Below are 109,782 nucleotides of genomic sequence, written 5' to 3'. Positions count from 1 at the left end.
TTTACTTCCCTCTAAATAAGCTTGAATGACTTTTAATTTTAACTCTTTTGAATGCTTCGGAATTGGCATAGAGCACACCTCATAAGTTTTAAAAGTCTAACTTATGGGGTGCAGTTCAGAACGGGAGGGGGACACCCACGGGTGTGCTGGATCTATGACCAGTCTGCGAACCCCCTTTCGTTCTGCCACCATAATTTTAATGATTTGGCAGAACTCCCAATAAAAAAGGAGTTGGCTTTGCACATTCATTATTTCTTGGCAGCCTTTGCCAAAAGCTATAACGACACAACTTAAAAATTTAAAGCAGTTTGAATGCCATAAGGTTTTCAGGCTTTAAGTCATTTTTACTTAAAACTTAGCAAAACAAAACTTGAGATGTGCCAAGCACCGTCTTACGGCATTGCTGCGCCTTTTTTCTCCCAGAAAGGGCACAGGCTTTTTATCTCATTTAGACACAACAAGAATTTATAACGGTAAAACGATGCCAACTTTAGAAATATCTTCCAAAAAATTACAGGTTGTTCAAACTGCCATCCAACTCTTTACCACGCATGGATTTCATAATGCAGGGGTAGACCTGATTATCAAAAAATCCAAAATTCAAAAAGCCACGTTTTATAACTACTTTCACTCGAAAGAAGGACTTGTTGAAATGTGCCTAATCTTTCAAAAAAGCCGACTTAAAGAAGAGGTGCTGGCAATTGTCTATTCACACAGCTACCCAACCGCAGCCGATAAACTCAAAGAAATTGTTCGCTTACATGTCGATGTGAATAGCCTTTACTATCTTTTGTTTAAAGCCATTTTTGAATTAAAACTGCTTTATCCACGGGCTTACCGCATGGCGATTGAATATAGAAAATGGTTACTTAAAGAACTTTTTGATTTGATATTTAGTCTAGAAAGTCGTGGCTTAAAAGCTGATGCAAACATGATTTTATTTATGATTGATGGCGCAATCATCCAACTTTTAGATCCAAATAAAGCTAGTGAAAGGGAGCAATTGTTGGATTATTTTTTAAATGCTTTGAGATAATTGAGTGAGGGATGGGTAAGGAAAAATACCCTAAGTGCGTACTTTCCTTACTTTAAAAAGAAATTAAACCTGAACTTAATTTATATAAATATTACTTCTTTTGCTTAAAACGGTATTTACATTTTAGACAGCGATAATCTTGAAAAATATTCTTGTCGATTATTACGCCAGCTTTCTTACCAAAAATATTACCAACTACACCGCCAGTAATTCCTGCACTAATGGCACCAACAAAAGTCCCTACAGTTCCGCCAACAATTACACCTAAAGGACCAGCAACAGTACCAATAGCTGCTCCAACAGTAGCACCAGTCGCAGCGCCACCTACAGTGCCTGCCGTTGTACCGGCAGCTGTGAGTAAAACACCGCCAGTTGTTCTAAGTAATTTGTCATGGTCACGTGCTTCAATTTCTGTAGAACCACACTTAGGACATTGCAGAGCTTTTTCCATAAAATTTCCTGTCTTTCATCATTGAGTGACACAGTTGAGGGCTAAATCAGTAAAGTGGGTAAAGAATCTGTCTTACGATGCAGTATCTTTTGCCTATTGAGTGATCGTAACGATAACTGGTCTGCTTTGATTTTAGCTGAACATTGACACAAATATTTATAGATCATGTAAACACTTGTACTTTAATAATTATCTCATTAAATACCAATGTTTAGAATGACTAACGCTTACATATCCATGTGTCTAGCAGAGAGCAATTCAATAATAATGAATAGAATGTGAATGGTTTTTTGAGTAGATTTTCTGAAGTTATTTAAGAGGACAAGCTATTTAATGATAAAAGGCTTATCCTGTTTGAATAAGCCTTTTTGAATATTAGAGAGCTTTTTTCCAACTTAAAAATTTATATAATCCAAACATGAAGGTAATCCAGATTGGAATTAAAATCACCGATTTTTCAAAGCCTTGAGTCCACATGATATATAAAATCATGCCAATGAAAATCAAAACAATATAGTTACTCAAAGGTGAAAATAGAGCAGGGAACTTGGCAACTTTATCTTCAAGTTTCATAGCACGTTTAAACTTTAAATGAGTAAAGCTAATAATTGCCCAGTTTAAAACCAGCGCAGCCACAGCCATGTACATGAGATAGCTTAAAGCTTCTTCTGGGATAAAGTAGTTCAGCAATACACAACCGAAAATGAGAATAGAAGAAAAGATAACAGCAGGTGTTGGAACCCCTTGTTTACTTACTTTTGTAAAAATTTTGGATGCGTGACCTTGTACAGCGAGGCCATATAACATACGGCTGTTTGCATACATACCGCTGTTATAAACTGATAAGGCAGCCGTCAAAATAATAAAGTTAAGCAAATGCGCTGCCCAGCCAATCCCAAGCTGGCTAAAAATCATCACAAATGGACTTTTATCTAAACCACCGAGGTCAAGCTGATTCCACGGAATGAGTGACATGATGATAGCAAGCGAAGCCACATAGAAAACCAAGATTCGAAAGATGACTTGGTTAATGGCTTGTGGAATGCTTTTTTCTGGATTTTCAGCTTCAGCAGCAGTCATTCCAATCAGTTCAATACCGCCAAATGCAAACATTAAAAAGGCGAGCATATAAAATAGGCCCGAGAACCCATGCGGGAAAAATCCGCCATGCTGCCATAAGTTTGAGAAGCTAGCGATAGAATCATTACCTGCGGTGAGCAACAAATATAAGCCAAACACAATCATGGCAATGACCGCCGCAACTTTAATAATAGCTAACCAAAACTCAGATTCGCCATAAAATTTAACGTTGCCTAAGTTCAAACATGTGACCAAAACAAAGAAAAATAAGGCTGATATCCAAGCAGGAATGTGGGGCCACCAGTAATGCACATATTTAGCAACGGCTGTCAGTTCGGTCATCGCGACCAGAATATAAACAACCCAATAGTTCCAGCCCGATAAAAAACCGGGGAATTTCCCCCAATATTTTTGTGCAAAGTAACTAAAGGAACCGACCACAGGTTCTTCTACGATCATTTCACCCATTTGGCGCATAATTAAAAATGCGACCAAACCGACAATGGCATAACCTAAAATAATAGAAGGACCAGCAGACTGGATGACTTGTGCAGAGCCTAAAAATAAACCTGTCCCGACAGCACCACCCATAGCGATTAACTGGATATGGCGATTTTTAAGTCCGCGTTTTAATTGGGAAGATGAGTTGCTCAAAATATATGCGCTGAATAAAAAAGCTGGCGCTATTGTAATAGATTGGTTAGGGATAACCTAGTTTGAAAAGGATTTTACTCAGCTAAATAAAAAGGGATCCGTACAAAGCTATACGGATCCCTTTTTGAAATCGGTTATTTTATAAATTAGAAAGATACCATTTTGCCCGGATTAATCATTGCACCAATACCATACATGCTTTTGGCAAGTGGAATAACAACGGGTGCAAGGGTACGGCCAAAAATAATATTTTGATGATCAATTTTAGATAACATTTCGAAGTCGTTAGTTTGCCCAACAAAGTCATTTGCAATGGCTTTACCAATACGTACCGTCTGAGCAACGCCATGACCGCTCCAGCCGTGAACAGCATAAATTGGGAATTTATTGCCAAATTTACGGCTATCGACTGCACCATTTACGGTTAAATCGGTCGTTCCACTCCAGACAAAATCCATCTCTAGATTTTTAATTTGAGGGAAAACTGTATGAATTCGATGCTCTAGATAATTTAATGTTTTCTCTGGTCCCCAGCATGTTCCTGTGCCTTGGCCACCAAACAATAAGCGGTTATTAAACACAGGGCGGTAGTAATCAATCTGGAACTGAGTGTCATAGACTGGATGCCCAAATGGCAGTAGCTCTTTTGTATCAAGCTCTAGTGGGGCAGTCGTCGCAACATAGGTATAAAACGGAATAGTAGTATTGTTTTGCTCTGATAAAAGTTTAAAAGAAGCATGGTGCACGGCTAACACCACAGACTTTTTAGCTTTTACGACCGCATTTGCAGTTTGAACATAAATGCCATCTGCTTTTTCTTCTATTGAAATGACTTCTGTTTGTTCATAAACAGTACCGCCATTTTGGCAAAATCCATAAATTAAGCCACGGTTTAAAGCTAAAGGATGAATTTGTCCACCTAACTCATCAATTAAACCACCTGTGTAATAATCAGACTTAATGTAGTCCATGAGTTCATGTTTACCCACAATGCGGGTATGGTCTTCACCTAAATATTTTCGTGCATCGGCGCCTTGTGTTAAACCAACTAAATGCCCTTCATGAACGGCAGCGGTAATGTGGCCGTATTTGCGGTCAAAGTTGAGTTGGTATTTTTCCGAAATGTCATCAATGAGTTGCATTGCTTCCGTAGAGGTAAAATGCCAGAGTTTTTTGGCATCTTCATAGCCTAAGCGATCGGCCATTTCTTGAGCTTCCCAGCGAGCTAAACCAGGGGTAAGTTGTCCGCCATTGCGTCCAGAAGCTGCGCTACCTACACGGTTTTTTTCTAATAAAACAGTCTCTACGCCTTGTTCAGCTAAATGTAAGGCCGTAGATGAACCCAATAAACCACCGCCAATAACTACCACATCACATTCAATATCAGCTTTTAAACTGTCAAAAGTATGCCAATCAGAAAGTGAGCTTTCATAATAGTTTGCAGGGTTATCTACCGAGGTACCATTAACCGTGGATGTATCAAATTTTGCATGTTTTGGATTTAACCAGCTCCACTCTTTACCTACTTGTAGAGATTTACTCGGTTTATATTCCACGTCTTTTAAAAGTTGAGGTTTAGAAATAATTTTCATAATAAAGTTCCTTAAAAATTAATAAGCATTACTAATAGCAATATTTTGTTTTTTAATCGTTTTATAGATAAATAGGAGAATACCCAAAGCTAACCAGAAACATCCAAACATGAGTGAAGATGAATCAAGATTAAGCCAGAGGCAAATAATGCTAAAGACTGATATAAGCGGTAAAAACAGGTTTAGAAATTTGTTTTTAAACCCTGAACGCTGTTTATCTTTAATATAAAACTTCATAAAAACTGAGAAATTTACGGCTGTAAAAGCGACTAGAGCACCAAAGCTGATTAGGCTGACGACTTGGGCTAAATCTAGAAAAACCGCTGACATTGAAATAAGACCAACAAACAAAACCGAGAAAAACGGTGTACCTAATGAAATATGAATTGTCCCAAAATACTTTTTAGGGAAAATATTATCGGTGCCCATTATATACAGTAAACGTGAAGCACTGGCATGAGAGGCAAGGCCAGAGGCGACAGTGTTCATAATTTGTCCGCATAAGAATACAGATTGGAAAAAAGCACCACCCACGTAAAGCACAATTTCAGGCAACGCTTCAGATGGATGCTGAAAGCGTAGATTGTTTGGAAAATAAAGTTGAATAAACCAAGCTGCTGTGAAGAAAATAAGTCCACCCGCAAGAGTCGTTAACATGACTGCGCGGGGAATATTTTTGGTAGGTTGTTTGGTTTCATTTGAAAGCGTAGTAACCGCATCAAAGCCCAAAAATGAAAAGCACAAAACTGAGGCACCCGCAACGAGAGGGAGTAAAGATTGGTGCTCATGCCAGAGTGGAGCCAATGTAAGCACATGCTCATAACCTTGAGTCGAGCCAATACCCTTAATCACTAAATAAACAAAAATGACCATGAGTATGATCGGGGCAAATACAAACAACAGGCTTAAATTGGCGAGCAACCGAATGCGGAAACAGTTTACTAAAGTGACTAAGCTTGCCGACACAATTACCCAGAACCAGTAAGGCAGACTTGGAATCAGTGCGGTGAGATAAATCGCAGCTAGCAAAACATTAATGAGAGGTAATAACAAATAGTCGAGCAGAGAGCACCAACCGACAAAAAAGCCACTTTTAGGCCCTAAACTTTCAGCTGTATAGCTATATGCCGAGCCTGATTTTTCAGAATTTTTACTAAATCTTGCATAGCTCCAAGCAGTGAGTAACATGGCGCCAAGTGCGAGTAAATAGGCCAGTGGTACGTGTCCATTGGTAATGCCAGAGACAATACCGAAAGTGTCAAACACCGTCATGGGAGTCATGTAGGCAATACCAATAATCGTGACTTGCCAAAGTGACAGTTTTTTTAAGGAAGACGTTTTATTTTCCATGTCATTTCAACCTCAAATTCGTTGTTTTGCTTTTCATCCGGAAAAGCGATGCTATTTTTGAGCCAAAACTTCCCCTAGACTTGAATAAACATGTCTATTTGGAGAAAGTTTGTACAAAAGTGGGTGGCTGTTTCGCCTTGGTGACGCCCTAAAGCAAGATCAAATACTTATATCTTTGATATAACTCTAGATCACGACCAATTGAAAAGATTGACACGGTCGTGACAGAAACTGCTCGGGGCTTTGGCCTTTAAATAATGTGCCTGTTCTGATGGTGATATCATTTGAAGTAATCACTCGCGAAGAGTCGTTAATCACAATTGCTTTTTGTTTAATGTTTTTAAGCTTCGGCATAAGAATTTTTTCGAGTGCGGAAACTAAAATATCGGTAGCAATCACACCGATAAATTGATCACGAATCATGACCGGATGGGCAAGGGTGATGGTGTATGCACCATTGCAAATATAGTCGACATATGGCCCATGGATGCACGGACTTTTATTTTGAGCAGGTTTATGGAACCATTCAAAAGAGCGGAAATCTAAAAATCGCTGAGCATTTTGATAGTTTTCAAGCTTGGCTTGTTGCAACTGATCTTCTTTTTTATACCACCATTCGAGTGTCCAATAATCTTGCTCTTCTTGCGTTGCAGGGCTATAACTTGCAAAACCAATGCCTTGACTGTAATGGCTTTCCTGTAATGCCTTTTTAATTTCCTTTTGCAAAGCTGTGCGTTCTGAACCTGAAAGCTTAACGTCTTTTGTTTTTTCAGGTTCATGTTTCGAAAGAATTTTGCTCGCTTTAGTTGCCAGCTTTTCTGTAATGGCTGTCGTTTCTTCAACCACCGTCTTTAACAAATTTTGAAGCTCTTCTATATCTAAATGTTGGGTCATTCCTATAACTCCTAAAATTCCGTATTTCTCACTCGATATTTTATAAGTGCTCTACTTTATTGTTTTTATTCAATAGATAACTTATATCGAAGCATTTGGTCTGTTAGCATCGAAATGATTTTTCGCGCTTGAATAACAGCATCATCTTCATTGCCTTGAACAAAAGATGATAAAAGTTGGTGGTATTGAGCGACGACCAGTTGATGAAATTGATCATCTTGGTAAAGCACAGCAATGAGCGGTGCCCATTCGGCTTGTATGGTTAACTCTTGATTTGCCAGTCGAGCTGATTGAGCAAAAGAGGTAAGTGTTAACAAACAACGTAAATCAAGTTGGGCACGTGTGTCTGCTTCAACGGCCTGTTCAAATTGATCAATAAGTTCTTTAATTTTGCTCAGTTCATATTCAGTGGTTCTTTGTGCTGCCAAATATGCACCATGACTTAAAATTGCACTATGAAACTCGCCTAAATCAGCCAGATATTCATTGGAAGCTTGACGCAGAGGGTGCTTATTTAAGAGTAAATCGGAAGGCAACTCACAAACAAAGCTTCCGCCGTTTCGCCCACGTCGTGTATCAATCAAACCTTTTACGCGTAAAGTATTTAAAGCTTCACGGACCGTAATGGGTGACACTCCCATTAAGCGAGCTAGATCCGCCTCGTTAGGAAGCTGTTCATTGCTTTTGAGCAATCCAGAGATAATTGCATTTTCCAAGCGTTCCACAACTTGTTCCGATCGAGTTGTCTGAGCGATAGGTGCAAAAATTATCGTATATGCTGACATGGCGAATTCTCTAAAAGCTAAGTCAGAGACTTAGCTTAATGAAACGGATAAATGATTAAAACACGCCATATTGATGGACTGCCTGTTCATCTTCAGGCACAGCTGGTATTGCATCCCAAAGTTCAACAATTTTGCCATTATCTACACGCCATAATTCAAAATAGGCATGTCGATTTCCGGCAATACTTCCTTCGGAATGTGTCAACACAAATTGACCATCAGCAATGGAGCGATGCGTTTTGGAGTATACCAAACCTTGTCCTTCATTACGGATATTGTTCAAAAAATCAATGACTGCTTTAACACCATCGCCAATGTCCGGACTATGTTGAATGAACTGATCGTTGTGAGTGTATTCTTTAAATGCTTCGTAATTGCCATCAATTAATGACTTTTTAAAGAAAGAGGTCACAATCTCACGGTTTTTCTCTGGGTCATGGTGAGTTACGATTTCGGTTGGGCCATCTAATTGTGTTCTACCACTCACATTTGGTGCGGCTTCTGCCACAAGACCGTCCCAATGTTCCACAATTTTGCCATCTTTCACTCGGTAAATATCAAACCCAACCAATGGGTTCTCATCTAAGCCTTGAAAGCGGCCATGAATTGCAACCAAGTCACCATCTGCCAATACACGCACAGCTTCATGTTGCATGTCAGGACAGTCTTCTACCAATTGGCGAAGGCCCGAAATGCCATTTGCAACGAGTGGTGAGTGCTCTATAAAGTCTTCAGAAAAATAACGGTCTAAAGCAGTGGTGTCGTGCAAATTAAATAGCTCATGATGGGCTTTAGTCACCAAGTCTTTCATTTCTTGCTTATTCATTTTGATCTCCTTTCAAAACGCATTGTTATTATTCGTTTGAACTCATCACATGTTTAACACGGGTATATTCTTCAAACCCGTAACCAGATAAATCTTTACCATATCCTGACTTTTTGAAACCGCCGTGTGGCATTTCTGCGGTTAAAGGAATATGGGTATTAATCCAAACTGTACCGAAATCAAGTTCACGAGAAAGACGAGTGGCGCGGGCATGGTCTTTAGTCCAAACACTTGAAGCTAGGCCATATTCAACATCGTTGGCTTTTTCAATCGCATCATTTTCATCTGTAAATTTTTGAACGGTAATCACTGGTCCAAAAATTTCATTTTGAATGGCTTCGTCGTGTTGTTTTAAGCCACTAATAACAGTTGGTTCAAAATAGAAGCCTGGACGGTCTGCCTGTTTTCCACCTGTTTCAACTTTGGCGTGAGCAGGTAAGTTGTCAATAAAGGCTTTAACATTTTTCAATTGGTTGGCATTGTTAAGTGGACCATAAAGCGCGTCTTGATCATCGGGCTCACCAAAACGGGTATTTTTTGCAGCTTCAACAAGTTTAGCTAAAAACTCATCATGAACTGCTTCAGCCACAATTACACGTGTTGCCGCAGTACAGTCTTGGCCTGCGTTGAAATAGCCCGTTAATGCAATCATTTCAACTGCTTTATCGAGGTCGGCATCTTCAAAAACCACTACAGGTGCTTTACCACCAAGCTCAAGATGAGCTTTTGCTAAATTTGCCGCAGCAGAAGCAGCAACTTGTAATCCAGCGCGAACTGAACCTGTAATCGAAACAAGAGCAGGGGTTTTATGTGATACAACTTTTGATCCGACTTGTGCTTGGCCTAACACTACGTTAAATGCACCTTTAGGGAAAAATGGTGCTGCAATTTCTGCCAGTAAAAGCGTACTTTCAGGCGTAGTATCACTTGGTTTAAGCACTACTGTGTTACCTGCGGCTAAAGCTGGAGCAATTTTCCAAACAGCCATCATGAGTGGATAGTTCCAAGGTGTAACTTGCCCAACTACACCGACAGGTTCGCGGCGAATAGAAGAGGTTAAACCTTCTAAATATTCACCTGAAGCAGTGCCATTGAGTAGGCGAGCAGCACCTGCAAAGAAACGAATCTGATCTGCTGATGCACCTACTTCTTCAGATGCAATTAAGTGTTTTAACTGACCCGTATTACGACTTTGTGCCTCAATTAAACGATCAGCATTTGCTTCAATAGCATCTGCCAAGTTAAGTAATGCTTTTTGACGAGTCGAAGGTGTACTGCGTCCCCAAATTTTAAATGCTTCTTTTGCAGCGGCATAAGCTGCATCAACTTCTGCCTCGGTTGCATTCGGTGATTGTGCATAAACTTCACCAGTTACTGGGCTGACCAAATCGAAATAATCATTTCCTTTGCTAGCAACATATTCGCCGTTAATGAAGTGTTGTAGTTGAGTTTTAGCCATTTTTTATACCTTGTCCTTAGGTTTTAACATATAACATATAATACTATATGTATTATGTTTTAAATTTTCTGTCAAATGCTTTGATGAGGGGAGTAAGTGAAAAAAGTTGGAATTTAAATCAAATTGGATTTTAAGTTTTTGATTTGATTGTTTAAAAAATATTAAAAATTTATTGAAGATTTTTAGGAGAGGTTGATTGTCGTACTAGTTTAGTAGATTTGATGAAAGATAATTGAATAATTTTCTAATCGAGAGTAGCTTGAGGAGCCAAGATTTATACTTAGCTCATCAATTTCGAGTTCTTATTTATTGAAATTAAAGTGAATGATTAGGTTTTATGACTCGCAAGCAGAATGCTAGTTTCACTGTTATAAATACCTGAAATATTCCTGATTCTTTCTAAAACTTTGTCGAAGTTTTCTAAAGTATCAGAACGTAGCTCGACCAAAATGTCCCATTTGCCATTCGTTTTATGTAAACATTCCACGGCACTTTCTAGACGTAATTCTTTAATCACAGACTGCGCTTTGGTCCCTTCAACCATAATGCTCATCCATGCACGAATAACGTTTCGTTCTGCATTGGGTTTAAACCGTACCGTATATCCGGTAATGATGCCCGAAGACTCTAAATACTCGATTCTCTTTTTTACCGTTGCCCGTGAAACGTGAACTTTTTCGGCTAACTCGGTAACAGACATCCGTGCGTTATCTTTAAGCAAACCTAAAATAATTTGATCAATGTTATCCATATTGTAATTGTCAATTATCAAATTGGTAAAAATTAATTCATTTTTGACTGAATTACAAATTTTGTGAGTCAATTTGATTTTGAATAATAGGGGCATCGGTTAAGCCTAATAATTCAATTTAATGGACTAGATAAGATGAATAATTTTGCAGTTTCTCGTAATGACTTTAACGAGTGGATGGTTCCAGTTTTTGCACCGGCAAATTTCATTCCGGTACGTGGCAAAGGTTCACGTATTTGGGATCAAGAAAATAAAGAATATATCGATTTTGCAGGCGGGATTGCAGTAAATGCATTAGGTCATGCGCATCCAGTGGCAGTAAATGCTTTAACAGAACAAGCAACAAAACTTTGGCATGTCGGCAACGGTTATACAAATGAACCCGTTCTACGCCTTGCAAAACAACTCACTGAAAATACATTTGCAGATAAAGTATTCTTCTGTAACTCAGGTGCAGAAGCGAACGAAGCTGCTTTAAAACTAGCTCGTAAAGTTGGACTAGACAGCGGTGTTGCTGGCAAAAGTGGCATTGTGGCATTTAACAATGCGTTTCATGGCCGTACCTTATTTACCGTTTCAGCGGGTGGTCAACCTAAATATTCACAAGACTTTGCACCACTTCCAAATGGCATTAACCATGTTGCTTTTAATGATTTAGAAGCTGCAAAAGCAGTGATCAATGAGCAAACATGTGCTGTTATTGTTGAGCCGATCCAAGGTGAAGGCGGAGTTATTCCTGCTGACATCGAATTTTTAAAAGGCTTAAGAGCACTGTGTGATGAGTTTGGTGCCTTGCTGATTTTTGATGAAGTACAAACGGGTGTTGGCCGTACAGGTGCACTATATGCCTACATGAACTCTGGCGTTATTCCAGATGTATTAACCACTGCAAAAGCACTAGGTGGTGGTTTTCCAGTCGGTGCAATGCTAACAACCGATAAGTTTGCTCCGCATTTTTCTGTCGGTACACATGGTACGACTTATGGTGGTAACCCGTTAGCAAGTGCGGTTGCAGGGGCTGTATTTGAATTTATTAATACGCCTGAAGTGCTGAATGGTGTTAAAGAGCGTCATGACTACTATAAAAACGCTTTAAATAAATTAAATGAAAAATATGAAGTCTTTAAAACGATTCGCGGTGAAGGCTTATTGATTGGTTGTGCCTTAAAAGATGAATTCGCTGGTAAAGCAAAAGATATTAATAATCTTGCGGGTGAAGAAGGTTTACTGAGTCTTATTGCAGGTCCGAATGTTGTACGTTTTACACCGTCTTTAATCATTCCATTTGCTGATATTGATGAAGGTTTAAAACGCTTTGAACGTGCGCTTGCTCGCTTTGTTGAAATTCAAAAGGATGAACAAGCAGCATGATGATTATTCGTTACATCGAACCTAAAGATGTTAATGACCTTTACCTGTTGGCAAAAAAAGCGGGTTTTGGTTTGACATCTTTGCAGCCCAATATGGAAAAACTTGCTGCTCGTATTGAGAGGGCGTGTAAGACAGTCGCAGGCGCACTCCCAAAGGCAGATCAGGTTTACCTATTTGTTTTAGAGGATACTGAACTCAACAAAGTTGTCGGTGTTTGCGGTATTGAAGTCGCACTTGGTTTAAAAGAGCCTTGGTATAACTTCCATGTAGGAACACAAGTTCATGCTTCTGAACCGTTAAGTGTTTATAACGCTTTGCCGACTTTGTATTTGAGTAACGACCATACCAACTGTAGTGAGCTTTGTACTTTATTTTTAGACCCTGACTATCGCTTAAATAAAAATGGCAAATTTTTATCTAAAGTCCGTTTCTTATTTCTTTCAGCATTCCGTCAATATTTTGAAGAAACGATTGTTGCCGAAATGCGCGGATATTCTGATGCCAATGGGCAGTCACCATTTTGGAATGCGGTAGGTCATAAGTTTTTTAATATCGAATTTACCAAGGCTGATTATTTAAGTGGTGTAGGCCAAAAGGCTTTTATTGCTGAGCTGATGCCAAGACATCCCCTCTATGTCGATATGTTACCTGACGATGCTAAAGCTGCGATTGGCATTGTGCACCCGAATACTCGACCAGCCTATAATCTCTTGCTTGAAGAGGGGCTACGCTATAAAGGCTATATCGATATTTTTGATGGTGGCGCAACGCTGCAAGCGGATATCGAAAATTTACGGGCGATTAAAGAAAGTCTGTCTGTAACGGTACAAGTCGAACAAACTGAAAATATCGCTGTAGGGGATGAATCTTACATTGTGGCCAATGATGATTATGAAAATTATCGCGCCATTCTTGTGTATAGCAAACCTCATCAGAACATATTGCAGTTAACAAAAGAACAGGCAAACCAATTGAATGTTGAAAATGGCTCTTTAGTTCGGGTGCTAAGTGTTCATGTTAAACAAGTTTCGAGTCCAGAAGTGGTCAATAAACTCAAAGCCACTGAACATTTTCGAATGGCTGTTAATTAAGCGGAAATTACTACACATTTCACCAAATTTAAGAAGGAATACTATATTATCGCTAGCGCAAGATGGGTATATGGATAAATACAATCTTGCTCGCTGAGCTGAGATTAATTAGCCTGTTTTTCTATATAAAAGTTAAATCAATAAAATATTTAATTAGTTTATATATTTTAAATGTTTATCGAAATTATATTTTGGAAATCAGGCTAATATAATAATGAAGGAAAGGAATGATGAATAATTTTTATTGTTATAGGTGATGGCTTTTAAAAAGGAATTTATAAGGTCTTAAGTGATTTAATAATATTTTAGAATGGTTTAATGGACTAAATTAATAATCATATAATTTGTTTATTATTAAAGCATTTACGACGGTTGCTATAAATTGGAGTAAATATTACATGAGTAAGAATAACGGAAAGCAGTTCCTGGAAGGAGATCTTCTTGGTAGTCAACATATGACTGAGCAAGAAGAAGAGAAATTGCAGCGCTCATTGACAAATCGTCATATTCAAATGATCGCAATCGGTGGTGCAATTGGTACTGGATTATTTATGGGTTCCGGGAAAACATTAAGTGTTTCGGGTACTTCAATTGTTTTAACCTATTTAATTATTGGTTTCTTCTTTTTCTTCGTGATGCGGGCAATGGGTGAATTGTTGCTTGCCAACACGAATTTTAAAACCTTCGCCGATTTTGCAACAGCTTATCTCGGTCCATGGGCGGGGTTTTTCCTTGGTTGGTCCTATTGGTGTAACTGGATTATTACTGCGATTGCCGATGTAATTGTAATCGGAGGGTACATGCAGTTTTGGTACCCCGATTTACCCGTCTGGATTCCAGCATTTACATCATTGGCCATCTTAACCATACTTAACTTTGTGGCCGTTCGATTGTTTGGAGAACTTGAGTTTTGGTTCTCACTCATCAAAATTACTGCAATTATTCTATTTATTCTGGCTGGTATTTATTTAATTGGTACGGGGTTCACTTCTCCAAATGGGGTTAAGGCCTCAATGAGACATTTGTTTGAAACACAATCTATGTTTCCTTATGGTGTAACAGGTTTCTTGGCTGGTTTCCAAATTGCCATATTTGCGTTTGTAGGTATTGAGCTTGTTGGTACAACTGCCGCTGAGACCAAAGACCCGCATAAATCACTTCCAAAAGCGATTAACTCTATTCCTTTACGTATTTTATTGTTCTACGTGGGCGCGTTGGTTTGTATTATTGCCGTCACATCTTGGGCAAAAGTTTCACCAGAAAAGAGCCCATTTGTAGAAATGTTTACTTTGGTCGGGTTACCAATTGCGGCAGGTTTAATCAACTTTGTTGTTGCGACTTCAGCTTTATCTTCTGCAAACAGTGGAATCTTTGCGACCAGCCGTATGTTATACGGTTTGGCTTTAGACAACGATGCCCCTAAAAGCTTTAGTAAGCTGTCAAAAAGAAAAGTTCCAATTCGCGGACTTATATTTTCAATGGCGTGCGTAACGGTTGGAACATCTATTTTATTTATTGTGCCTAATGTTATGACTGCATTTACGATTATTTCAGCGCTCACTTCAATTTTATGTATTTTTACGTTTATGTTGATAGTGCTTTCATATATTTATTATCGTAAGAAAAGCCCTGAATTACATGCCCAGTCAAAATATAAAATGCCGGGTGGATTATTTATGGCTTGGATGACCATGTTATTTTTAGTGTTTACTATCGTAATTTTGGCTTTGGACCATGATACTTTAATTGCACTTGAGTGCTCACCAATCTGGTTTATTGGTTTATTTATTGCGTATAAATATAAAAAGAAAAAGATGTTGCAGCTTGATATTTTAAAAGCACAAAAGGTTGATTATATTTAAGCTAGAAGATGAAATGTTTTTAAAGCTAGGCGTGTGTCTAGCTTTTTTATTTTTAAAATAATAATTTATAATTTTTGATTAAGATAATTTGTTTATGGTTACATTCTTTAGTAGAAAATTTTTGGTAAGATCCGAAATTTTTTCAGGATTTTAAAATAGCCATAAAGATTAAAATGAATTAAATTGATTTTAAAACTAAAGATTACAAGGTAAAAGGAATAGTAAACCCCTGATACTTAAGTGTAATGATAGTGATTTGTACGATTTTACTATTGGGAAAAGATACATCTGTTTTGGGGTGCAATTTAATGAATATCGAAATGAAACAAAAGTATCTGTTCGCCGCGATTCTGATAGTACTCCTGTTATTGTAGAAATTTCTAAATTTGAAATAATTAATCCTAGTATACCTGAAGGTTGGGAAATTTCATTTTATAAGCAGGAAGATACTATAACTACGACTATTGAACCTAAAGAATTTAGTGGAGAATTTTGGGATGACTATCATGATGGGAACCCTAAAATGGAAAAATTATTTGAAGATACTTATTTAAAGATCTGTAAATTTCATAATTTTTCTATTACGTCCGGTTGATTAATTAAAAGCTGATAAAAAAGCCTCATAACGAGGCTTTTTTATACTCTTTATTTAATACTTGGATCGCCTTTTTTTAAGAAAAAGCGAATCGCTAACTTTTGCAGAAATGTTCCATAAGGAGGGTGGAAAAGCTGCGTCGGGAAAAACCGATGACGAATAAATACAGTTTTTGCATGAGAAAGTTCACGGAAACCTTCTTCACCATGATATGACCCCATGCCTGAGTTACCGATACCACCGAAAGGAGCATCATGGTTAACTACATGCCAACCCCAATCATTAATGGTCACACCGCCCGAATGAGTTTCACGTAAAATACGATCACGTTCTACCGAGCTATGTGTAAAGCAATAAAGTGCTAAAGGTCGTTCATCCGATTTCACATAGGTAATCGCATCATCTAAAGAATCATAAGCTACCACTGGTAAAATAGGGCCAAAGAGTTCTTCTTTCATAATGCGCATATCTGGCGTGCAATTCAGCACAATCTGTACAGGCATTCTGCGACCTTGTTGGTCAAAGCTGTAAGTATCGCAAGGAATAATACGGGCACCTTTTTCTTGTGCATCGGTCAAGATATCTTGAATACGTTTTAAATGGCGGTCATTTACAATCGATGTGTAATTTTCATTGTTTGTGATGTTTTGACCAAACATTTTTATAAAGCTTGATTTTGCAGCATCTACAAACTCATCAATACTTTCTTTGGGAACCAACGCATAGTCAGGTGCTACGCAGATTTGACCACTGTTTGTTGCTTTACCATGCGTAATACGTTTTGCCGCATCGGCAAGCGGGTAGTTGCGGCTTACAATTGCAGGAGATTTACCACCTAACTCAAGTGTAACAGGTGTTAAGTTTTCAGCTGCTGCTCGCATGACGACTTTGCCAATTGCAGGAGAACCCGTAAAGACAATGTGGTTAAATGGCAAAGAGGTAAATCTTGCTGGGTCTGTAATTTCTTCACCAAAAACCGCCACTTCATCTTCGTTAAAGACTTCAGCCAGCATGCGTCGAAGCATTGCATTAGTATTCGGGGTAATTTCAGGCAGTTTAATCATGACCCGATTGCCCGCAGCTAAGGCTGCAATAAGCGGGCCAAGTGCTAAATAAACGGGGAAGTTCCAAGGAACAATCACACCAACCACGCCTTTAGGTTGGTATTGCACACTTAAACGATTTGATAAAAATAAAAGCTCGGTACGGCGTTTACTTGGACGCATCCAGCGTCGTAAATGATGAATCGCATGATCAGCCTCCAACACAGAGCCAAGCAAATCTAATAGCTTAGATTCATCAAGTGATCTTGAACTAAAATCGGAATTAATCGCAGCAGCTAAAGCATCTTGATAACGGATAATTTGTTTTTTAAGTTGATGTAGTTTTGTGCGGCGTGCTTCAAGACTTGGGTAAGGATCTGCTTCAAAATTGGCACGTTGTTTGGAAAAAATAAGTTCCATATGTTCAGTGGCAGAGCCGCTATATTCTTTTAAGGTGGACTGTTCCATTATTATTCCTTCCATACTTTTGCTTATCATACTTTATGCTTGAAGCGTCATATGGTCGATGTTAAATTGAGACAACAAGAGGTAGTTTAGTGCCATTATGCACGTCACTCTAGGGATGGTGTGAATTAAATGCCTAATAATGTTTATAAAAATACAAATGCGGTTATCAAAGGAAATTATGATAATACATCCTTAGGTTCCAATACATATTTGCTGGGTTTGACCAGTTTATTTGATGAAATGGGTTTGCAAGGCCATTCAATATCAGATGTTTTATCTGGCACAAATATTTCGCCAGATGCGATGAATCAATCCTCTTTATATATTTCCCAAGTCCAAAAAATTCAGCTATTTCAAAATATTCAAAAGCTATCACATGATCCACTCATTGGTCTGCGCGCAGGGCAAAAGCAGCGATTGTCAGATTTTGGAGTATATGGCTATGCGTTATATTCCTCACGTAATTTTAGACAAGCAGTCGAGCTTGGCATTCGACACATTAAGCTTGCAGGGCCTATTTTAAAGAAGTCATTTTATATTCGAGATGATGTTGCCGTTTTTGAAGGGCAGGACATTATTGCACTGGGTAAGCTTTTACCTTTAGTGTGCGAGTTTTGGTTTAGCTCAATGCAAACTTTAATTGAACGGGTACTTGAAGGACCATTTCAAGCGAAGAAGCTTTTATTACCATACCCAGCGCCTGACTATGCAGAAGAATATGAAAAAGTGTTTCGTTGCCCCGTTCAGTTTAATGCTGGGGTGATGCAATGGCATTTTGATTTAAAGTGGCTCGATGTACCTTGCCCAAATGCCAACCCGATTACAGCCGATATGTGTAAGTCGTTTTGTGAGCGGATGCTAGGTGCTGCTGAACTTGAAGAGCCAGAGTTGGTGAAAACGATTCGTTTAATACTATTGGATGGAACGGGGCTTTTTCCATCAGCTCAAGAAATGGCTAAACGTTTACATATCTCAAAGCGGACCTTACATCGGCGTTTGGCAGGTTTTGATTTAACCTATCAAGAATTGTTAGATGAGACTCGGCGCCGTCTTGCTGATGAATATTTGCGAGAGACAACTTTAACTATAGATGAAATTGCTGAGAGAATTGGCTTTTCAGATACTTCTAATTTTAGAAAAGCCTATCGCCATTGGACAGGCATTTCACCAAATGAGTATCGAATACAGTACCTAAATTAGATTAAGGTTTGTTTGTTATTTAAATCGAGAAAGTAACTTTTTCTGCAAAAATGGATTACAGAGCAAAATCGCAAATAAAATAATAAATATGCCGATAATGCTAAACAGATCAGGTAATTCATGCCAAAAAACAAATCCCCAAATTCCTGCAAAAATAATGGCAATATAGTTCATTGGGCCAATTTGGCCAGCTGGGGCTAGGCTATAGGCATAAGACATAAAAAGTTGGCTTATATTTGCTAAAAGTCCTGCGGCAATGAGTAATGCTAGTTCATGCCAAGTGAAAATTCGCCAATGCCAGAACATCGGAATAGAGGAAATTAAACTACCAAAAACACAGAAGTAAAAAACGATACGTTCAGGTGGCTCTGTACTGGTTAAAGCTCTTACGGTGACAAAAGCCATTGCTGATAAAAAGCATGCACCCAAGCCAATAAAAGACAATGCGTTAAATAGACCTTGGTCGGGTTTAGCGACAAATAAAACCCCAATGAGTCCAATCACAGCGGCAAAAATCATCGATTTAGTAATTTTTTCTTTTAAGAAAAGCCATGCAATAAGTGGAATAAAGATAGGAGATGAGTAACTAAAAACCATGGCATTTGAGAGTTTTAAGTTTGCAATGGCATAGAAAAAACCGTACATTGCGGCAAGACCCACAATACTTCGCCAAGTGTGCATCCAAAGTTTATCGGTTTTAATAAAGTCTAAACCTTGTTTAAAGAGCATCGGAATAAAAATAAATAAACCCACTGCATTTCTAAAAAACACGACGGTCGCATTGTCTACTGTTTGTGAAGCAAAACGAATGCACACTCCCATAATGGAAAATAATAATGCTGATGTCATAAGACAAAGCAGCGCTTTTCCAAGTTGAGTTGAGGGGAGATTTGAAGCAGTCTGATTTTGCATAGAGAAATAGAGTTCTTAATTTTCGATGTTATTTTAGCAGCGATGTTAAGTTTTAGTGAAATGTGTCGTAATTAAGATGGGAAATGTGAAAAGATGAGGTGATATGCCTCATCTTTTAAACCTTATTAGGTCACGGGTGCAGGGTTAAATACAGCGAGTGAGTTATGAATACCCCAACGGTCCGACCACGTTTGTTTTTCGCCACTAGCCACTTGTAAAATCAGTTCAAAAAGTTCCCAGCCCACTTCTTCAATAGTCTTCTTTCCAATCGCAATATCGCCAGCACTGATATCAATCAGGTCATACCAACGGTTTGCAATATTGTTTCGGCTTGCCATTTTAATGACAGGTACGGCTGCCAGCCCGTAGGGTGTACCACGACCTGTGGTAAAGACTTGAACAGTAATACCAGATGCCATTTGCTGCGTACCACAGATAAAGTCACTCGAAGGGGTAGCCGCAAAAATTAACCCCTTTTTTGTCGGTCTTTGGCCCGGTGCGAGAACTTCTACAATCGGTGAGCGGCCTGATTTTGCAATTGATCCCATCGCTTTTTCTACAATGTTATTCAGTCCACCTTTTTTATTACCCGGTGTGGTATTGGCACTTCGGTCTACTTGGCCTGCTGCTAAATAGTCATCGTACCATTTCATTTCCCGAATTAGATCTTTGGCAACTTGTTCATTTGCTGCACGTGGAGTAAGTAGGTGAATACCATCGCGGACTTCCGTAACTTCAGAGAACATGACTGTACCGCCACATTGCACAATCAAGTCAGCTGCGAAACCAACGGCAGGGTTAGAGGTAACTCCCGAAAATGCATCACTCCCACCACATTGCATGCCTACAACTAAATTAGAAACTGGAACTTCTTCTCGAGTACGTTGATTAAGCTTTTCAAGGTGTTGTTCTGCCACGGTTAAAATATGGTTGACCATACTTTCAAAACCGTTATGGCGTTCATCTTGCAACTGAATAATATCTTCGTTTGCTAGGGGGATATATTTGTTTTCTTTAGGAATGTTTAGAAGTCGTTCGGGTTGCATTTTTTCGCAGCCTAGACTCACCACCATAATTTCTCCACCAAAATTAGGGTTGAGTGCAAGATTATGAATTGTACGAATAGGAACAATTGCAGCGGGGGCATCGATTGCCACACCACAACCATATAAATGGTTTAATCCGACTACACCATCTACATTTGAATATTTAGGAAGTAAATCACGTTCAATAATTTTAACGACATAATCAACAATACCCTCTACACAGTTAACACTGGTCGTAATACCTAAAATATTCTTTGTGCCGACACTGCCATCTTTATTTTTATAACCTTTAAATGTATATCCGGTCAGTGGAGGAAGCTTAGGATCGGGGCGAGTTGCTAATTCAAGATCATCTAGCTCAGGTGCCTCTGGCATTTGGGTAACGGCTTCATTTACCCATGAACCTGCGGATAAATCTTTATTTGCATAACCAATAATTTCCCCATAACGAACAATTGCTTCACCTTGCTTTAATGACTTTAATAAAACTTTATGTCCCTGTGGCACATGATCAACCAAGATGAGTTGGTATTCTTCAATATGTGTAGAAGGTGGTAAACCGCCGTCATTCACTACAATGGCTACATTATCAAGAGGACTAATTTTTATGAGGAGAGGCTTCAGCATGATCATTCCTTGTATACATTTGAAGAGAGGTCATAACGCTTAAGTTAGTTAAGCGTTATGACTTAAAGTTTTAAGAGGTAGGTTTTAACTCGAAGCGCTGGATTTTGCCCACAATAGCGGTATAGCAAATTACTGCTGCAATCGCATGCACACCGACATAAGTCAATGCAAGGTTGAAAGAACCAGTACTTGCTAAGATATAGCCGATCACAATTGGGGTCACGATTCCTGCCGTATTACCAAACGCATTCATCATTCCTCCTGATAAACCCACCATTTCTTTTGGTGCAACATCAGACATGACTGCCCAACCTAAAGAGCCGATGCCTTTCCCAAAGAAAGATAAGGACATAAAGAATACGATTGCTGCTTGAGAATCGACGTAATTACACATAATAATTGAGGTTGAAACCAAGAATCCGACTACGATAGGTAGCTTTCTTGAAAAGCTTAAGCTGTAATTCATTCGAATTAACTTATCTGAAATCAAGCCACCTAAAATTCCACCTACAAAGCCGCAGAGTGCAGGTGCAACTGCTGCAAAACCTGCTTCTAAAATGCTGAGATGTCTTTCTTTGACAAGGTAAACAGGGAACCAAGTCAAGAAAAAATAGGTCAGTGTATTTACACAATATTGTCCAATAAAGATACCGAGCATCATACGTGAAGCAAGCAGCTGCTTAACTTTGCTCCAAGTAATTTTCTCTTTTTTACTATTTTGGCTATTTTCACCCATGTCGAGTAAAGCACCTTCTGAAGCAATATATTTTACTTCTTCGGGATTTACTGTTGGATGATTGGTCGGGCTATAAATGACCTTAAGCCAGATAAAGGAAAGAATGATTCCGAGACCACCCATGACCCAGAAAATAGACTGCCAGTGGACGGTTGCAACAAGCCAACCCATTAGGGGAGCAAAAAGTACGGTTGAGAAATAAGAGGATGAGTTAAAAATGGCAGCGGCAGTTCCACGTTCTTTGGTTGGAAACCATGCGGCAGCAATTTTACTGTTACCCGGAAAAGCAGGCGACTCAGACAAACCAACTAAAAATCTGAGTACAAAGAGTGAAGTAATGATGGTCGCAGTATCACCTAAAATGTCGGTAAAACCGATTAAAACCGTGAATAACGACCATAAAAATAGACTCCAGAAATATACACGGCGAGCACCAAACTTATCGAGTAGCCAACCACCTGGAATTTGACCAATTACATAGGCCCATGCAAAGGCCGAGAAAATATAACCCATGGTGACTGAGTCGATTCCCAGCTCATGAGACATTGGCGTTGCAGCCATTGAAAGGGTTGCACGATCACCGTAATTAAAAGCCGTGACCAAAAAAATCATCGCAAGAATGTAGTAGCGAGTTTTTGTATGTTTGGCTCTTTGCTGAGTCACTACAGCAATATTTGTTTGCAGATTATCCATATACAAACTCTTTTTAATAATCGACCTATTTGCATATCCGTGAAATAGGTGACGTCATGTCAAATTCATCGATAGAATAGATGAGAAAACGGAATTTTGTATCTACTCTATAGTCCTAGTTCTAAAACCGCGTCTTTAGATGTATGACATCATATGATTAAAAATATTATTTTGGCAAGTAGGGTCGAAAAATAATTTTTATGCGGGTTTATATTGACAAGTTGTCTGATGTCTTATAAGTTTTGGTGATGAAAAAATAGTATCAGAATGCCAAGGAGTATTTTAATGGCGACCTCTACACCTATTGTTAAATCCATTCGAGCAATCCCTGTTGCTGGACATGACAGCATGCTGCTCAATTTGAGTGGTGCTCATGGGCCTTATTTCACTCGTAATATACTTATTATCGAAGATAATTCTGGAAATATTGGTGTAGGTGAAATTCCGGGTGGAGAAAAAATTTTAGCGACGTTAAATGATGCTAAAGCCTTGGTAGAAGGGCAACCGATTGGCGAATATAAAAATCTACTTAAAAAAATTCAACAAACTTTTGCTGATCGTGACAGTGGGGGGCGAGGCAATCAAACCTTTGATTTACGTACCACAATTCATGTTGTAACGGCTTATGAGTCAGCATTACTTGATTTGCTGGGCAAGCATTTAAATGTGAATGTCGCAAGCTTACTAGGTGAAGGCCAGCAACGTAGTGAGGTTGAAGTTTTAGGATATTTATTCTTTATCGGTGACCGAAAACAGACTTCATTAGACTATGCGACTACACCTCAGCATAACCATGACTGGTATAAAGTCCGTCATGAAAAAGCGTTAACACCCGAGGCAGTACAGCGTTTAGCAGAAGCATCTTATGACCGTTATGGGTTTAAAGACTTTAAGTTAAAAGGCGGCGTGTTACAGGGCGAACAAGAAGCTGAGGCAGTAACTGCAATTGCGCGCCGTTTCCCGGATGCACGTGTAACGCTTGATCCAAACGGAGCATGGTTTTTAGATGAAGCAATTGCTTTAGGTAAACATTTAAAAGGTGTGCTGGCCTATGCGGAAGACCCGTGTGGTGCAGAACAAGGTTATTCAAGCCGTGAAATTATGGCCGAGTTTAAACGTGCAACAGGCTTACCCACTGCGACCAATATGATTGCTACGGACTGGCGAGAAATGTCACATAGTATTCAATTGCAAGCCGTTGATATTCCTTTGGCTGATCCACATTTTTGGACATTGGAAGGCTCGGTTCGAGTGTCGCAGCTCTGCAATATGTATAACTTAACGTGGGGTTCGCATTCTAATAATCACTTTGATATTTCACTTGCCATGTTTACCCATGTTGCTGCCGCCGCGGTAGGTAAGGTTACGGCAATTGATACACACTGGATTTGGCAAGAAGGTACAGATCAACTGACTAAAGCACCGCTTGAAATTAAAGATGGTAAAATTCAGGTACCAACAGCATCGGGACTTGGGGTTGAGCTGGACTGGGACCGAATTAATCAAGCCCATGAACTTTATAAATTAAAAGGTTTAGGAGCTCGTAATGATGCGGATGCGATGCAATTTTTAATACCAAATTGGTCATTTAATAATAAAAAGCCATGTTTGGTTCGTTAATATTTTACCGATATCTTTGAAAAATTCGCTTTTTGAGTTTTCTTAATGCTTTGCTGTCCATATGGGCAGCTTTTTTTATGTCTAACGATAGTCCTAATATTGAGAGTTTTTAAAGATATTTTATAAAACAATAGGTTAAATTATTTTAGATAATGAACTTTGATCTTTTTTAAAAATTTAATTTTTCAGAGGAAAAATATATTGATTAAAATAAAATTTATGATGTAAGATGTCTGACAACATAAACATGTATGGATATTTTCTAATGGATGCTCTTGAGTTAAAAAACATTGTTTCTGATGGCCTTCTTTCTTTTCCGGTTACTGACTTTGACCAAAATGGGGACTTTAACAAATCTTCTTATGCAAAACGTCTTGAATGGTTAGCGCCTTATGGTGCAAGTGCATTATTTGCTGCGGGTGGTACAGGCGAGTTTTTCTCGTTAACTGGAAGTGAATACTCTGACGTGATTAAAACAGCTGTCGATACTTGTAAAGGTAGTGTACCGATTATTGCTGGGGCAGGTGGTCCGACACGTCAGGCGATTGAACAGGCAAAAGAAGCAGAGCGCTTAGGTGCACACGGTATTTTGTTAATGCCACATTACTTAACTGAAGCAAGCCAAGAAGGTTTAATTGAACACGTTAAGCAAGTATGTAACTCAGTAGACTTTGGTGTAATTTTTTATAACCGTAGCGTATCAAGACTAAATCTCGATTCAATCCAAAAGTTAGCCGAGATGTGCCCGAATTTAATTGGCTTTAAAGACAGCTCTGGTCAAATCGATATGATGACAGCAGTGACTCAGACTATGGGTGACCGTTTGTCGTATTTAGGTGGCCTGCCAACAGCAGAAGTTTTTGCAGCGCCATATAAAGCCTTAGGTTGCCCAGTTTATTCATCAGCTGTATTTAACTTTATTCCAAAGACTGCAATGGAGTTTTATAACGCGCTTCGCAGTGATGACTTTGAAACAACCAATCGTTTGATTAAAGATTTCTTCTTACCACTGATTAAAATTCGCGACCGTAAATCAGGTTATGCGGTAAGCATGATTAAAGCAGGTGCCAAAATTATTGGACATGATGCAGGTCCAGTACGTCCGCCATTAAGTGATTTAACTCAAGCAGACTATGAAGATTTGGCTGCGCTCATTGCGACACTTGGTCCGCAATAATTTAACTGTTTAGGTAGTGGAGCTTTAAAATGAGTAAAAATAACGGTCGGCAGTTTATTAATGGCCAACGCGTTGCTGCAAATGCACCAGCTTTAGAAAGTATAGGTGCAAAAGACTATCAGCCAACAGGTTATGTATTTAGTCAGGCGACCCTTGAAGAAGTGGATCAAGCTGCTCAAGCTGCTCATAACGCTTTTTTAGTTTATAGCCAAACGACTCAAGAACAACGTGCATCTTTTCTTGAAGAGATTGCTCGCCAAATTGAAGCATTGGGTGCCAACTTGCAAGAAGTCGCTTCACTTGAAACAGGCTTACCACTTGCTCGTCTTCAAGGAGAGACAGGCCGTGTTACTGGTCAGCTTCGACTGTTTGCTGAACTTTTACGCCGTGGCGATTTTTATGGTGCTCGTATTGATGTGGCATTACCAGAACGTAAGCCTTTGCCGCGTGTCGATTTGCGTCAATATAAAGTTGGGGTAGGACCGGTTGCTGTGTTTGGCGCGAGTAATTTCCCACTTGCATTTTCAACAGCTGGCGGTGATACCGTAGCTGCTTTAGCAGCAGGGTGTCCGGTTGTCTTTAAAGCACACTCTGGTCATATGGCAACTGCTGAGCTTGTTGCAGAAGCCATTGAACAAGCAATCGAAGTTTGCGATATGCCTAAAGGCACATTCAATATGATTTTTGGCGGTCGTATTGGCGCAAACTTGGTAGAACATCCACTGATTCAGGCAGCCGGTTTTACGGGGTCTCTTGAAGGCGGAATGGCACTTTATAACCTTGCGCAGAGTCGTCCTCAGCCAATTCCATTCTTTGCTGAAATGTCGAGTGTGAACCCTGTAGTGGTTTTATCTCAAGCGCTGAGTTCTCGTGGTGAACAAATCGCACAAGATACGGTTGCCTCATTTAATATGGGATGTGGCCAGTTCTGTACAAAACCAGGGTTAATTTTAGGCGTACAAGGTCCTGAATTTGACAGTTTCGTAGCAGCTTTAGCTGAAAGCACGCAAAAAGCTGTGCCTCAGGTCATGTTGAATGAAGGAACTTTAAAAAGCTACCGTCAAGGTATTGATGCTCTAAACAGTGAAGCTGGTTTTGAAGTTATTGCGACAGGACAAGAGGCCGAGCTAGTTTCTCAAGCAAAAGCACATCTGTTTAAAGCGGATCAATCTGTTTTATTGTCAGGCAACCCAAAACTACAACATGAAGTTTTCGGGCCAATGTCGATTGTGATTGGCGTAGAGGATGAAGCGACTTTGTTAAAAGGGATCGGGGCTTTAGGTGGACAGCTTACGGCAACGATTATTGGTGATGAAAATGAGCTATCCGAAGCAGGCGAGCTTCTTCATTTGCTAACCGGTAAAGCTGGCCGTGTATTGTTTAATGGTTTCCCGACAGGAGTTGAAGTGTCTGATGCAATGGTGCATGGTGGTCCTTTCCCTGCAACGAGTGATGCACGCGGAACTTCGGTGGGTACAGGAGCGATTGAGCGTTTCTTGCGTCCGGTATGTTTCCAAAATACACCACAAGTTTTATTACCCGATGCATTAAAAGATAGTAATCCACTACAGATTACTCGTCTGGTCAATGGGCAATTAACTCAGGCTCAAATTTAAAAGTTGTGCAGCTCAATCAACGCTATTGAGCTGCATATTTTTTAACTTATTCAACGCATTATTAAATATCAACAGAAGCATAAGTTGCTTACTTTTTAAATATGTGTGAGGGTTTGATAACAGAGATAAAATATTTTGATTTTAATAACTTAGAGGTATAAAAACCGAATATGACTATCGTCTAAGTTTATAGTAAAATGAATTTTCTAATTTTTTCAACATTTCATGAGTTCTTCAGATTATGTCTAGCGCAATTAAACCTAGATCAACAAAAAAACTAAGCCAGATTATTGTAGAACAACTGATCGAAAAAATTCAGTCTGGAGACTTCCAAGTCGGAGAGAAAATTCCGACCGAACTTGAATTAATTGAAACTTTTGAAGTAAGCCGTTCTGTTATTCGTGAAGCCATCACTGAGTTGCGTTCTTTAGGGTTTGTCGAGACTCGTCACGGGATTGGTACTTTTGTAAAAGAACAGACGGTTGAACAGAATTTTTTGCTGTCTAATGCCAGTTTAGAAACCATTAACGATATTGTTTCTTTACTTGAGCTTCGAATTAGCCTTGAGTCGGAAGCAGTTTTTTTAGCCTCAGAGCGCCGTAAGCAAATCCATATCGATAAAATGAAAGCTGCGCTTGAAGACTTTGAACGTCATATTTCATCAGATGCAAATGATGGCACAGTAAAAGCTGATTATGATTTCCATATTGCCATTGCTGAAGCTTCTGAAAACCAATATTTCGTTGATTTTCTAAAGTATCTGGGTGAAAAAATTATACCGCGTGCACGCTTAAAATCTATTGAGCAAAGTCCTGAAAACCGCGAAGAATATTTAAAAGCGGTTCATCATGATCATGTCAATATTTATAACGCAATTGTCGATCAGGATGGTTTGTTGGCTCGACAAATGATGCGAGCTCATCTGTCTAAAAGTATTAAAAAGTTTAAGCAGTAAAACTTGAGCTAATATTAAGATAAAAAAGAGAGCTTATTTAAGCTCTCTTTTAATTTTATAGGGTGTTATTTACAGCTAAAGTTTTCAGCTTTTTCGCTATTGCCTTGACCATTGTAACGGGCAATCAGTGGGTAAGGGCAAAGTGGACGGGTACGGTCTGGTGCCCAGTCTTGTGGAAGTTCAGTATTCACTTGACCACTTGGGTTACCTACGCCGCGTGCAGTCGCAATGATTTTGTCAGGTGCTTGTCCATATTCCACCCAGTTGACTAAAGCAGTCAGCGCATCAAATTGGTCGGTCGCAATACCATCACGGGTATGGTTCATGCCCGGAACTCTAAAGAAACGCGCAAATTCAGGCGCTGTACCTTTTGCATCATTTTTATAATATTGTAGTAGCTGATCGTACCAATTTTGGGTGTCATCTACAGAGAAGACGCCGTCTGCTGTGCCTTGTACCACAATCATTTTTCCACCGTGATTACGGAGTTTATTCAAATTCAATTCATCAGGGGGCATCATGAAGGACATCGAACTTTCAGTATAAATATCATTGGTTGCCGAGAGTTTTGGATAATCGGTATCGAAGTTAAAATTAAAGGCAAATTGTCTAGAATTTTGAGTCACAGTTGGGTCTGGCGGAACCTGAAAAAGAATGCCGACAGCAACTGGGTCACGCGCTGTTCCCACCGAAGATTCGAATTTCCAGCTTGCCCAGTTGCTTCCCACTAAACCGGGGTCGAAAGGCTGGGTTGCATAGAGCGCTTGTCCAGCCGAATTTACAGGGCCACGGTAAATGTTGGCTAATACATCAATTTGTTCGGTGCTTAAACAAGTACCATCTCTTGTGCTTGAGCAAACAGGTACATCTTTGTGAATATCAAAAGCTGTACGACAAGATTCGACATCTTGAACCAAGCCATCTGCAACACCGTCTAGAGCATCGCATCGATCTAAAATCGCTTTTGCTAATACTTTTCGCTCTGAACGAGTAAGGGCGGTACTTAAGTCATTTTCATCTGTTGCGACACGACGAAGCTGCTGCGCCGTGTAGAGTTGCGCCGCTGCTGCACGAGGTAAGTGAAAACCCGGTGTACTTGCTAAAATTCCATCATATTGATCGCCCAAACGGGTTGCGGCAATCATGGCATGACGCCCACCATTAGATGTACCGCCTGCATAGGAGCGGTCTGGAAATTTGCCATATGCGGCTTTAATTAGGTTTTTTGCCATAGGCGTGAGTTTGGTAATTGCACCATAGCCATAGTTGATTCTGGCTTGAGGGTCTAAACCAAACATTGGATTTTGTGAAGCATTATGTCCAGCATCGGAGGAAATAACCGCAAAACCATCATGTAGAGCATTGGTGAGTGGTCCACCGCTACCAACCTGACCTGTTGCAGGGACTAAATTACCATCGGTTCCACCATTGCCTTGATAGAGAAAACGGCCATTCCAGTCTATTGGTAAGCGCATTTCAAAACCAATTTGATAGGTTTGTCCATCGACAGGGCTTACCCGTTGATCCATATAACCTTTGACCAAACAATGTGCGCCAATCGGTTTATTGGCGACAGTCAATGTGCCTGCTTCTTGAAGGGTAGCTGAGCTAATGACTGTATTGTTGTATTGAAATCCGAGTAAGTCCGTACAGCTTCCTGTCATTTTTATGCCCACAGCAGGAGACAACTGCGGTGGTTTGGTTGTTGAGGGAATCGTTGTGTCATCATTATCACTTCCACAGCCTGCCAAAGAACCAAGCATGGCAAGTACTAAAGCGGAGCGGGTCAAAATTCGTTTATTGTTGGTGTAATTCATTTATTCATATCCTTATTGAATGAATGTTTGTAATTAATCTAAAACCAAAAAATTAGCTGTGCTTCGTGCAATCATTTTGTTGTTTTGCCAAGCTTCACTTTCGAGATTCAGTACGGTTTTGCCTTGTTTAATGAATCGGCATTTTGTAATGACTTCACCTACAGCACAGGGCCTTAAAAAATCCATTGTTAAGTTGATGGTGGTAGCGGGTTTACGGTCATTGGCGAGAAATGCAAAAAGTCCCATCACATCGTCAAGCATGGCGCAGATCATGCCGCCTTCAACGGTGCCGCGTGGATTGGTAAAGCTTTCTAGGGCTGTGTAATGGATGTTAAGTTCAGTGTTTTGATCATTCCAATGGATATTGTGTCCGCCCAAATGGTGGTGGATGGGCGGTAAGTGTTCTAAAGTTTTTTGATCCATAATGAAGGCTCCATCCTTTTTGTAGGTGTTATAAAAATTATTATTTCAAGGTGTAGGCATCATAAATAACTGCTTTACCCAAACGCATTGCACTACCTACTGCAACGGTCTGGTTAAGCCATGAGTATTTAGGTGAGCTGGTTTCAAACTGCATGGTAATTTTGAAATAGTAATTTTTCGGGTCGACATCTTTGCCTTGAGCAAGCTGTTTTAGTGTTTCTGCTGAGCCATGTCGGTAACCTTTGGTTTGAAGATAAATCAGTGCACCGTCATCGGTTTCTAACAAATATCGCGTATCAATAATTGCCAATCCTTTACTGTCGACAATTTGCCAATCTGCGCCATTATTTAAAATGCGGCCCTTAAGTGATTTCCCTTCGAATGTCCCACCTGTAATGGGAATAATTCGGCGTTTACCTGCATCACTGGTCGTGCCTAATTCCCAAACAGGCGCATTTAGATCAACACTAAATTTTGCTAAAGGCTCAAGCTGAATGGGTGGTGGGCTATATTGCGTTTCTGCATGAGTCAGGCCAATGAGACAAATTCCGCAGAGTAGCGTTACAACTTTCTTCATGATGAATTTCCCGAAATAAAAAGAGGTTCTATGTGTGACAGAACCTCTGGTTTTGAATTATTTAAATTTCCATGTGTAGTCGATGTTGATACGGGTTTCGTTTACAGGTTTGATATTGGCTGTAGAGAGCATGTTGTTGTCATAAATGGCGTAGCGCGCGCGTAGCCCTAGATTTTTTAACCAGCCACTTTGAACGGTGTAGCCTAAATCAAAGTCTGTTTCGCGTTCTTTTAAATTGGTCCCACCTAAGTTGGGTGCATAAATATTGTGACCTGTGGTGTAACGGGTCATAAAACGTAAACCCGGTACATAATCTTTAAAGTCATATTCATAACGGAAGCTATAGGCTTTTTCTTTTGGGTTTAAAAACTCGCCCGGCCATGTGTCAATGAGAAGTCCAGTTTCACCTCCCGTCAAATACGGAAAAGCAGTGTCGCCGTGATGTTGGAAGGTGCCAAAAATAAATTTATGGTTTTGATGTTTGAGTTCGAAATGCGCATGATAAAGATCATTATCGACTAAACCTGCTTTTGCTTGTCCGTCATCTCGGCTGCGGTAGTAACGTAATTGCGAACTAAAGTTGGTGGTGTCGTTAATTTTAAATTGGTGTAAAGCACCGACCATGGTTTGGTTATAAAGATCATCAACATCCATATAAAAAGCGGTGAGTTTGAGTGCAGGATTAAACTGATAGTTTCCACCTAAATAATAAAGCCCATCAGTTTCGGCACTTTTAAATCGTCCATTCACCCCAGAAATTTTAATTTTTTCATAGTTGGTTGAATCCCGATGATTCACTTTATCGAGGTAGGCCGCTTGTAAGTCGAAGTCTTTAATATCTTTACTGGTCAGTGAAATTCCTCGATAGGTTTGAGGAAGTAAACGAGCAGGTGAAGCCACTAAAACTGGGTTCATCGGCATTAGCGTACCAATGCGTAGTTCAGTCTGACTCATTTTGGCTTTTGCTGTGACTCCAATTTCTCCGTAAGAGTCAGCAGGTTCATTGGTACGCGTGTCTCTAGGTAAGTTTCCTGTACCGCCATGCTCTGCGTCGGCATCGAGTTTAAAACCCGCCGTCGCAAGTACATCCAGCCCAAAACCGACAGTCCCTTCGGTATAACCTGAATTGGCTTTAAGAATAAACCCTTGTGTCCAGTCCTTGGCAGCAGGGTAAGCAGATTGCTCTTGATAGTCGCGGTCAAAATAGAAATTTCGCGTGGTGAGTTCTACTGAGCTGTTGTCAATAAAATTGCCAGCCCACACTGAACCTGAGAGCATAAGGGTAGAGTACATCCATAATTTCGACATAGCATTTCTTCCTGAAATATCATTTTTTGTTTTCAACAAGGCATAGTTGTTGTGTGCCTTATTCGGCTTTTAAATCGAATTATTTTCCGAGTAGTTCTCGGGCCACGATTTCTTTCATAATTTCATTGGTTCCCCCATAAATTTTTTGTATCCGCGCATCCACAAAAAAGCGTGAAATCGGATATTCCTGCATGTAACCGTAGCCACCAAAAAGCTGAAGTAATTGGTCAATCACTTCACATTGGACATCGGTGATAAAGCATTTCAATGCGGCAACTTGAGTGACGCTTAACTGGTGTTGTTGATACAGCGCTGCACATTGGTCTACAAAAGCTTGAGCGGCTTTTGCTTTGATTTGAGCGTTTGCGAGCACAAAGCGCGTGTTTTGCATTTGGCTTAAAGGTTGTCCGAAAGCTTTACGTTCTAGTACATAGTCTTTGGTGATTTCGATGGCGCCTAAAATTGACCCCAAAGCCATGATGGAAATACTCAAACGTTCACGAGGTAACTCTTGCATTAAATAAGCAAAGCCTTGTCCTTCTTCACCCAAACGCTGAGTTGCAGGCACACAAACATCATCAAAAAAGAGCTCGGCTGTATCTTGGGCATGCAGCCCGATTTTTTGCAAAGACCGACCTTTTTTAACGCCGTCTAAAGTGGCATCGACTAATAAAATTGAAATACCTTTTGCTTTGGCCTGTGGATCGGTTTTTGCTACCAGAACGATCAGGTCGGCATGCAAACCATTTGAGATAAACGTTTTTGAACCATTCACACGATATTGGTCATTTTCTAAAATGGCCTGAGTGCGTATAGCCTGTAAGTCTGAACCAGCATTGGCTTCGGTCATAGCAATTGCAGTGACGACTTCACCTGTGACCATTTTCGGTAACCAATAACGTTTTTGCTCTTCAGTTCCAATATTTTGCAGGTAAGGAGAAACCAACTCATTTTGCCCGCCAATGGCAACCGCCAAAGACGCAAAGCCCGCTTGAGCCGTTTCTTGAACCAGCATGAGGGAGTAATGAACAGGAGCGCCGTAACCGCCATATTCCTCAGGCACATCAACACACAAAAAACCATTCTCCCCAAGACGAAGCCATAGATCACGTGGGATAAGGCCATTGTGTTCCCACTGTTCGTAATACGGGGCAACCTGTTCTTTTAAGAACCTGCGATAGCTGTCCCGAAATAGTTCAAATTCTGTATCGTGTGGCATGTTGAACCTTTTTTAGGCAAAAGTGAGGCTAAGGCCCAAACCGAAGTTTGAGCTTCCTTTTCTATTTCAATTGCTTATTGCTTTAAGGTGGGCACTCGGATAATGAGCGGATTATCAGTCTGCTTTTGATAAAGCTCATCAATTAAAGGGGCACGACGTTTCGTAATACTGCTTTGATTGAGGTTGCCTTTATCGGTCACTTCGCCTGCATCGAGTTGAGGTGGCTCAGTCATTAAATAAAGCATTGAGACTGTATTTGAACTACCAGTCGCATCTTTATTAAATGTCGTTAAAAATTGGCGGAACCATTGCTGGACTTTAGGGTGTTGTAATATCTCTGTTGCAGAATGTTCGCCCAGTTTAAGACCAGCTTGTTGAGCACACGCGTCTAGTTTTGGAAAAATCAAAAAGCCAACCGCATTTAGGTTTGAACCTGTAATGCAGACATCTTGAACCAGTAAATTACCTTGAATGAGCACTTTGTTGCGTAGTGTGCCCACATTCACAAAAGTGCCTGTATTGAGTTTAAAGTCTTCGGCAATTCGTCCATCGTACATCAGTCCTTTGGTTGGATCATTGATGTCGACCAAACGAACGGCATCGCCTGTATGGAAAAAGCCTTCATCATCAAAAATAGTACTTTGTTGGTCCGCCTTTAAGCGCCAATAGCCTTTCATGACATGTTTGCCACGAACGCAAAACTCAAGTTTGTCACCACATGGAACTAGCTTGATTTCGCATCCCGGAGCAGGGTAACCAATAAAACCAGCCATCACGCGTGGGCCAGTTGTAAAAGCACAAGAGGGAGCAGTTTCAGTCATACCCAATCCGCTCATAATGCGAATTTTTTCTCCGCAATGTTGCTGGGCAATTTTATCGAGTCTGTTCCAGCCCGCTTCTGAAAGCGCTGCACCTGCAAAGAATAGAATTTTAACTTTGGCAAAAAAGCGGTCTCTTAATTCTTCATCTTTTTCTAACGCTTCGGTGAGTTCTTCCCAACCTTTTGGCACATTTAAATAAACTGTTGGAGAAATTTCTTTGAGATTACGAATGGTTTCGTCAAATTTTCCTGCAACGGGTTTGCCATCATCAATGTAAATCGTACCGCCGTTATAGAGTGCGATGCCAACATTGTGACTGCCGCCAAATGTGTGGTGCCAAGACAGCCAGTCGAGTAGGACAGGCGGCGTTTCTTCAAACTCAGGGAAAGTCTGCAATAACATTTGCTGATTAACACACAACATTAAATGCGTGGTTGGTACAGCTTTAGGCAATTTAGTTGAACCTGATGTAAATAAGAATTTGGCAATCTGGTTTTCATCAAGGGTTTGGTAAAACTCTTGAACATTTGAAACTGGCGTATCTAACAGTGATTGAAAAGATGTGCAGATCTGATCGCCCACAATCCCTTTATTGGTCACCACTTCAATGTCGGATGTAATACATGCTTGAATGGCTTTGGCAAAGGCTTGTCCATCGCTGGCATAGACCATACCCGGTGTAAGCACTTCAAACACATGTTTAAGTTTGCCAAAGTCTTGAGAAATCAGAGAGTAGGCAGGGGAAATAGCCGAGAAAGGCACACCCGCCAGCATGGCACCCATAGAGAGTGTTAAATGTTCCAGATCATTACCACTTAAAATGATGAGTGGTCGTTCTTGGCTTAAATTACGGTCATGCAAAGCTTGAGCAATGTGCCATGCGCGTTGTAGAACTTCTGCATAACTCAGTTTGACCCATTCGCCTTGAGCATTGCGTTTTGCTGCAAAAATATGGTCGGGTTTGGTTTGTGCAAAATGAATTAACTGATCTGTCAGTTTTTGTGGATATGGTTTTAATTGCTCTTTGGGGCTGATATAGAGCGTGTCATCTTTATAGTGATAATGAATATCATGTTGCCCTAATTTTACGAACCGTTCGCGGTCTTGTGATTGAGTGGCATTCATTTGCATTTCTTTCACTCCATGGAAAGCGCATCACTGCGCTTTATTTTTTTGCATCATGCAATTTTTATTTAATATGTTGTTGTCCGCATTAGCCTGACTAAATCGGGTAATGACGTGATTGGGTTTGAATGGTAATCCAGCGTAGTTCGGTAAATTCGGCAACAGAGACTTTACTACCAAAACGTCCGTAACCACTCGATTTTGTTCCGCCAAATGGCATTTGTGCTTCGTCATGTACGGTTGCTCCGTTAATATGACAAATACCCGAATCAATCTGTTTAGCGACTTCTAATGCCAGCGAAATATTTTGGCTAAACACTGCCGAAGACAGACCAAACTCGCTGTCATTTGCCAGTGCTACGCCTTCTTCAATGCTTGAAAAACGTTGAACTGTGCATACAGGTCCAAATGATTCTTCGCGGTAAAGCAGCATGTCAGGTTTGATATTGAGCACCAGCGTCGGTTGCATGGTGGTGTCTTCAATATGGATACCTAAAGGTAAGTCAGCACCTTTGTTTTGGGCATCTTCTAGCAAATGCTGAATACGGTTTGCAGCACGGCGACTTTCTAAAACACCGAGTACATTGTCTTTTGAGGTTGGATTACCTGCCTGAATAGAGCGGGTTTTTTCAATCAGTTTTTCAATAAATTGGTCGGCAATATTGTCTTGAATCAAAACACGTTCTGTCGACATACAGATTTGCCCCTGATTGAAAAACGCCCCGAAAGCCACAGCATTTACGGCTTCATTAATATCAGCCTCATTTAAAACCACAACCGGGGCTTTACCACCGAGTTCGAGCAAAACTGGTTTTAAGTATTTAGCCGCAGTCTCTGCAATAATTTTGCCGACTTTGGTTGAACCGGTAAAATTAATGCGTTTCACAGCTGGATGAGACACTAAACGCTCCACGATTTGTGGTGCATCTTCTGCGGCATGCGTAATCACATTGACCACACCTTCACCTAGACCTGCTTCATGTAACACTTCACCAATGAGACGATGTGTTGCTGGGCAGGCTTCCGATGCTTTTAACACTACCGTGTTACCACAAGCCAAAGGCATAGCAAGCGCACGTGTTGCCAAAATGACAGGAGCATTCCAAGGTGCAATTCCTACAATCACACCACAAGGAACCCGCACACCCATCGCAAGATTGCCCGGCACATCTGACGGAATCAGACTTCCGTCAATTTGTGTGGTCATGGCTGCGGCTTCACGTAACATGTTGGCAGCAAGATGAACGTTAAACCCATACCATGTTGCAGTTGAACCTGTTTCTTGCATTCCAGTTTCAACGAATTGCTCGGTTTTTTGGTCCAGTAGATCAGCTGCTTTTAACAAACGTAAGCGACGTTCGGTAGGCGAGAGTTTCGACCATACTTTAAAAGCTTGTTGTGCCGAATCGATTGCACGATCAACATCTTCCAACGTTGCAGCAGCAGCTTTAGTTGCCACCGATCCATCAATTGGACTGATACGCTCAAAAGTTGCCTGATTTGATGCATCAACAGATTGACCGTGAATTAGTAACTGTACATTTTGCATGGGTTGTGTCCTTACATTGCCATTAAAGAATCAAAAGTTAACCAGTACGTTTATAACTCTGTAAACCCGGTTTAATTGATTTTTCATCTAAGAATTGTTTCAAACCTTCTTGGCGGCCATTTTCTGTATCGCGGTGGATACATTGATCAAGTTTGGCATATAAGTAGTCTTCGTTTTGGTCCCATGTCAGTTCGCGGCAACGCTTAAATCCATTTTTAGCGGTACGAAGAACCACAGGGTTTTTCTCAAGTAAGCAATTTGCAAGTTCAGTCACTTCTGCTTTTAATTGGGCAAGCGGTACGCTTTTATTCACAAGGCCCATAGTTTCGGCTTCTTTACCACTAAAGGTTTTACCCGTCATGATGTAGTACAAAGAGGCACGGTGACCAACAGTGTCTGCCATTGCTTTGCTTACAAGGTTACCCGGTGGGATCCCCCAGTTAATTTCAGATAAACCGAAAGTTGCTTCATCTGCTGCAATTGCGAGGTCACAAGCCACTAAAGGTGAGAAACCGCCTCCAAAGCACCAGCCGTTGACCATAGCAATGGTTGGTTTTGAATACATACGAAGAAGTTGCCACTGCCAACGACATGAGTCACGGCGAATACGTTCTTGATAAATTTCAGGCTGAGTGTCGACTTCGCGGAAATATTCCTTCAAATCCATACCCGCTGTCCAAGAGTCACCAGCACCCGTCAAAACTAAAACACGCGCATCTTGATCAAGCTCAAGAGTTTCGAGCACATCAATCATTTCACGATTAAGTGTTGGGCTCATGGCATTTTTCTTTTCTGGACGGTTCAGGGTGACCCATGCAATTCCATCTTCAACTTTGACATCTACTGTTTCCCAGCGGTTTTCATAACTCATCTTCATACTCCTTGAATGATTTTTAGCTGTTCTGGGATTTAATCTAATATCAGTTAAACTTACATTCAAGTCTTTTTTATAAAATTTCATAAATATTTTTTAATTCATTGTATTATAAATACAAATTATTTTTTAAATTAATTTAATATAAAAATATGTTGATTTTTTAGTAAGTTTAACTGATATTTTTGGTGTGTTTAAACAACAATACACAAAGGGCTAAATGGAACGACTAGTCAATAAAGGACAACACAATGGAAAAAATATCAGGACAGCCTTCAAGGGCAAAAATCACGTTGCTACTGTGCTTTGCCATAGCAATTTTTGAAGGGTTTGATCTTCAATCAATGGGGGTAGCCGCTCCACGAATGCGGGCTGAGTTTATGTTAGACAATGCCCAGATGGCGTGGGCGTTTAGTGCTGCAATTTTAGGGACGTTACCAGGTGCAATATTAGGCGGTCGGTTTGCCGATATCGTCGGGCGTAAGAAAATTCTGATTTTTAGTATTTTACTTTTTGGAATTATGTCTTTGCTAACGGCTTATGCTGCTAACTTTAGTTTGCTATTACTCATTCGTTTTTGTACAGGTTTAGGAATGGGTGGAGCACTTCCGATGATGATTACACTTGCCTCTGAAGCTGTACCTGACCAGCACAAAGGCACCGCAGTGAGTATTATGTATAGCGGTATTCCTTTTGGCGGATTACTCACTTCTGTGGTTGCGATGTCATTGGCAGGTGATGCAGAGTGGCGTCATATTTTCTATATTGGTGGGATTGCACCTATTTTACTCATTCCACTGATTATGCGCTTTTTACCTGAGTCAAATGATTACCTGCAACAAAAAGTTCAAGCGCAAAAAACGACACCATTCTTGGAAGTTTTATTTGCGAAAGAGCGTCGTATGTCAACCATTCAGCTTTGGGTCAGTTTTTTCTGCACGCTAGTGGTACTTTATTTCTTGTTGAACTGGTTGCCATTGCTGATGGGTGCGCAAGGCCTATCAAAACTACAGGCAAACTATGTACAGATGGGCTACAACGTTGGCGGAATTTTAGGTTCAATCTTAATGGGTGTATTGCTTGATAAATTACGCATGAGCTTTGTGATTAAATTAATTTATCTCGGCATTTTATTCTCACTGTGCTGTTTAGCAATTTCTCCGACAGTGGCTTTACTTGCACTTTCGGCAGTGGGTTGTGGCCTATTCATTGTGGGAGGACAATCGGCGCTGTATGGTCTGGCTGCTATGTATTATCCAACTGAAATGCGTGGAACTGGTGTAGGTTCAGCAGTTGCAATTGGCCGTATTGGTTCGTTTGCAGGGCCTTTAATGGCAGGTTTTTTACTCTCGCTTGGACAAAGCTCGACCATCGTGATTGGTTCAAGCATTCCAGTGATTTTAATTGCAGCGATCTCTGCATTACTTCTTGTCAAAAAACCTAAACAGCCTGTACATTTAGTACAAAGCTCAGGTGCTCGCTAAGTTTTAACGAAAGTATGGGGTTAGAACCTCATACTTTCACTACAGATTTTCTTATGATGAATGAAAGGTTATGGTACGTTCGAATTTAGTTCCAAAAAAAGTAGAAGATGAGCCTAAGTTAAGTTATATGATTGCTCGTGTTGACCGAATTATTAGTAAACATTTAACAGAACATTTAAAAGAGCTTGAAATTACCTTGCCGCAATTTACTGCACTTTCTGTTTTAGCTTCAAAAAGTAATTTATCCAATGCCAAGCTTGCTGAGCGCTCTTTCATTAAGCCGCAATCTGCCAACAAAATTTTGCAAGATTTACTGGTGAATGGTTGGATTGAGAAAAAACCTGACCCAACACATGGCCGCCGTATTTTAATTACACTGACAGACAGCGGTATTGATAAGCTAAATAAATGTAATGAAGTGGTTTTGAAAGTTGAAGAAAAAATGCTTGAAGGCATTGATATTAACTTGGCTTATTTAATTCGTAATAACCTCGATATTATGGTGAATAATCTTAAAAATTTTAAATAATTTAGATTAAGATTTTCTAAAATTAGTAAATTATACTAATAAATTGAAAAACAGCGATCTAAAGATTATTTAAATCGCTGTATATAATACTAAATTTATTTAGAGCAATATTTTATTGCAGATGGAGAGACTGTTGGTTCTGAATTTAGCCATTGTTTTGTTGGGGTCACTGTAATATCACAATTTTCAGCAACTTTAATTTTAAATGCACTCCAATAGAAGCTTTCTCCAGTATTTGAAGTAGGTGTAAAAATTTGAATTCCTTTCATTGTGTTTAATTCAACTTTTATTGGTGAACCATAAATACCTGGATTGGATGTACCAGAATAGTTGTGAACAAAATAATGGTAATCACCTACCATTAATTTACTTAATGTGATCACTTCAGGGCCATAACTCGTCGTATCATCAACATCTAAACTTATAAAAGGATGTCGCAAAAGCGCTCCCTGATCGATGAATGAAACATGACTGCCATCCGGGGCTAGCATATGCGAGTCAATATCATCGGGGTTTTGGCCCCAAGTCAACCTAACCGTAATATTTTGGCTTGGCTCTGTTAAAATTAAGCAATCATTTAAAGTGCTATTTGATGCTAATACAGTATGTTCAACGGTATTACTGCGTAAACTATTTGCTTGACCATTAATTAATACAATAGAGTTTTGTTTTGCTGCGGCTAAGAACTCACCATTATTATTGGTATTAGTAATGGTGTAGCCAGAGTAGTCTTTGCCCTCAAGCAAAATTTGAGCATTAGCAATTCGTTTTCCACTTGAATCTGCTAAGCAGCCAGCAACATTTGTGGTCTGATAAGGAATATCTGCATTTACAACATTTAATGTACTTGAGCTACCTGCGTAGAAACGATTTCCGTTGTTATCCGTCTGTAAGGTGAGTGTTTGGTTACCATCCTGAAGCCAATAACCACGAGTAGGGTCAAAATAATAAAGTGGAATGGTAGCAGGGGCAATTCCTCTCGCCATTAAAGGAATACGAATATTAGCCAATTGGTTAGCTATCAGTTCAACTTTTGCACCAGTGCTATCTCTCAAATCAACAACCATGGCTCCAAAACTTTCCAACGGTGCTCTTGTATTGTTCACTTGAGTTGCTAAATCGCCTGGCATATTGCGCACTTCTTGTGCAGTGTTAATGAGTGCAAAACTCACATTTACATTACCTTGAATAGGCTGTTCATCTACACGTTTTAGACTATTTGGGGCAATAACAACTTGAGCTGTACTGTTTGCTAAGTTTACCGTTCCACCAGTGATGGCAGAAACAGACCCTCCTAAATTTAAAGGTATGAGTTGAACAATAATACCTGAGAGTTCTTGCTTATCCACTAAATCGACAGTAACAAATTGATCTGCATAACCAGTTTTACTAATTTTAATGACAGATCGACCAACAGCAATTTTTTGTAGTTGTGCTTTACCTTCTATATCAGTATTTAATGATACTGTTTTATTTACTATGCTAACCTGAGCATTATTAATTTGATTACCTGTAGTATTATCAAACACTTGTAAGGCAACACTTGCGGAAGGAGTCGTAACAGGTGAAGTTTCATTTGGATCATTATCGCTATCATTACAAGCCATTAAGCCCATACTTAATGCAATAATTAGCGGTAATTTTTTAAAAAATAATAAATTTCTCATCGATAAATCTCTAATCTGATAAATATAAATAATTTTTAAAATTGTCGTTTTAAAGCTGTGTTATTAATTTTAAAACGAGAATAAAGTCATCCTTTTTAATGAGTGATTTGAAAGTAAATATTTAATAAAAGGTGATTAAATACCTATAATCTAAAATAAATGAGTTTAAAATATATTATAAATTTATTTTTTATTAAAGAGGTTGTTTTGAAGATTTATTATAGAGTGGTTTTTAAATTACTCTTAATAATCAATATTTTTATTTATATTATTTAATAAATTTACGACTATATTTTATCAATTTAAAAATAAAAAATAAGTTAATTTTGATATGACAGTAAACCAAGTTGAGTACTTTTTTAAAAAATTAATTTAATCTTGATCCATAAAGTGGATGCTTATAAATGTCTGAGCTGTTAGATTCACACAGAAAATTTATTTCATTTTGCAAATGAACTTGCTAGCATCGAAGTGACGTTTTTGGTGATGTGTGGCAGCGAATGTCTTCAGGACAACAAGTTTTACTTAAACTAAGAAAAATGATTATTTCAGGGGAACTTGAAGGCGGTGCCAGAATTGCCGAAATTCCGACTGCCGAGTTACTTGGTGTTTCAAGGCAGCCTGTTCGTATTGCCTTTCGGTTGCTCGAGCAAGAAGGCCTCCTCATTAAAAACCCAACTCGTGGTTACACGGTTCGTGAAATTTCAGAACAACTGGTACATGACGCACTTGAAGTACGCGGTGTTCTGGAAGGTTTGGCTGCGAAAACTTTGGCAGAACAAGGCCTAAGCGAAGAACAAAAAAAGACGCTACAACATTGCATTCAAGAAACTGAAAAACTATTTAATGAAACAGACGAGTTTGGTGATGCTGAACTGGAACGTTATCACCATTTCAACGTCATTTTTCATGACACGATTATTGAAGGCGCGCAAAACGTCGCACTCATACAAGCCTTGGCGAAAAATAATCAGCTACCAATGGCATCTGCTCAAGCTATTACCTATGACCAGAATCAAGCTTTGTCTGAATATCGTCGTTTGCACTATGCGCATTTACAACATTGTTCGATTTTCGATGCATTGGTACATCGTCAGGCAGGGCGTGCTGAAACTTTAATGCGTGAGCACAGTAGTGTGGTGATTTTGGGTGAAACGCTAAGAAATGTTCTCAGCGCCTAAGGTAAAATAAGTTCCTTTATTTTCGAATAAAGGAACTTGAGTATTAAAGCTCAATCACAAGATTTTTAGTTTTTGCACGAGAACAGCAGGGCGTAAACTGGTTATTTAGTGCATGTTCCTCATCGGTCATAAACATATCTCGATGATCTGGAGTGCCTTCTACAACGCGTGTAATACACGTGCCACAAATACCTTGTTCACACGAAACAGGAATATCAAAACCATTTGCAATTAATGCTTCAGTAGCAGTCTGCTCTGGTAACACTTCAATTCGGCGGCCCGTACCTTTCACTTCAATCGTGAAAGCTTCATCATTAGACGTATCTACTTTTTGGGCGACAAAATGCTCTTGATGTAACTGTTCACTATACCACCCAGCTTGTTCAGCCGAGCTCATGACAAACTGCATAAACCCTGTAGGTCCACACACATATAAGTGTTTATCAGGTGAAGCTTGGCCCAAAACCTCTGCCATATTACATTCGGTGTCTGGTTGGTCTTGAATGTGAAAATGAACTTGGTCACCAAAGTGTTCGGTTAAGTTGCCATAGAAGGCAATCATTTCATGACTACGAACGAAGTAGTGCAATTCGAAAGGAATATTGGCCGACTTAAGTCGATACGCCATCGACAAAATAGGGGTAATACCAATACCGCCAGCAAATAAAACCGCCTGCTTTGTCTGAGGATGAATCTCAAATAAATTACGCGGTTCACCAATTTTTAAATGATCGCCTTCACGATATTCAGTGTGGATGCAACGTGAGCCACCGCGTGAATTGGCATCATGTAAAACACCAATGACATACCGATGCTTTTCAGTGCAGCAGTTTGAAAGTGAATATTGGCGGGTGAGACCATTTTTAAGATGCACATCAATATGTGCACCTGCCTCAAAATTCGGTAGCTCTGTACCATTTGCTGCAACCAATTCAAAAGCACGAATGGTCGGGGTGAGCTGGTGAATTTTTTGAATAATAACGTCCATGTTCATGCTCCTTTAAATAATCCGAATATTTGGAAACTTCTGTGCGGACGTTTCAGGAGGCGTTTTATTTTCTTCGGCAAGTAGTCGGTCAATGACCTTACGAGACTGGACACCGCCTGCGTCGATATTAAGCATCAGTAACTTGCGATGTGGGTTGTTTAAAATGTTTTGCTGCTGTTGCTCCAGCATTTCTAAATCTTCAGTAAAGATTTTGCCTTGTCCTTCACGAATTTGATCGGTGAGTTCAGCATTATCTGGCTGGAAATTACGCGCCATTCCCCAGAAATACCAGTGAGAGGTTTCAGTTTCCGGTGTAATAAAATCAACTACGATTGAGGAAACTTTTTTGTCTTTCGGTGCGTGGTAACCACCATGTCCAGCATGTGCGACACCCACTTCAATATGAACATTACTTGGAGCAAAGAAGTGACAACGTTGCCAACGATCAACTGGTACATCATCTGCTAAGTGGTTGCCGCGAAGGGCCATTTGCCAAAATGGAGGTGCGATCACATTTTCCATATAGCGTTCGGTAATCACATGGTCACCGTCAACTTTAGTCACAGGCAATGATTCATCAATCTCTTTTTGCCCAATACTGCTTGAGTGAACATAGGTCTCGTGGGTTAAATCCATCAGGTTGTCGACCATCAGGCGATAGTCACACTGAATGTGAAACAGGCCTCCGCCATAGCTCCATTCAGGATGATCTGCCCATTCTAAAGTTGGCAGTTTTGCTTCTTCTGCTAAAGCTTTCTCGCCTGGCCATACCCAAATAAAGCCGAACTTTTCGACAACTGAATATGCTTTGTTGCAAGGGAAACCATTTACACGTTGGGCTGGCATTGAGACGGTCTTTCCGTCACACCCCATCACTAGTCCATGATAACCACACACGAGGTTGCCATCTTCTACATAGCCAAGTGAAAGTGGGGCGCCGCGATGGGGACAAAAATCTTCAACGGCTGCAACTTGGTTTTCTTTGCCACGATAAAAAACGATTTTTTCACCACAAATTGTGCGACCTAGTGGTTTGTCTTGGATTTCTTCTGGGCGGCAGGCAACATACCAAGCATTTTTAATAAACATTGTGACGACTCCTTATCACTTATTGGATCCAATTTATAACAAATAAAAATATTGGTCAATTGATAAGCAGTATATTTATTCAAAAATATTGTTCTTTAAAGTTGGTTAATTTGTATATTTTTAAATATTGTTAAGGACTTTTGCTATTCTTTGGAATTTTAGAGTGAAATTTTTATTAGTTTTTATTTGGATCCATAATAGCTTCAGTTAAGCCATTATGGGAGTGTAAAGATTTAGAAATTAACTGTGTAGTGAAGCATCATGCGCTGTTCATCCAGACTTTTGCCATGTTTGGTGTCGTAGTTAATATTTAAGAAAAGAAACTTAAGATTTTTAATCCAAGCATTGAGATCGTATTGAATCAACACGTCACTTTCTTGCTCAAAATCATTTTGATTCATGGTCTGAAATGAATCACCATAAATATATTTATAGGTCACTTTTAGACCCTTGATGTAGTCTTTAAAGTCATACGAGGCAACGAAATGATAAGACTTTTCATCTGCTTTGGTAAACGCGCCTAAGGTCCAGTTCACCATATGCGGGATGGGTATATTGTCGAGTTTGGGAATACCATCTTTGCCAAAGTTTTCTTGGTAGCCAATTCCAGTTGTAAAGTTGCCATGTTTAATGAAATGCATAGCCCCTACAGATGTATTGTCATATTCTCCAAGTTTTGATTTGCCGACATCATCGTGGCGAAACACACGTAATTTTGTGGTGTGCTGTTTTGTCCATTGATAATCAAAAGCAAAGTAACTTTGATTGATGAGGTCAGTTAAATAGCCATTATAAAATTTCCAGTGGTATCGAGGTGTTTTGCCATCCCATTGAAAGAAATAGAGTCCGTCAGATTCATGTTTTGATATGGCTAGTTTGTGGTAGTCCTCCTCATTTTTGGGTGAATAACGGTTAATCAAACCCAGCTCGAAATTTTGTTGCGGTGTCTTATATTTTAATTCCAAGCCTTTATAGTTCACTCGTAATTGATGTGTATCCACTTGTGGCGTAAGTGGTGAGTCGGGAGTGATTTCACCTACATTCATGCGAAAGTTTTGATATTCAACTCCAGCACCTAAGCCATATTTAACATAGTCTTGCGCTTGTTTTTTTGTGTTAGGGTCAAAAGGTATGACCATATCATTGGTATGTTGGTCGTTACTTAGGCGATATGCATATTGGATGCTTGGATTGAGGTGGAGCTGTACATCATTAAGCTTGGTTGACCAGTCACCACGATAAATCAGACCTTGGCTCAAGCTATGAGTATCGGGACTAGTACCATTTTCATATTGTCTGTCGAAGTTGAATGTTTTTAGTGTGAGTGTATTTTGAAAATTAACATCTACTTCACTATGAGCTAAACAACAGGCAAGGGTTGTCCCTGAGAAGAAAATCCCATAAATAAAAATATGCTTCATTTTTAAATCCGTTTAAAAGCGTTTTACTGTTCTAAATCCGACATGGCTGGTGGCAAGGTCGAGTTCCTGTGGATGCCTCGCGGCAGCACGATAACGCGCGCAATAATTGGTTGCACATAAATAAGATCCACCTTTAATCGTATATTGCAAAATCTGTTCGTGACTTTGCCGATATTTCGAGGGATCTCCCATATGGTGATCTCTTGGACCTGTATAGGGTGTTTGCGTCCACTCCCATACATTGCCAATCAAGTCATATAAGCCAAATGGGTTTTTACTAAAACAGCCAACAGGGGCAACATCCTTAAAACCATCTTCCTGAACATTTTTATATGGAAATTCACCTTGCCAGAAATTGGCTACAATATGGCCTTCATGGGCCGGGCCAATATCGGAATTTTGCTGAAAACCTTTGGCTGCATATTCCCATTCAAGTTCGGTCGGTAAGTCATGACCTAGCCAGTTTGCATAAGCGTAAGCATCATTCCATGTCACCATACGAACAGGCTCATGAGGTGCTGGTTGTTTAGGGTTGTTTGGGCCCCATGGATGTTTCCAATTGGCGCCTTTTTCAAATTTCCACCACTGTAATTCTTCAACTGGATGATCTGGCTGTACAAACATAGCTGCACCACCTTGCTTTTCTGCATCGCTGACATAACCCGTTTGTTTAACAAACACTTGAAATTGGGCATTGGTGACTTCAGTTGCATCAATTAAAAAAGCGGGAACGGAAGTTGTCTGTAAATTTAATGGGCGTTCATCTTCATAACCTTGTGTAGTGCCTAAAACAATTTTTCCTTGCGGAAGCTTGACCATGCCTGCTTCTTTATTGTTAGGCCATCCCGAAGGAAGGCCTGAATAAGAAGTACATTTAGCTTTAGTGCCTAGGTCGGGCAAGGTGGTCTGTTCTAGTTGAGGTGTGGCTTTTTGGCACGCACAAAGTAAGAGAAACGATGAAAGCATCATGATCTGTTTCATCTGGTTTTCCCTACTTTTTATTGTATTGCTCAAAATCCACAACACCATTTTCATCAGCATATCTTAAATATTTGTCATTTAAGACTTTGACGATTTCAGGATGTTCTGCGTAAACATTATGTTGCTCATTAAAATCTGTTTTTAAATTGTAGAGTTCCCAACCGTGGCTTTTAAATTTAGAAGGTGAGTTTTCAACAAGTTTCCATTCGTCAGTTTTGGCGTAGCGGCTGCCATGTAATTCTTTAAAGTCATAATAATTAACAGGGCGAATACGGGCAGTATTATCCTTAAAAGCAGGGATCAGACTAAAACCAGATGGTTTAATTTTGGTGCTTGAAGTTGGATAAACCTGATTATTTTGAATCCCCGCGAGTTCCATCACAGTTGGGAATATATCTCTGACTGTCGCAAAGTTATTGTTGATTCCACGTTGTTTAGAAATTTGCACAGGTGACTTAACAATAAATGGAACTCGCACACCGCCTTCTGAAGCAGCTGACTTCCAGTGGGTAAATGGTGTGCTGCTCACTTCGGCCCAGCGTGGTCCCATGTAAACATATGAGCTGGCGTTGCCTATATTTTCATAACGATTGTCTGCATCCCCCATTGGGAAATTATGATCGCCGCCTTCAGCGCCGTTATCTGACATAAACACAATTAAAGTGTTGTCATATAAATGATGCTTTTTAAGATATTGAATGACATCACCTACGCGGTCATCTAACTGGGTAACCATGCCCGCATAAACTTCCATTTTACGCGCTTCGTATTTGCGCTCTTGTGGTGTAAGTTCATTCCAGCTTTTGGTGCCTAAAGCTTGATTGCCACGTTCGACTGGGTATTCTGCATTTGCAGGAATTAATCCTAGTTGCTTTTGTCTCTCAAAGCGTTGCTTACGAATTGCATCGTAGCCATGATCGTATTTACCTTTATATAAGTCTCTATAATGAGCAGGTGCTTGTAGTGGCCAGTGTGGAGCGGTATAGGCTAGGTAGGCAAAAAATGGTTTTTGCGCTTTATTTTTGTCTAAGTACTCGAAAGCTTTTTGTGTAAAGAAGTCGGTCGAGTAGTAGTTGTCTGGCAATGTAACCTTTTGACCATTTTCTGTGTATTGAGTATTACGTGGATAGTTTTTAGGTTGGTCTTTAAAATGTAAATCGAAGCCGTCGAGTAGAGCAAAAGATTGATCAAAACCACGGGCTTTAGGGTTTTGGTCGGGAGCATAGCCTAAGTGCCATTTACCGACCATGAAAGTATAATAATCTTTAGTCTTTAAAATTTCTGCGAGTGTGTAAGCATTTTGCGTTAAGTGACCTGAATATCCATCAATTTTGATGAGTGCACGCGGGCTATCGGCTCCAACCAATTTTTCTTGTCGTTTTGAAGTTTCATACATCGCACCTAAACCCACCAAGTGATTATCTGCACCTGTCATAAGTTGTGCACGAGTAGGTGAACACATTGATGAAGCATGAAAATTAAAAAGCATTTTTCCTTGCTTTAATAGGCTATCAATATGAGGGGTTTTAATTTCGCCACCATAAGCGCCAATATCTGAAAAGCCAAGATCATCGGCCAAAATAATCATGATGTTAGGTGGTTGTTGATTTTTTGGAGGTGCTGCTTGCGCCGTGTAAAACAATTGGCTGGCAAAAAAAAGTCCCAATGTAAGCTGGCTTACTCTTTTGAGTTTCATAACAACAATCCTTTGATGTTTTAAAAATGCATCTTGCATTTCCTGGAAATAAACTGAGCTTTTTTTGGCTAAAAAATGCTCTGGAATCAATCATAATAGATTTTTTAATATGGATCCATAAAAATATTCAAGCATTCTAATTTTATGTTTTTAATAATTTTATACTTATATAATTTATGTGTTTATATACTTTTTAATAATCCGTTTATAATTTTAGTTGATTTTTTGGATCCAAATATTCAGTATAGAAAAAGAGCAGGATGCTCAAAAAACAAATATTCCTCTAGGTCATTATGGATACGGATATGCATAACCACCCAATCGCTCATCTAGCAATGTCGTGTGTATGTCTTATCCAAGGGAGATACACAAATGGAAAGAGACGTTCTAAGTGAGATCAATCAAAACAATATGAGCCGCTATCAATGGTTCGTCATTTTGATCTGTATTTGTCTCAATATTATTGATGGCTTTGACGTGATGGTAATGGCATTTACTGCTCCATCCGTGTCAGCAGAGTGGTCACTTTCAGGCGCACAAATTGGCTTGTTGTTAAGTGCTGGCCTTTTCGGCATGGCTGCCGGTTCCATTTTTCTTGCACCTTTAGCCGATAAAATTGGCCGCCGTTTACTCATCTTAGTTTGTCTTGTCATTGCAGGTCTGAGCATGCTGGGCTGTGCTTTTGTACAAAGTCACGGCATGTTAGCAGCACTTCGGTTTATTACTGGAATTGGGGTGGGTGGCATCCTTGCGAGTAGTAATGTACTGGCAAGTGAATATGCCAATGCACGTTGGCGCAGTCTTGCTGTGAGCTTAATGTCTACCGGTTACGGAATTGGCGCGACGCTTGGTGGAGTATTATCACTGGCATTGATTGAGCACTTAGGTTGGCGTTCAATCTTTTTAGCAGGAGGGGTGACTACCATTGCAATGCTGCTGATCAGCGCATGGTTATTACCTGAATCTTTAGATTACTTACTCGCGAAACGACCAAAACAGGCACTAGAACGAATTAATGCCACTGTAAATCGTATGGGGCTAAACGAATTACCAGTTATGCCGCGTTATGAAAAAATCAGCACGCAAAATGGCAGTGAACTGGTCAAATTATTTGCAGGACAACTTGGATTTCAAACGCTTTGTTTGTGGTTTGCATTCTTTTTAGTGATGTTTGGCTTTTACTTTGTCATGAGCTGGACACCAAAAATTCTAATTTCAATGGGAATGTCGCCACAACAAGGCGTAAGTACCGGTATTTTAATTAGTATTGGCGGTATTTTCGGGGCAGCTATTATTGGTTTATTGGCATCACGTATGAAAATCTTCTATGCCTTAAGCCTGTTTTTAGGTCTAACGTCTGCATGTGTTTTCCTATTTGTCGCAGTCTCATCTCAAGTCAGCATAGCACTCATGGTGGGGTTATTACTTGGCACACTCATTAATGGCTGTGTGGCAGGTTTATATTCGATTTCTCCAACAATTTATGATGCTGAAATTCGTAGTCGCGGCGTGGGCTATGCAATTGGTTTTGGACGAATTGGAGCAATTTTATCGCCAACGGTCGCAGGCATTTTTCTGGATAAAGGGATAGCACCCGCAACGCTATATGCCTATTACGGCGTGGTGTTTATTTTGGCTATTTTCCTGATTTTAAGTTTGGGTAATGCTTTTTACCGCAGTCAAAAAGAGCAAAACTACTCTCTTAAAACAGCACCTTAATCCATTAAAAATTAAATAGTTGAGATAAAAAATGAAAAAGACGCCATTGTGGGTGGGGGTATGCTTGTGCCCATTATTTAGTCAAGTTGTGCATGCCGAATTTCTTGCAGACAGTAAAGCTGAGCTAACACTACGTAATTTTTACTTTGACCGAGACTATAAAAAGGATCCATATCCCTATACAGCAGGTAGAGATTGGGCGCAGGGTCTAATTTTTAAAGGACAGTCTGGTTATACCGAAGGGACAGTTGGGTTTGGTGTAGATGTACTGGCAATGGCAGGTTTTAACCTAATGGGAAGCCGAGCTGATGACTATGCACGTAGTGGTTTATTACCAGTGAATACCGACAACTCGCGTGATGATTATTATGGAAAAATAGGCATTACAGGGAAGGCTAAATTTAGAAAAAATGAGCTTTTTGTGGGGGACTTAGTTCCACAATTACCGACCATATTTTCATCGCCAGCGCGTTTGTTTCCTCAGACTTATCGCGGTATCCGCTTTGTTTCAAATGAAATTCCAAATCTTCAACTTGAAGGCTTTTATGTCGATGAAGTGCGTCAGCGCGATTCAATTCGTTATACCGATGTTGGAACAGACAATATCAACCATCGTTTTGACAAAGCGGCAACTACCGATTCTTTTTTTACATTAGGTGGAAGTTATCAGTTAAAAGACTACCGTTTACGTGCTTACCATGCCGAACTCAAAGACATTTATCAGCAACAATTTTTGGGTTTTAACGGAAAACAGCCTTTAAATGACCAGATTAATTTTTTAAGTGACGTACGGTTTTTTAATAGTGAGGAAACTGGAAGTAAAAAAATAGGAGAGATCGATAACCGACATATTAGTGGTTTATTTGGTTTGAACTATCAAAATCATACGGTTTCTTTGGGCTACATGCAGTCATTTGGCTCGACTGGTTTACCATTTTTGTCGGGAACCGAAAGTCCGGTTGTGCTTGATTTTATGAGCTCTGACTATTCAAATAAAGACGAAAAAGTCTATTCGATTCGTTATGAATATGACTTTAAAAATGCGCGGGTAGGTGATGTTTCATTAAACGGACTGCGTTTTATGACTCGCTACGCAAAAGGTGAAGACATTGATTTGTTGCAATATGGCGATCAGCGTTTTAAAGAAGAGTCGATGGAATTTGATTTGGGCTATAAAATTCCTGAAGGTAAGTTCAAAGGCTTAGGTATGCGAGCTCGTTTTTCTCACTACCGCAACGATATGCCAAGTAATATGACATTTCATTCGACCAATGAAACGCGGTTGAATGTTGATTACACCTTTAAATTTTAACGTTCAATATTTAACTAAATTCAAGACAAGTTAAAACATTGTGAGCAGCAATGTTTTAACTTTAGTTATCAACTGCACAAAATCCCTCTATAATACCGCCAATCTTATTAAAGCCAATTGAGTCTTTCATTAAACACATGGCTTTAATCTCTCTTTTTTTAAGTCAATTTCTTCGCTGTGATTCGGCTTATTTTTCAATATTTAGAATTTTATGTGTCTGCGCTGACACATAAAAATATTTAGGTGCCAGCATGGAAATCAAGGTTAATTATCTCGACAATCTTCGACAGGAAGCTAAGTTCGATGACTTTACGGTAATTGCCGATCAACCAATTCGCTACAAGGGTGACGGTTCGGCACCGGGCCCATTTGACTACTTTTTAGCATCATCAGCATTGTGTGCAGCGTACTTTGTAAAAGTGTATTGTGCCGCTCGAGATATCCCAACCGATAATATTCGTTTATCGCAAAATAATATTGTTGACCCTGAAAACCGCTACAAACAAACCTTTAAAATTCAAATTGAATTACCAGCCGATATTTCAGAGAAAGATCGCCAAGGGATTTTACGTTCGATTGACCGTTGTACTGTTAAAAAAGTGATTCAAACGGGTCCCGAATTTATTATTGAAGAAGTTGAAAGCATCGACGCAGATGCGCAAGCATTGTTATTGCCAAGCCTAACTTCAGAAAGTCATACCTATATTCAAGGTAAAGACCTACCGTTAGAAGAAACGATTGCTAATATGTCAACTATTTTGGCAAATTTGGGCATGAAGATTGAAATTGCATCTTGGCGTAATATTGTTCCAAATGTATGGTCGTTACATATTCGTGATGCCCAGTCTCCGATGTGCTTTACCAATGGTAAAGGTGCAACTAAAGAAAGTGCTTTAGCGTCTGCATTAGGCGAGTTTATTGAGCGTTTAAACTGTAACTTCTTCTATAACGATCAGTTCTGGGGTGAAGATATTGCCAATGCTGAATTTGTGCATTATCCAGATGAAAAATGGTTTAAACCGGGTCCAAATGGTGAATTACCTAAAGAAATCTTAGATGAATATTGTCTTGAGATTTACAACCCAGATGATGAGTTACTTGGCACGCATTTATATGACACCAACTCAGGTAACGTAGAGCGCGGCATTTGCTCGTTACCTTTTGTGCGCCAGTCTGATGGTGAAGTTGTCTATTTCCCATCAAATTTAATTGAAAACTTATACTTAAGTAATGGTATGAGTGCGGGCAACACTTTGGCAGAAGCCCAAGTTCAATGCTTGTCAGAAATTTTTGAACGTGCTGTTAAACGTGAAATTTTAGAAGGTGAAATTGCACTTCCAGACGTTCCTGAAGACGTATTAGCAAAATACCCGAGTATTGTTGCTGGTATTAAAGGCTTAGAAGAGCAAGGTTTCCCTGTATTAGTTAAAGATGCATCGTTAGGTGGTCAGTTCCCTGTAATGTGTGTGACTTTGATGAACCCGCGTACAGGTGGGGTGTTTGCATCTTTCGGTGCGCATCCAAGTTTTGAAGTTGCGTTAGAACGTAGTCTGACTGAATTACTTCAAGGCCGTAGTTTTGAAGGCTTAAATGATTTGCCTCAACCGACTTTCCAAAGTAATGCGGTCACTGAGCCGAACAACTTTGTTGAGCACTTTATTGACTCAAGCGGTTTGGTATCTTGGCGCTTCTTTAGCTCTAAATCTGACTATGACTTTGTTGAATGGGATTTTTCTGGCGAAGGCGAAGAGTCGAATGCAGAAGAAGCTGCAACATTGTTCGGTATTCTCGAAGAGATGGGCAAAGAAGTATATATGGCAGTATACGAGCACTTAGGTGCGACAGCTTGCCGTATTTTAGTACCGGATTATTCAGAAATTTATCTTGTTGAAGATTTGATTTGGGACAACACCAATAAGGCACTTTCATTCCGTGAAGATATTTTAAATCTGCATCGTTTGGATGATGAGCAGCTTGAGGCATTAGTTGAGCGCTTAGAGGAGTGTGAGCTAGACGATTACACTGAAATCACCACACTCATTGGCATCGAGTTTGATGACAATACAGTTTGGGGACAGCTCACCATTTTAGAACTGAAATTACTGATTTATGTTGCTTTACAACAATTTGAAGAAGCAAAAGAGCTTGTCGAAACTTACTTGCAATATAACACCAACACCGTTGAACGTGGCTTGTTCTATCAGTGCATGAACGTGGTGCTTGAAGTGATGTTAGATGAGGAACTAGAGCTTGAAGACTACCTGACTAATTTCCGTCGTATGTTTGGTGACACGCGAATGGATGCAGTATTAGGTTCTGTCGATGGTAGCGTTCGTTTCTATGGTTTAACACCAACAAGCATGAAACTAGAAGGACTTGATCGCCATTTACGTCTAATCGAAAGCTATAAAAAATTGCATGCAGTTCGTGCTAAAGCCGTAGCGATGTAATTAAAAAAGCGAAAGAAAAAAGCCTATTTTAAAATAGGCTTTTTTTATAAAACAAATTTCTATTTTAAGCAGAAGCTTTAGTGATCTCTATGGTTTCTGCCTCTGCTCTATAACCTTGTTGCTCATCCAAAGTATGTTTAGCCGGAATATAAGACATTGCGCGTTCTGCAAGAGCTGTAATGGTAAGACTTGGGTTAACGCCCAAATTGGCACCTAACATTGAACCATCTACAACATATAAGTTTTTATAGTTAAACACGCGGTTTTGTCCATCTACCACGCCGCGCTCTGGGCTTGAAGCAATTGCGCAACCACCCATACAGTGGGCTGTAAAAGGTACATTAAACAAAATTTCGGTAATAGTCGTCATTGGATGACCATTAAACATTTTGGCAACTTTTTCGGTAAATGCATTGGCCTGTGGAATATACACAGGTAGCTTTTTACCTTCGCTCGATAATACTTTGCCAAAAGGCCAGAACCAATTACGTTTCAAGCGCATGTTGATGGAGGCATCTGCTGTTTGCATCACCAAAAAAATTAAAGTCTGACGCGCGAAACTGACAGGATTACTCATGCGAAGGAAAATAAATGGATGGCAAATAAGTGCCCATAACCAAAAGAAAATACGCGTCCAGCCCGGTTTGCCTTTAGCCATGTAAGTACACATGAGGCCCATGGCATCTGAACCAGTTTGGTAACGAGTCGCTTCAATGTGAGTGTCATGGTCAAGGTAAATACTTGAACCAATGGCAACACCTTTACTCATGTCGACATCTTTACCAAAAAAGCGAACGCCTAAAATCGACTCGGCATTAGTACGAACCCGATTACCCAAATCATCAGAGATATTTGGCAGTGAACCAGACTGTTTTAAACGGAATAACATCTCTTGCGTACCCAAAGAAGATGCAGAGAAAATCACGTTACGAACACGCCATGTACGGCGTTGTTTATTAAACCATGAGCTCGAACATTCAGTTGTAACTTCATAGCCATCGCTGCCATCGGCTTTACCATTGAGTGGTTTAACGTCAACGACTTTGGTTTCTTCGTAAACCTTGGCGCCATTTTTTTCGGCAAAGTACAAATAGTTTTTATCTAAGGTATTTTTTGCGTTGTGTTTACAACCTGTCATACAACCGCCACATGCGGTACAGGTTCCGCGGTTTGGACCTTCGCCGTTAAAATATGGGTCAGGGTAGGTCTTGCCGCCTTGTTCACCTTCGGGTGGAAAGAAAGTTGCAACGCGCGTCGGTTTAAACGTATGTCCAACCCCAACTGCATCGCCCATTTTTTTGAGCATGTGGTCGGCAGGACCGAAAATTTTATTATCCGTCACACCAAGCATGCGTTCTGCTTCAGCATAGTGCTGCGGCATTTCATTTTTCCAGTCCGCGGCATCTGCCCACGTGCCTTCATCCCAAATATGTTCAGGTGGAACAAGTAGGGTATTGGCGTAGGTGATTGAACCGCCACCTACAGCATTACCGCAAATAATGGTGACATGGCGAAAAAAACGCATGTTGAAATAACCAAAAAGTTTCATGCCCGGGCGCCAAATCCAGCGACGGGTATTCCAGTTATTTTTAGCAAAATCTTTAGCTTCCCAGCGTCGCCCCATTTCCATTACAGCAACAGAGTAGCCTTTTTCGGTTAGACGGCAAGCAGAAACACTACCACCAAAGCCTGAACCAATAATGAGGTAATCATAGTCATAATTGTTTGTTGTCATGCCGAGGACTCCTCTCTGGCGATATTTTTATATTGACTGTGTATGTTTATCAATGAATTGCCCAATGCGCTCAATCGAGTCATTAGATTCGTTTAGTATACCCGCGTGGAACTGAAAAACATGTCCGACTCGGTCATAAACCCTTAAGTTCGTCGGAATACCATACTTTTCGGTTTGTTCAGCGAGACGTTTTGCATCGTCTAATAAAACTTCTTCGGTACCGACATGAATTAAAACAGATGGTAATCCCGTTAAGTCGGCATAGAGTGGGGAACAGGTTGGATCGGTTGCCGATTTTTGTCCGCAATAGTTTTTTGCACACCAAGCTAACCAGTCTTCTGACAGCATTGCATCTTGAGCAGCATGAGTTTTCATCGTGCTTCCAGAAAGGTTTAAGTCAACCCAAGGTGAAAGTAAAACTAATGCTGCTGGTAACGGTAACCCTGCATTTCGTATCGCAATTACAGCACTTAAACTCAGTCCACCGCCAGCAGAATCGCCAGCAATCACGAGTTTTTTCGGGTCTTGTCCTTGAGCAAGTAGAGCTTTATAGACAGCAATGACATCTTCAATCGCAGCAGGGCTTGTGTGTTCTGGGGCTAGGCGATATTCAGGTAACCAGACTTGTGCTTGAGCTGCATGTCCGATTTGAGCAGCAAGCTTAGTGTGACTTTTTGAGCTACCCACCACATAGCCTCCGCCATGTAAATATAAGATGCCGAGTCCTGATTGAGTCGTTTTGGGCTGAATATGAACTGTCGGTACTTGCGCAATGGTTTGCTTTTTTGTTTTATAGCCACGTGGCCCAAGCACAATTGCACTGGCTGCATCACTACAAAAACGTTGTAGCTTTAGTGGGGTTTTAGGGGATAAAGCTGGACGTAGCGTGGTACGAATAGTCCATGCAAGAAGCTGCTTCATAATAAGGACTCATACTAAGCCTAATGACAGTCAGCATCTCTTAAAATAAAGAGTATGCTGACCACTGTTTTTATTTTGCTGATTTGTTGAGTAGGCGAGTTTGCAAGGCAGTCGCAGTTGCAAAAATCTTTTGGTAACCCTGTGGAAGAATACGCTGGATCACATCAACGGCTTTCGCATCGGCTCCGATTAGTAAGCGGCGACGGTCTTTACGAACAGCTTCTAAAATTTGTTGAGCTGCATCATCAGCAGGGGTGCGAAGTAATTTATCGAAAGCATCCTGACTTTTTAAAGGATCCATTCCTAAAGACTGGACGCTATTATTCATGCGGGCAGCTTTGGCAATATTTGTACGAATACCACCCGGATGCACACAGGTCGCACTCACTCCAGCATTTTGTAGATCGAGTTCTTGGCGCAATGATTCAGTAAAACCACGAACGGCAAATTTACTGGCGTTATAAGCACTTTGAGTTGGTTGAGCTGTTAAGCCGAACATACTGGAAATATTAATAATATGCCCATCACCACTTTGCTTTAAGTAAGGTAAAAACTCTTTGGTGCCATAAACTACGCCCCAAAAATTAATACCAATGAGCCATTCAAGGTCTTCGTAGCTCACACCTTCAGCCGTACTACCAATTGCGACACCAGCATTATTAAAAATCAGGTTAACTTGGCCATGTTCATCTACTACTGCCTTTGCCCAAGTGGCCACTTCATCACGCTTAGCTACATCAACTTTTTGAGTGGTGACTTTGACAGAATAAGGTGCCAAAAGCTCGACTGTTTTAGCTAATCCAGCTTCACTAATATCGGAAAGTGCCAGATGGCAACCTTGTTTTGCCAATGCAATAGCAATTGCTTGTCCAATACCAGAACCCGCACCTGTCACAGCTGCGACTTTATTTTTAAAAGACTTCATAAAATTCTCCGTTTATTTTTCTCATTTCCTATGGTGAAGCTTGTTTAAGAAATAGCCGAAATCTGAGTGTAGTTTTCAATATCGAAGCAGCGAGTACGTTGTCGATATTCAAGGGTAAAACCTGGCCAGTTATTGGTATTTTTGCCGTCAGCAGTCTGATACCAACTGGTACAGCCTTGTGCCCAGACGGTTTTTTTCATTTTTTCTTGAATGCTTTGATTAAACTCATGTTGAACTTCTGCACGAACATTGGTGAACAAAAGTTTGTTTTGTAGGGTTGTTTGAATGGCATCTAAAATATAATTTACTTGGCTTTCAATCATATACACAATTGAGTTGTGCCCAAGATTAGTGTTTGGTCCATACAACATAAAGAAGTTTGGAAAGCCGCTCACAGTTAAGCCGAGATAAGCTTCTGCACCATCTTTCCATGTGTCTTTTAAGGTGCGGCCATCAAGACCTGTAATCTGCATTGGCGCCATAAATTCCGTTGCGGCAAAGCCCGTACCATAAATAATGGTGTCGACTTCACGCAGATTTCCTTCAGTATCTAAAATACCGTTTTCAGTAATTTCTTGAATGCCCGTATTAATCACATCGACATGAGGTTGAGTCAGTGTTTCATACCAATGGTTAGAGATTAAAATACGTTTACAACCAATTGGATAATCTGGCATTAGGCGATGGCGCAACTTCCCATCTTTAACGACTTTACGGATGTGGCGTTGGAATAAATATTCCACCAAAGGCATTTCATTGAGTGAGGTTGTAAAAGCCAGTAAACGAATTTCATGGTGTCCATATTGCAAGGCACGGTCCAGACTTTGCAAGATCGGCAGTTTACGGAAAGCCTTTTTCTCTAAAGGTTGGTAAACCCGATCTGGTTTTGGAATCACGTAAGGTGCAGAGCGTTGGTAAACGTCTAGATGTGCTACTTGTTTTGCAATTTCAGGTACGAACTGAATTGCACTTGCACCAGTACCGATTACCGCAACACGTTTGCCAGTTAAATCATAGTCATGATCCCAACGCGCTGAGTGGAATGCTTTACCTTTAAAGTTTTCAATACCTTTAAGTTTTGGATAGGCAGGGCGGTTAAGCTGACCCACCGCACCGACTAAAAATTCAGCTTCAAACTGTTCGCCAGTCGTGCTTTGAATGTGCCATACACCTTGTAGGGCATCAAATTCGGCACTGGCTATTTCAGTATTAAATTTGATGTGCGGGCGAAGATCATATTTATCCGCACAGTGACGTAAATATTGATAAATCTCTTGAGAGGTGCCAAAACGATTTTTCCAGCCTAGCTCTTGTTCAAAAGAAAAAGAATACAGATGAGAAGGCACATCACAGGCAGCGCCCGGATAAGTATTGTCACGCCAGACACCACCTACATCAGCAGCTTTTTCAAAGAGCGTAAATTGTTCAAAACCTGCTTGTTTGAGACGAATGGCAAGTCCTAGACCACCAAAACCAGTGCCAATAATGGCGATGCGTACATTTTTATTTGAATTAGACGACGAATTAAACATGGGCTGCTCTAAATCCTTAAAAACAGTGAGCGAAAAAATCGCAATTTCCTGTATGCAGAATAGACGTTTATTTGCTTGATTTAGAGGATGGATGAGGACAAAATATTGTGATTCGAGGACATTCTGAGCAATACAGTGAAGTATGCATGGGCTTTTGAACGCAGTGTACATAGTGTTCGGTTAATGGCTGATTTTGCGGTGGAATCAGGCATTTCTTATGAGACGATTTTAAAAGGGACTGGGCTTAGCCAACAACAATTACTCGACCCTAATATGGTGGTGACAGGCCATCAGGAATTACAGCTGATTCATAACTTGGTTGAGCAACTGGGAGACAGACCAACATTAGGTTTAGAGGTAGGTACGCGCTATCATTTCACCACATTTGGGCCATTAGGTATGGCTCTGATGAGTAGTGCGAGCATTCGTGAAGCACTAGATTTGGCTTTAACCTATTTTACTTTAACCTTTGCTTTTACACGCTTTGATGTGTCGGATACACCGCAAGGAATCCGTATCGAAATTGATGAGCAAGATATTCCATCTTCAGTGCGTCAATTCATTATTGAACGCGATGCCGCCGCACTCATTACGGTACAGCGAGATTTGGTGCAGGACAATTTTTGCCAATATTTGGCTTTTTCTTTCCAACCCAAAGGTGATGCCGAGCCTTATCAGAACTTATTTGGTGTGATGCCTGAATTTGGTGCTGCGAAAAGCTTTGTAATTCTTGATCCGCAAAAAGTAGACCAAAAGTTGCTTATGGCAAATGAATTGGTTTTACATACAGCTGAAGAACAGTGCCGACAAATATTAGAGAAACGCCAATCACAAAATAAATTTACAACCTTAGTGCAACAGCAACTTATGAATGTGCGAGGGGAAATGCCTTCTATGCAAATCGTGGCTGACCGATTGCATTTAAATGCACGAACTTTACGCCGTCACTTGGCATCAGAAAGGATGACTTTTATTCAGATACGTGAAGAGGTCAGACAAGTTCTAGCTGAGCAATATTTGGCATTACCAAAAGTTTCGGTTGAGCAGATTGCCGAGTGGTTAGGTTATGCCGAACCTGCCAGTTTTATTCATGCTTATAAAAGATGGCATGGGAAAACACCTCATGCCATGCGTTTAGTACAAAAATAAAAAAATGAAGGGTGCTTTTGCTTTCCCTTCATTAAAGAATGGTTTATTTAATAAAGCTTAGTTCCTTACTAATTTTTTCTAAAATCGGTGCTTTCTTGGCTTGAAATTCAACTTTGTTTTGTTGAATCAGGTTGTTGCCTTTGGTATCGATAGAAATAATGAGCGGACCAAATTCTCTCACACGGTTAATCCAAAGGGTTTCTGGCATACCTAGGTCTTGCCATTCAGCGCCTTCAATCTCTTCAACCAAAGTTGCTGCAAGTACTGCGCATCCACCTGGGAAAATCGCATGAACTGCAATATTTTCCTGACATCCAGCAGCTGTTTCTGGTCCCATGCCACCTTTACCCACAATGAGCTTAACGCCAGTTTGCTTGATAAATTCCCGCTCGAATTTTTCCATCCGCATACTGGTTGTTGGGCCAATCGAAACCATTTCGAAGTCGTTTTCACCTTTTTTGCGCACAATAGGGCCAGCATGAAAAATCGCTCCGCCTTCAAGGTTAACTGGCAGTTCTCGACCTTGTTCGATCAGTCTGCGATGGGCAACATCGCGACAAGTCACTAAACGGCCAGTCAAATAAACGACATCACCGACTTTAAGGTCTAAAAGATCTTCATCTTTAATAGGAGTTGTCAGAATTTTTTTCATAGTACAACTCCTTCATGAGACAAGATTTCATACGACATATCTGGGTTAATCTTAATTTTGCCACGACGATGTGCCCAGCAACCTGTATTTACGGCAACCCCAATGGTTGATGGGTGGCGTGCAGAAGATTCAATATTGACTCCCATTACGCTGTTATTCCCTGTGAGCCCCTGAGGACCAATACCAATTTCATTAAGACCTTGTTCTAACAGTTGTTCCATTAAGGCAGCGCGTGGGTTCTCACTTGTTGAGTCAACCGGACGCATAATCGCGAGTTTAGAAAGACGAGCTGCGGTTTCAACCGAAGTTGATACGCCTACACCAACCAGTAACGGTGGGCAGGCATTTACACCGCGTTCGGTAATAACATCCATCACAAATTCAGCAACGCCTTCGTAGCCTTGACCTGGCATTAAAACTTTTGCCGCACCCGGTAGGGTACAACCGCCACCCGCCATATAGACATCAATGGTACAAGTGTCGAGTTCAGGCACAATACGCCAGTCTAACCATGGAATTTGAGTACCTGTATTTGTGCCCGTATTTTTTTCATCGAAGGTTTCCACAGCGTTGTGACGTAAAGGACCTATACGAGTTGCCTCAGCAGTTGCTTCGCTCAAAATATCTTGAAGTTCACCAAGCAAAGGGAAGTTAGCACCTGCTTCAACAAAATATTGAATAACACCCGTGTCTTGGCAGCTTGGGCGGTTGAGTTTATCCGCAGCTTGCTGATTTTCTTCCATCGAGTCATAAACTGATTTAGCCAATGGATTGGTTTCTAAAGTACGCAGTTCAATTAACTTGCTTTTCACATCTTTAGGTAGGCGTTTTCCAATATAAGCCGTAAATTTGGCCATAGTGTCCGTAAGGGACTGGACTGCAATATCTTTGTCCATGTTGTGCTCCTTGAAGAAACTTGTTCAGATCTAATTGGTGTAAATAGGGTTATTGGGTTGCTTTGGCAGCGTTTACTTTCACTTTTTGGGAGAAGCTCAGCACTAGTGTTAGTAAGGTCGAGATAATCAGTAAGCCCGCAACAAAATAGAGCCCACCTGTAAAATCCCCAGTTTGATCTTTAATCCAGCCGATCATGGCAGGGCCTGCAAAACCACCTAAATTCCCAATTGAGTTAATCGTGGCGATGCCTGCTGCTGCGGCTGATCCTGACAAGAACATGGTTGGCATGCTCCATAGCGGTGGCTTGGCACAACTAATACCGACATTCACAATGGTAAGTGCGGCAATTAATCCAATGACGTTGTGTGTGCCTGCTGCAATTGCGAGACCAACTGCTGCGGTTAAACATGCAAGAGCAACATGCCATGTACGTTCATTGGTGCGGTCAGAGTGTCGAGACCATAAAACCATGGCAATGACAGAAACGATTGGTGGAATGGCATTTAAAAGCCCGACAGTCATAGACGTTACCCCAAGCTGTTTAATAATTTGTGGTGCCCAGATACCGAGGGTATAAAGCCCAGCTGACGTTCCGAAATAAATCAATGCAAGGGCAAGTACTCGTGGGTTGGCAAGACCGCGAAGAATGCTGTGATGCTGAGGTGCATTTTTCCCGACATCTTCTTCTTTCATCGTTTTTACAAGCCATTCGCGTTCATCCTGTTTTAACCAAGTGGCTTGTTCAGGGCGGTCAGTCATATATTTAAAAACCACAACGCCTAAGATGAGTGCTGGTATTGCTTCAATAATGAACATCCATTGCCAGCCAGCGAGTCCCCAAATTCCATGCATTTCAAGTAACGCGGCAGAGATTGGTGAACCAACTGCTGTGGCAATTGGGGCGGCTGCCATAAATAAAGCAATCACACCAGCGCGATGTCGTGCAGGAAACCAGTAAGTTAAGTACAAAATAATGCCCGGAAAGAAACCTGCTTCGGCAACACCGAGTAAAAATCGCATAACGTAAAAGCTGGTTGAACTTTCTACAAATGCCATTCCTGCTGCAATCAGACCCCAAGTCACCATGACTCGAGCAATCCAGATACGGGCACCGACTTTATGCAAAATAATGTTGGATGGAACTTCAAATAAGAAATAACCCAAAAAGAAAATTCCGGCACCAAACCCGAGAACTGAGGCGGTAAAGCCTAGATCTTCTTTCATGGTGAGTGCGGCAAAACCAATATTGACGCGGTCGATATAGGCTATAAGGTATAACAACATAATAAACGGTACGATTCTCCAAGTAATTCGACGCAACGTTCGCTTTTCAATATCCATTTCCATGTCATGACTCCATATTCATGACTACCAATCCTGATTGGTAGTTTTCGCTTTCTTTACCGCTATTGATTCGGCTAGATGGCTTTTCCCGTTCATCCGCAGCATTCCTTCTGCGGACATTGTTATGCTCTTAAACAAGAGATGGCTTATGTCGGGAAACATTGAAATGGATGTTAAACCCTTTAAAAAACTGATGAATCGATATAAAGTTAAATCACTATTGCAAAAAACTTAATAATCATGAATGCAGATACGGAATTAGCTTTCTTTTGTTTATTGGTTAAACAAGGAAGTCTTGTCGCGACGGCACGAGAGTTAAACTTGACTCCACCTGCGGTTTCTAGACGTTTAACTCAACTTGAAGAGCGTTTAGGCGTAAGACTTTTAAATAGAACAACACGGCGAATTAGTTTAACCAGTGAAGGTGAGGTCTACTTTGAAAATGCGGTTCGTATTTTAAAAGAGATTGATGAAATGGAGCGTTTGGTTTCAAGTAGTCGGGCAGCACCCAAAGGGGTACTGCGTGTGAATGCACCTTTAGGCTTTGGTCGTTCTTATATTGCGCCAGCGATTTCTACATTTTCCAAAATCTATCCTGATGTCGATGTCCAACTGCATTTAACAGACCGCCCGATTAATCTGCCAGATGAAGCCATTGATGTCTCAATCCGCTTTGGCGAAATACCTGATTCACGTCTAATTGCAAAAAAATTGGTAGCCAACCGCCGTTTATTATGTGCCTCACCTAGCTATTTAAAAACAGCAGGCCAACCGCTTACTCCCCATGATTTAACACAGCATCAGTGTATTGTGATTCGGCAAAATGATTCAGCTTATGGTAATTGGCGGTTAAGTCATGGCAAACAAGTTGAAACTGTTAAAGTTCATGGGCAACTGAGTACCAATGATGGTGCAGTCGCATTAAATTGGGCTTTAGAAGGCTACGGTATTTTGATGCGAGCAGAGTGGGACGTAGCAAAATATTTAAGAAGTGGTAGATTAGTTCAAGTGCTTGAAGATTATGAGACACCACCAGCAGATGTCTATGCGGTGTATTTAGAGAGACTGAATCTGTCACCTAAAGTCGCGCATTTTCTAGATCATTTACGCCAATTTTTAAATCAGCATGTCGATGGGCCAAAGCCGCGTTCAAGCTGGTAACGATGGTATTAACCTCAATTAAAAAAGCCAACTTAAAGTTTAAGTTGGCTTTAACATTAGTTTCTATTTAAACGCAAATGCAATAACCGTGTTGCTGAGGTGTGGCGAATTTCATCGGTCCGTGCATTAAAATATCGTTCAGTAATGGCTTCACCTGATAAGTCTTCGACTACTTCAAATCCCATCTGCTCCACGGCCTGATGTAAATCTATTGGTTTAAATTGACCTAGTAAAGGCTCTTTCAGCAAATGGGTAAATTGTGCAACGCCTATACTTCCAAGTCGCTCAATACCGTTTAATTCCTGAAAATCGGTCGAATAGTCGAGTACCACTTCGCTACCGTTTGCGGCAAATTCAGCAATACTTTTTAAAGTTTGCAGCGTGGTTTCGGGGTTTAAATAGTGCGTTGTGCCTAACCATGAAAAAAATGCAGGAGCAGATTGATCATAGAGACTTCTGATCAGAGCTTCCGAAATAGACTCTTTTTCAAAGTTAATCGCGACAAACTCAACGGTAGTAGGAATATTTCCTAACTTTTTTAGCTTGGCTTGTTTGGCCGCTTGAGTATCAGGATGATCAACTTCAAAAATTTTCAAAGTAGGGTAATGGTGCGATTCACGTAGTGCAAAAGAGTCTAGGCCAGCACCCACTAATACATATTGTTGAGTATTTTGTTGAACTGCCTGAGCAAGTAAATCTTCGGCATAGCGAGAGCGACCGACCACTTGTCCAGTAAGTAGACCTAAAGTACGGTTTAAAACCGCAGAATTCATCACTTTAATAATCAGTGAACTAGAGAGAAGTTTTTTCCAGCCTTTACTGGTTAGTTCAAAAGCATAAGGATCTGAAAATACAGGGTTCTGTGTATTTTGAAAATGATTGGCCCGTAATGCAGCAGCGGCTTCAGCAGTACGGCTTGATTGTCCTTCTTTCATCTTTATCCTGTTTTTTTATTTCTTGAAGATATTCAACGAAGAAGGCAGTGTATTTCATGAAAAACTAAAATACACTGCCTATTTCTTACAACTGATTTGATCGAAAATACAAATTAGTGAGTTTTTGTCGTTTGATACGTCACTTCATAATCTTTCAAATCTACTTTTTTCAAACGTTGTTTAAGTTTTTTCAATGACCAAGGCCATGCAGCAAAGTTACGACCGTTGGCATCAAGATAATAACTCTTACATCCGCCGCTATTAAATACCGTTGTTTGTAAGTGCTTTTGTACTAAATCATTATGCTTTTTAATCACATCAGATTTAACATTTAACTTGCTAATTCCTTTGTTTTTAATTTTCAATAAGCCATCTACGATATAGTCGAGCTGTGCCTCTGCTAAACCAATGAAAGAATCATAAACCAGTACGTTAGGTCCTAAAATTAAAAATGCATTTGGTACATTTTCAATGTTGGTTCCTAAATAAGCCTCTGGTGAACTATCTTTCCAAATATCTTGTAAACATTGACCTTTTTCATTGTGGACACGTTTACCAATTGGTGGATGAGATACTTCAAAGCCTGTACCCCAAATAATCACATCAACTTCGTGGCGTTCACCATTCGCAGCAACCACCGTATTGCCTTCAACTTTCACTAAACCATGAGGGATCAGGGTTGTGTTTGGTGCTTGTAGTGCTGGATAATAATTGTTAGCGAATAAAATACGTTTACAACCAATGTCAAAGTTCGGCGTTACGTTTTTACGTAGCACTGGGTCATTAATTTGCAATTTAAGTAATTGCTTACCCAATACATTTACTGGTTTTAGCGCAAGAGGGTTACGTAAACCAAAGTTAATTGCATTCAGTGTTAACGCTACACTTTTACGCCAGCTCGCCTGAATAGCCGGATATTTAGCAATGACTGATTTACTAAACTCGCCCAAGTCTGTATCTGGTTTTGGTAATACCCAAGGTGCTGTACGTTGGAATACAAAAAGTTCTTTCGCTTTTGGTTGAATTTGTGGCACAAACTGAATAGCAGATGCACCAGTACCAATCACGGCAATGCGTTTACCTGTCAAATTATAATCATGGTTCCATTTCGCTGAATGGAACATTTCGCCTTTAAATGTTTCTAAGCCTTCAAGACATGGAATTTGAGCTTCGGTAATTGGACCTGTGGCAAAAATAACGGTTTTAGATAAATATTGACCAGTGGTGGTGTCAAGTACCCACACATGACGTGAATCATCCCACGCGGCATTCAGCAATTCATTATTAAATTCGATTTTAGAGGTAACATTAAACTCGTTACTCACATCTTCCAGATAACTTAAGATTTCTGGTTGGCGTGCAAATAAATGGCTCCATTTTGCACTTGGTGCAAATGAGTAAGAATAAAGAGCAGAAGGTACATCGCAACCACAACCCGGATAGGTGTTCTCACGCCATGTTCCACCCACGCGGCTAGCTTTTTCAATAATTTTATAATTGGTATAACCAACTTGATCTAGGCGAATGGCAGCAGCGATCCCTGAAATGCCCGCACCCACAATAAAAGTATCGAAAATATGGCTTGGTGATTTGACAGCTTTTTTTGCTGATGCATTTGTTTTCATTTGCGCAGTCATATGTGTACTACCTATAAATTTCTTATTTAAATAATTTGTACGATGTACCAAGGAACTTGGTATACAAGCTTGGGGATGCACGTTTCATTAGCCAGAATAACTTCGCATCAATTTGAGGAATGGTATACATCTCATCCTGATCAAGGCGATTAAGGGTTAATCTTGCAACATCATCACTTGTGGTCAGCGCATAGTTCATCAGTGCATGGTCTGCCAGCTTTGAATAGCGTCCGGGAATTCGACCATTTTTAATGATATTGGTAGGTACTAGCGTCGGGCAGAGCACGTTCACCTTAATGTTAAACTTACGCAGTTCGGCAGAAAGCGTTTCTGAAAGCGCACGCACACCTGCTTTAGTCACGTTATAAGCAGTCATTTCTGGTGCAGCCGTGTAAGATGCCGCAGATGCCACATTAATAATCGCGCCGTAACCTAACTTTTTAAACTTGGGAACAAATGCGTGACAACCATGAATAACTCCCCATAGGTTAATATTCATGACCCAGTTCCAGTCTTCTAGGCTGAGTTCGTCAAATTTACCACCCAAACCCACACCAGCATTATTAATGACAAGAGTTACAGGGTGCCCAAGCAAGATTTCAGCAGTTTCAGCGAGATGGTTAACCTGTTCAGCATTACCCACATCACAGCGCATAGCAAAAGCTTTTGCACCTTCTTGTTCAAGAAGTTTTACTGTTTCTTCAGCAGCTTCGAGATTAATATCTGCACACACTACGCTGCCACCACGTTTCGCAAGTTCAATTGCAAAACTTCGACCAATCCCACTGCCTGCACCCGTCACTACGGCATAAGCTTTTTGGCTTGGTTTAACTTTCTTTTTGCCAAATAAAATCATGATTCATCCATAAATAGCTTGAAGAGATACCAGCTACCTCTTTGATAGCTGGAAATGCAGGACGATTAAGACATGCGTACTGGTGGGGTAAATTCTTTAACAAAGTAAGGAGCAATTGCGCCGCCTTCGGTCAGCAATTTCTTTTTGTAATACTCAAGATATTCAGTTGTATCATGATCATTTGGATGAAAGTCTGGGCGTAAGTAGTCAAGAATTTGACCAATCGTACTGCCGAAAACTCCGTCTTTTGGACCAAAGATTAAGCCGACACCACGACGAGCATCTTTCCAGAATTTCAAAGTCAGCATCTCTTGTGGCTTTCTTAACACAGGCACAAATAATGTAGTTGCAGGAATTAAACCTAAGATTGTAAATAACGCGAGGAAGAAACCAGACGCGCGTAGTGCATAGCTACCATTTAAAAGTTGATAGACATCGTAGGCGATATCTTTATGTTCAGATTCTTCAAGCATATGCCACATCCACAATGCACGGCTTTTTTCATCATCTGAATAATAGAAGTTCTTTTCATGCTTCATCATGTATTCAGCAAGTACCGCAGTAAAATGCTCAATACCTGCCATCATTGATAATTTGAGTGGCTGTGGAAACTTTAAGAAAACATACTTAAAGAAGTTTGAGCCAAGAAAACGATATAGTGCAACAGGATATTCAGCATCTTGAAGGGCATCGTTATATTCATTGTGCAATTTTGAATGAATTGCTTCTTGGCCAATCAACGACGTTACTCGCTGCTTTAATATTGGATCTTTGATAAATTCACGGTGATGGCGAGCGGTTTCAATCACCAGATCTTCGCCATAAGTTAAAAACACTGAGAGTGTGGCAAAAAACAAAGTAGCAAATTGATTGTCCATATAGAATCTGACATCAATTTCTTTACCATCAAAACCAATATTTAAATGTCTGATTGGAATTGAGCTTTTGCTAGCAAAATCTGGTAGCTCAATTTCACGCTGAAATTTAAGTTTGTTGAATGATTTTTTAACTGCGGTCGAGATCATGGCGACACCCTGAAGCAAAGTAGTGGTGCATTTTGATGAAAATCAATAAACTCAATGATCAACAAAGCACTGTAAAATTCCATTTTCAAAAACAGATGATTCTCTGCATTGACTACGGTGTTGTTGCTCCGTTATTTGTTTGATTATTTGGCTGAATAACGGAAGAAGAACCGAGGCAGACAAAAGAGCTGCTTAAAGAGTCTTCTTTAATTTTTTCATATTAATCTGACATTATGTTCGGATTCAATTCGGGTAAATTTTTAAATATATAAAAGTATTTTATAGACATTCTTTGTAATAATAATTTTAAATAAATTTGATTTATATTTTTGAAATATAACAAATTAAATTTATTCCTGATCTCGGAAAATAGTAAATAAAAGCATCGATTGATTGATAAGTTGAGATCTGTTTTTCTCAGTTTTTCTGATTAAGTTTGACAACTATTCGGATTTTGTTTTTTTATTTCTACCGAGTTAGATTACATGCTAATCTGACTTTATGTTCGGATTATTGATTAGATCGTATGACTACGCGTAAACCTCGTCAAACTCGAGCCAAAGTCACTGTCGACACGATTATTGAAGCAGGTTTTATTGCGGTGGCACTTCATGGACCGAGTGGAACCACGACACGTCATATTGCAGAAATTGCAGGAGTGAGTGTCGGGTCTTTATACGAATATTTTAAAAATAAAGAAGAAATTTATGATGCGATGAATCACTTTTTTGTTCGGGAAATTCTGGACATGATTACAGAGCTTACACCGACGATTTTACAGTTGGAGTTAGAGCCTGTCATTGAAATGATTTTTTATACTTTTAGTGATTTATTAAAGAAAAATAATGACCGCTATTTGACTGTTTTGCGCTATGCAGGGGAATTGCAGTACGATAAATACATTCCCAAAATTGAACAGGCTTTAATGGAAGTCATCATGAAATATATGATGCATAATCCCAAATACCTAAAAATTAATAATTTACCCGTAATTACATATATCTGTATCAATAGTGGAATTTTTAATGTCGCACGGCATCTTATTTTGCCAAACCCTTATATTAGTTTTGATGAAATGGTACAGGGGCTAACCACTATGATCATGAGTTATATCAACACAGAGATGGCGCGTTCAGAAGAGCATTGAGCAGAGTTAGAATTTTTATAAGTCCAAGTAACGATAAAAAGCCCTCACATAAAGTTTATGTGAGGGCTTAATTGATTTTATGGCATGGTTGGAACTTCTTCAGGACGCATATCGAAAATCAAAATTTCGGCGTTATCACCATTGGTAAACGATAAGCTTCCACCTTCACGAATACGTGCAGCATCGCCAGTGTTAAAGGTTTTACCATTTACATCAACACGACCTTTAGCAACATGTAGGTACACATAACGACCATCAGGAATCACAAAGTCAGCAGTTTCTTCACCATCAAAAAGACCTGAGTAAATATTAATGTCTTGTTTGATCGATAAAGTTTTCTCGCCACCTTTTGGTGAGATGATCAAATGCAATTTACCGCGTTTGTCTGCTTCATCAATATGAACTTGTTGATAGCCTGGCTCTGTATTCACTTCATTTGGAACAACCCAAATTTGCAAGAAATGAACGCCTTCTTGAGCTGAGTGGTTAAATTCACTATGAGCAACGCCACGACCTGCACTCATCAGCTGAATGTCACCCGGCACAATCACAGAGCCTGTACCCATCGAGTCTTTATGCTCTAATGCACCTTCAAGTACATAGGAAATAATTTCCATATTACGGTGAGGGTGAGTACCAAAGCCTTTAGATGGAGCAACGTTATCATCGTTAATTACAAGCAGATCCGAAAAACCAACTTGTTTAGGATCCCAATAGTTAGCAAATGAAAAGCTATGTTTTGATTGTAACCAACCATGATGTGCTGCACCACGCTCGTGAGATAAACGCATATCAAACATGATGTATTCTCCTGATTTAATTTTTTATCTGAATACAGTTTATCGTAGCGTTTATTGGAATGAAGCTATGAAAATAGAAAGCTTGGTGCGATTTATAGAACGATGAAACTTGGACGTAATTTTGCTAGTCAACCAATAGAGTTAAAGGAGAAAAATATTTTTAAATAAGATGAAGATTTCTTTGAGATGAATTTTTACTTTCCATGCTAAACATGCAACATAGAAATTAGTCGCTAAAGAAACAATTTTAAAGAAAAGTACATTAACGAAAATAGCTCCTTTTTATCTCATTTAAAGCTTAGCAAAGAAAAACAAATTTCAAGCCATATACACATTTGTCTATGCTCTATCTTTAAAATAACTTAAGAGTTAAAACCGATAAAAAGATAATATTAAAAATAACTAAAATAAGCTCTTATTAAATAAAATTACTTTTCAATGGAAAAGTTTAGTATTTAGTAGGTTTTTTAATGATATTTTTAAAATAACTTTTATTTTCAATAATTTGAATAAGAGTGTGTTATTGTAAATAAATGTGAAAATATTCACAAAGCTATAATTTTTTGTTAAGATCATTAACATTAAAAACATAGAGATAATAATAATGATCAATAAAGTATTAATAGTGTTGTGTGTGGGTATCGTCTTTGTATTAGGGTATTGGGCTTATTTAGATACTCAAAATAAAAGACATCAAGAGCTAATGCAGATCATACAAGAAGCTGAAAAAAACCTGCAAAGTATCGAACGAAATCCGAATCATGCTCATCACAGCAATTTAGCTTCTTTTCATATGCAACAATATATAGGCGAGAAAAAAATTATTTTCTAGCAATAACGAGCTATAAATTTCTAACTTTTTACAGTGTCATTGGTCATATCTTTTCATAAATTTTGATCATGTTTCTGTTGAATCTGTTAAACTTATTGAACGTATAGTAAAAAAGCTGCATAGGGGTTATGCAGCTTTTTTGTGTTTCAAGAGGGGCTGTGGTTGTTTGCTATGTATAAAGCTAGAAATCAAATGAGTGGCATATTTGTTGCTTCTTAAATTTGAGATTCTTGTTTATAGGACTGAACAGAAAAACAATATTGTTCAGCGACCTACATAGACGTAAATATTCCACAGTTCAGATTTTGCATAGAGGCTACTTATGGCGGCGCCCAATTCTTCGGCAGGCTGGTTAGAGCGTTTATTTAAGCTAAGCGACAATAAAACCACTTTCCGAACTGAAGTTCTTGCTGGTGTAACTACATTCTTAACGATGTGTTACATCATTATTGTCAATCCACTCATTTTATCTGAAACCGGCATGGATCATGGTGCCGTATTCGTTGCAACCTGTTTGGCAGCAGCAATCGGATGTTTAGTAATGGGGATCATTGCTAATTATCCAATCGCACTGGCCCCTGGTATGGGTTTAAACGCTTACTTTACCTACTCGGTTTGTATGGGAATGGGCGTGCCATGGCAAACAGCTTTAGCCGCTGTTTTTGTTTCAGGCCTTGTCTTTCTTGCAATCAGCTTCTTTAAAATTCGTGAAGCGATTGTTAATGCGATTCCAATGTCACTTAAGTTTGCAATCGGCGGTGGTATTGGTTTGTTCCTAGCACTGATTGCACTAAAAAATGCTGGAATCATTGTTGATAACCAAGCGACATTAGTCGGTTTGGGCGATATCAAACAGCCTACAGTATTATTAGCGCTATTCGGATTTTTAATGATTGTGGTTTTACACCAATTAAAAGTTCGTGGCGCAATCATTATTAGTATTTTAGTTGTTACGGCCATCGCTACTGCTTTAGGTTTAAATGAATTTAAGGGTGTAGTGGGTCAAATTCCTTCAATTGCACCAACATTCATGCAAATGGACTTTGAAGGTCTATTTACAGCAAGTATGGTCGGCGTCATTTTCGTATTCTTTATTGTCGACTTGTTTGACAGTACAGGTACTTTGGTTGGTGTTTCACACCGTGCAGGTCTTTTACAAGACGGTAAATTACCTCGTTTGAAGAAAGCATTATTTGCAGACTCTACTGCCATCGTTGCAGGTGCCGCATTAGGTACATCTTCAACTACACCATATATCGAATCAGCTTCAGGTGTAGCAGCAGGCGGACGTACTGGTTTAACTGCTGTTGTGGTTGCAATCTTATTTATCTGCTGTTTATTTTTAGCACCTCTTGCTCAATCTGTACCAGGTTTTGCAACGGCGCCAGCTTTATTGTTCATTGGTGTGTTGATGATCCAAGGAATCACTCACATTGATTGGGATGATATTACTGAAGCTGTTCCAGCATTTTTAACCATTGTATTTATGCCATTCACCTATTCAATTGCTGATGGTATTGCAATGGGCTTTATTAGCTATGCATTAGTTAAATTATTCACGGGTAAGGCAAAAACTGTACCGTACATGGTATGGATTATTGCTGCGCTTTGGGTATTTAAATTTATCGTGTTTGGCGGTTAATATGATTTTTTATAATTTTCTTCTTGAGCTATCTTAGACATAGTTTTCAATAAGAAGAAAATTATAAAAGGGTGTGATTTTGACCACACCCTTTTTTCTTTAGACGTGGAGTTAATATGAATCAAGTCGAGCTGATTCGCGCCTTACCAAAAGCCGAATTGCATGTGCATATTGAAGGGACTTTCGAACCTGAATTAATGTTTGCAATTGCCCAGCGCAATCAGATTCAGATTCCTTACAAATCTGTTGAAGAAGTAAAGCAAGCTTATAACTTTCATAATCTTCAATCATTCTTAGATATTTACTATGCTGGCGCGAATGTTCTTGTACATGAACAAGACTTCTATGATTTAGCATGGGCTTATTTTGAGAAATGTGCCGAAGATCATGTCGTTCACACAGAAATGTTCTTTGATCCGCAAACCCACACAGACCGTGGTGTTGCGTTCTCAACTGTGATTAATGGTTTAAAGCGTGCGTGTGCAGATGCCAAAGCTAAGTTTGGTATCAGCTCTCAACTGATTATGTGTTTCTTACGTCATTTAAGTGAAGAAGCTGCATTTGAAACGCTTGAACAAGCGCTGCCGTTTAAGCAAGATATTATTGCTGTAGGCCTTGATTCAAGTGAAGTAGGGCATCCACCAGCTAAATTTGAACGTGTGTTTGCTAAGGCGCGTGAAGAAGGCTTCTTAATCGTGGCTCATGCTGGTGAAGAAGGTCCACCTGAATATGTATGGGAAGCTTTAGATCTACTTAAAGTGAATCGTATTGATCATGGTGTGCGTTCTGAAGAAGACGAACAATTAATGACGCGTTTAATTAATGAAAAAATGCCATTAACGGTTTGTCCTTTAAGTAACTTAAAGCTATGTGTTGTTAAGGATATGAAAGATCACAATATCCGCCGTCTTTTACAAAAAGGCGTACATGTGACGGTTAACTCAGATGATCCTTCATATTTTGGTGGATATATGAATGATAATTTCTTTGCCATTCAGCAAGCATTAGACTTAAACAATGATGAGTTGAAACAACTCGCAATTAATTCTTTTGAAGCTTCTTTCATTTCAGATGAAGAGAAACAAAAGTGGATTGCAGAAATCCAAAAAATCTAAATAAAAAAACCGCCTGTGATAGGCGGTTTTTTTATACATCAGGTTTATTTAGGCTGTTTAGTCATACTATTTAAAATATTGTCTTTATCAATAAAGTGATGTTTTAAAGCTGCAAGTACATGCCCAACAATAAGAAAACCTGCAAACCAAGAAATATAAATATGTAATGGTTTAACAACAGCTAAAAGCTCTGGGTTATCTTGCACTAAACGCGGAATTTCAAATAAATATAAAACAGGGGCAGGGTGACCAGCACTCCAACTAAACAAGCAACCAGTGACAGGTAAAGCCACTAAAATTACATAAAGGAATAGATGACCCACGTGTGCCAGAGTTTTCATCATCGGTGACATGGTGTCAGGTAGTTTTGGAGCTGGATGTGTATAGCGCCATAAAATCCGGATAATTACTAAAAAGATAATGGTGGTTGCAATGTTCTTGTGCAACGTAATCACATCACCTTTAAAGCTGCCATCAACGTCATAGCTTAAAAAATTTCCACTATAAAAGCCAATAACCCATGCGACGATGAAAATGATTGCCATCACCCAATGCAGAATTTGTGCGGTACGGGTGTAATACTGAGAGGAAGCAGCAGGCATAAAAGACCCTTTTTTTGTCGTTTTGATTTGTGATTTTAGGGGAAAGCGCAGATTTTGAGAAATGTTTTAAATGTGACAGAGCGTGCTAAAAACAGAATGTTTTACTGCATAAAAAAGCATTTGATGAGCTGAGTTTTGGTCGGCAAAATAGTTTGCATAAATGCATCAAATTATTTGTTTCTTCTAAAGTTGAGTTTAGGCACAATACGCGCTGCCAACGTTCAATCAAAGGAAAAAATGATGAAAAAATTGATGCTCGCTCTAGCACCAGTTGTTTTAGCTTTAACAGCATGTGCAACAACTACAGGCACTGGTACAGGTGCTGCTTCTGCACAAACCACAACTCAACAATTGGGAGTTGCTGCGTTAAAGGTTGCTGTAAATGCGAAATGTATTACAGAGATTAATAATGTCGCAGCTTGGAAAACAGCAACAAAATATATGACTGCTGAGCAACGTGATAGCATCCAAACCAATGTTTGTGGTTGTGTGAGCGAAAAGGCTCCAAACAGTGTGACAGCAGTAGAATTAGCTGCAGCTGCACTTGATGTAAATACACGTGCTACAATCGTAAACCAAGTGGTTTCTAAAACTGTAAATGCTTGTGTGGCAGAAGCTTTACAAAAGTAATTAATAAATTATGTGTTAAAGAAGGCTGATTACTATTGATCAGCCTCTTTTGTTTAAAGGTAGTGAGTTGATGTTTATTGCTGGTGTAGATGAGGCGGGACGGGGACCTTTAGTAGGTTCGGTTGTGGCAGCAGCTGTGATTTTAGATCCGAATAATCCAATTTTAGGATTAAATGATTCTAAAAAATTAACTGAAAAGAAACGTGAAAAGTTGTTTATTGAAATACAAGAAAAAGCCTTAGCTTGGTCAATTGCTGAAGCAACTCATGCTGAAATTGACGAACTAAATATTTTACAGGCGACTTTTTTGGCTATGCAGCGCGCTGTTGAGGGCTTGAAAACTCAACCTCAAAAAGTGATCGTTGATGGTAATCAAATTCCTAAAGGAATCATTATTCCTTGTGAAGCCGTTGTTGGTGGAGATGCAAGCCATGCTGAAATTAGTGCAGCAAGTATCTTGGCAAAAGTGACACGAGATCGACAAATGGCAGAATTAGATCAGCAATATCCGTTATTTGGTTTTGCCAAACATAAAGGATATCCTACCAAAGCGCATTTTGAAGCGATTGCCGTGCATGGCGTGATTGATCAGCATCGTCGTAGTTACGCACCTGTTAAACGTGCTTTAGGTCTATAAATACAACCACTTAAAAAATTTAAAGCGACTATAAAGTCGCTTTAATTAGGGAGAGAACAACTTCATACTAACGATTGAAGTTTTTCTGTGCATAATTATCATCTTCATAAGAAACTTGATAATCTTGATCAAGATGTTGAAGGTGTTCATGCATTGCACGTTCATGTTGAATACGTTGATAAATTTCTTCGCGATGAACAGAAACCTCTTTTGGTGCATTCACACCAATACGAACCTGGTTTCCTTTGACGCCAAGCACAGTAACACTGACTTGATCCCCAATCATTAATGTTTCCCCGACACGGCGGGTCAGAATCAGCATGTTTATCTCCTTGCTAAACGCTTAAAACTGCAATATTGGTACCCAAATAAAAAGCTCAACCTCAGTTTTCAGTCAGATTCTAACAGAAATATGAGAACAAAGTCATATTTTGATAATCTCTGCCAAAAAACTTTCCGTTTAATATAACAGAGCCGCTATAAAAAAAACTATAGCGGCTCTGTGTTTTCTTTGATTATTGTCGGACAAGTAAACATTTTTTAATGAATTCTTGACCGGTTGGTAAAATTAAGCGCGGGCGCTGCTTTCACCATGTTCACGATCTAAACCAAAAGCGGTATGTAAGCAGCGAACAGCAAGTTCAAGATATTTCTCGTCGATAATCACAGAAACTTTAATTTCAGAAGTTGAAATCATAAGAATGTTGATACCTTCATCAGCAAGGGCAGTGAACATTTTGCTCGCTACACCTGCGTGTGAACGCATACCAACACCAACGATAGACACTTTAACGATGTCATCACGTGTTGAAACTTCACGTGCGCCAATATTTTTAGCAGTTTCGTTTAAGATTTTTTCAGCTTTCGCTAAATCAACACGGTTTACTGTGAAAGTGAAATCTGTAGTGCCATCTTCTTCAACATTTTGCACTATCATATCGACTTCGATATTGGCATCACTTACTGGTGATAAGATTTTAGAAGCAATGCCTGGTTCATCAGGTACACCTAAAATCGTTAATTTTGCTTCGTCACGGTTAAAAGCAATACCTGCAATAATTGGCTGTTCCATAGTATCTTCTGCCTCAGTAGTAATGAGTGTACCAACATTTTCTTTAAATTCGTCGTCAAAAACGCCGTCGTCGTCATTATCAAAGCTTGATAATACACGTAAAGGAACTTGATATTTCCCGGCAAACTCTACTGAGCGAATTTGTAAAACTTTAGAACCTAATGATGCCATTTCTAGCATTTCTTCAAAAGAAATACGGTCGATTTTTTTGGCTTTAGGAGCAACGCGAGGGTCAGTGGTGTAAACACCATCTACATCAGTGTAAATCTGGCATTCGTCAGCTTTTAAAGCAGCAGCAAGAGCAACACCAGAAGTATCTGAACCACCTCGACCTAGTGTTGTGGTATTTCCATTAGCATCAAAGCCTTGGAAACCAGCAACCACAATAACACGGCCTGCATCTAGGTCATTGGTCATGACATCTGTATCAATAGACTCGATACGCGCCTTGGTAAATGCACTGTCAGTTTTAATACCGACTTGACGTCCGGTATAGGATTTAGCTTCCACACCAATCGAATTAAGTGCCATAGCTAACATGGAAATCGTCACCTGTTCACCGGTTGAAACCATTTGGTCTAACTCACGTGGGTCAGGTGTTTCGGTAATGGCTTTAGCGAGAGCAAGTAAGCGGTTTGTTTCACCACTCATTGCAGATACGACCACAACAACCTTGTGACCGTGATCATGCCAACGCTTCACACGACGAGCAACATTTAAAATGCGCTCGGGGGTACCCATAGAAGTACCGCCATATTTTTGAACGATTAATGCCATAGTTGTTCCATATAAGCCATGACCCTGAGAGGCTTTTCAGGGTCAGTTACACAAAAAGTGAAGTCTTATTTTTGTTCAAGCCATGCAGGTAATGCTGCGATAACTTGTCCAAACTTCTCGTTAAGTGGCGCGCCACCTTGTGCTAAGTCAGGTTTACCACCACCTTTACCACCTAACTCGGTTGCTAGATGTTTGATGATGTCACCTGCTTTTAGAGTTGTAGTGTATTGTGATGCAACTGAAGCAAGTAGGCTAACTTTGTCACCCTCTACACCAGCTAACACAATAACTGCATTCTCTAATTTCGATTTAACACTGTCGTGTAAGTTGCGAAGTGATTTTGCATCTACACCTTGAACAGTGGTAATAAGCGTTTGACGACCAGCAATGGTTTGTACCTGATCAATCAATTCTGACGCTTGGAAGTTTGCCAATTTCTGATTGAGCTGTTCAATCTGCTTTTGTAATGCAGAAACCAATTCAACATTGGCTTGTACACGCTCAACAGTTTGGTCTTTCTGTGCTTTTAATAAGCCATTAATGTGCTGGATATCAGCATCAGTTTTTTGTACTACATCTAACGCTTTAGTACCTGTAACAGCTTCAATACGACGTACACCGGCAGCTACACCACCTTCAGAAGTGATTTTGAATAAACCAATATCACCTGTACGCTTAACGTGAATACCACCACAAAGTTCAATTGAGAAGTTTTTCTCATCAATAATTGAACCCATAGAAAGTACACGTACTTCATCACCATATTTTTCACCGAACAACATCATGGCACCTTTAGCTTTTGCAGCCTCGATATCAAGAAGTTCGGTTGTTACAGCACTATTTGCAATAATCTCTGCATTCACTAAACGTTCAACTTGTTGTAACTGTTCAAAAGTTACAGGTTGGTCATTAGCAAAGTCGAAACGTAAGATATCGCTTGCAACTAGAGAACCTTTTTGTTGTACATGTGAGCCTAAGATTTGACGAAGGGCAGCATGTAATAAGTGAGTTGCAGAGTGGTTACGTGCAGTTGCTTCACGAATATCTGCTTTAACAATCGCTTCAACATTTTGATCTGCTTTAAGGCTACCAACGGTCACAATACCTTGGTGAACAAAGGCACCGCCTGACTTTTTAGTATCTTGAACTTCAAAAATACCAGTTTCATTTTTGAAGATACCAGTATCACCAATCTGACCACCACTTTCAGCATAGAAAGGAGTTTGGTTTAAAACGATAAGAGCTTCATCACCTTCAGAAACTTCGTCAACTTGTACGCCATCTTTATAGATCGCTACAATTTGACCTTGACCAGTGGTGTTGATGTAACCATCAAACTGAGTTTCGCCTTCAACTTTTACAATGTTGTTGTAGTCGACTGCAAACTTACCAGCATCACGAGCACGTTGACGCTGTGCTGCCATTTCTACTTCAAAACCAGCTTCATCAATAATAAAGTCACGTTCACGTGCAATATCAGCAGTTAAGTCTGTCGGGAAGCCGTAAGTGTCGTAAAGTTTAAATACAGTGGCACCAGGAATCGTCTTATCTTTTAATTGAGCAAGCTCACCTTCAAGTAGTTTTAAGCCTTGCTCAAGTGTTTTAGCAAACTGTTCTTCTTCACGAATTAAAGTTGCTTCAATCACATCTTTACGAGCTGCAAGCTCTGGATATGCATCACCCATAACTTCAATTAAAGGTTGCAACATTTTGTAGAAGAACGTACCAGTTGCACCAAGTTTATTACCGTGACGCACAGCGCGGCGGATAATACGGCGAAGTACATAACCGCGACCTTCATTACTTGGGTTTACACCATCAGCAATGAGGAAACAGCATGAACGCGCATGGTCTGCAACAACACGTAAAGAAGGCTGACCTTGGTCTTCAATACCGATAATGTTGGCAGCAGCTTTTAATAGGTGTTGGAACAGGTCAATGTCGTAGTTTGAATTAACATGTTGCAATACAGCAGAGATACGCTCTAAGCCCATACCTGTATCAACAGATGGAGCAGGAAGAGGATGAAGCACGCCATCAGCAGTACGGTTAAACTGCATGAAAACGTTGTTCCAGATTTCAATGAAACGGTCACCGTCTTCTTCAGGTGAGCCCGGTAAACCACCCCAAATGTGATCACCATGATCAAAGAAAATTTCAGAACATGGACCACATGGGCCAGTATCACCCATTGCCCAGAAGTTATCAGATGCGTATTTTTCGCCTTTATTATCACCAATACGGATAATACGTTCTGGTGTTAAACCGATTTCTTTGTTCCAGATGTCGTAAGCTTCGTCATCGGTGTGGTAAACCGTGGCATAAAGTTTATCTTTTGGTAAAGCAAGCCATTGTTCGCTGGTTAAAAATTCCCATGCGAATTTAAGCGCATCACGTTTGAAATAATCACCGAATGAGAAATTACCTAACATTTCGAAGAATGTATGGTGACGTGCAGTGTAGCCAACGTTGTCTAAGTCATTGTGTTTACCGCCAGCGCGTACACATTTTTGAGATGTAGTTGCACGCACATAGTCACGTTTCTCAAGACCTAAAAAGCAGTCTTTAAACTGGTTCATCCCAGCATTTGTAAATAATAAAGTTGGGTCGTTGGCAGGAACAAGAGAACTCGACGCGACACGTGTATGCCCTTGCGTTTCAAAGTAGCGCAAAAATGCTTCACGAATTTCAGCAGATGTCATTAAACGAGTACTCACAACCAAGTCACTCCATATTTTCGAATTTGGCTAAATGTATCAATGCCTGTTTGTTTTATGCCAAACCTTGCATGTGATACGGGGCTTATTTTTTAAAAACGCTAAATTGTAGCGGAAAAACCCCACCGAACCAACGATTTTAAAAGGAATATCTTACAAAACTGTGATTTGGCTAAAAATCTATATTCAATTGGCCTTGACGTGCTTTACTATATGCCTTCTTTAGTTTGTAGTTTTGTTGATAAGGATAGGTCATGCAACGTATCGCCATTAATGGGTTTGGTCGGATTGGACGTAATGTTTTACGCGCCTGGTTCGAAAGCCCAAAACAATTTCATTTTGAAATCGTGGCGATTAACGATATAGCAGATGTCCAGACATTAGTGCATTTATTTAAATATGATTCTACGCACGGCCGCTTCAATGGAAATGTAGATATATTCATTGAAAATGAAAAAGTTTTTTTGAATATTCAGTCAAATCAACGAACGCTAAAAGTTGAGGTTTTAAAGCAGAAACAACCTGAACTTTTACCATGGTCTAGTTTAGATATTGATGTGGTACTTGAGTGTACAGGACTGTTCCGTTCTCATGCGGATGCGACACGTCATCTACAAGCAGGGGCGAAGCGGGTCATTATTGGGGCGGCACCTTTTGATCATGTTGACGCAGCCATTGTTTATGGTGTGAACCATAATGAAGTCAAAATGACTGATCAGATCATATCAAGCGTTTCATGTACTACGCAGGCTTTAGTTCCATTAGTCAAAATCATTGATGATGCTTTCGGTATTGAAACTGCGCTTATGACAGAAATTCATGCAGTGACAGCAGATCAATCTGTTCTTGACCACGCACATCGTGATTTACGTCGTGCTAGAGCTTCAGGGCAAAATATTATCCCGACCACATCTAGTGCACTCGGCGCATTAAAGCGTGTTATGCCTAAAATGGAAGACCGTATTGATGGTTATTCAATTCGTGTACCAACTATTAATGTGGCGGCAATTGACTTAACTTTTATCGCGCAATCTCCAATTACTGTGCATCACATTAATGAAATACTAATTAAAGCATCTCAAACAGACTATGCAGAAATTATGGCGGTAACAGATGAGCCATTAGTTTCGAGTGATTTCAATCATTCACCTTATTCACTCATTGTTGATTTAACTCAAACTATGGTTGTAGGGCATCAAGCTAAAGTATTCGCTTGGTACGATAATGAATGGGGCTATGCAAACCGATTATTAGATTTGTGTGATTCTTTCTAAATTTAAAATACCTTAAGAAAGCTATTCAAAGATTAAATCTGGTTAATTGGCAACAAGGGGATAGCTCAGATATTGGCCCATTCTTTGGTCGAAGAACTTTTGTCTATGATATGAGTGAATGAGAATAAGGTATTGAATATTATTATTAATTCATGAAATCTTCTTTTTGACTTTAGAGTTTATTAAGAAAGATTTATGCAAATTGTCAGGTGCATGGCACAAAGTATCATGCTACACTAAGAGAAATCGGGTGTGTTCCCGATTTTTTTATGTGGGGTCGTTCCACGTTGATCAGATTTTAGGCTTGAAATATGACCATTTCAGAGACATGGTTGCTGCCTGACGGGGTAGCAGATGTATTGCCGGAACAGGCGCAAGTCATTGAAAAACTTCGCCGTGAAGCTTTAGATTTCCTCGCGGTACGAGGTTATCAATTGGTATATACACCATTTATCGAATACATCGAATCGTTGTCTTCATTATCAGAATCAAATCAAGACTTAGATTTAGTAACTTTTAAGGTCATTGATCAGCTCTCAGGCCGTTTACTCGGTGTTCGTGCTGATATGACGCCGCAAGTTGCACGTATCGATGCACATGTAAGACCAGTTGAAGGCGTTGCACGTTACTGTTATTCAGGGACTGTATTACATACTAAACCACAAAATTTCAATGCCACACGTGCACCTCTACAATTAGGTGCAGAGTTATACGGGCATGACAGTATCGAAGCTGATGTCGAAATGGTCGATGTTATGCTGGGGTTGATCGAGAACATCTATACTTTACAAGGCGCGCATTTAGATTTGGGTCATGTAGGGTTGTTCCGCAGTTTAGTAAAATGTGCTGGACTGTCAAAAAATGAAGAGCATGAGCTTTCAGATCTTTATCAAAGAAAAGCGTTACCAGAGTTAGCTGAATTTACTCAAAACCTCAATATGGGTTCTGATTTCTATGCACTTGGCCGCTATTCTAGTGATCTAGAAGCATTGCAGGCGAATTTAAGTGCAAACATCTTACAAGATGCTGAGTTTAAATCAGCATTAGATGCACTTAAAACGACACTTGCGCAAATTAAAGGCCGTTGGCCAAATCTCAATATCGGTATTGATGTTGTAGAGCTACGTAGTTATCACTATCACACTGGCTTAATGTATGCGGTCTATGCACCGAATCGTGCTGCGCCTTTAGCACAGGGTGGTCGTTATGATGGTATTGGTGAGCACTTTGGCCGCGCACGTCCTGCTACTGGCTTTAGTTGTGATTTATATGCCTTAGGTGCAAATCAGTTCGCCGAAATCGAAACTGTTGTTGCTCCAAAAGGCTCAGAACAGGATTTACTCTCAGCAATTTCGAATGCACGTGCTCAAGGTTTACGTGTAGTTCAATTGTTAGGTAATGATGATTTAAGTTCTATTCCATATGCGACCCATCAACTTGTGTCGCAAAATGGACAATGGAATATTGAAAAGATTTAATCGCCAACGGTAAATTTTTACTGGTGGTTTCCAATTTTAACAGCATGATGTAATGAGGCTATTATGGGCAAAAATGTTGTGGTACTTGGTACCCAATGGGGCGACGAAGGTAAAGGTAAAATCGTCGACCTGCTCACAGATCAGGCGGCTGCGGTAGTACGTTATCAAGGCGGACATAACGCAGGTCATACTCTTGTCGTAGGTGGTAAAAAGACTGTATTGCACCTCATTCCATCAGGCATTTTACGTGAAAACGTATTGTGCTTAATTGGTAATGGTGTAGTACTGTCACCAGCCGCGTTAATTGAAGAAATGGGAATTTTGGAAGCAGAAGGTGTTCCTGTTAAAGAACGTCTACGTATTTCTCCAAACTGTCCACTCATTTTGCCTAACCACATTGCACTTGATCAGGCACGTGAGAAGAAACGTGGTAATGCTAAAATCGGTACTACAGGTCGTGGTATTGGTCCTGCATACGAAGATAAAGTGGCTCGCCGTGCAGTGCGTGTTGCTGACCTTGTTCGTGGTGGTGCAGCGTTAGAAGAAAAACTTCAAGAAATGCTTGAGTTACATAACTTCCAATTAACTCAGTTCTACGGTGTAGAAGCTGTTAAATTTGAAGATGTATTGGCTCTTTGCAACCAATGGCGTGAAGTGCTTGCTCCATTAGTGATTGACGTTACTAAAGTGTTGCATGACTATCGCAAAGAAGGTAAGGCTGTAATGTTTGAAGGAGCTCAAGGCTCACTTCTAGACATCGATCACGGTACTTATCCGTATGTTACAAGTTCAAATACAACTGCTGGTGGCGTAAGCTCTGGTTCAGGTATGGGACCTTTACATCTAGATTATGTATTAGGTATTACTAAGGCTTATACAACACGTGTAGGTGCTGGTCCATTCCCAACTGAATTGGTTTACGATGCCGCTGCTGATTCTGGTGACCCAATTGGTAAACACCTTGGTACAGTTGGTCATGAATTTGGTGCTTCTACTGGCCGTCAACGTCGTTGTGGTTGGTTTGATGCTGAAATTCTTCGCCGTTCTGTAGATGTAAACTCACTTTCAGGTATTTGCTTAACTAAACTTGACGTTTTAGATGGTTTGGAAGAAGTAAAAATCTGTGTAGGTTATGAAAATACAGATTCAGGTTGTGTAGGTTCTTCAGATGCGGTTTCTTTTGAATGCTTGAAGCCAATCTATGAAACTATGCCTGGTTGGAGCGAGTCGACTGTTGGTTTAACTAGTATCGATCAATTACCAGCAAATGCTTTGGCTTATGTTAAGCGTATTGAACAATTAATCGAATGTCCGATTGATATCGTTTCAACTGGTCCAGATCGTGCAGAAACAATTGTTTTACGTCATCCATTCTCTGCTTAATTAGCAAAGATTAAAAAGGCCTCCTGAAAGGGGGCTTTTTTTATACCCGACTAAAGTGCAGTTTTCGTTTTATTAGATTCAGATTAAAACATTATATATAGATAAGGAAGGATGGGCTCAGGATGAAGCTGCAACCAACTATTTCAAAAACAATTTTTTATTCTTTTTTATTTGCTATTGGTGGTTCACCCACGCTGGCGATGTTGGTTATTTATGGACAGGAATATCATGAAGATTTCTTTATGACAGCTTTTATGAGCTTGTCGGTTTTGTTCGCATGTGTGTTAATTCCTGTTGTACTCATACAAAATAGTTATTTACTCTGGAAAAGGGAAAGTCCTAATCTTGAAGAGAAAGTTAAAACCTTAAGTCATGTTTATCTGGGTTTAAATGTAATCTGTTTAATTTTCTGGATTTATTTGATGACTTTATCTACTTGATCGTTACATAAATACTATGATCATGGAGAAATGAGACATTCAAAGCATGAGTGGTATTTCTTATAATAAGTGCAAAAGAATAAACAGCTTTTTATCGATTTAGGTGATCCGTGTTATGAATAAAAAACTCTTTTTAAGCTTGTGTGCAGCAAGTGTGATGACCATTTCTGGCTGTGCAACAGTAGCGGACATGGCTGGTGCAGATACTGCAACCTTAAATGCTCAATCTGCTCAAGGTTTTAATAAGATGGTGCAGGAAGCACGTGGTAAGGGTGCTCTCGATACAAGCTCTAGTACATATAACCGTATTAATGCTGTATTCAACCGTTTAAAACCATATGCCAACCAGATGAATCAGACTGGTCAACCATTTAGCTGGCAGTTAGCGGTGTTGAAATCAGATACGATTAATGCTTACGTTGCACCTGGTGGCAAGGTAGTGTTCTATACAGGTATTGTGAATAAATTGAACCTGACAGATGCTGAAATTGCAGCTGTTATGGGACATGAAATGACACATGCTTTAGAAGAGCATGCAAAAAGCAAAATCGGTGCACAAGCTTTAACTGATTTAGCTTTAGGCATCGGTTTAAGCTATGCGGGTAATAATGTAGGCCAGCTTGGTACTGCTGCCGCTCAGTTAGGTACACAAGTGGGTGTGGGCTTACCATATTCTCGTAGCTTGGAAAGTCGTGCTGACCAAGGTGGTTTAATGTTGATGGCGCGCGCAGGCTATAATCCAAATGCAGCGATTACACTTTGGGAAAAAATGAATAAGCTTGAAGGTGGCGGTGGTTCATCATTCTTGTCTACTCACCCATCTAACTCACAACGTATTGGTGATATGCGTAAAAACTTACCTGCGGCAATGGCAGTTTATAATAGCCGTAAATAAGATGTAAATTTTATATAGATAAAGAAAACGGATGCTTAAGCATCCGTTTTTTATTTAAGGAGCAGGGTTGGGCTGTTGAGTATGAATGGCCTCAATACCTTTTAGAACTTCACTTGGTAATTCAATCTCAAATGCCTGAATATTTTCTTTGAGTTGATCTAAATTAGTGGCACCAATAATTGTGCTGGTCACAAAGAACTGTTGTTTAATAAAAGCTAAGGCCATCTGAGTTAAGCTTAGTCCATGCTTTTCTGCTAGCTGCGCATATTGTTCAGTTGCCCACTCACTTTGAGGGTTGCTGTAGCGGCTAAAGCGAGGGAATAGTGTCACACGAGCATTAGCGGGACGTGCACCATTTCTAAACTTGCCAGTTAGGTAACCAAAAGCCAGAGGAGAGTAGGCGAGCAAGCCGACATCCTCATATTTAGCAATCTCTGACATACCTATTTCATAAGTACGGTTAAGAAGACTATAAGGGTTTTGAACACTTACAAATTTACTGACACCTAGCTTTTCGGCCAAATGTAAAAATTTCATGGTGCCCCACGGGGTTTCATTTGATAAACCAATATAGCGAATGCGTCCGCGATTAATCTCTTCTTGTAGGGCGAGTAATGTTTCTTCTAGAGGTGTTGTGTCGTAATCATTTTCAGCTTGCTGATTGCCATAAGCGAGCGTACCAAAAAAGTTGGTGTGACGTTCAGGCCAATGCAGTTGATAAAGGTCGATATAGTCCGTTTGGAGGCGTTTAAGTGATCCATCTAGAGCTTTGGCAATATGGTCATTATTAAAGCGTGTATTGCCTTCTCGGATGTGTGTTCCTCCAAAGCCCGGACCTGCAATTTTAGATGCGAGAAAGACTTTGTCACGTTGTCCATTTTGGGCAAACCAATTGCCAATAATTGTTTCAGTTGCGCCATAAGTTTCAGGTTTTGGTGGAACGGAATACATCTCTGCCGTATCCCAAAAATATAAACCATGGGCCAAGGCGTAATTGAGTTGTTCAAAAGCTTCTTGTTGGGAGTTTTGCTCACCAAATGTCATGGTGCCTAAACAAATTTCTGGAAGTTTAAGGCCTGTGCGACTAAGTGGGTTAAATTGCATACAGCGGAATCCTTGGAAATTTTGAGTTAGCCTAACGGAGAATATGTATTCAACTTAAATCATAAAATTAGAATAGTTTGTAAGTTTTGTGTATTAACTCATTGTTGCATATAAAAAAAGCAAACCGAAGTTTGCTTTTTATTAAAAATTTAATGAATATTATTCTTCATCGTCGTAGTCTTCATCAGAAACAGTGTTTTCTTCTAATGATGCATCAAAAATAAGAATGGCTTTACCATCAGTTTGGATCATACCTTGATCTTCTAAGGTTTTGAGTACACGGCCAACCATCTCACGCGAACATCCAACAATACGGCCAATTTCTTGACGAGTAATGCGAATTTGACGACCGTTTGGCAAAATCATTGCTTCTGGTTGAGAAGATAGATCGATTAAACAACGTGCAATACGGCCAGACACATCAATGAACGCAAGATCTGTCATTTTACGAGTCGTATTTTTTAGACGGCGAACTAATTGTGCAAAAACAGCATAGCTTAAGTCTGGGTATTGTTTGCTAAGTTCGTGGAAGTTGTCATAAGAGATCTCTGCAATTTCACAGACATCACGAGTTCGAACTTCGGCTGTACGTTGAGGGTTCGGTTCGAAAAGCCCCATTTCCCCAAAGAAATCGCCCGGATTTAAATACGCAACAACAATTTCACGTTCATCATCTTCACGCAAAATAATTGAAACTGAGCCTTTTAAAATTAAATATAAAGATTTTGACTCTGTTCCGGCATCAACAATTGTGGTTCGTTTTGGATATCTGTTGATGTGAGCACGTTTTAACAATGCTTTAACGGATTCAGGTAGTTGCCCCGGAGATAAAGCATCTGTGCTGAGTTGTGAAAAATTTGAAGTCATGCTTAATATGTTCCGAATAGGGTAAACAATTCACACAAGCTCGAGATGAGCTATTACACAGAAGAGATGAAATTCCTTATCAACTCATTTTATGTTAGTGTACAAAACAAGGGCCTGTTGACATTTCACAGATGGTTGCAACATAAGACAATTCTTTTAGACGTACCAAATAAGAACTATGAAATTTAGCCATTCTAAATAAATAGATCTTAACAACGGAACGTACAAAATAACTTGGTCTTGCGCTATGCCTGCGCTGCTTTAATTGCAACTCAGATTATGGCTGAAATTTCACAAACTTTATTACAAAACTGGACAAAGGATTGCCATTGTCTGGGTTTTGCGTCTTATTTGGATTAATTTTTAGCTATAACGCAATCCATAGATGAAATGTCAACAGACCCTGCTTAAATTTATAATTTTTTTTGGGTAGTTGCAATGCAAACAAGTGTACATTGGCTAGAGAATGTTGCTTTTGAAGCGAAATCGGATAGTGGGCATAGTGTCATCATGGACGGCTCACCTGAGTATGGTGGTGAAAACCGTGGTCCACGTCCTATGGAATTGATATTAATGGGACTTGGTGGGTGTGCTTCGTTTGATATTGTGACCATTTTAAAGAAATCTCGCCAAGATGTGACGAATGTTGTATGTAATTTAAAAGCTGAGCGCGCTGACGCAATTCCGGCTGTGTTTACTAAAATCCACTTACATTTTGTGGTAACTGGTAAGGCTGTGAAAGAAAAGCAGGTTGCAAAAGCAGTTGAATTGTCTGCCGAGAAATATTGTTCAGCGAGTAAAATGCTTTCCGATGGTGGTGTTGAAATTACACATGACTTCGAAATTATTGAAGCGGAATAAGGCATTTTTTGATAACTAGAAATTAAAAAAAGCTGACATGAGAGTTGGCTTTTTTTATTGTCAAAAATAACTAAAAAATAAAAGGAAGAATGAAAGTGAATATTCGTTCTGCTAAATCAGAAGATACTCAAGCCATATGTGATCTACTTAAACAGATGGGATACCCACAGCCTCTTGCTCTTATTCAAGAAAAATTTGAAATACTCCATAATGACGCTAACTCACAAATTTTAGTTGCTGAAGAGAGGGGTAAAATTTATGGTTTTTTATCTCTCTACTTTATTCCGCAAATAGCTTTGCAAGGTGACTTTGCCAAAATATGCTATCTGTGTGTTGATGAGAATATGCGTAGCAAAGGTGTAGGGCATTTACTGGTCCAAGAAGCAGAAAGGTTAGCAAGACAACGTGGTTGTGACAGAATGGAACTTCATTCTGGAATGCAAAGACCTTTGGCACATCAATTTTACCTAAGAGAAGGCTATATCGAAGCGCCAAAGTATTTTCGTAAAGCTTTAAATTAACGAGCTGTATTTAGAAAAAGTTGAGGATCTACCCGAGCATTATTAAGGCTCATGCCCCAATGCAGATGAGGGCCTGTCACGCGTCCTGTTTTGCCTACTAAACCTAGTGTTTCTCCTTGGCGGATATGTTGGCCTTTCTCTACTTTAATTGCGCTTAAATGGCAGAACATGCTGACTAAGCCTTGGCCATGATCAATCAATACAGTTTGTCCATTAAAAAAATAAGATCCAGTTTGGATAACCACACCATCTGCGGGAGCAACAACTTTTTGTCCTACTGGCGCAGGAATATCTAGACCTGAGTGAGGCGCGCGTTCCTCGCCGTTAAAGAAGCGTTTTCTTCCAAAAGAGTTGCTAAATTTCCCTGAAGTCGGGCGTATAAATGTAGGTAGGGTTTGCCATGAGCTCTGTGTAAATGAGGTATACACATCATTTTGTTCTTTTGCTTCTTGAGCGTAGCGGTCTAATTGACTTTGGTTAGGGTTCACATAATCTTGGTTCGTGACTTTAATCCGTTGTTCTGCGTAAGGATAAGACTTAACTTCTATTTGAATCGGGGTTTTATTTGTGTCGAGTTGAATACTGCCGATTGGAGTAGATAATGGAATGCCAAGCACGGCATAACGCTGCTGACCTTCTTGGCTAATTAAAACAGGCTTTTGTTGAAAAGTGACCTGAGTAATATCAGTAGTTAGAGGAACAACTGCAATTCCACCAGGTCGTCTAGAGTCTTGGGGGAGCTGAGCGATTGCCAGTGCCGAAGTAAAAAGACAAGTTGTTGTTAATATAATATGTTTAAAGTGCATTTTTCATTTCAAAACGAGTAGGAAACTAGCAAGATAAACTAAAGCTTAATTACTAAATTCTCAATGAAGACTTTGTGAAAAGCGTAGTAAGAATAAGCATGAATCTAAATATTCAAGCATTTTAATAAAATGTAGCTGAACTGTACTTGAAATATATACAAAACAATCCCATATTATAATGGAGTTTTACTCACTGTTATTTTTATAACATTATGAAAAATATATAAAAATTTATTTGAAATTCGAAGAAGTGTTCCCATCTATTAGACAAGTACAAATTTGTTGTGAGGAATAACAAGAATGCGTTTTGAGAAATTTACAAACCGCTTGCAGCAAGCCCTCTCAGATGCTCAATCTTTAGCGATGGGTAAAGACCATACCGCTATCGCAGGTATTCATATTTTGTCTACCTTGTTAGAAGAGCCATCAAATATTAGTTTGTTGCAACAAGCAGGTGCACGGTTACCTGAACTTAAACAAAAACTTGAACAGGCTATAAAAGATGCGCCGACAATTGCCAACCCAACGGGTGATGTTAACTTAAACCCAGAAGCCGTTAAAGCGCTTAATTTGGCAGACAGATATGCGCAAAAGGCAGGTGATGAATTTTTATCAACTGACTGGGTTTTATTAGGTTTGGCAGAGACAGGCGAAACTAAAAATATTTTAAGTGCGGTAGGTGTAACTCCCGACAGCTTACGCAAAGTAATTGAACATATTCGAGGTAATGACAAAGTCATGAGTAATAATCACGAAGACCAACGTGACTCACTTAATAAATATACGATTGATTTAACAGAGCGTGCTTTATCTGGAAAACTTGATCCTGTCATTGGGCGTGACGATGAAATTCGCCGTACTATTCAGGTTTTATCGCGTCGTACCAAAAACAACCCTGTTCTTATTGGTGAGCCGGGTGTAGGTAAAACCGCTATTGTTGAAGGTTTGGCACAGCGTATTGTGAATGGTGAAGTGCCAGAGGGATTAAAAAATAAACGTGTTTTATCCCTCGACTTAGGTTCATTACTGGCTGGTGCTAAATATCGTGGTGAGTTTGAAGAACGTTTAAAAGCTGTTTTAAAAGACTTGGCAAAACACGAAGGCGAAATCATCCTGTTTATTGATGAGTTACATACACTCGTAGGTGCAGGTAAAGGTGATGGCGCAATGGATGCAGGTAATATGTTAAAACCTGCGTTGGCTCGTGGTGAATTGCGCTGTGTGGGTGCGACGACCTTAGATGAATATCGTCAATATATTGAAAAAGATGCAGCTTTAGAGCGTCGTTTCCAGAAAGTGCTAGTTGATGAGCCAAGTGTTGAAGATACGATTGCAATTTTACGTGGACTCAAAGAAAAATATGCCACTCACCATGGTGTGCAAATTTTAGACTCTGCGATTATTGCTGCGGCGAAAATGTCTCATCGTTACATCACTGATCGTCAATTACCAGACAAGGCAATTGATTTGATTGATGAGGCAGCTTCTCGTATTAAAATGGAGATTGACTCTAAACCTGAAGCACTTGATAAGCTCGATCGCCGTTTAATCCAATTGAAAATGCAATTGGAAGCTGTGAAAAAAGATGAAGATGTCGGCAGTAAAGCTGAAGTCACTCATCTTGAAAAACAGATTGCTGAAGTCGAGAAAGAATACAACGATCTTGAAGAAATCTGGAAGTCTGAAAAAACTTTGGTAGAAGGTACTAAACAGGCTCAGGTGGAACTTGATAAAGCACGTATTGCTTTTGAGAAAGCTCAGCGTGAAGGTGATTTGGCTGAGGCAGCACGTTTACAGTATGGCGTAATTCCAGAGTTGCAAAAACAACTGGAGCAAGATGAAGTTGCAGAAGAGAACGAAGAGCCAAAACTCATTCGTACTAAAGTAACTGAAAATGAAATTGCCGAAGTTGTTAGTGCTGCGACAGGTATCCCGGTTGCTAAAATGATGCAAGGCGAGCGTGAAAAACTCCTTAATATGGAAGAGTTTTTACATGACCGTGTTGTAGGGCAAGATGAAGCAGTTGTTGCAGTGTCGAATGCAGTACGCCGTTCACGTGCCGGTTTGTCTGACCCGAATCGACCTAGTGGATCATTCTTGTTCTTGGGTCCAACAGGTGTTGGTAAAACTGAGTTGACTAAAGCACTTGCTAACTTCTTGTTTGACAGTGATGATGCCATGATTCGTATCGACATGAGTGAATTCATGGAAAAACACTCTGTTAGCCGTTTGGTTGGTGCACCTCCAGGATATGTCGGTTATGAAGAAGGCGGTGTTTTAACCGAAGCTGTTCGCCGTAAGCCATATAGCGTGGTGTTGTTTGATGAGGTTGAAAAAGCACATCCAGATGTATTCAATATCTTGCTCCAGGTATTGGACGATGGCCGCTTAACCGATTCACAAGGTCGAGTAGTGGACTTTAAAAATACGGTAATTGTGATGACTTCGAACTTGGGTTCACAAGATGTACGTGAGCTAGGTGAGGGTGCAACTGATGATGAAGTGCGTACCATTGTAATGAATGCGGTAAGTCAGCATTTCCGTCCGGAATTTATTAACCGGATTGATGAGCTTGTGATTTTCCATTCACTCAAAAAAGCACAAATTCGTGGTATTGCCGATATTCAGTTGGATCGATTACGTTCGCGTCTTGTTGATCGTGACATGAGTCTAACTGTAGATGATACCGCTTTTGATTTATTGATTGATGCTGGTTTCGATCCTGTCTATGGCGCGCGTCCATTGAAACGTGCGATTCAACAACAGATTGAAAACACATTAGCACAAAAAATCTTGTCGGGTGATTTTGTCGCAGGTGATACTATTCTAGTTAAAGGCGAAAATGGGCATTTAGTCTTCGATAAAATGAAACTCAGCTAAGCTTTTTCTGCTAAAACCGAAAAGAGAATATGGAAACATATTCTCTTTTTTTATGTTGAATCAGTTTTTAAGGTTGATGTGAGTAAAGCAATTATGGCATCTGAAACTTTCTGAGTTAATGTCTTTAACTTTTGTTCTGAGTGACCAGATAAAAAATAACGATAATGATAAATATGCTGTTGGTAAGAAATGCAAATAAAAAAGGTGCCCACAGGTTTTTCTGGGGTTTCACTTCCGCCAGATTTTAATAGCCCAGTACAACTGACAATAATATCAGCTTGTTGAAATAAGCTTTGACCCAGCCTACACATTTCCTCTGTGACTTGCGGTGACTCTGCTGTGTAAGTCTCTATTAACTTTGGATCGATATTTAAAATACTAATTTTAATGCTTGGGTCGTAGCTAACTAAGCCACCTAGTAAAATATCTGCACCACTATTTTTATGAATAGAAAACTGACTTGTTAAATAACCCGAACTCGCACTCTCAATAAAAGCAATTTTGAGCTGGCGATCTTCTAATAGTTGGCAGCACTGCTGAAGCATTATTTCACCTCGAATGGTGTTTATTTATAAATAAAATCAATTTACAGATAAATTATAAAATTACAGTAAGTGATTTAGCAGTGTCGTACAAGTCTGAGATAAAAATCTATAAAACAACTTGAATATTCACTAAATGCTTGTGTAATAGTTCAGGTTTTAAAATGATCAATGTTAATTGTCGGGAAGTCTATTTATAACATTGCGACATGTTTAAAAAATTGTTAATTTTGTTCGATATAACGAACAATAACAATTTAGGATAAATGCAATGAACAATAAACAAGGACCTGCGCTGTGTATTTTAGGTTTTATTTCGCTAATACCCATCAATGTATGGGCTGCACAGCCTCTAAGTGAAGGGGCCTTAGCAACACAAACAGGGGCAGTAAATGCAGCTTTACCTGTGATTATTGCGAAAGCTCAAGACGATGCTAAGAAACCAATGATAGAACAACAACAAGCACGTCAGGTGTTAGGGGATAATTATTTACAACAAGTTCGATGGGATGCACTTAGAACAAGTGTACTTTCACCTTATCAAGAACAAAAACAAAATCATGTTATCGATAGTAGGGAAAAGAAGAAACTAGAAATGATGGCATTACCGGAAAGAGCAGACCGATTTACCAAATATGATTTTGAATCAAAAAATGTTCATGGCGAGGTTATTATTACCGTGAAGTAATAATAACCTCTAGTCTTATTAATATTGATCTAGGCCAGGATGCTGGATTTTCCATGCACGGTGGATTTTTTGATTACGTTTAAAATCAGGGCCAATAGTTTCAGAAGTGATTTCTTCAACCTGAAAAATAGCTTCGATCTCTTCGTCCATCTCAAAACCACGATAGTTGTTTGAGAAATAAAGCGTTCCTTCACTGTTTAAACGATTCATTGCACGTTTAATGAGTGAAACATGGTCACGTTGGACGTCGAAAGTACCGTAGAACTTTTTAGAGTTTGAGAATGTCGGTGGATCGATAAAAATAAGGTCATATTGTTCGTGACCTTCTTTTAACCACTCAAAACAGTCACTCGCAAAGAACATGTGCTGTTCATCTGCGTGATCTACAGTCAGGCCATTTAAAACGAAGTTTTCTTTTGACCAGCTTAAGTAGGTATTAGATAAGTCTACACTTGTCGTACTTGCAGCACCGCCTAAAGCAGCATGTAAGCTTGCTGTAGAAGTATAACTATATAAGTTCAAGAAGTGCTTACCACGAGCTTCTTGAGCAATACGTAAACGCATTTGACGGTGGTCAAGAAATAAACCTGTATCTAGGTAATCTGTCAGGTTAACTAATATTTTAGCTTTACCTTCCTGAACGATAAAACGTTTTGAAGCTGTGCTTTGTTTCGTATATTGATTTGTACCAGTTTGGCGCGCACGTGTCTTAATAAATATGGCATCGCGGTTTAGACCGGTAACAGCGCGAATTGCAGCGAGTGCTAAGTTAAAACGTTTTTTTGCTTTTTCAGGATCGATTGTTTTTGGTGGTGCATATTCCTGCACATGTAAGCGATCGCCATATAAATCTACAGCGACATTAAAGTCAGGTAAGTCTGCATCATACAAACGTAAGCAATAAACATTTTCTTTCGTTGCCCATTTTTTCAAGGCAGTCATATTTTTTTGCAAACGATTAGCAAAATCTTGAGCTTCTTCCATTTCAATAGGTTGAGCTTGCCAAGTTGCTAAGAATGGCTGAGTTACTTTTTCTGGCTTAATTGAACCAAAACGAATGTAAATTGGTAACTTACCATTCATTAAACGTAAAGTTTCAGGTGCTTCAAACGCTAAAACATCGGCTTGTTCAATTTGAGCTGCAATAATTGCTGCATATTGATTCGGAAAATGTTTTTGTAGAAGTGCAGATAGACCTAAGTAAAGAGAGCGGTTAGATGCTTTATCACCTAAACGTTCACCATATGGAGGGTTAGTCACAATAAATGCAGTTTTGCCTTCAGCTGAAAAATCAGGCCAGTCCGCTAAAGTACGTTCTTCAATTTGAATTTGGCCTAACTGTTTTTCAAAGCCTGCCGCAATAATATTTTCACGGGTGGCTTTTACAGCTTCCCAGTCTGCATCGTAGGCATAAAATTTAGGTAAAGGTAATTCAAGCGCCTTTTCGTGACGTTCTGCTGCTTCAGCTTTAAGCGAAAGCCAAAGTTCACGGTCATGACCATGCCAACCATTAAAACCAAAACGGCGAACAAGGCCTGGTGCACGGTCAGTCAAAATCATTAATGCTTCAATAATAAATGTACCTGAACCGCACATCGGGTCGAGCACAATCTCTGGCTTACGTTGTTGAAGCTGAGCTTTTTGTAAAATTGCCGCAGCAAGGTTTTCTTTAATTGGCGCATCCGTCATATAACGACGGTAACCACGTTTATGTAATGAATCACCTGATAAATCTAGGCAATATGTATGCTCAGTTTTACCTGCTAAAACATACAACGTAATTTCTGGTTGTTTAGTATCAATGCTCGGACGACGACCTACAGCTTCCATAAAGGAATCTACAACACCATCTTTTGCTCTAAGCGTTGCAAATTGAGTGTTAACCTTAATTTCACGTTCTGCATGTAAGCGAATAGCGAAGGTACTTTGTGGTGCAAAAATAAGTGACCAGTCAAAACTAATCGCACCTTCATAAAGCTCTTCTGCTACATCACGTGCATCGTGTGTATGTTCAAGTTCATAAGTATGAATCGGAAGTAAAACACGAGAAGCAAGACGCGACCACATACAGATGCGGTAAGCATGTTCAAGCGTTCCTTCAATGATTAAACGTCCTGCTTTACGTTCTGTCACTTTGGTGCCAAGCTGTTCTATTTCTTCTTGTAAGAGGGCTTCTAAACCATCAGCACAAGTAATCCAATAGTGGTTTAAACGTAAAGAGGTATTCATAAACTCGATTGACCAAAACATATAAATATTAACGATGCAAAGTTTAACTTATTTTGATGTGTAAAGGTTTTTAAATTATTGCAACCTATCATAATCCAACCAATAAACTGATTTTTAAAGATTAAAACAATTAAAGTGGTATGTATTTTGCTAACTCAATCCTATCAATGGTTATTTAATTAACAAACATAGCCAGTTTTTAACCATTTTATTATTTTAAATTGATGGGGTAATTATAAATGAAAGACATGATGGGGAATGGTTTTATTGCTAATGCGGATGCTTTCTCAGTAGCGACACAAATATATGTACGTATGCGTAGGGTGACGGGGCGAGTAATTGATGCAATGTACGTTGTCCAAAATAAAGATTATGCAAAATATGTCATTGCGCTGGCACTAGAAACAGAGGATGACGAATTAAAACGATGTGTTGAGCGATTGAAATCGTTGGTTGAGACAATACCTGAGCTTTCTCAAAAAGAAAAAATTGCTGTTGTTAAAGTCGATGAAGAGTCGGAAATTACTGCCGAGGATATTTATCGGGCACAAGTTCCGCACCATTACATTGGTGCATTAAGGTAATTGCCAATAAGGTTCTAAATTTTCTGGTCAATTTAGGGCCTTATTCTGTAAAGTTCTTCTGCGAAAAGAGCGGAATTCAGCTACACTATGCACGTTTTCGCGATTCGACCCATAGGAATCCATTATGCATATTGCAGCGTTGCATCAACCGAGCCAGGTTCAGCTCAATCAAGACGGAAATTTAAAACATTTTTTAACGATTGAGGGACTTTCAAAAGAAAACCTCACCAAGATTTTAGATACCGCACAAAGCTTTTTAGACGATAATAATAATTTAATTAACCGTCCGCTCTTAGAGGGATTGACGGTTATGAATCTCTTCTTTGAAAACTCCACACGTACCCGTACTACTTTTGAAGCAGCAGCAAAACGTTTGTCTGCCAATGTACTGAACATTGATATTGCACGTTCAAGTACTTCAAAAGGTGAAACTCTGCGCGATACGCTCTGGAACCTTGAAGCAATGGCAGCGGATATCTTTGTTGTTCGCCATTCATCTTCGGGTGCTGCACATTTCATTGCTAAAGATGTATGTCCAAAGGTCGCGATTATTAATGCAGGGGATGGACGTCATGCTCATCCGACGCAAGCGATGCTTGATATGCTCACCATTCGCCGTGAAACTAAAAAACCATTTGAAGATTTAAGCGTTGCTATTATCGGGGATATTAAACACTCTCGTGTAGCACGTTCGGATGTAGCTGCATTACAAACTCTAGGTTGTAAAGACATTCGTGTGATTGCACCGAATACATTATTGCCAGTGGGCTTTTCGGAATATGGCGAGCACGTTCGTTTGTTTAACAAGATGGATGAAGGTATTACCGATTGTGATGTGATTATTGCCTTACGTATTCAAAACGAACGTATTGACTCTCCAGCGTTATCTTCACAGTCTGAATTTTACAGAATGTATGGTTTAAACAAAGAACGTCTTGGTTTAGCTAAACCAGATTGCATTGTGATGCATCCTGGACCAATGAACCGTGGTGTAGAAATTGATTCAAGTGTTGCTGATGGAGATCAGTCGGTTATTTTGAAACAAGTAACCAATGGTATTGCAGTTCGTATGGCCGTATTGGCGTTATCAATGCAAGGCCAACTCCAAGAGCAAGGTTTAATTGAAGCGATTACGTTGTAAGGAATGGATCACATGAGTATTGTAAAAATTGAAAATGTACGTGTGTTAGACCCAATCCAGAAAACAGACAGCGTACAAACTGTATATATTGAAAATGGCAAATTGGTTGCTCCAGTAGCGCAAGCTGAACAAACCATTGATGGCCAAGGTAAATGGTTAATGCCAACCATGGTTGATTTATGCGCGCGTTTGCGTGAACCGGGTCAACAGCAACATGGGACATTGAAATCGGAAGGTAAGGCAGCACGTGCCAATGGTATTTTGCATGTTATTACACCACCTGATTCAAAGCCGATTGTACAAGACAACGGTGCTCTCATTCATGGCTTGATTGAAAAGGCATGGCATGATGGGGGCATTCACATGCATATCATTGGTGCTCAAACCCAAGGTTTAAATGGTAAGCAACCAGCAAACATGGCGGGCTTGAAAAAAGGTGGTTGTACTGCTGTTTCTAACGCGAATGCTGCTTTTGAAAATGATGATGTAGTTATTCGTACCTTGGAATATGCAGCGGGTCTTGGTTTAACAGTCGTATTTTATGCTGAAGAGCCGCAGATTGCTAAAGATGGATGTGCACACGAAGGCTTTATTGCTTCTCGCCAAGGTTTGCCGATGATTCCTGCAATTGCTGAAACTGTAGCAATTGCAAAGTATCTGCTTATGATTGAAGCAACTGGCGTAAAAGCTCACTTTGGTTTGTTATCTTGCGGTGCATCGGTTGAATTAATCCGCGCAGCAAAAGCAAAAGGTTTACCTGTGACTGCCGATGTAGCAATGCATCAGTTGCATTTAACTGAACACTTAACTGATGGTTTTAATTCACTTGCGCATGTTCGTCCACCATTACGTTCTGAGCAAGATAAAGAACTTTTACGTCAAGGCTTAAAAGAAGGCGTGATTGATGCAATTTGTACGCATCATGAGCCTTTAAGCAGTTCAGCAAAAATGGCACCATTTGCTGAAACTCAACCGGGCATTACTGCTTTTGATACTTATGTATCTTTAGGCATTCAGCTCATTAATGAAGGTTTATTTGAACCTTTAGAGTGGGTTGAAAAAGTGACTAGCGTACCTGCGCAGGTTGCCAATATGACTACGCGTTGGGAAGATGAGGCAGGATGGGTATTAGTAGATCCTGAATTAAACTGGACAGTAAGCAAAGACACAATTTTATCACAAGGGAAAAATACTCCATTGCTGGGTCAAAACCTTACCGGTAAAGTACTTCAAACTTTTGCTAACTGATAAAACGGTTATTTAAAGTAAATTTAAAATATAAACAGGTAGATCAATAAGATCTGCCTGTTTTGTAAAGACTAGATGGAAATTTGTATATAAATTATTTAAAAAACAACAAAAGATTGAGCGCACATTAGAATAAAAAACTATCAGCAAAGAGAAGTATTTGAATAATCAAAAGTTGCTGGTTACGACGTATAAAATTCGGGAGAATAACCAATGTCGATAAACCCTATAGAACTGCTTAAAGAAAAAGTATCATCAACAATATTAGATAATCAGGATGGATACCTAGGCGAAAAATCGAATGCTTTATCTAAGTTTTATCCAATTTTACTTTCATTATTAGCTGCTAAACCTGATCTTATTGGACAATTAAAAAACAGTTTGGCTCCTTCGTTATCAGACCTTTTTTCTCATAATGACCAAATCAAGAATACTGTACTGACTCATTTAAGTGGTACAGCACCAAATAATGAAATCGAAAGCACACTCAACAGTGCAATTAAACCTAGTCTTAATGCAATTTCGGACGTTGCCGGAAATGATCAACAGAGTATTGTAAATTATTTACGTCAGCATGCAGATACTATTCGTTCGCATTTACCGGGATGGGCAGTAGGTCTATTAGCTCCTTTAGGACTTGGAGCAGGTTTATCTTCAGTTCCACATGCAACTTCAGCAGCCCCACCATTAGCTGCAGCCAGTGAAAAAACAGGCAAATCTCGTGGGTTCCTCCCTATTATTGCCTTAATTATTTTGGGTCTTATCATTGCTTGGTTATGGCGTTCTTGCCAGCATAAAGAAGCTGTACCAGCACCTGAACCAACGGCTGCCGAGGCTACTACCGCAGCTGCACCTGCGAGTTTAACCTTAAGCACAGATGATAAAGGTGCTGTTAGCCAGTGTCAGGCAGGTATTGGCGATCAAGGATTCTTAGCAACCCTACAAACTCAAGTTAAGCAGGTTTTCTCATCAACTCAAGATTGTAACGTGGATACTAGTCAAACTTATGCAGCTGGATTCACAGATAAAGATGCACTTGCGGGCGTGCTTGGTGCCTTAAAAGGTGTGCCAAATGCATCTTTAGAATGGATAGGTGACAAAATTACTTTGAAAGCAGGTGATGCAGCAGCGTTAGCAGCATTAACCGCAAAAGTAAAAGCTCTTGTTCCTCACACTGAAGTTGTTTCTACTGCACCAGAAACAGCTGAGCAATCTGTAAGCAATAGCTTAACTGCTTCGCAAACTGCTCTAGGCTCAATTGATCCGAATAATGTCGATGTAAATGCATTAGTAAAAGCACTTAACTTGCAAATCATTAACTTTGCGAGTGGCTCAAGCGATATTCCAGCAGACAACAAAGCTATTCTTGATCAAGCTGCAACACTTTTAAATAAAGTCAGTGGTGTGAAATTAAATGTGGGTGGTCACACTGACTCGACGGGTAATGCAGCAGCAAATAAAGCTTTATCACAACGCCGTGCTCAAGCTGTGGTCGACTATTTAACATCTAAAGGTGTAGACGGGTCTAAATTAGTTGCACAAGGCCATGGCTCTGATCAACCAGTTGCAGAGAACACGACAGAAGAAGGACGTTTTAAAAACCGTCGTATCGAGTTTTCAGTAGCTCAATAATATTCTGATTTATGAAAAATTAGTTATTTTAATTTGAAAAAAGCTTCTCATTTTGAGAAGCTTTTTTGTTGAAACAAATAGTGTTGGATTGATATGAGAATCAGTTTGGTTGGAAGTGGGCGAGTTGCCTTTCATTTAGCAAAGGCTTTATTGGGCCAAGGTCATCACATCGTACAAGTCTATGCGCGTGATTTTGAGAAAACCCAAAAGTTTGCAGAGCAATTTCAGTCAAAAGCATGTCAGTCACTTCGCGAATTTCAACTGGCCGATCTTATCATTTTAGCGGTTTCAGATAGTGCTATTGCAGAGCTTGTAAAACAAGTTCATGAATTCTTTCCTGACACACTTATGGTTCACACCTCTGGTAGTACTGATATTGAAGTCATCAGTCAGGTACATGGAAAAGCAGGGGTGTTTTATCCATTACAAACATTTAGCCTTGAAAGAGACGTTGACTGGTCAGCAACACCATTATTTGTGGAAGCGGTAACAGATATTGATCAAAAACTACTTTCAGATTTAGCAAATAGCCTAAGTAATAGAGTATATCAATACACCTCAAAACAGCGTTTAACTTTGCATTTAGCAGCAGTATTTGCCTGTAATTTTAGTAACTATTGTTTTGATATGGCAAAGCAGGTTGTAGATAAAGAGCAGGTCGACTTTAACTTGCTCTATCCTTTAATTTTGGAAACAGCTAAAAAAGCGACTGAAAATGATCCAAAGCAAATGCAAACTGGGCCTGCAATGCGAGGTGATCAAAATATTTTGAAAATGCATCAAGACTTATTAGCTCAAGCAAATCAAGATGACTTAAAACAGGTCTATCAACTTTTAAGTGATGGCATCGTGAAGCGCCATCACTCGGACTAAAGCTTGCTCAAAATTAAGGTTCGCCGTTATTGCCCCATTTTAAGAAACCCGCACGTTGATTTAAACGTTCAAAATATTGGTCAACATGCTTAAACGTTGGGTGGTCAAAAGGAGTGGCTTTCCAACGTTGTACAGACAGGCCAATTGGAATATCGGCCAAGCTAAATTGTGAACCAGCAACATAGGCTTGGGTTTTTGCAAGTTGCTGATCGAGAATCTGCATATGATGATTCCAGTCATCAATACCTTGTTGTAATAAGTTTGGATCTTGATGATCTGGTGAGTGTCTCAAGAGAGACATAATTGTATAAGTCCAGCTGTTATTTAGCTCGATTGCTTGCCAATCAATCCACTGGTCAACAAAGAATCTTTCTTTCGCTTGAATAGGGTAAAGCTGATGTTCTTTATCATACGCATTTGCCAAATAACGGATAATACTGTTGGACTGCCAAAGCACTAAATCGCCATCTAAAACAACAGGTATTTGCCCGTTTGGGTTTAATTGTAAATATTCAGGTGATTGAGCAGAGCGAAAGCCGCGACCCCAATCTTCTCTTTCATATTCAAGATTTAGTTCTTCACACAGCCATAAGACTTTGCGAACATTGATGGAGTTATCGCGCCCTAAAATTTTTAACATGTGTTGTCCTTAGCAATTTTTAGTATGGCAAGTACCAGTTTCTATAAATAGCTAGATTTGGTTCGATTGGCAATCATTAATTGGGCGGTAGTGTTTGTTTTTTTGAGTGAATGAGAGTTCTTTCTTTTAATGAATAAGCTAGCATATAAAATTTTAGATAACTTAATATTTGGATTAATAAAGGACTAGGAATAAATTCTATAACATAGCCTTTTTATTTAATTTAATACTTAATTATTTGATATTGTTGGTTGTGGATTAAAATTTTTCTCAATATATTAATAAATCTCTATCGAATATGAATTTGTGATAAAAACTAATAACAAGTATAAATTGTTAGATAATGATGAAGTAATAATATTGATTATTAAGGATAAATGTTCATGGCATTTTTAATTGAAGGATCTAATTTGGATGATGAGATATCTTTGGATATGTTTTATCCAGAATCCTTCCGGTCTTTAGATGAACTAATTGTAATTCATGAGGAGAATTTGATTGTTGTGAAGGAGATTTGGAGTGGGAAAATGTGTGATACATTTTTTAATTTGCATACTTTAGAAAGGATTGATCCCTTTAAAAGATATAACCAAGAGAATGGAAAAGCATTTATAGAGACAATTGATGATTTAACAGTGGTAACTACTGTAAGTATTGAGACAGGAACAATGGCCGAATATTTATTCGGTGCTGTTTTTAGAAATGAGCAACAAATATTCAAGTCTTTGAAGGTAAGATATTCTTCTTTACCAAAACAATCCACATATGAAAAATATTTGAATGTTCAGTCCAACTTAAAAGTTATTCAGAAAAGTAGAGAAAATTTTTTTAAAGAATTTATTGATTTATCTTTTGAAGAAAAAATCTCAAAATTAAGACAAATATTTAGAACTAACTTTAGAACGAATTGCGAGATAGGTTACTATCCACCTGAGTATTTTTTACCTCAGGAGTTATTTGAATCGCTTGATAATGACAGTGAGTTTAGAACAGCACTTTTGGAAGTTTTAAGACTTGAAGAAAGCGCAACAAATGAGCCAGCATCCGTGGTTTTTGATAATTTAATTAAACACTATGTTTATTGTAAAGAGGCTTAATTCTGATGTTGACTGAAATTGCTATTGCTGATGCTTATGGTGCAGGTTTTGAATTTTGCAGCCAAGATAAGATTATTTCACAGAATAATTTAGAATTATACAGCAAACATGAGCTATACGATATCTTAGGCAAGTATACAGATGACACACAGATGTCGATTGCGATAGTGGAGTTTATATTATCAGGTCAAGAATGGACTAAAGAAAATATAGCCTCAAAATTTATAGAATGCTTTAAAAGAGATGTGCGATTAGGGTATTCAGAAGGTTTCTTTAATTTATTAAGTAAAGTTGAGTCTAGCAAAGAGTTACTTGAACTAATAATACCAACAAGTGAGAGAAATGGGGCTGCGATGCGTTCAGTTCCTATTGGTTTTCTAAAAAATAAAGAAGATGTAGTTGCTTTAGCAAAGTTACAAGCACAAATTACACATGATTCACCCATAGGAATTCAATCCAGCTGTGCTGTCGCTTTAGCTGCCCATTTTGGAACTTACCAAAAAGGTTCTATTAAGGATTTAGAGAGGTTTCTAAAATCAGAGCAATATGGTAACTGGGATTATAATTGGAAAGATAGAGTATCTTTAAATGCATATGATACGGTCAGTGCTGCATTAACATGTTTATTGCAACATAGTTGTTTAAGTGAGCTTCTAAAGTCATGTATTAATTTAGGTGGAGATACTGATAGCGTTGCAGCGATAGCTGTTGGTTTAGCTACATGTTTTATAGAATACAAAAAAGATTTACCTATTCAACTTTATAATAATTTAAATGAAGATAAATATGGAATACCTTTTTTATTAGATTTAGAGAGTAAGTTTCTGAAAAAATGCAATTTAGATAATTAATTATGGCACTAAGTCATCAAAACTTAATGCCATATTTTTAAGTAAAAATAATATACTCTTTACTTAATCTTCTTAAAGATAAAGTCATTAATTTTATGACCTGACTCAATACCACGGCGTTCAAACTTAGTCACTGGGCGCCACTCTGGACGAGGGTAGCTGTTGCCTTTACCCGCCAAGTTTTCAAGATCTGGACGGTTATCTAAAATATCAAGCATCCATTCAGCATACGGTTCCCAGTCTGTTGCTGCGTGGAATGTACCACCAAGCTCAAGTTTTTGTTCAACCAATTGCATACGCTCGTGAATAACAAAACGACGTTTGAAATGACGTTTCTTTTGCCAAGGGTCTGGGAAGTAAAGTTGTACGCAGTTAATGCTGTTGTCTGGCATTTCACGTAAAACCTGAATCGCGTCTGCATCAAGTACACGTAAGTTTTTAACTTCTGCTATACCTGCTTCATATAGGCATTGAGCAATACCAGGTACGTGAACTTCAATACCCACATAGTTGCGTTCAGGGTTTGCTTTTGCCATAAGCACTAATGAACGACCCATACCAAAACCGATTTCAACAGTTAAAGGACGTTCTGGATGTTCGAAGTACTGACGTAAGTCACCAACAGGATATTCCAAAATTAAATCGCGATGTTGTTCTAATGCCGTGCGTTGAGATGTATTAAGTGGTGCTGAACGACGCATAAACGTCACAATTTCACGGTGTTCAGGCAAATTGTCTAAGTCTGCAATTTGCGTTTCTAACTGATCGATCGACATAACCTTGGCAATATTGAAATTCAAATGCGGTATTTTAAGTCTTCATGTGGTCAAGTCAAATGTTTCGATGTTTTTCTTCATGTAGATGTCATGTTCAATATTTAATCTAAGAATCTATATAAATTTCAAATGAACATATTTACTCATGAAAACTTTTCAATTACGCACACTTTCTGTGCTATTAGGGGCACTTGGTGCTTTTACATATAGTCCTTGGGCACAAGCACAGCTCATGTTTAGTCAATATGTTGACGGCAGTAGTAACCGCAAAGGTTTGGAAATTTATAATCCAGATGGGACTACAGTTAATTTAGCCGACTATGAAATTCAACAATTTAATAATGGCGGTACAGCAAAAACAGCGACTTTCCGTTTACAAGGATCGTTAACCAGTAAGCAGAAGTTTTTAGTAGGTCGTTCTGAGTTACAGGCTGAACTTGGTAGTAAGGTCAATCAGGTCGCTGCATTATCTTTTAATGGTGATGATGCCGTTGTACTCGTTTATAAAGGCACACCTGTAGACCGTTTTGGGCGTATTGGTGAGCGACCGGAATCAGGATGGGGAACAGCCGTTTCAAGCTTGGGAAATAGTTTTAAGCGTATTGAAACTGAGAACCCAGCTTTAAGTATTGATGCAACCGCTACATTTGATTTGGACCGTTCATGGTTGGCTTGGGCAAATCGAAATGACTTTTCAAATTTGTCTGGCTCAATAACACAGCCACCTGTTGAAACGGTGAGTTGTTCAAGCTCCGATACACCAATTGCTGATTTATCAACTGCAGCACAAAACCAGACCTATACAGTGCGTGGTGTGATAACTGCTGACTATCGTTATGCCAATGGTTTTTCTGGCTTCTATGTTCAGACACCAGATACGAAAGCACGTGCGAATGTTAGCAATGCTATTTTTGTTTATATTCCAAATAGCAGCGCTGTAAAAGGTGGACAAGTTGGCGATGAAGTTATTTTGCGTGGTCGTTTAACAACTTATCAAAACCAATTACAGTTAGATCAATTACAACAAGATATTCAAACTTGTAATAGCAATATGGCAAATCAGGTGCAGCCGATTAGCCTTGAACTTCCATTTGCTAGCTTAACAGGTGGTTCAACTCATTCTCCGCAGCGTTATCAAGGTATGTTGGTTAAATTACCTCAGACTTTAACGGTAAGCGAGAACTACAATTATGGCCGTTATGGTGAATTATCTCTAAGCTTAGGTCGCTTATATATTCCGACTAATTTATATCCAGCGTTATCTCCTGAAGCTAAAGCTCTTGCTCAGAAGAATTTATTGTCGAAAATTATTTTTGATGACGGCTATAACAATCAAAACCGTACTCCGTGGTTACCGACAAATTTTAGTGCTGCTAATACGCTACGTTCAGGTTATCAACTTAAAAATGCTGAAGGTATTTTAGAATATCGTTTTAATGGTTGGCGTGTGCAACCAGTGCTTGGACGCAATCAACCTGAAGTAATTACTCAAACAAACCCGCGTCAAAGTGTCATTACCAAAAATGCTAATCACATTCGCGTAGCTTCATTTAACGTTTTGAACTATGACAATGGCGCAACGGGTTTCCCAACGGAGCGCGGTGCAACGACACAAGCTGAGTTTGATAAACAGCATCGTAAAATTGTGAGTGCATTAAAAGCGATTGATGCTGATGTGTATGGTTTAATGGAAATTGCGAACAATGGTTATGGTCCGAACAGTGCAATTGCTCATTTAACCAGTGCTTTAGGTAGTGATTGGAAATACGTTGTTCCTGAAAACTTAGACCGTTTAGGTGGTGATGCGATTGCGGTTGCTATTATTTATAACAGCAAGCGTGTTAAACCTTTGAATAAACCCGTTGTGCTTGATTTGGGTGACAAGAACCGAACAACATTGGCGCAAAGTTTCCAAGCCGTTCGTGGTAATAAAACCTTTACCGTTATTCCAAATCACTTAAAATCGAAAAGCTGTAGCGGGGTGGATGCTAGCTCTACTGATGCAGACCAAAAAGACGGTCAAGGCTGTTGGAACCCGACTCGTGTGAAAGCAGTAGATCAAATTGTGCAGTGGTTGGCGAAAAATCCAACTCAAGTGCCTAAGCAAAATGCTTTACTTGTAGGGGACATGAACAGCTATGCAAAGGAAGAACCTATTTTGTCATTTGAAAAAGCAAACTACAAAGTTTTGCTGAATGACGCTAAGGTAGGACAGGGTGCTCAGGCATATAGCTATGTATTTGGTGTTGCGAGTGATGCCAATGGAAATGGTGGAGCAGGTAACTTAGACCATGCAATTGCGGATGCATCTTTATATCCAAAAGTAGTGAGAACCTTTGCATGGCATATCAATGCAGATGAGCCAACCGTTTTAGACTACAACGAAGAATATAAAACTGATGAGCAAAAGGCACTGTTTTATGGTGAAGATGCTTATCGTTCTTCGGACCATGACCCTGTAATTGTTGATCTGGATTTAAATGGAAAAGACTCAAGCCATCCTGACGATGATAAGAAAAATGGGATCTTTGATTTCTTAAATGAATTAATGAATTGGCTTAGTCAGCTGTTTAAGCGTAATTAACGGAAAAATTGCGTGACGCAAATGTGTTTTATCATATTTTAAACAATCGTCACGCAAGATAACTTGCAAGGAATAACTTTTTCAAGAATATTAGATGGTGTAAGTATTTTATAAGTTTACGCTTTTTTACAATTAAGGAATTGTGCAAACCTTGCAGGTTTTCTAGAAGCAATTTAAAACGTTAATATGAGATAACAAGGATCAGATATGAAATTATATTATTCGCCAGGCGCATGTTCTTTAGCTGCACATATTATTTTAAATGAAATTAATGTTGATTTTGATTTAGAACGAGTAAATTTAAAAACACATAAAACAGAAAAAGGCGCAGATTATTACGAGATTAATCCAAAGGGATATGTACCAGCTTTAGAAATTAACCCTGGCTTAATGTTAACCGAAAACGTTGCGATTTTACCGTTTCTTGCTCAGCATGATCCTAAGCAGGATTTAATTCCGCCATCAGGGATGGGCCGTGCGAAAGTATTGGAGTGGTTGGGGTATTTGAACTCTGAGTTACATGATGCCTATGCAGTATTCTTTGGGGCACCGTTAACGACTGATGAAAAAAATAAAGCTTATGCAGAAATTGATCGCCTTTTAAAATATATCGATAATTATTTGGCTGAATCTGATTATGATTATTTAGTAAATGATAATTTCGGCCCAGCAGATGCTTATCTATTTGTTTTAACAAATTGGTCAAACTCAATTGAGCACGATTTAACACCATATAAACACATTATTGCATTACGTAATAAAGTTGCAGAACGTCAATCTGTACAAATTGCGATGCGTGATGAAGGTTTAATTTCATAAAAGATTTTAAAAGCCAAAAAAAGCCCCTAATCAATAGGGGCTTTTTTATACTAAAGAAGATTAGTGTTGAGCATCTTTTTTCACATCAGCAGCTGCATTTTCAACAGCTTGAGCTGTATCAGCAGTCGCTTTACGTGCAGTAGCTTCTGTTTCAGCTGCAGCTTTAGCAGTCGCATCAGCAGCGTGATCGGTTGCAGCATCAATCTTCTCAGCAGCATTATCAGTTGCAGTTGCAATATCATCAGCAGCTTTATCACCAGCAGATTTGATATCAGCACTTGCTTGTTGAGCAGCATTTTCTAAGTGTTCACCTGTAGTCGCACCAGTTTCTGGAGCTTTATCTTTATTACAACCAACAAGGGCAACAGTCGCAGCAAGACCTAAAGCAACAAGTAATTTATTCATTGTGTTTTTCCTTCTAATTCATGGCATCCAAATATGGATGTCTAAAATATAAACATAAAGTAAATGATTAATAAAGATCGAAAATTGTTAAAAAGTTGTAACTCTAGTATTAAAAAAGCCTAGCATTTTGTAATGCTAGGCTTGAAATAAATAATAATAATTTTGACCGATTTTACTGCCCAGAGCGGATGATGTAATCAAACGCTGAGAGTGATGCTTTAGCACCTTCACCTGTAGCAATAATGATTTGCTTGTAAGGTACAGTCGTACAGTCACCCGCAGCAAATACACCTTGTACATTGGT

The 109,782-nt window shown here is 39.5% G+C and carries 94 protein-coding genes and 2 pseudogenes; 43 read left to right on the top strand and 53 right to left on the bottom strand.

The annotated features are described in order from the left end of the window. Positions 1–69 (bottom strand): annotated as a pseudogene (locus ACTJJH_RS15345) (helix-turn-helix domain-containing protein); the annotation flags it as partial. Between the two features lie 412 nt (positions 70–481). On the opposite strand from ACTJJH_RS15345, the gene ACTJJH_RS15340 reads away from it, so the two are divergent. Beyond that, the gene (locus tag ACTJJH_RS15340; protein ID WP_440601378.1) at positions 482–1,036 is read left to right on the top strand and encodes a TetR/AcrR family transcriptional regulator; all 555 of its coding nucleotides are present in this window, start codon (positions 482–484) and stop codon (positions 1,034–1,036) included. Between the two features lie 91 nt (positions 1,037–1,127). Here the strand turns inward: ACTJJH_RS15340 and ACTJJH_RS15335 are convergent, their stop codons facing one another. The 9 genes from ACTJJH_RS15335 to ACTJJH_RS15295 all read right to left on the bottom strand — a co-directional run bounded on the left by ACTJJH_RS15335 (position 1,128) and on the right by ACTJJH_RS15295 (position 10,878). After that, a complete protein-coding gene (locus ACTJJH_RS15335; protein ID WP_002120526.1) occupies positions 1,128–1,487 on the bottom strand; it encodes a hypothetical protein in 360 nt (119 codons plus the stop codon). A 375-nt stretch (positions 1,488–1,862) separates the two neighbouring features. Then, positions 1,863–3,221 carry an amino acid permease gene (locus ACTJJH_RS15330; RefSeq protein ID WP_320124689.1) on the bottom strand — a complete coding sequence of 453 codons (1,359 nt, stop codon included), beginning with the start codon at positions 3,219–3,221 and terminating at the stop codon, positions 1,863–1,865. Positions 3,222–3,367: 146 nt separating this feature from the next. Further along, the gene (locus tag ACTJJH_RS15325; RefSeq protein WP_320124690.1) at positions 3,368–4,813 is read right to left on the bottom strand and encodes an NAD(P)/FAD-dependent oxidoreductase; all 1,446 of its coding nucleotides are present in this window, start codon (positions 4,811–4,813) and stop codon (positions 3,368–3,370) included. An 18-nt stretch (positions 4,814–4,831) separates the two neighbouring features. Next, positions 4,832–6,163 carry an APC family permease gene (locus tag ACTJJH_RS15320; protein WP_440601377.1) on the bottom strand — a complete coding sequence of 444 codons (1,332 nt, stop codon included), beginning with the start codon at positions 6,161–6,163 and terminating at the stop codon, positions 4,832–4,834. A 186-nt stretch (positions 6,164–6,349) separates the two neighbouring features. Next, positions 6,350–7,057 carry a cache domain-containing protein gene (locus tag ACTJJH_RS15315; protein ID WP_005070463.1) on the bottom strand — a complete coding sequence of 236 codons (708 nt, stop codon included), beginning with the start codon at positions 7,055–7,057 and terminating at the stop codon, positions 6,350–6,352. A 65-nt stretch (positions 7,058–7,122) separates the two neighbouring features. Beyond that, positions 7,123–7,842 carry a FadR/GntR family transcriptional regulator gene (locus ACTJJH_RS15310; protein WP_440601376.1) on the bottom strand — a complete coding sequence of 240 codons (720 nt, stop codon included), beginning with the start codon at positions 7,840–7,842 and terminating at the stop codon, positions 7,123–7,125. Positions 7,843–7,897: 55 nt separating this feature from the next. Next, a complete protein-coding gene (locus ACTJJH_RS15305; protein WP_032037932.1) occupies positions 7,898–8,668 on the bottom strand; it encodes a nuclear transport factor 2 family protein in 771 nt (256 codons plus the stop codon). 28 nt (positions 8,669–8,696) lie between these two features. Beyond that, positions 8,697–10,127 carry a gamma-aminobutyraldehyde dehydrogenase gene (locus tag ACTJJH_RS15300; RefSeq protein WP_440601375.1) on the bottom strand — a complete coding sequence of 477 codons (1,431 nt, stop codon included), beginning with the start codon at positions 10,125–10,127 and terminating at the stop codon, positions 8,697–8,699. Between the two features lie 328 nt (positions 10,128–10,455). Next, positions 10,456–10,878: an Lrp/AsnC family transcriptional regulator gene (locus ACTJJH_RS15295; RefSeq protein ID WP_002120489.1), complete on the bottom strand. Its 423-nt coding sequence runs from the start codon at positions 10,876–10,878 to the stop codon at positions 10,456–10,458. A 135-nt stretch (positions 10,879–11,013) separates the two neighbouring features. Between ACTJJH_RS15295 and ACTJJH_RS15290 the strand changes: the two genes are divergently transcribed. The 4 genes from ACTJJH_RS15290 to ACTJJH_RS15275 all read left to right on the top strand — a co-directional run bounded on the left by ACTJJH_RS15290 (position 11,014) and on the right by ACTJJH_RS15275 (position 15,797). Continuing rightward, positions 11,014–12,249: an aspartate aminotransferase family protein gene (locus tag ACTJJH_RS15290; protein ID WP_440601374.1), complete on the top strand. Its 1,236-nt coding sequence runs from the start codon at positions 11,014–11,016 to the stop codon at positions 12,247–12,249. Then, entirely contained in the window at positions 12,246–13,340 is a 1,095-nt protein-coding gene (astA, locus tag ACTJJH_RS15285; protein WP_440601373.1) for an arginine N-succinyltransferase, read from the top strand. The genes ACTJJH_RS15290 and astA overlap by 4 nt, the downstream gene beginning before the upstream one ends. A gap of 398 nt (positions 13,341–13,738) precedes the next feature. Next, positions 13,739–15,202, top strand: a complete 1,464-nt coding sequence (locus tag ACTJJH_RS15280; protein WP_440601372.1) for an amino acid permease — start codon at positions 13,739–13,741, stop codon at positions 15,200–15,202. 256 nt (positions 15,203–15,458) lie between these two features. Next, positions 15,459–15,797: a hypothetical protein gene (locus ACTJJH_RS15275; protein ID WP_440601371.1), complete on the top strand. Its 339-nt coding sequence runs from the start codon at positions 15,459–15,461 to the stop codon at positions 15,795–15,797. Between the two features lie 50 nt (positions 15,798–15,847). On the opposite strand, the gene ACTJJH_RS15270 is transcribed toward ACTJJH_RS15275, so the two are convergent. Then, the gene (locus tag ACTJJH_RS15270; RefSeq protein ID WP_000438225.1) at positions 15,848–17,308 is read right to left on the bottom strand and encodes a coniferyl aldehyde dehydrogenase; all 1,461 of its coding nucleotides are present in this window, start codon (positions 17,306–17,308) and stop codon (positions 15,848–15,850) included. A 129-nt stretch (positions 17,309–17,437) separates the two neighbouring features. Here ACTJJH_RS15270 and ACTJJH_RS15265 point away from each other — a divergent pair, with 129 nt between their 5' ends. After that, positions 17,438–18,508, top strand: a complete 1,071-nt coding sequence (locus ACTJJH_RS15265) for an AraC family transcriptional regulator (protein WP_017403129.1) — start codon at positions 17,438–17,440, stop codon at positions 18,506–18,508. 15 nt (positions 18,509–18,523) lie between these two features. On the opposite strand, the gene ACTJJH_RS15260 is transcribed toward ACTJJH_RS15265, so the two are convergent. The 3 genes from ACTJJH_RS15260 to ACTJJH_RS15250 form a co-directional block, all read right to left on the bottom strand. Beyond that, entirely contained in the window at positions 18,524–19,420 is an 897-nt protein-coding gene (locus tag ACTJJH_RS15260) for a DMT family transporter (protein WP_001181015.1), read from the bottom strand. A gap of 125 nt (positions 19,421–19,545) precedes the next feature. Then, positions 19,546–21,093 carry a galactarate dehydratase gene (garD, locus tag ACTJJH_RS15255; RefSeq protein WP_017386401.1) on the bottom strand — a complete coding sequence of 516 codons (1,548 nt, stop codon included), beginning with the start codon at positions 21,091–21,093 and terminating at the stop codon, positions 19,546–19,548. Between the two features lie 70 nt (positions 21,094–21,163). Then, positions 21,164–22,522, bottom strand: a complete 1,359-nt coding sequence (locus ACTJJH_RS15250; protein ID WP_002120540.1) for an MFS transporter — start codon at positions 22,520–22,522, stop codon at positions 21,164–21,166. A gap of 285 nt (positions 22,523–22,807) precedes the next feature. Here ACTJJH_RS15250 and gudD point away from each other — a divergent pair, with 285 nt between their 5' ends. From gudD to ACTJJH_RS15230, 4 genes are all read left to right on the top strand, one after another. Continuing rightward, positions 22,808–24,142, top strand: coding sequence for a glucarate dehydratase (gene gudD, locus ACTJJH_RS15245; protein ID WP_440601370.1), 1,335 nt, complete (start codon positions 22,808–22,810; stop codon positions 24,140–24,142). 265 nt (positions 24,143–24,407) lie between these two features. Continuing rightward, positions 24,408–25,319, top strand: coding sequence for a 5-dehydro-4-deoxyglucarate dehydratase (kdgD, locus tag ACTJJH_RS15240; RefSeq protein WP_005077071.1), 912 nt, complete (start codon positions 24,408–24,410; stop codon positions 25,317–25,319). A gap of 29 nt (positions 25,320–25,348) precedes the next feature. Continuing rightward, a complete protein-coding gene (locus tag ACTJJH_RS15235; RefSeq protein ID WP_440601369.1) occupies positions 25,349–26,935 on the top strand; it encodes an aldehyde dehydrogenase (NADP(+)) in 1,587 nt (528 codons plus the stop codon). Positions 26,936–27,176: 241 nt separating this feature from the next. Then, positions 27,177–27,890, top strand: coding sequence for a FadR/GntR family transcriptional regulator (locus ACTJJH_RS15230; protein ID WP_005042034.1), 714 nt, complete (start codon positions 27,177–27,179; stop codon positions 27,888–27,890). A 65-nt stretch (positions 27,891–27,955) separates the two neighbouring features. On the opposite strand, the gene ACTJJH_RS15225 is transcribed toward ACTJJH_RS15230, so the two are convergent. From ACTJJH_RS15225 to ACTJJH_RS15190, 8 genes are all read right to left on the bottom strand, one after another. After that, positions 27,956–29,707 (bottom strand): tannase/feruloyl esterase family alpha/beta hydrolase, encoded by a 1,752-nt coding sequence (locus ACTJJH_RS15225; RefSeq protein ID WP_440601368.1) that lies wholly within the window; start codon positions 29,705–29,707, stop codon positions 27,956–27,958. Between the two features lie 33 nt (positions 29,708–29,740). Continuing rightward, on the bottom strand, positions 29,741–30,130 hold the full coding sequence (locus ACTJJH_RS15220) for a PaaI family thioesterase (RefSeq protein WP_004888091.1): 390 nt from the start codon (positions 30,128–30,130) through the stop codon (positions 29,741–29,743). 40 nt (positions 30,131–30,170) lie between these two features. Further along, positions 30,171–30,707 carry a DUF3237 domain-containing protein gene (locus ACTJJH_RS15215; protein WP_002131860.1) on the bottom strand — a complete coding sequence of 179 codons (537 nt, stop codon included), beginning with the start codon at positions 30,705–30,707 and terminating at the stop codon, positions 30,171–30,173. A 57-nt stretch (positions 30,708–30,764) separates the two neighbouring features. Further along, positions 30,765–32,015, bottom strand: coding sequence for an OprD family porin (locus ACTJJH_RS15210; protein WP_197738931.1), 1,251 nt, complete (start codon positions 32,013–32,015; stop codon positions 30,765–30,767). Between the two features lie 79 nt (positions 32,016–32,094). Beyond that, positions 32,095–33,234: an acyl-CoA dehydrogenase family protein gene (locus tag ACTJJH_RS15205; protein ID WP_440601367.1), complete on the bottom strand. Its 1,140-nt coding sequence runs from the start codon at positions 33,232–33,234 to the stop codon at positions 32,095–32,097. Positions 33,235–33,308: 74 nt separating this feature from the next. Next, complete coding sequence (locus ACTJJH_RS15200) at positions 33,309–35,195, bottom strand: feruloyl-CoA synthase (protein WP_440601366.1); 1,887 nt, start codon at positions 35,193–35,195, stop codon at positions 33,309–33,311. 82 nt (positions 35,196–35,277) lie between these two features. Further along, entirely contained in the window at positions 35,278–36,729 is a 1,452-nt protein-coding gene (locus ACTJJH_RS15195) for an aldehyde dehydrogenase (RefSeq protein WP_032037965.1), read from the bottom strand. A 37-nt stretch (positions 36,730–36,766) separates the two neighbouring features. Beyond that, positions 36,767–37,606, bottom strand: coding sequence for a p-hydroxycinnamoyl CoA hydratase/lyase (locus tag ACTJJH_RS15190; RefSeq protein ID WP_440601365.1), 840 nt, complete (start codon positions 37,604–37,606; stop codon positions 36,767–36,769). A gap of 248 nt (positions 37,607–37,854) precedes the next feature. Between ACTJJH_RS15190 and mhpT the strand changes: the two genes are divergently transcribed. Both mhpT and ACTJJH_RS15180 read left to right on the top strand, forming a co-directional pair. Then, positions 37,855–39,087 carry a 3-(3-hydroxy-phenyl)propionate transporter MhpT gene (mhpT, locus tag ACTJJH_RS15185; RefSeq protein WP_372553072.1) on the top strand — a complete coding sequence of 411 codons (1,233 nt, stop codon included), beginning with the start codon at positions 37,855–37,857 and terminating at the stop codon, positions 39,085–39,087. Between the two features lie 70 nt (positions 39,088–39,157). After that, a complete protein-coding gene (locus ACTJJH_RS15180; RefSeq protein ID WP_002120484.1) occupies positions 39,158–39,616 on the top strand; it encodes a MarR family winged helix-turn-helix transcriptional regulator in 459 nt (152 codons plus the stop codon). A 95-nt stretch (positions 39,617–39,711) separates the two neighbouring features. On the opposite strand, the gene ACTJJH_RS15175 is transcribed toward ACTJJH_RS15180, so the two are convergent. Next, the gene (locus ACTJJH_RS15175; RefSeq protein ID WP_440601364.1) at positions 39,712–41,283 is read right to left on the bottom strand and encodes a carboxypeptidase regulator; all 1,572 of its coding nucleotides are present in this window, start codon (positions 41,281–41,283) and stop codon (positions 39,712–39,714) included. A gap of 488 nt (positions 41,284–41,771) precedes the next feature. On the opposite strand from ACTJJH_RS15175, the gene ACTJJH_RS15170 reads away from it, so the two are divergent. Then, the gene (locus tag ACTJJH_RS15170; protein ID WP_005802836.1) at positions 41,772–42,464 is read left to right on the top strand and encodes a GntR family transcriptional regulator; all 693 of its coding nucleotides are present in this window, start codon (positions 41,772–41,774) and stop codon (positions 42,462–42,464) included. A 43-nt stretch (positions 42,465–42,507) separates the two neighbouring features. On the opposite strand, the gene ACTJJH_RS15165 is transcribed toward ACTJJH_RS15170, so the two are convergent. The 5 genes from ACTJJH_RS15165 to ACTJJH_RS15145 form a co-directional block, all read right to left on the bottom strand. Beyond that, on the bottom strand, positions 42,508–43,452 hold the full coding sequence (locus ACTJJH_RS15165) for a PDR/VanB family oxidoreductase (RefSeq protein WP_320124707.1): 945 nt from the start codon (positions 43,450–43,452) through the stop codon (positions 42,508–42,510). Between the two features lie 12 nt (positions 43,453–43,464). Then, the gene (locus ACTJJH_RS15160; protein WP_410560726.1) at positions 43,465–44,541 is read right to left on the bottom strand and encodes an aromatic ring-hydroxylating dioxygenase subunit alpha; all 1,077 of its coding nucleotides are present in this window, start codon (positions 44,539–44,541) and stop codon (positions 43,465–43,467) included. 233 nt (positions 44,542–44,774) lie between these two features. After that, positions 44,775–45,962: an OprD family outer membrane porin gene (locus ACTJJH_RS15155; RefSeq protein WP_032037979.1), complete on the bottom strand. Its 1,188-nt coding sequence runs from the start codon at positions 45,960–45,962 to the stop codon at positions 44,775–44,777. A 12-nt stretch (positions 45,963–45,974) separates the two neighbouring features. Then, positions 45,975–46,928, bottom strand: coding sequence for a formylglycine-generating enzyme family protein (locus ACTJJH_RS15150; RefSeq protein ID WP_440601380.1), 954 nt, complete (start codon positions 46,926–46,928; stop codon positions 45,975–45,977). A gap of 25 nt (positions 46,929–46,953) precedes the next feature. After that, entirely contained in the window at positions 46,954–48,639 is a 1,686-nt protein-coding gene (locus ACTJJH_RS15145; protein WP_373883250.1) for an arylsulfatase, read from the bottom strand. Positions 48,640–49,011: 372 nt separating this feature from the next. On the opposite strand from ACTJJH_RS15145, the gene ACTJJH_RS15140 reads away from it, so the two are divergent. From ACTJJH_RS15140 to ACTJJH_RS15130, 3 genes are all read left to right on the top strand, one after another. Further along, the gene (locus ACTJJH_RS15140) at positions 49,012–50,358 is read left to right on the top strand and encodes an MFS transporter (RefSeq protein WP_032037987.1); all 1,347 of its coding nucleotides are present in this window, start codon (positions 49,012–49,014) and stop codon (positions 50,356–50,358) included. Positions 50,359–50,389: 31 nt separating this feature from the next. After that, complete coding sequence (locus ACTJJH_RS15135) at positions 50,390–51,670, top strand: OprD family outer membrane porin (RefSeq protein ID WP_373883249.1); 1,281 nt, start codon at positions 50,390–50,392, stop codon at positions 51,668–51,670. A 251-nt stretch (positions 51,671–51,921) separates the two neighbouring features. Beyond that, positions 51,922–54,120, top strand: a complete 2,199-nt coding sequence (locus tag ACTJJH_RS15130) for an OsmC domain/YcaO domain-containing protein (protein ID WP_420279151.1) — start codon at positions 51,922–51,924, stop codon at positions 54,118–54,120. Between the two features lie 64 nt (positions 54,121–54,184). Here the strand turns inward: ACTJJH_RS15130 and ACTJJH_RS15125 are convergent, their stop codons facing one another. The 4 genes from ACTJJH_RS15125 to ACTJJH_RS15110 all read right to left on the bottom strand — a co-directional run bounded on the left by ACTJJH_RS15125 (position 54,185) and on the right by ACTJJH_RS15110 (position 59,233). Then, the gene (locus ACTJJH_RS15125; RefSeq protein ID WP_262521398.1) at positions 54,185–55,855 is read right to left on the bottom strand and encodes a GMC family oxidoreductase; all 1,671 of its coding nucleotides are present in this window, start codon (positions 55,853–55,855) and stop codon (positions 54,185–54,187) included. A gap of 27 nt (positions 55,856–55,882) precedes the next feature. Then, on the bottom strand, positions 55,883–56,776 hold the full coding sequence (locus ACTJJH_RS15120; protein ID WP_218660141.1) for an alpha/beta hydrolase: 894 nt from the start codon (positions 56,774–56,776) through the stop codon (positions 55,883–55,885). Positions 56,777–56,846: 70 nt separating this feature from the next. Beyond that, positions 56,847–57,701, bottom strand: a complete 855-nt coding sequence (locus ACTJJH_RS15115; protein WP_353728767.1) for an SDR family NAD(P)-dependent oxidoreductase — start codon at positions 57,699–57,701, stop codon at positions 56,847–56,849. A gap of 44 nt (positions 57,702–57,745) precedes the next feature. Then, the gene (locus tag ACTJJH_RS15110) at positions 57,746–59,233 is read right to left on the bottom strand and encodes a flavin-containing monooxygenase (protein ID WP_440601363.1); all 1,488 of its coding nucleotides are present in this window, start codon (positions 59,231–59,233) and stop codon (positions 57,746–57,748) included. 135 nt (positions 59,234–59,368) lie between these two features. Here ACTJJH_RS15110 and ACTJJH_RS15105 point away from each other — a divergent pair, with 135 nt between their 5' ends. Next, entirely contained in the window at positions 59,369–60,382 is a 1,014-nt protein-coding gene (locus ACTJJH_RS15105; RefSeq protein WP_440601362.1) for an AraC family transcriptional regulator, read from the top strand. Positions 60,383–60,425: 43 nt separating this feature from the next. Here ACTJJH_RS15105 and ttdB read toward each other — a convergent pair whose 3' ends face one another. Genes ttdB through ACTJJH_RS15090 form a run of 3 tightly spaced genes read right to left on the bottom strand, consistent with a single transcriptional unit; the run spans position 60,426 to position 63,278 of the window. Next, complete coding sequence (ttdB, locus tag ACTJJH_RS15100; RefSeq protein WP_068528181.1) at positions 60,426–61,034, bottom strand: L(+)-tartrate dehydratase subunit beta; 609 nt, start codon at positions 61,032–61,034, stop codon at positions 60,426–60,428. Then, positions 61,031–61,930, bottom strand: coding sequence for a L(+)-tartrate dehydratase subunit alpha (gene ttdA / locus ACTJJH_RS15095; RefSeq protein WP_000356537.1), 900 nt, complete (start codon positions 61,928–61,930; stop codon positions 61,031–61,033). Before ttdA ends, ttdB begins: the two co-directional genes overlap by 4 nt. 49 nt (positions 61,931–61,979) lie before the next feature. After that, the gene (locus ACTJJH_RS15090) at positions 61,980–63,278 is read right to left on the bottom strand and encodes an MFS transporter (protein ID WP_202745520.1); all 1,299 of its coding nucleotides are present in this window, start codon (positions 63,276–63,278) and stop codon (positions 61,980–61,982) included. Between the two features lie 237 nt (positions 63,279–63,515). On the opposite strand from ACTJJH_RS15090, the gene ACTJJH_RS15085 reads away from it, so the two are divergent. Continuing rightward, entirely contained in the window at positions 63,516–64,436 is a 921-nt protein-coding gene (locus ACTJJH_RS15085) for a LysR family transcriptional regulator (protein WP_086394504.1), read from the top strand. A gap of 56 nt (positions 64,437–64,492) precedes the next feature. On the opposite strand, the gene ACTJJH_RS15080 is transcribed toward ACTJJH_RS15085, so the two are convergent. The 4 genes from ACTJJH_RS15080 to ACTJJH_RS15065 form a co-directional block, all read right to left on the bottom strand. Next, positions 64,493–65,371 (bottom strand): class I SAM-dependent methyltransferase, encoded by an 879-nt coding sequence (locus ACTJJH_RS15080; protein WP_014206177.1) that lies wholly within the window; start codon positions 65,369–65,371, stop codon positions 64,493–64,495. 113 nt (positions 65,372–65,484) lie between these two features. Next, positions 65,485–67,008, bottom strand: coding sequence for a flavin-containing monooxygenase (locus tag ACTJJH_RS15075; protein ID WP_440601361.1), 1,524 nt, complete (start codon positions 67,006–67,008; stop codon positions 65,485–65,487). Positions 67,009–67,030: 22 nt separating this feature from the next. Continuing rightward, positions 67,031–67,864: an SDR family NAD(P)-dependent oxidoreductase gene (locus ACTJJH_RS15070; RefSeq protein ID WP_017386375.1), complete on the bottom strand. Its 834-nt coding sequence runs from the start codon at positions 67,862–67,864 to the stop codon at positions 67,031–67,033. Between the two features lie 65 nt (positions 67,865–67,929). After that, positions 67,930–68,889: a metal-dependent hydrolase gene (locus ACTJJH_RS15065; RefSeq protein ID WP_005070390.1), complete on the bottom strand. Its 960-nt coding sequence runs from the start codon at positions 68,887–68,889 to the stop codon at positions 67,930–67,932. Between the two features lie 526 nt (positions 68,890–69,415). On the opposite strand from ACTJJH_RS15065, the gene ACTJJH_RS15060 reads away from it, so the two are divergent. Next, entirely contained in the window at positions 69,416–70,036 is a 621-nt protein-coding gene (locus ACTJJH_RS15060) for a TetR/AcrR family transcriptional regulator (protein WP_002163161.1), read from the top strand. Positions 70,037–70,113: 77 nt separating this feature from the next. Here the strand turns inward: ACTJJH_RS15060 and ACTJJH_RS15055 are convergent, their stop codons facing one another. Continuing rightward, the gene (locus ACTJJH_RS15055) at positions 70,114–70,836 is read right to left on the bottom strand and encodes a pirin family protein (RefSeq protein WP_014206180.1); all 723 of its coding nucleotides are present in this window, start codon (positions 70,834–70,836) and stop codon (positions 70,114–70,116) included. A gap of 604 nt (positions 70,837–71,440) precedes the next feature. Between ACTJJH_RS15055 and ACTJJH_RS15050 the strand changes: the two genes are divergently transcribed. The 3 genes from ACTJJH_RS15050 to ACTJJH_RS15040 all read left to right on the top strand — a co-directional run bounded on the left by ACTJJH_RS15050 (position 71,441) and on the right by ACTJJH_RS15040 (position 74,425). Continuing rightward, the gene (locus tag ACTJJH_RS15050) at positions 71,441–71,668 is read left to right on the top strand and encodes a hypothetical protein (protein WP_002163179.1); all 228 of its coding nucleotides are present in this window, start codon (positions 71,441–71,443) and stop codon (positions 71,666–71,668) included. A gap of 322 nt (positions 71,669–71,990) precedes the next feature. Further along, the gene (locus ACTJJH_RS15045) at positions 71,991–73,310 is read left to right on the top strand and encodes an NCS2 family permease (RefSeq protein WP_416715159.1); all 1,320 of its coding nucleotides are present in this window, start codon (positions 71,991–71,993) and stop codon (positions 73,308–73,310) included. Positions 73,311–73,426: 116 nt separating this feature from the next. Further along, positions 73,427–74,425, top strand: a complete 999-nt coding sequence (locus ACTJJH_RS15040; protein ID WP_017403116.1) for an adenosine deaminase — start codon at positions 73,427–73,429, stop codon at positions 74,423–74,425. Between the two features lie 44 nt (positions 74,426–74,469). Here ACTJJH_RS15040 and ACTJJH_RS15035 read toward each other — a convergent pair whose 3' ends face one another. Beyond that, positions 74,470–75,027, bottom strand: coding sequence for a cytochrome b (locus ACTJJH_RS15035; protein ID WP_005076999.1), 558 nt, complete (start codon positions 75,025–75,027; stop codon positions 74,470–74,472). Positions 75,028–75,267: 240 nt separating this feature from the next. Between ACTJJH_RS15035 and ACTJJH_RS15030 the strand changes: the two genes are divergently transcribed. Further along, positions 75,268–75,657 carry a hypothetical protein gene (locus ACTJJH_RS15030; RefSeq protein ID WP_005076998.1) on the top strand — a complete coding sequence of 130 codons (390 nt, stop codon included), beginning with the start codon at positions 75,268–75,270 and terminating at the stop codon, positions 75,655–75,657. Positions 75,658–75,727: 70 nt separating this feature from the next. Beyond that, the gene (gene rnhB / locus ACTJJH_RS15025; RefSeq protein WP_320124734.1) at positions 75,728–76,294 is read left to right on the top strand and encodes a ribonuclease HII; all 567 of its coding nucleotides are present in this window, start codon (positions 75,728–75,730) and stop codon (positions 76,292–76,294) included. A gap of 67 nt (positions 76,295–76,361) precedes the next feature. On the opposite strand, the gene csrA is transcribed toward rnhB, so the two are convergent. The 3 genes from csrA to alaS form a co-directional block, all read right to left on the bottom strand. Continuing rightward, positions 76,362–76,616, bottom strand: coding sequence for a carbon storage regulator CsrA (gene csrA / locus ACTJJH_RS15020; protein ID WP_000906487.1), 255 nt, complete (start codon positions 76,614–76,616; stop codon positions 76,362–76,364). 246 nt (positions 76,617–76,862) lie between these two features. Then, positions 76,863–78,143: an aspartate kinase gene (locus tag ACTJJH_RS15015; RefSeq protein ID WP_002115333.1), complete on the bottom strand. Its 1,281-nt coding sequence runs from the start codon at positions 78,141–78,143 to the stop codon at positions 76,863–76,865. A 65-nt stretch (positions 78,144–78,208) separates the two neighbouring features. Beyond that, positions 78,209–80,845, bottom strand: a complete 2,637-nt coding sequence (gene alaS / locus ACTJJH_RS15010) for an alanine--tRNA ligase (protein ID WP_440601379.1) — start codon at positions 80,843–80,845, stop codon at positions 78,209–78,211. A gap of 269 nt (positions 80,846–81,114) precedes the next feature. On the opposite strand from alaS, the gene ACTJJH_RS15005 reads away from it, so the two are divergent. From ACTJJH_RS15005 to ACTJJH_RS14985, 5 genes are all read left to right on the top strand, one after another. Beyond that, on the top strand, positions 81,115–82,134 hold the full coding sequence (locus tag ACTJJH_RS15005) for a type I glyceraldehyde-3-phosphate dehydrogenase (protein ID WP_440601360.1): 1,020 nt from the start codon (positions 81,115–81,117) through the stop codon (positions 82,132–82,134). A gap of 311 nt (positions 82,135–82,445) precedes the next feature. Beyond that, positions 82,446–83,612, top strand: coding sequence for an ATP phosphoribosyltransferase regulatory subunit (locus tag ACTJJH_RS15000; RefSeq protein ID WP_014206187.1), 1,167 nt, complete (start codon positions 82,446–82,448; stop codon positions 83,610–83,612). A 63-nt stretch (positions 83,613–83,675) separates the two neighbouring features. Next, the gene (locus ACTJJH_RS14995; RefSeq protein ID WP_002121613.1) at positions 83,676–84,995 is read left to right on the top strand and encodes an adenylosuccinate synthase; all 1,320 of its coding nucleotides are present in this window, start codon (positions 83,676–83,678) and stop codon (positions 84,993–84,995) included. Between the two features lie 122 nt (positions 84,996–85,117). Further along, a complete protein-coding gene (locus ACTJJH_RS14990; RefSeq protein ID WP_002121533.1) occupies positions 85,118–85,435 on the top strand; it encodes a hypothetical protein in 318 nt (105 codons plus the stop codon). A gap of 115 nt (positions 85,436–85,550) precedes the next feature. Continuing rightward, positions 85,551–86,330 carry a M48 family metallopeptidase gene (locus ACTJJH_RS14985; protein WP_002121572.1) on the top strand — a complete coding sequence of 260 codons (780 nt, stop codon included), beginning with the start codon at positions 85,551–85,553 and terminating at the stop codon, positions 86,328–86,330. Positions 86,331–86,384: 54 nt separating this feature from the next. On the opposite strand, the gene ACTJJH_RS14980 is transcribed toward ACTJJH_RS14985, so the two are convergent. Both ACTJJH_RS14980 and crp read right to left on the bottom strand, forming a co-directional pair. Further along, on the bottom strand, positions 86,385–87,434 hold the full coding sequence (locus ACTJJH_RS14980; protein WP_440601359.1) for an NADP(H)-dependent aldo-keto reductase: 1,050 nt from the start codon (positions 87,432–87,434) through the stop codon (positions 86,385–86,387). 159 nt (positions 87,435–87,593) lie between these two features. Continuing rightward, positions 87,594–88,301: a cAMP-activated global transcriptional regulator CRP gene (crp, locus tag ACTJJH_RS14975; RefSeq protein ID WP_032004029.1), complete on the bottom strand. Its 708-nt coding sequence runs from the start codon at positions 88,299–88,301 to the stop codon at positions 87,594–87,596. Between the two features lie 240 nt (positions 88,302–88,541). Here crp and ACTJJH_RS14970 point away from each other — a divergent pair, with 240 nt between their 5' ends. From ACTJJH_RS14970 to ACTJJH_RS14960, 3 genes are all read left to right on the top strand, one after another. Beyond that, the gene (locus ACTJJH_RS14970) at positions 88,542–88,661 is read left to right on the top strand and encodes a hypothetical protein (protein ID WP_002121587.1); all 120 of its coding nucleotides are present in this window, start codon (positions 88,542–88,544) and stop codon (positions 88,659–88,661) included. A gap of 78 nt (positions 88,662–88,739) precedes the next feature. After that, complete coding sequence (locus ACTJJH_RS14965; protein ID WP_002121528.1) at positions 88,740–89,162, top strand: OsmC family protein; 423 nt, start codon at positions 88,740–88,742, stop codon at positions 89,160–89,162. A gap of 95 nt (positions 89,163–89,257) precedes the next feature. Next, positions 89,258–89,683, top strand: a complete 426-nt coding sequence (locus ACTJJH_RS14960) for a GNAT family N-acetyltransferase (protein ID WP_086376912.1) — start codon at positions 89,258–89,260, stop codon at positions 89,681–89,683. Here ACTJJH_RS14960 and ACTJJH_RS14955 read toward each other — a convergent pair. Beyond that, positions 89,680–90,489 carry a peptidoglycan DD-metalloendopeptidase family protein gene (locus ACTJJH_RS14955; protein WP_391486079.1) on the bottom strand — a complete coding sequence of 270 codons (810 nt, stop codon included), beginning with the start codon at positions 90,487–90,489 and terminating at the stop codon, positions 89,680–89,682. The two genes, ACTJJH_RS14960 and ACTJJH_RS14955, sit on opposite strands and share 4 nt — an antisense overlap. Positions 90,490–90,789: 300 nt before the next feature. Between ACTJJH_RS14955 and clpB the strand changes: the two genes are divergently transcribed. Further along, positions 90,790–93,369 (top strand): ATP-dependent chaperone ClpB, encoded by a 2,580-nt coding sequence (clpB, locus tag ACTJJH_RS14950; protein ID WP_005070314.1) that lies wholly within the window; start codon positions 90,790–90,792, stop codon positions 93,367–93,369. 50 nt (positions 93,370–93,419) lie between these two features. Here the strand turns inward: clpB and ACTJJH_RS14945 are convergent, their stop codons facing one another. Then, positions 93,420–93,914: a CinA family protein gene (locus ACTJJH_RS14945; RefSeq protein ID WP_078220419.1), complete on the bottom strand. Its 495-nt coding sequence runs from the start codon at positions 93,912–93,914 to the stop codon at positions 93,420–93,422. Positions 93,915–94,182: 268 nt separating this feature from the next. On the opposite strand from ACTJJH_RS14945, the gene ACTJJH_RS14940 reads away from it, so the two are divergent. Then, positions 94,183–94,599: a hypothetical protein gene (locus ACTJJH_RS14940; RefSeq protein WP_440601358.1), complete on the top strand. Its 417-nt coding sequence runs from the start codon at positions 94,183–94,185 to the stop codon at positions 94,597–94,599. Positions 94,600–94,617: 18 nt separating this feature from the next. Here the strand turns inward: ACTJJH_RS14940 and rlmKL are convergent, their stop codons facing one another. Next, positions 94,618–96,828, bottom strand: coding sequence for a bifunctional 23S rRNA (guanine(2069)-N(7))-methyltransferase RlmK/23S rRNA (guanine(2445)-N(2))-methyltransferase RlmL (gene rlmKL, locus ACTJJH_RS14935; protein ID WP_005076976.1), 2,211 nt, complete (start codon positions 96,826–96,828; stop codon positions 94,618–94,620). A gap of 239 nt (positions 96,829–97,067) precedes the next feature. Here rlmKL and ACTJJH_RS14930 point away from each other — a divergent pair, with 239 nt between their 5' ends. The 5 genes from ACTJJH_RS14930 to ACTJJH_RS14910 all read left to right on the top strand — a co-directional run bounded on the left by ACTJJH_RS14930 (position 97,068) and on the right by ACTJJH_RS14910 (position 102,306). After that, the gene (locus ACTJJH_RS14930; protein WP_016802795.1) at positions 97,068–97,412 is read left to right on the top strand and encodes a hypothetical protein; all 345 of its coding nucleotides are present in this window, start codon (positions 97,068–97,070) and stop codon (positions 97,410–97,412) included. A gap of 124 nt (positions 97,413–97,536) precedes the next feature. Further along, positions 97,537–98,553 (top strand): aspartate carbamoyltransferase catalytic subunit, encoded by a 1,017-nt coding sequence (locus ACTJJH_RS14925; RefSeq protein ID WP_002121555.1) that lies wholly within the window; start codon positions 97,537–97,539, stop codon positions 98,551–98,553. A 12-nt stretch (positions 98,554–98,565) separates the two neighbouring features. After that, positions 98,566–99,801 (top strand): dihydroorotase, encoded by a 1,236-nt coding sequence (locus ACTJJH_RS14920; protein WP_064785006.1) that lies wholly within the window; start codon positions 98,566–98,568, stop codon positions 99,799–99,801. Between the two features lie 213 nt (positions 99,802–100,014). Next, positions 100,015–101,433, top strand: coding sequence for an OmpA family protein (locus ACTJJH_RS14915; protein ID WP_327742232.1), 1,419 nt, complete (start codon positions 100,015–100,017; stop codon positions 101,431–101,433). A 93-nt stretch (positions 101,434–101,526) separates the two neighbouring features. Continuing rightward, complete coding sequence (locus ACTJJH_RS14910) at positions 101,527–102,306, top strand: Rossmann-like and DUF2520 domain-containing protein (protein WP_327742231.1); 780 nt, start codon at positions 101,527–101,529, stop codon at positions 102,304–102,306. Between the two features lie 13 nt (positions 102,307–102,319). Here ACTJJH_RS14910 and ACTJJH_RS14905 read toward each other — a convergent pair whose 3' ends face one another. After that, positions 102,320–102,946, bottom strand: coding sequence for a glutathione S-transferase family protein (locus ACTJJH_RS14905; RefSeq protein ID WP_440601357.1), 627 nt, complete (start codon positions 102,944–102,946; stop codon positions 102,320–102,322). 383 nt (positions 102,947–103,329) lie between these two features. On the opposite strand from ACTJJH_RS14905, the gene ACTJJH_RS14900 reads away from it, so the two are divergent. Both ACTJJH_RS14900 and ACTJJH_RS14895 read left to right on the top strand, forming a co-directional pair. Then, the gene (locus ACTJJH_RS14900; protein ID WP_206216266.1) at positions 103,330–104,043 is read left to right on the top strand and encodes a hypothetical protein; all 714 of its coding nucleotides are present in this window, start codon (positions 103,330–103,332) and stop codon (positions 104,041–104,043) included. 5 nt (positions 104,044–104,048) lie between these two features. Beyond that, a complete protein-coding gene (locus tag ACTJJH_RS14895) occupies positions 104,049–104,894 on the top strand; it encodes an ADP-ribosylglycohydrolase family protein (RefSeq protein ID WP_440601356.1) in 846 nt (281 codons plus the stop codon). 59 nt (positions 104,895–104,953) lie between these two features. Here ACTJJH_RS14895 and trmB read toward each other — a convergent pair whose 3' ends face one another. Beyond that, on the bottom strand, positions 104,954–105,670 hold the full coding sequence (gene trmB / locus ACTJJH_RS14890) for a tRNA (guanosine(46)-N7)-methyltransferase TrmB (protein WP_440601355.1): 717 nt from the start codon (positions 105,668–105,670) through the stop codon (positions 104,954–104,956). A 145-nt stretch (positions 105,671–105,815) separates the two neighbouring features. On the opposite strand from trmB, the gene ACTJJH_RS14885 reads away from it, so the two are divergent. Together ACTJJH_RS14885 and ACTJJH_RS14880 are read left to right on the top strand one after the other, a co-directional pair. After that, entirely contained in the window at positions 105,816–108,254 is a 2,439-nt protein-coding gene (locus tag ACTJJH_RS14885) for an ExeM/NucH family extracellular endonuclease (protein WP_440601354.1), read from the top strand. A 207-nt stretch (positions 108,255–108,461) separates the two neighbouring features. Beyond that, positions 108,462–109,073 carry a glutathione binding-like protein gene (locus ACTJJH_RS14880; protein ID WP_005303579.1) on the top strand — a complete coding sequence of 204 codons (612 nt, stop codon included), beginning with the start codon at positions 108,462–108,464 and terminating at the stop codon, positions 109,071–109,073. A 60-nt stretch (positions 109,074–109,133) separates the two neighbouring features. Here the strand turns inward: ACTJJH_RS14880 and ACTJJH_RS14875 are convergent, their stop codons facing one another. Then, positions 109,134–109,478: a hypothetical protein gene (locus ACTJJH_RS14875; RefSeq protein ID WP_032046581.1), complete on the bottom strand. Its 345-nt coding sequence runs from the start codon at positions 109,476–109,478 to the stop codon at positions 109,134–109,136. A gap of 172 nt (positions 109,479–109,650) precedes the next feature. Beyond that, positions 109,651–109,782 (bottom strand): annotated as a pseudogene (locus ACTJJH_RS14870) (FAD-dependent oxidoreductase); the annotation flags it as partial.

Origin of the sequence: Acinetobacter sp. 22301 (genome assembly GCF_052045285.1) — a bacterium.
Classification (GTDB): domain Bacteria; phylum Pseudomonadota; class Gammaproteobacteria; order Pseudomonadales; family Moraxellaceae; genus Acinetobacter; species Acinetobacter pittii.
The sequence above is the reverse complement of the archived record's forward strand: the minus strand, read 5'-3'. Positions and strand labels throughout refer to the sequence as shown.

What these genes read in the sequence shown, in the direction of transcription:
- ACTJJH_RS14915 (WP_327742232.1), top strand. Translation starts at nt 100,015, where the DNA reads ATGTCGATAAACCCTATAGAACTGCTTAAAGAAAAAGTATCATCAACA.
- alaS (WP_440601379.1), bottom strand. Translation starts at nt 80,845, where the DNA reads ATGACATCTGCTGAAATTCGTGAAGCATTTTTGCGCTACTTTGAAACG.
- ACTJJH_RS15135 (WP_373883249.1), top strand. Translation starts at nt 50,390, where the DNA reads ATGAAAAAGACGCCATTGTGGGTGGGGGTATGCTTGTGCCCATTATTT.
- ACTJJH_RS15015 (WP_002115333.1), bottom strand. Translation starts at nt 78,143, where the DNA reads ATGGCATTAATCGTTCAAAAATATGGCGGTACTTCTATGGGTACCCCC.
- ACTJJH_RS15055 (WP_014206180.1), bottom strand. Translation starts at nt 70,836, where the DNA reads ATGTTTGATATGCGTTTATCTCACGAGCGTGGTGCAGCACATCATGGT.
- ACTJJH_RS15290 (WP_440601374.1), top strand. Translation starts at nt 11,014, where the DNA reads ATGAATAATTTTGCAGTTTCTCGTAATGACTTTAACGAGTGGATGGTT.
- ACTJJH_RS14885 (WP_440601354.1), top strand. Translation starts at nt 105,816, where the DNA reads ATGAAAACTTTTCAATTACGCACACTTTCTGTGCTATTAGGGGCACTT.
- csrA (WP_000906487.1), bottom strand. Translation starts at nt 76,616, where the DNA reads ATGCTGATTCTGACCCGCCGTGTCGGGGAAACATTAATGATTGGGGAT.
- ACTJJH_RS15250 (WP_002120540.1), bottom strand. Translation starts at nt 22,522, where the DNA reads ATGGATAATCTGCAAACAAATATTGCTGTAGTGACTCAGCAAAGAGCC.
- ACTJJH_RS14945 (WP_078220419.1), bottom strand. Translation starts at nt 93,914, where the DNA reads ATGCTTCAGCAGTGCTGCCAACTATTAGAAGATCGCCAGCTCAAAATT.
- ACTJJH_RS15035 (WP_005076999.1), bottom strand. Translation starts at nt 75,027, where the DNA reads ATGCCTGCTGCTTCCTCTCAGTATTACACCCGTACCGCACAAATTCTG.
- rlmKL (WP_005076976.1), bottom strand. Translation starts at nt 96,828, where the DNA reads ATGAATACCTCTTTACGTTTAAACCACTATTGGATTACTTGTGCTGAT.
- ACTJJH_RS15045 (WP_416715159.1), top strand. Translation starts at nt 71,991, where the DNA reads ATGGCGGCGCCCAATTCTTCGGCAGGCTGGTTAGAGCGTTTATTTAAG.
- ACTJJH_RS14920 (WP_064785006.1), top strand. Translation starts at nt 98,566, where the DNA reads ATGAGTATTGTAAAAATTGAAAATGTACGTGTGTTAGACCCAATCCAG.
- ACTJJH_RS15305 (WP_032037932.1), bottom strand. Translation starts at nt 8,668, where the DNA reads ATGAATAAGCAAGAAATGAAAGACTTGGTGACTAAAGCCCATCATGAG.
- ACTJJH_RS14895 (WP_440601356.1), top strand. Translation starts at nt 104,049, where the DNA reads ATGTTGACTGAAATTGCTATTGCTGATGCTTATGGTGCAGGTTTTGAA.
- ACTJJH_RS15140 (WP_032037987.1), top strand. Translation starts at nt 49,012, where the DNA reads ATGGAAAGAGACGTTCTAAGTGAGATCAATCAAAACAATATGAGCCGC.
- ACTJJH_RS14875 (WP_032046581.1), bottom strand. Translation starts at nt 109,478, where the DNA reads ATGAATAAATTACTTGTTGCTTTAGGTCTTGCTGCGACTGTTGCCCTT.
- astA (WP_440601373.1), top strand. Translation starts at nt 12,246, where the DNA reads ATGATGATTATTCGTTACATCGAACCTAAAGATGTTAATGACCTTTAC.
- ACTJJH_RS15205 (WP_440601367.1), bottom strand. Translation starts at nt 33,234, where the DNA reads ATGCCACACGATACAGAATTTGAACTATTTCGGGACAGCTATCGCAGG.
- ACTJJH_RS15210 (WP_197738931.1), bottom strand. Translation starts at nt 32,015, where the DNA reads ATGTCGAAATTATGGATGTACTCTACCCTTATGCTCTCAGGTTCAGTG.
- ACTJJH_RS15115 (WP_353728767.1), bottom strand. Translation starts at nt 57,701, where the DNA reads ATGAAGTCTTTTAAAAATAAAGTCGCAGCTGTGACAGGTGCGGGTTCT.
- garD (WP_017386401.1), bottom strand. Translation starts at nt 21,093, where the DNA reads ATGCTGAAGCCTCTCCTCATAAAAATTAGTCCTCTTGATAATGTAGCC.
- crp (WP_032004029.1), bottom strand. Translation starts at nt 88,301, where the DNA reads ATGACTTCAAATTTTTCACAACTCAGCACAGATGCTTTATCTCCGGGG.
- ACTJJH_RS15295 (WP_002120489.1), bottom strand. Translation starts at nt 10,878, where the DNA reads ATGGATAACATTGATCAAATTATTTTAGGTTTGCTTAAAGATAACGCA.
- ACTJJH_RS15220 (WP_004888091.1), bottom strand. Translation starts at nt 30,130, where the DNA reads ATGGATCAAAAAACTTTAGAACACTTACCGCCCATCCACCACCATTTG.
- ACTJJH_RS15300 (WP_440601375.1), bottom strand. Translation starts at nt 10,127, where the DNA reads ATGGCTAAAACTCAACTACAACACTTCATTAACGGCGAATATGTTGCT.
- ACTJJH_RS15175 (WP_440601364.1), bottom strand. Translation starts at nt 41,283, where the DNA reads ATGAGAAATTTATTATTTTTTAAAAAATTACCGCTAATTATTGCATTA.
- ACTJJH_RS15120 (WP_218660141.1), bottom strand. Translation starts at nt 56,776, where the DNA reads ATGAAGCAGCTTCTTGCATGGACTATTCGTACCACGCTACGTCCAGCT.
- ACTJJH_RS14980 (WP_440601359.1), bottom strand. Translation starts at nt 87,434, where the DNA reads ATGCAATTTAACCCACTTAGTCGCACAGGCCTTAAACTTCCAGAAATT.
- ACTJJH_RS15050 (WP_002163179.1), top strand. Translation starts at nt 71,441, where the DNA reads ATGATCAATAAAGTATTAATAGTGTTGTGTGTGGGTATCGTCTTTGTA.
- ACTJJH_RS15060 (WP_002163161.1), top strand. Translation starts at nt 69,416, where the DNA reads ATGACTACGCGTAAACCTCGTCAAACTCGAGCCAAAGTCACTGTCGAC.
- gudD (WP_440601370.1), top strand. Translation starts at nt 22,808, where the DNA reads ATGGCGACCTCTACACCTATTGTTAAATCCATTCGAGCAATCCCTGTT.
- ACTJJH_RS15090 (WP_202745520.1), bottom strand. Translation starts at nt 63,278, where the DNA reads ATGGAAATGGATATTGAAAAGCGAACGTTGCGTCGAATTACTTGGAGA.
- ACTJJH_RS15070 (WP_017386375.1), bottom strand. Translation starts at nt 67,864, where the DNA reads ATGATTTTATTTGGCAAAAAGAAAGTTAAACCAAGCCAAAAAGCTTAT.
- ACTJJH_RS15000 (WP_014206187.1), top strand. Translation starts at nt 82,446, where the DNA reads ATGACCATTTCAGAGACATGGTTGCTGCCTGACGGGGTAGCAGATGTA.
- ACTJJH_RS15110 (WP_440601363.1), bottom strand. Translation starts at nt 59,233, where the DNA reads ATGTTTAATTCGTCGTCTAATTCAAATAAAAATGTACGCATCGCCATT.
- trmB (WP_440601355.1), bottom strand. Translation starts at nt 105,670, where the DNA reads ATGTCGATCGATCAGTTAGAAACGCAAATTGCAGACTTAGACAATTTG.
- ACTJJH_RS14995 (WP_002121613.1), top strand. Translation starts at nt 83,676, where the DNA reads ATGGGCAAAAATGTTGTGGTACTTGGTACCCAATGGGGCGACGAAGGT.
- ACTJJH_RS14910 (WP_327742231.1), top strand. Translation starts at nt 101,527, where the DNA reads ATGAGAATCAGTTTGGTTGGAAGTGGGCGAGTTGCCTTTCATTTAGCA.
- ACTJJH_RS14930 (WP_016802795.1), top strand. Translation starts at nt 97,068, where the DNA reads ATGAAAGACATGATGGGGAATGGTTTTATTGCTAATGCGGATGCTTTC.
- mhpT (WP_372553072.1), top strand. Translation starts at nt 37,855, where the DNA reads ATGGAAAAAATATCAGGACAGCCTTCAAGGGCAAAAATCACGTTGCTA.
- ACTJJH_RS15280 (WP_440601372.1), top strand. Translation starts at nt 13,739, where the DNA reads ATGAGTAAGAATAACGGAAAGCAGTTCCTGGAAGGAGATCTTCTTGGT.
- ACTJJH_RS15340 (WP_440601378.1), top strand. Translation starts at nt 482, where the DNA reads ATGCCAACTTTAGAAATATCTTCCAAAAAATTACAGGTTGTTCAAACT.
- ACTJJH_RS15085 (WP_086394504.1), top strand. Translation starts at nt 63,516, where the DNA reads ATGAATGCAGATACGGAATTAGCTTTCTTTTGTTTATTGGTTAAACAA.
- ACTJJH_RS15235 (WP_440601369.1), top strand. Translation starts at nt 25,349, where the DNA reads ATGAGTAAAAATAACGGTCGGCAGTTTATTAATGGCCAACGCGTTGCT.
- ACTJJH_RS15215 (WP_002131860.1), bottom strand. Translation starts at nt 30,707, where the DNA reads ATGAAGAAAGTTGTAACGCTACTCTGCGGAATTTGTCTCATTGGCCTG.
- ttdB (WP_068528181.1), bottom strand. Translation starts at nt 61,034, where the DNA reads ATGAAAAAAATTCTGACAACTCCTATTAAAGATGAAGATCTTTTAGAC.
- ACTJJH_RS14880 (WP_005303579.1), top strand. Translation starts at nt 108,462, where the DNA reads ATGAAATTATATTATTCGCCAGGCGCATGTTCTTTAGCTGCACATATT.
- ACTJJH_RS14925 (WP_002121555.1), top strand. Translation starts at nt 97,537, where the DNA reads ATGCATATTGCAGCGTTGCATCAACCGAGCCAGGTTCAGCTCAATCAA.
- ACTJJH_RS15225 (WP_440601368.1), bottom strand. Translation starts at nt 29,707, where the DNA reads ATGAATTACACCAACAATAAACGAATTTTGACCCGCTCCGCTTTAGTA.
- ACTJJH_RS14965 (WP_002121528.1), top strand. Translation starts at nt 88,740, where the DNA reads ATGCAAACAAGTGTACATTGGCTAGAGAATGTTGCTTTTGAAGCGAAA.
- clpB (WP_005070314.1), top strand. Translation starts at nt 90,790, where the DNA reads ATGCGTTTTGAGAAATTTACAAACCGCTTGCAGCAAGCCCTCTCAGAT.
- ACTJJH_RS15230 (WP_005042034.1), top strand. Translation starts at nt 27,177, where the DNA reads ATGTCTAGCGCAATTAAACCTAGATCAACAAAAAAACTAAGCCAGATT.
- ACTJJH_RS15335 (WP_002120526.1), bottom strand. Translation starts at nt 1,487, where the DNA reads ATGGAAAAAGCTCTGCAATGTCCTAAGTGTGGTTCTACAGAAATTGAA.
- ACTJJH_RS14985 (WP_002121572.1), top strand. Translation starts at nt 85,551, where the DNA reads ATGAATAAAAAACTCTTTTTAAGCTTGTGTGCAGCAAGTGTGATGACC.
- ACTJJH_RS15160 (WP_410560726.1), bottom strand. Translation starts at nt 44,541, where the DNA reads ATGTTTATTAAAAATGCTTGGTATGTTGCCTGCCGCCCAGAAGAAATC.
- ACTJJH_RS15155 (WP_032037979.1), bottom strand. Translation starts at nt 45,962, where the DNA reads ATGAAGCATATTTTTATTTATGGGATTTTCTTCTCAGGGACAACCCTT.
- ACTJJH_RS15130 (WP_420279151.1), top strand. Translation starts at nt 51,922, where the DNA reads ATGGAAATCAAGGTTAATTATCTCGACAATCTTCGACAGGAAGCTAAG.
- ACTJJH_RS15315 (WP_005070463.1), bottom strand. Translation starts at nt 7,057, where the DNA reads ATGACCCAACATTTAGATATAGAAGAGCTTCAAAATTTGTTAAAGACG.
- ACTJJH_RS15270 (WP_000438225.1), bottom strand. Translation starts at nt 17,308, where the DNA reads ATGGAACAGTCCACCTTAAAAGAATATAGCGGCTCTGCCACTGAACAT.
- ACTJJH_RS15325 (WP_320124690.1), bottom strand. Translation starts at nt 4,813, where the DNA reads ATGAAAATTATTTCTAAACCTCAACTTTTAAAAGACGTGGAATATAAA.
- ACTJJH_RS14990 (WP_002121533.1), top strand. Translation starts at nt 85,118, where the DNA reads ATGAAGCTGCAACCAACTATTTCAAAAACAATTTTTTATTCTTTTTTA.
- ttdA (WP_000356537.1), bottom strand. Translation starts at nt 61,930, where the DNA reads ATGGACAAAGATATTGCAGTCCAGTCCCTTACGGACACTATGGCCAAA.
- ACTJJH_RS14940 (WP_440601358.1), top strand. Translation starts at nt 94,183, where the DNA reads ATGAACAATAAACAAGGACCTGCGCTGTGTATTTTAGGTTTTATTTCG.
- ACTJJH_RS14900 (WP_206216266.1), top strand. Translation starts at nt 103,330, where the DNA reads ATGGCATTTTTAATTGAAGGATCTAATTTGGATGATGAGATATCTTTG.
- ACTJJH_RS15075 (WP_440601361.1), bottom strand. Translation starts at nt 67,008, where the DNA reads ATGACTGCGCAAATGAAAACAAATGCATCAGCAAAAAAAGCTGTCAAA.
- ACTJJH_RS15180 (WP_002120484.1), top strand. Translation starts at nt 39,158, where the DNA reads ATGGTACGTTCGAATTTAGTTCCAAAAAAAGTAGAAGATGAGCCTAAG.
- ACTJJH_RS15260 (WP_001181015.1), bottom strand. Translation starts at nt 19,420, where the DNA reads ATGCAAAATCAGACTGCTTCAAATCTCCCCTCAACTCAACTTGGAAAA.
- kdgD (WP_005077071.1), top strand. Translation starts at nt 24,408, where the DNA reads ATGGATGCTCTTGAGTTAAAAAACATTGTTTCTGATGGCCTTCTTTCT.
- ACTJJH_RS14955 (WP_391486079.1), bottom strand. Translation starts at nt 90,489, where the DNA reads ATGCACTTTAAACATATTATATTAACAACAACTTGTCTTTTTACTTCG.
- ACTJJH_RS15080 (WP_014206177.1), bottom strand. Translation starts at nt 65,371, where the DNA reads ATGAAAGAAGGACAATCAAGCCGTACTGCTGAAGCCGCTGCTGCATTA.
- ACTJJH_RS15320 (WP_440601377.1), bottom strand. Translation starts at nt 6,163, where the DNA reads ATGGAAAATAAAACGTCTTCCTTAAAAAAACTGTCACTTTGGCAAGTC.
- ACTJJH_RS15150 (WP_440601380.1), bottom strand. Translation starts at nt 46,928, where the DNA reads ATGCTTTCATCGTTTCTCTTACTTTGTGCGTGCCAAAAAGCCACACCT.
- ACTJJH_RS14905 (WP_440601357.1), bottom strand. Translation starts at nt 102,946, where the DNA reads ATGTTAAAAATTTTAGGGCGCGATAACTCCATCAATGTTCGCAAAGTC.
- ACTJJH_RS15145 (WP_373883250.1), bottom strand. Translation starts at nt 48,639, where the DNA reads ATGAAACTCAAAAGAGTAAGCCAGCTTACATTGGGACTTTTTTTTGCC.
- ACTJJH_RS15065 (WP_005070390.1), bottom strand. Translation starts at nt 68,889, where the DNA reads ATGATCTCGACCGCAGTTAAAAAATCATTCAACAAACTTAAATTTCAG.
- rnhB (WP_320124734.1), top strand. Translation starts at nt 75,728, where the DNA reads ATGTTTATTGCTGGTGTAGATGAGGCGGGACGGGGACCTTTAGTAGGT.
- ACTJJH_RS15165 (WP_320124707.1), bottom strand. Translation starts at nt 43,452, where the DNA reads ATGGACGTTATTATTCAAAAAATTCACCAGCTCACCCCGACCATTCGT.
- ACTJJH_RS15030 (WP_005076998.1), top strand. Translation starts at nt 75,268, where the DNA reads ATGAAAAAATTGATGCTCGCTCTAGCACCAGTTGTTTTAGCTTTAACA.
- ACTJJH_RS15265 (WP_017403129.1), top strand. Translation starts at nt 17,438, where the DNA reads ATGCCTAATAATGTTTATAAAAATACAAATGCGGTTATCAAAGGAAAT.
- ACTJJH_RS15190 (WP_440601365.1), bottom strand. Translation starts at nt 37,606, where the DNA reads ATGAAGATGAGTTATGAAAACCGCTGGGAAACAGTAGATGTCAAAGTT.
- ACTJJH_RS15310 (WP_440601376.1), bottom strand. Translation starts at nt 7,842, where the DNA reads ATGTCAGCATATACGATAATTTTTGCACCTATCGCTCAGACAACTCGA.
- ACTJJH_RS15005 (WP_440601360.1), top strand. Translation starts at nt 81,115, where the DNA reads ATGCAACGTATCGCCATTAATGGGTTTGGTCGGATTGGACGTAATGTT.
- ACTJJH_RS15195 (WP_032037965.1), bottom strand. Translation starts at nt 36,729, where the DNA reads ATGCAAAATGTACAGTTACTAATTCACGGTCAATCTGTTGATGCATCA.
- ACTJJH_RS15040 (WP_017403116.1), top strand. Translation starts at nt 73,427, where the DNA reads ATGAATCAAGTCGAGCTGATTCGCGCCTTACCAAAAGCCGAATTGCAT.
- ACTJJH_RS15125 (WP_262521398.1), bottom strand. Translation starts at nt 55,855, where the DNA reads ATGACAACAAACAATTATGACTATGATTACCTCATTATTGGTTCAGGC.